Annotated in this window: 94 protein-coding genes and 1 tRNA gene (1 of these 95 only partly in view); 69 read left to right on the plus strand and 26 right to left on the minus strand. The window is 45.3% G+C overall.

All coding sequences use genetic code 11. The features are described 5' to 3' along the window. From E5672_RS13185 to E5672_RS13205, 5 genes are all read left to right on the plus strand, one after another. Nucleotides 1-47, plus strand: the end of a protein-coding gene (locus E5672_RS13185; protein ID WP_136782611.1) for a sulfite oxidase. The gene continues 1,252 nt to the left of window position 1, outside the view; only the last 47 of its 1,299 coding nucleotides appear in the window; its start codon lies beyond the left edge, outside the window; the stop codon is at nt 45-47. A 137-nt stretch (nt 48-184) separates the two neighbouring features. Further along, on the plus strand, nt 185-496 hold the full coding sequence (locus E5672_RS13190) for a hypothetical protein (RefSeq protein WP_240692241.1): 312 nt from the start codon (nt 185-187) through the stop codon (nt 494-496). Between the two features lie 150 nt (nt 497-646). After that, entirely contained in the window at nt 647-1,729 is a 1,083-nt protein-coding gene (locus tag E5672_RS13195) for a methyl-accepting chemotaxis protein (RefSeq protein WP_136782612.1), read from the plus strand. Nucleotides 1,730-1,804: 75 nt separating this feature from the next. Further along, the gene (locus E5672_RS13200) at nt 1,805-3,310 is read left to right on the plus strand and encodes a sensor histidine kinase (RefSeq protein WP_136782613.1); all 1,506 of its coding nucleotides are present in this window, start codon (nt 1,805-1,807) and stop codon (nt 3,308-3,310) included. Nucleotides 3,311-3,463: 153 nt separating this feature from the next. After that, nucleotides 3,464-5,047 (plus strand): methyl-accepting chemotaxis protein, encoded by a 1,584-nt coding sequence (locus E5672_RS13205; RefSeq protein ID WP_136782614.1) that lies wholly within the window; start codon nt 3,464-3,466, stop codon nt 5,045-5,047. A gap of 98 nt (nt 5,048-5,145) precedes the next feature. Here the strand turns inward: E5672_RS13205 and E5672_RS13210 are convergent, their stop codons facing one another. The 3 genes from E5672_RS13210 to E5672_RS13220 all read right to left on the minus strand — a co-directional run bounded on the left by E5672_RS13210 (nt 5,146) and on the right by E5672_RS13220 (nt 7,811). Then, a complete protein-coding gene (locus E5672_RS13210; protein ID WP_136782615.1) occupies nt 5,146-6,483 on the minus strand; it encodes an ABC transporter permease in 1,338 nt (445 codons plus the stop codon). Continuing rightward, on the minus strand, nt 6,483-7,265 hold the full coding sequence (locus E5672_RS13215) for an ABC transporter ATP-binding protein (RefSeq protein ID WP_136782616.1): 783 nt from the start codon (nt 7,263-7,265) through the stop codon (nt 6,483-6,485). The genes E5672_RS13210 and E5672_RS13215 overlap by 1 nt, the downstream gene beginning before the upstream one ends. A gap of 258 nt (nt 7,266-7,523) precedes the next feature. Then, a complete protein-coding gene (locus E5672_RS13220) occupies nt 7,524-7,811 on the minus strand; it encodes a YebG family protein (protein WP_014951121.1) in 288 nt (95 codons plus the stop codon). A gap of 246 nt (nt 7,812-8,057) precedes the next feature. Here E5672_RS13220 and rpsF point away from each other — a divergent pair, with 246 nt between their 5' ends. From rpsF to E5672_RS13255, 7 genes are all read left to right on the plus strand, one after another. Beyond that, the gene (gene rpsF / locus E5672_RS13225; RefSeq protein WP_014951120.1) at nt 8,058-8,459 is read left to right on the plus strand and encodes a 30S ribosomal protein S6; all 402 of its coding nucleotides are present in this window, start codon (nt 8,058-8,060) and stop codon (nt 8,457-8,459) included. Between the two features lie 11 nt (nt 8,460-8,470). Continuing rightward, nucleotides 8,471-8,698, plus strand: coding sequence for a 30S ribosomal protein S18 (rpsR, locus tag E5672_RS13230; RefSeq protein WP_012519954.1), 228 nt, complete (start codon nt 8,471-8,473; stop codon nt 8,696-8,698). A gap of 26 nt (nt 8,699-8,724) precedes the next feature. Next, nucleotides 8,725-9,177, plus strand: coding sequence for a 50S ribosomal protein L9 (gene rplI, locus E5672_RS13235; RefSeq protein WP_012519953.1), 453 nt, complete (start codon nt 8,725-8,727; stop codon nt 9,175-9,177). Nucleotides 9,178-9,634: 457 nt separating this feature from the next. Beyond that, entirely contained in the window at nt 9,635-12,814 is a 3,180-nt protein-coding gene (locus tag E5672_RS13240) for an efflux RND transporter permease subunit (protein WP_136782617.1), read from the plus strand. Between the two features lie 13 nt (nt 12,815-12,827). Next, complete coding sequence (locus tag E5672_RS13245; protein ID WP_136782618.1) at nt 12,828-13,946, plus strand: efflux RND transporter periplasmic adaptor subunit; 1,119 nt, start codon at nt 12,828-12,830, stop codon at nt 13,944-13,946. Nucleotides 13,947-14,041: 95 nt separating this feature from the next. Next, the gene (locus E5672_RS13250) at nt 14,042-16,087 is read left to right on the plus strand and encodes a TonB-dependent receptor (protein ID WP_136782619.1); all 2,046 of its coding nucleotides are present in this window, start codon (nt 14,042-14,044) and stop codon (nt 16,085-16,087) included. Between the two features lie 13 nt (nt 16,088-16,100). Further along, nucleotides 16,101-17,240 carry a PepSY-associated TM helix domain-containing protein gene (locus E5672_RS13255; protein ID WP_136782620.1) on the plus strand — a complete coding sequence of 380 codons (1,140 nt, stop codon included), beginning with the start codon at nt 16,101-16,103 and terminating at the stop codon, nt 17,238-17,240. Here the strand turns inward: E5672_RS13255 and E5672_RS13260 are convergent. Both E5672_RS13260 and E5672_RS13265 read right to left on the minus strand, forming a co-directional pair. Further along, nucleotides 17,209-18,642, minus strand: coding sequence for a sensor histidine kinase (locus tag E5672_RS13260; protein WP_136782621.1), 1,434 nt, complete (start codon nt 18,640-18,642; stop codon nt 17,209-17,211). The genes E5672_RS13255 and E5672_RS13260 overlap by 32 nt on opposite strands. After that, nucleotides 18,639-19,328, minus strand: a complete 690-nt coding sequence (locus E5672_RS13265; protein WP_136782622.1) for a response regulator transcription factor — start codon at nt 19,326-19,328, stop codon at nt 18,639-18,641. The genes E5672_RS13260 and E5672_RS13265 overlap by 4 nt, the downstream gene beginning before the upstream one ends. A 257-nt stretch (nt 19,329-19,585) precedes the next feature. Here E5672_RS13265 and E5672_RS13270 point away from each other — a divergent pair, with 257 nt between their 5' ends. Together E5672_RS13270 and E5672_RS13275 are read left to right on the plus strand one after the other, a co-directional pair. After that, nucleotides 19,586-20,698 (plus strand): MBL fold metallo-hydrolase, encoded by a 1,113-nt coding sequence (locus E5672_RS13270; protein WP_136782623.1) that lies wholly within the window; start codon nt 19,586-19,588, stop codon nt 20,696-20,698. Between the two features lie 97 nt (nt 20,699-20,795). Further along, nucleotides 20,796-21,275 carry a hypothetical protein gene (locus tag E5672_RS13275; protein ID WP_136782624.1) on the plus strand — a complete coding sequence of 160 codons (480 nt, stop codon included), beginning with the start codon at nt 20,796-20,798 and terminating at the stop codon, nt 21,273-21,275. Here the strand turns inward: E5672_RS13275 and E5672_RS13280 are convergent. Next, on the minus strand, nt 21,205-21,852 hold the full coding sequence (locus E5672_RS13280; protein ID WP_136782625.1) for an MOSC domain-containing protein: 648 nt from the start codon (nt 21,850-21,852) through the stop codon (nt 21,205-21,207). The genes E5672_RS13275 and E5672_RS13280 overlap by 71 nt on opposite strands. Nucleotides 21,853-21,969: 117 nt before the next feature. Between E5672_RS13280 and E5672_RS13285 the strand changes: the two genes are divergently transcribed. The 5 genes from E5672_RS13285 to dnaB all read left to right on the plus strand — a co-directional run bounded on the left by E5672_RS13285 (nt 21,970) and on the right by dnaB (nt 26,303). Continuing rightward, entirely contained in the window at nt 21,970-22,545 is a 576-nt protein-coding gene (locus E5672_RS13285) for an RNA polymerase sigma factor (protein WP_136782626.1), read from the plus strand. Further along, nucleotides 22,538-23,050: a hypothetical protein gene (locus tag E5672_RS13290; protein ID WP_014951110.1), complete on the plus strand. Its 513-nt coding sequence runs from the start codon at nt 22,538-22,540 to the stop codon at nt 23,048-23,050. The genes E5672_RS13285 and E5672_RS13290 overlap by 8 nt, the downstream gene beginning before the upstream one ends. Nucleotides 23,051-23,063: 13 nt before the next feature. Then, complete coding sequence (locus tag E5672_RS13295) at nt 23,064-24,065, plus strand: DUF4097 family beta strand repeat-containing protein (protein WP_136782627.1); 1,002 nt, start codon at nt 23,064-23,066, stop codon at nt 24,063-24,065. A 266-nt stretch (nt 24,066-24,331) separates the two neighbouring features. Further along, nucleotides 24,332-24,802: a hypothetical protein gene (locus E5672_RS13300; RefSeq protein WP_136782628.1), complete on the plus strand. Its 471-nt coding sequence runs from the start codon at nt 24,332-24,334 to the stop codon at nt 24,800-24,802. 115 nt (nt 24,803-24,917) lie between these two features. After that, nucleotides 24,918-26,303, plus strand: coding sequence for a replicative DNA helicase (gene dnaB, locus E5672_RS13305; protein WP_136782629.1), 1,386 nt, complete (start codon nt 24,918-24,920; stop codon nt 26,301-26,303). A gap of 148 nt (nt 26,304-26,451) precedes the next feature. Here the strand turns inward: dnaB and E5672_RS13310 are convergent, their stop codons facing one another. The 5 genes from E5672_RS13310 to rsd form a co-directional block, all read right to left on the minus strand. Beyond that, on the minus strand, nt 26,452-27,648 hold the full coding sequence (locus E5672_RS13310) for an OmpA family protein (RefSeq protein ID WP_136782630.1): 1,197 nt from the start codon (nt 27,646-27,648) through the stop codon (nt 26,452-26,454). A 101-nt stretch (nt 27,649-27,749) separates the two neighbouring features. Beyond that, complete coding sequence (locus E5672_RS13315; protein WP_136782631.1) at nt 27,750-28,187, minus strand: secondary thiamine-phosphate synthase enzyme YjbQ; 438 nt, start codon at nt 28,185-28,187, stop codon at nt 27,750-27,752. Further along, nucleotides 28,177-28,641 (minus strand): chemotaxis protein CheX, encoded by a 465-nt coding sequence (locus E5672_RS13320; protein ID WP_014951104.1) that lies wholly within the window; start codon nt 28,639-28,641, stop codon nt 28,177-28,179. Before E5672_RS13320 ends, E5672_RS13315 begins: the two co-directional genes overlap by 11 nt. Next, complete coding sequence (locus tag E5672_RS13325; protein WP_014951103.1) at nt 28,631-29,104, minus strand: transcriptional repressor; 474 nt, start codon at nt 29,102-29,104, stop codon at nt 28,631-28,633. Before E5672_RS13325 ends, E5672_RS13320 begins: the two co-directional genes overlap by 11 nt. Before the next feature lie 35 nt (nt 29,105-29,139). Then, the gene (gene rsd / locus E5672_RS13330) at nt 29,140-29,604 is read right to left on the minus strand and encodes a sigma D regulator (RefSeq protein ID WP_136782632.1); all 465 of its coding nucleotides are present in this window, start codon (nt 29,602-29,604) and stop codon (nt 29,140-29,142) included. Nucleotides 29,605-29,830: 226 nt separating this feature from the next. Here rsd and nudC point away from each other — a divergent pair, with 226 nt between their 5' ends. The 3 genes from nudC to E5672_RS13345 all read left to right on the plus strand — a co-directional run bounded on the left by nudC (nt 29,831) and on the right by E5672_RS13345 (nt 32,669). Then, nucleotides 29,831-30,664, plus strand: coding sequence for an NAD(+) diphosphatase (nudC, locus tag E5672_RS13335; protein WP_136782633.1), 834 nt, complete (start codon nt 29,831-29,833; stop codon nt 30,662-30,664). Between the two features lie 266 nt (nt 30,665-30,930). Then, complete coding sequence (gene hemE / locus E5672_RS13340; RefSeq protein ID WP_136782634.1) at nt 30,931-32,022, plus strand: uroporphyrinogen decarboxylase; 1,092 nt, start codon at nt 30,931-30,933, stop codon at nt 32,020-32,022. A 23-nt stretch (nt 32,023-32,045) separates the two neighbouring features. Further along, the gene (locus E5672_RS13345) at nt 32,046-32,669 is read left to right on the plus strand and encodes a hypothetical protein (protein WP_136782635.1); all 624 of its coding nucleotides are present in this window, start codon (nt 32,046-32,048) and stop codon (nt 32,667-32,669) included. A 53-nt stretch (nt 32,670-32,722) separates the two neighbouring features. Here the strand turns inward: E5672_RS13345 and queG are convergent, their stop codons facing one another. Next, nucleotides 32,723-33,865, minus strand: a complete 1,143-nt coding sequence (gene queG / locus E5672_RS13350) for a tRNA epoxyqueuosine(34) reductase QueG (RefSeq protein WP_136782636.1) — start codon at nt 33,863-33,865, stop codon at nt 32,723-32,725. A 6-nt stretch (nt 33,866-33,871) separates the two neighbouring features. Here queG and E5672_RS13355 point away from each other — a divergent pair, with 6 nt between their 5' ends. The 14 genes from E5672_RS13355 (at nt 33,872) to E5672_RS13420 (ending at nt 50,971) form a co-directional block, all read left to right on the plus strand. Further along, the gene (locus E5672_RS13355; protein WP_071816227.1) at nt 33,872-35,371 is read left to right on the plus strand and encodes an NAD(P)H-hydrate dehydratase; all 1,500 of its coding nucleotides are present in this window, start codon (nt 33,872-33,874) and stop codon (nt 35,369-35,371) included. Between the two features lie 69 nt (nt 35,372-35,440). Beyond that, nucleotides 35,441-35,923 (plus strand): tRNA (adenosine(37)-N6)-threonylcarbamoyltransferase complex ATPase subunit type 1 TsaE, encoded by a 483-nt coding sequence (gene tsaE, locus E5672_RS13360; protein WP_071817646.1) that lies wholly within the window; start codon nt 35,441-35,443, stop codon nt 35,921-35,923. An 85-nt stretch (nt 35,924-36,008) separates the two neighbouring features. Then, nucleotides 36,009-37,358, plus strand: a complete 1,350-nt coding sequence (locus E5672_RS13365) for an N-acetylmuramoyl-L-alanine amidase (RefSeq protein ID WP_136782637.1) — start codon at nt 36,009-36,011, stop codon at nt 37,356-37,358. A 94-nt stretch (nt 37,359-37,452) separates the two neighbouring features. Beyond that, a complete protein-coding gene (mutL, locus tag E5672_RS13370) occupies nt 37,453-39,312 on the plus strand; it encodes a DNA mismatch repair endonuclease MutL (protein ID WP_136782638.1) in 1,860 nt (619 codons plus the stop codon). Further along, a complete protein-coding gene (miaA, locus tag E5672_RS13375) occupies nt 39,296-40,249 on the plus strand; it encodes a tRNA (adenosine(37)-N6)-dimethylallyltransferase MiaA (RefSeq protein WP_167483146.1) in 954 nt (317 codons plus the stop codon). The genes mutL and miaA overlap by 17 nt, the downstream gene beginning before the upstream one ends. A 78-nt stretch (nt 40,250-40,327) precedes the next feature. Next, nucleotides 40,328-40,576, plus strand: a complete 249-nt coding sequence (hfq, locus tag E5672_RS13380; RefSeq protein ID WP_014951092.1) for an RNA chaperone Hfq — start codon at nt 40,328-40,330, stop codon at nt 40,574-40,576. Between the two features lie 17 nt (nt 40,577-40,593). Continuing rightward, a complete protein-coding gene (gene hflX, locus E5672_RS13385; protein ID WP_136782640.1) occupies nt 40,594-41,883 on the plus strand; it encodes a ribosome rescue GTPase HflX in 1,290 nt (429 codons plus the stop codon). Between the two features lie 67 nt (nt 41,884-41,950). Continuing rightward, nucleotides 41,951-43,102, plus strand: a complete 1,152-nt coding sequence (gene hflK, locus E5672_RS13390; protein WP_136782641.1) for an FtsH protease activity modulator HflK — start codon at nt 41,951-41,953, stop codon at nt 43,100-43,102. 5 nt (nt 43,103-43,107) lie between these two features. After that, on the plus strand, nt 43,108-43,989 hold the full coding sequence (hflC, locus tag E5672_RS13395; RefSeq protein ID WP_136782642.1) for a protease modulator HflC: 882 nt from the start codon (nt 43,108-43,110) through the stop codon (nt 43,987-43,989). A 294-nt stretch (nt 43,990-44,283) separates the two neighbouring features. Next, nucleotides 44,284-45,885 (plus strand): AbgT family transporter, encoded by a 1,602-nt coding sequence (locus tag E5672_RS13400; RefSeq protein WP_420809573.1) that lies wholly within the window; start codon nt 44,284-44,286, stop codon nt 45,883-45,885. A gap of 210 nt (nt 45,886-46,095) precedes the next feature. Then, a complete protein-coding gene (hemH, locus tag E5672_RS13405) occupies nt 46,096-47,175 on the plus strand; it encodes a ferrochelatase (RefSeq protein ID WP_136782643.1) in 1,080 nt (359 codons plus the stop codon). Nucleotides 47,176-47,307: 132 nt separating this feature from the next. After that, entirely contained in the window at nt 47,308-47,715 is a 408-nt protein-coding gene (locus E5672_RS13410) for a DUF4112 domain-containing protein (RefSeq protein WP_136782644.1), read from the plus strand. A gap of 156 nt (nt 47,716-47,871) precedes the next feature. After that, nucleotides 47,872-49,512 (plus strand): acetolactate synthase large subunit, encoded by a 1,641-nt coding sequence (locus E5672_RS13415; protein ID WP_136782645.1) that lies wholly within the window; start codon nt 47,872-47,874, stop codon nt 49,510-49,512. Nucleotides 49,513-49,543: 31 nt separating this feature from the next. Continuing rightward, nucleotides 49,544-50,971: an aldehyde dehydrogenase family protein gene (locus tag E5672_RS13420; protein ID WP_136782646.1), complete on the plus strand. Its 1,428-nt coding sequence runs from the start codon at nt 49,544-49,546 to the stop codon at nt 50,969-50,971. 319 nt (nt 50,972-51,290) lie between these two features. Here E5672_RS13420 and E5672_RS13425 read toward each other — a convergent pair whose 3' ends face one another. Further along, entirely contained in the window at nt 51,291-51,650 is a 360-nt protein-coding gene (locus E5672_RS13425) for a DUF2237 family protein (protein ID WP_136782647.1), read from the minus strand. 167 nt (nt 51,651-51,817) lie between these two features. On the opposite strand from E5672_RS13425, the gene ubiG reads away from it, so the two are divergent. From ubiG to E5672_RS13450, 5 genes are all read left to right on the plus strand, one after another. Next, the gene (gene ubiG / locus E5672_RS13430) at nt 51,818-52,570 is read left to right on the plus strand and encodes a bifunctional 2-polyprenyl-6-hydroxyphenol methylase/3-demethylubiquinol 3-O-methyltransferase UbiG (RefSeq protein ID WP_136782648.1); all 753 of its coding nucleotides are present in this window, start codon (nt 51,818-51,820) and stop codon (nt 52,568-52,570) included. Between the two features lie 249 nt (nt 52,571-52,819). Next, nucleotides 52,820-53,794, plus strand: coding sequence for an esterase/lipase family protein (locus tag E5672_RS13435; protein WP_240692236.1), 975 nt, complete (start codon nt 52,820-52,822; stop codon nt 53,792-53,794). After that, a complete protein-coding gene (locus E5672_RS13440; RefSeq protein ID WP_136782649.1) occupies nt 53,794-54,780 on the plus strand; it encodes a lipase secretion chaperone in 987 nt (328 codons plus the stop codon). Before E5672_RS13435 ends, E5672_RS13440 begins: the two co-directional genes overlap by 1 nt. A 196-nt stretch (nt 54,781-54,976) precedes the next feature. Continuing rightward, nucleotides 54,977-55,585 carry a glutathione S-transferase family protein gene (locus E5672_RS13445; RefSeq protein WP_136782650.1) on the plus strand — a complete coding sequence of 203 codons (609 nt, stop codon included), beginning with the start codon at nt 54,977-54,979 and terminating at the stop codon, nt 55,583-55,585. Beyond that, nucleotides 55,585-56,244 carry a glutathione S-transferase family protein gene (locus tag E5672_RS13450; RefSeq protein WP_136782651.1) on the plus strand — a complete coding sequence of 220 codons (660 nt, stop codon included), beginning with the start codon at nt 55,585-55,587 and terminating at the stop codon, nt 56,242-56,244. Before E5672_RS13445 ends, E5672_RS13450 begins: the two co-directional genes overlap by 1 nt. On the opposite strand, the gene E5672_RS13455 is transcribed toward E5672_RS13450, so the two are convergent. Then, on the minus strand, nt 56,237-57,136 hold the full coding sequence (locus tag E5672_RS13455; protein WP_136782652.1) for a LysR family transcriptional regulator: 900 nt from the start codon (nt 57,134-57,136) through the stop codon (nt 56,237-56,239). The genes E5672_RS13450 and E5672_RS13455 overlap by 8 nt on opposite strands. A 119-nt stretch (nt 57,137-57,255) precedes the next feature. On the opposite strand from E5672_RS13455, the gene E5672_RS13460 reads away from it, so the two are divergent. Beyond that, nucleotides 57,256-58,017: a hypothetical protein gene (locus E5672_RS13460; protein WP_136782653.1), complete on the plus strand. Its 762-nt coding sequence runs from the start codon at nt 57,256-57,258 to the stop codon at nt 58,015-58,017. Between the two features lie 32 nt (nt 58,018-58,049). Here E5672_RS13460 and E5672_RS13465 read toward each other — a convergent pair whose 3' ends face one another. Next, complete coding sequence (locus tag E5672_RS13465) at nt 58,050-58,955, minus strand: homocysteine S-methyltransferase family protein (RefSeq protein WP_136782654.1); 906 nt, start codon at nt 58,953-58,955, stop codon at nt 58,050-58,052. Between the two features lie 27 nt (nt 58,956-58,982). Then, nucleotides 58,983-60,155 (minus strand): ROK family transcriptional regulator, encoded by a 1,173-nt coding sequence (locus E5672_RS13470; RefSeq protein WP_136782655.1) that lies wholly within the window; start codon nt 60,153-60,155, stop codon nt 58,983-58,985. A gap of 542 nt (nt 60,156-60,697) precedes the next feature. On the opposite strand from E5672_RS13470, the gene E5672_RS13475 reads away from it, so the two are divergent. Next, on the plus strand, nt 60,698-61,666 hold the full coding sequence (locus tag E5672_RS13475; protein ID WP_136782656.1) for a carbohydrate kinase family protein: 969 nt from the start codon (nt 60,698-60,700) through the stop codon (nt 61,664-61,666). A gap of 115 nt (nt 61,667-61,781) precedes the next feature. Here E5672_RS13475 and efpL read toward each other — a convergent pair whose 3' ends face one another. From efpL to E5672_RS13495, 4 genes are all read right to left on the minus strand, one after another. After that, nucleotides 61,782-62,357: an elongation factor P-like protein EfpL gene (efpL, locus tag E5672_RS13480; RefSeq protein ID WP_136782657.1), complete on the minus strand. Its 576-nt coding sequence runs from the start codon at nt 62,355-62,357 to the stop codon at nt 61,782-61,784. Nucleotides 62,358-62,455: 98 nt separating this feature from the next. Continuing rightward, a complete protein-coding gene (locus tag E5672_RS13485; RefSeq protein ID WP_136782658.1) occupies nt 62,456-64,186 on the minus strand; it encodes a cisplatin damage response ATP-dependent DNA ligase in 1,731 nt (576 codons plus the stop codon). Next, entirely contained in the window at nt 64,186-65,202 is a 1,017-nt protein-coding gene (locus tag E5672_RS13490; protein ID WP_136782659.1) for a ligase-associated DNA damage response exonuclease, read from the minus strand. Before E5672_RS13490 ends, E5672_RS13485 begins: the two co-directional genes overlap by 1 nt. A 276-nt stretch (nt 65,203-65,478) precedes the next feature. Beyond that, a complete protein-coding gene (locus E5672_RS13495) occupies nt 65,479-66,690 on the minus strand; it encodes a DUF418 domain-containing protein (RefSeq protein ID WP_136782660.1) in 1,212 nt (403 codons plus the stop codon). A 273-nt stretch (nt 66,691-66,963) separates the two neighbouring features. Here E5672_RS13495 and E5672_RS13500 point away from each other — a divergent pair, with 273 nt between their 5' ends. The 3 genes from E5672_RS13500 (at nt 66,964) to E5672_RS13510 (ending at nt 71,582) form a co-directional block, all read left to right on the plus strand. Continuing rightward, the gene (locus E5672_RS13500) at nt 66,964-69,462 is read left to right on the plus strand and encodes a ligase-associated DNA damage response DEXH box helicase (RefSeq protein WP_136782661.1); all 2,499 of its coding nucleotides are present in this window, start codon (nt 66,964-66,966) and stop codon (nt 69,460-69,462) included. 187 nt (nt 69,463-69,649) lie between these two features. Continuing rightward, the gene (gene pdeM / locus E5672_RS13505) at nt 69,650-70,354 is read left to right on the plus strand and encodes a ligase-associated DNA damage response endonuclease PdeM (protein ID WP_136782662.1); all 705 of its coding nucleotides are present in this window, start codon (nt 69,650-69,652) and stop codon (nt 70,352-70,354) included. 178 nt (nt 70,355-70,532) lie between these two features. After that, on the plus strand, nt 70,533-71,582 hold the full coding sequence (locus E5672_RS13510) for a Gfo/Idh/MocA family protein (protein WP_136782663.1): 1,050 nt from the start codon (nt 70,533-70,535) through the stop codon (nt 71,580-71,582). 99 nt (nt 71,583-71,681) lie between these two features. On the opposite strand, the gene E5672_RS13515 is transcribed toward E5672_RS13510, so the two are convergent. From E5672_RS13515 to folM, 3 genes are all read right to left on the minus strand, one after another. Next, nucleotides 71,682-72,575: a carbon-nitrogen hydrolase gene (locus tag E5672_RS13515; protein WP_136782664.1), complete on the minus strand. Its 894-nt coding sequence runs from the start codon at nt 72,573-72,575 to the stop codon at nt 71,682-71,684. Next, nucleotides 72,562-73,626: an agmatine deiminase family protein gene (locus E5672_RS13520; RefSeq protein WP_136782665.1), complete on the minus strand. Its 1,065-nt coding sequence runs from the start codon at nt 73,624-73,626 to the stop codon at nt 72,562-72,564. The genes E5672_RS13515 and E5672_RS13520 overlap by 14 nt, the downstream gene beginning before the upstream one ends. Before the next feature lie 149 nt (nt 73,627-73,775). Beyond that, nucleotides 73,776-74,483, minus strand: coding sequence for a dihydromonapterin reductase (gene folM / locus E5672_RS13525; protein WP_136782666.1), 708 nt, complete (start codon nt 74,481-74,483; stop codon nt 73,776-73,778). A gap of 160 nt (nt 74,484-74,643) precedes the next feature. Between folM and folE the strand changes: the two genes are divergently transcribed. The 3 genes from folE to E5672_RS13545 all read left to right on the plus strand — a co-directional run bounded on the left by folE (nt 74,644) and on the right by E5672_RS13545 (nt 79,045). After that, nucleotides 74,644-75,327 (plus strand): GTP cyclohydrolase I FolE, encoded by a 684-nt coding sequence (gene folE, locus E5672_RS13530; protein ID WP_136782667.1) that lies wholly within the window; start codon nt 74,644-74,646, stop codon nt 75,325-75,327. 1,544 nt (nt 75,328-76,871) lie between these two features. Beyond that, entirely contained in the window at nt 76,872-78,089 is a 1,218-nt protein-coding gene (locus tag E5672_RS13540) for an MFS transporter (protein ID WP_136782697.1), read from the plus strand. 140 nt (nt 78,090-78,229) lie between these two features. Beyond that, entirely contained in the window at nt 78,230-79,045 is an 816-nt protein-coding gene (locus E5672_RS13545; protein ID WP_136782669.1) for a mechanosensitive ion channel family protein, read from the plus strand. 75 nt (nt 79,046-79,120) lie between these two features. On the opposite strand, the gene gloA2 is transcribed toward E5672_RS13545, so the two are convergent. Next, nucleotides 79,121-79,504 (minus strand): SMU1112c/YaeR family gloxylase I-like metalloprotein, encoded by a 384-nt coding sequence (gloA2, locus tag E5672_RS13550; protein WP_136782670.1) that lies wholly within the window; start codon nt 79,502-79,504, stop codon nt 79,121-79,123. A gap of 19 nt (nt 79,505-79,523) precedes the next feature. Beyond that, nucleotides 79,524-80,474: an aldo/keto reductase gene (locus E5672_RS13555; protein WP_136782671.1), complete on the minus strand. Its 951-nt coding sequence runs from the start codon at nt 80,472-80,474 to the stop codon at nt 79,524-79,526. A gap of 272 nt (nt 80,475-80,746) precedes the next feature. On the opposite strand from E5672_RS13555, the gene E5672_RS13560 reads away from it, so the two are divergent. The 5 genes from E5672_RS13560 to E5672_RS13580 all read left to right on the plus strand — a co-directional run bounded on the left by E5672_RS13560 (nt 80,747) and on the right by E5672_RS13580 (nt 85,556). Beyond that, nucleotides 80,747-81,289, plus strand: coding sequence for a lipocalin family protein (locus E5672_RS13560; protein WP_136782672.1), 543 nt, complete (start codon nt 80,747-80,749; stop codon nt 81,287-81,289). Between the two features lie 113 nt (nt 81,290-81,402). Further along, on the plus strand, nt 81,403-82,449 hold the full coding sequence (gene pyrC / locus E5672_RS13565; protein WP_136782673.1) for a dihydroorotase: 1,047 nt from the start codon (nt 81,403-81,405) through the stop codon (nt 82,447-82,449). Further along, a complete protein-coding gene (locus E5672_RS13570; RefSeq protein ID WP_136782674.1) occupies nt 82,419-83,729 on the plus strand; it encodes a substrate-binding periplasmic protein in 1,311 nt (436 codons plus the stop codon). The genes pyrC and E5672_RS13570 overlap by 31 nt, the downstream gene beginning before the upstream one ends. After that, nucleotides 83,729-85,108 (plus strand): ATP-dependent RNA helicase DbpA, encoded by a 1,380-nt coding sequence (gene dbpA / locus E5672_RS13575; RefSeq protein WP_136782675.1) that lies wholly within the window; start codon nt 83,729-83,731, stop codon nt 85,106-85,108. Before E5672_RS13570 ends, dbpA begins: the two co-directional genes overlap by 1 nt. 49 nt (nt 85,109-85,157) lie before the next feature. Beyond that, nucleotides 85,158-85,556, plus strand: coding sequence for an ACT domain-containing protein (locus E5672_RS13580; protein ID WP_136782676.1), 399 nt, complete (start codon nt 85,158-85,160; stop codon nt 85,554-85,556). A 161-nt stretch (nt 85,557-85,717) separates the two neighbouring features. Here the strand turns inward: E5672_RS13580 and E5672_RS13585 are convergent, their stop codons facing one another. Continuing rightward, nucleotides 85,718-87,784, minus strand: a complete 2,067-nt coding sequence (locus E5672_RS13585) for a M13 family metallopeptidase (protein WP_136782677.1) — start codon at nt 87,782-87,784, stop codon at nt 85,718-85,720. A gap of 250 nt (nt 87,785-88,034) precedes the next feature. Between E5672_RS13585 and E5672_RS13590 the strand changes: the two genes are divergently transcribed. The 15 genes from E5672_RS13590 to E5672_RS13660 all read left to right on the plus strand — a co-directional run. Beyond that, nucleotides 88,035-88,658, plus strand: a complete 624-nt coding sequence (locus tag E5672_RS13590; protein WP_136782678.1) for an RraA family protein — start codon at nt 88,035-88,037, stop codon at nt 88,656-88,658. A 238-nt stretch (nt 88,659-88,896) separates the two neighbouring features. After that, nucleotides 88,897-90,738 (plus strand): ABC transporter ATP-binding protein, encoded by a 1,842-nt coding sequence (locus E5672_RS13595; protein ID WP_136782679.1) that lies wholly within the window; start codon nt 88,897-88,899, stop codon nt 90,736-90,738. Between the two features lie 167 nt (nt 90,739-90,905). Beyond that, nucleotides 90,906-90,982, plus strand: a tRNA-Trp gene (locus tag E5672_RS13600). 81 nt (nt 90,983-91,063) lie between these two features. Beyond that, nucleotides 91,064-91,441: a preprotein translocase subunit SecE gene (secE, locus tag E5672_RS13605; protein ID WP_014951045.1), complete on the plus strand. Its 378-nt coding sequence runs from the start codon at nt 91,064-91,066 to the stop codon at nt 91,439-91,441. Between the two features lie 4 nt (nt 91,442-91,445). Then, on the plus strand, nt 91,446-91,997 hold the full coding sequence (nusG, locus tag E5672_RS13610; protein WP_014951044.1) for a transcription termination/antitermination protein NusG: 552 nt from the start codon (nt 91,446-91,448) through the stop codon (nt 91,995-91,997). A 250-nt stretch (nt 91,998-92,247) separates the two neighbouring features. Then, complete coding sequence (gene rplK / locus E5672_RS13615) at nt 92,248-92,676, plus strand: 50S ribosomal protein L11 (protein WP_014951043.1); 429 nt, start codon at nt 92,248-92,250, stop codon at nt 92,674-92,676. A 4-nt stretch (nt 92,677-92,680) separates the two neighbouring features. Continuing rightward, entirely contained in the window at nt 92,681-93,376 is a 696-nt protein-coding gene (gene rplA, locus E5672_RS13620; RefSeq protein ID WP_014951042.1) for a 50S ribosomal protein L1, read from the plus strand. 306 nt (nt 93,377-93,682) lie between these two features. Then, nucleotides 93,683-94,201 carry a 50S ribosomal protein L10 gene (gene rplJ / locus E5672_RS13625; RefSeq protein ID WP_014951041.1) on the plus strand — a complete coding sequence of 173 codons (519 nt, stop codon included), beginning with the start codon at nt 93,683-93,685 and terminating at the stop codon, nt 94,199-94,201. Between the two features lie 57 nt (nt 94,202-94,258). After that, the gene (gene rplL, locus E5672_RS13630; RefSeq protein ID WP_015068303.1) at nt 94,259-94,636 is read left to right on the plus strand and encodes a 50S ribosomal protein L7/L12; all 378 of its coding nucleotides are present in this window, start codon (nt 94,259-94,261) and stop codon (nt 94,634-94,636) included. A 325-nt stretch (nt 94,637-94,961) separates the two neighbouring features. Further along, nucleotides 94,962-98,990 carry a DNA-directed RNA polymerase subunit beta gene (gene rpoB / locus E5672_RS13635; RefSeq protein ID WP_136782680.1) on the plus strand — a complete coding sequence of 1,343 codons (4,029 nt, stop codon included), beginning with the start codon at nt 94,962-94,964 and terminating at the stop codon, nt 98,988-98,990. 81 nt (nt 98,991-99,071) lie between these two features. Further along, complete coding sequence (gene rpoC / locus E5672_RS13640; RefSeq protein ID WP_071816177.1) at nt 99,072-103,244, plus strand: DNA-directed RNA polymerase subunit beta'; 4,173 nt, start codon at nt 99,072-99,074, stop codon at nt 103,242-103,244. A gap of 309 nt (nt 103,245-103,553) precedes the next feature. Beyond that, nucleotides 103,554-103,928: a 30S ribosomal protein S12 gene (gene rpsL, locus E5672_RS13645; RefSeq protein WP_014951037.1), complete on the plus strand. Its 375-nt coding sequence runs from the start codon at nt 103,554-103,556 to the stop codon at nt 103,926-103,928. Between the two features lie 75 nt (nt 103,929-104,003). After that, on the plus strand, nt 104,004-104,474 hold the full coding sequence (rpsG, locus tag E5672_RS13650; protein WP_014951036.1) for a 30S ribosomal protein S7: 471 nt from the start codon (nt 104,004-104,006) through the stop codon (nt 104,472-104,474). Nucleotides 104,475-104,501: 27 nt separating this feature from the next. After that, nucleotides 104,502-106,604, plus strand: coding sequence for an elongation factor G (fusA, locus tag E5672_RS13655; protein WP_014951035.1), 2,103 nt, complete (start codon nt 104,502-104,504; stop codon nt 106,602-106,604). Between the two features lie 63 nt (nt 106,605-106,667). After that, on the plus strand, nt 106,668-106,973 hold a 306-nt coding region (locus tag E5672_RS13660), incomplete at its 3' end, for a GTP-binding protein (RefSeq protein WP_240692237.1).

Raw genomic sequence — 106,973 nt, forward strand, 5'->3', positions numbered from 1 at the left:
GGTATTTAAACAATGCCTGTCATCGTATAGCTGTGCGTGTGGTGTAGGTAGAGTAGTGCAAGATTTTATGTATATTAAGGGGAATGGGGCACTGGGTATGGTTTGCATCGCCGTTCGACTTATCGCCTTAGTAGGGGGGCTTCACATATCCGTAGCAGCAGCCGATACCGAGACCAATAAAACGATGGGCATGGTAAATTCATCAAAAGAGCATGTGCAGCATGACGTCGATCCTCAGTCAGGTCTTATAAAAGTAGAAGGCTTCAACTTAGTGTTAGCCCATTGCAGTGCCTGTCACTCTACTTCTCTTATTACTCAGAATGCCATGAGCCGTGAAAGGTGGCTTGAGACTATTCGCTGGATGCAAGAAACGCAGAAACTGTGGCCACTGGGTGACGCAGAACCAATGATATTAGATTACCTATCAACCTGGTATGGACCTAAAAAAAGCGCCCGTCGTGCACCTCTACCACCACATTTACTGCCTGCAAACTAAAAACAGAGATAATAGTTTAATTTATCCCCTCAGTTTTATAATTTTCTGCCGATAATCAAACAATAACGCTACTTCAGACTAATGGCTAAGACGATATAACCTCTGTTAGTCTGAACAAAATAATTCTATAAAAATAATCGGTATCTCCACATGTTTGTATCACGCAGTAAATTCGAAGAAAAAGAAGCTCAGGTTGTCCTATTAGAAAAACGCCTTCAAGAGACGCTAGATAGAGTGTCAACACTTGAAGCTGAAAACTTTGAATTGACCGCGGCTCTCGAAACTGCAAACAATGATGAAGCCTCCACCGCTAATTCGACAGTGATAAAGTGTCTAGTAGATTCTTTGTCGCAAGTTGAAGGTGTTCGTGAAACGGTTTTACGTTCATATGAAAAAATCAGTGCAGAAAGTCAGTCTATAGTAAACATCAACGATTTGTTCAGTGAATCGGCATCTACGCTCAGTAAAATCGTATCTGACATGAGTGGTCTCAATGTACAGATGGGCAGTATGAGCGAGCGTATTTCAGGTCTGTCGACAACGGCTGATAACATCAATAAATTTGTAACGACTATCACCAGTATTTCCGATCAAACTAACTTGCTAGCACTCAATGCCGCTATTGAAGCTGCCCGCGCAGGCGATGCAGGTCGAGGCTTTAGCGTTGTAGCCGATGAGGTACGAGCGTTGGCAACGGAAACGAATAAATCTGCGACAGAAGTCTCAGAGCTTGTGAATGGTATTATTCAATCTACATCGAAAGCGGTGTCAGGCGTGAACGAACTGCGTGGAAACAACGAGCAGCTAGAGACAGGAATCAATCAGCTTAATAGCAGTTACCAATCTATGGTCCAGCATTGCGACAGCATGAAAACGACAATCAGTGAAGGTGCAATGGCTACGTTCATTCAAACTGTAAAGTTAGATCACGTTGTTTGGAAATCTGGTATTTACGAGGTGTTGTGCGGCTTTAGCAATAAATCAGCAGCTGATTTCAGTGATCACATGAACTGTCGTTTAGGTCAGTGGTTTAGTGAAAATGCGAATAGCCCAATTGGGCAGACTACCGCGTTCAGAGAGATTGAAGCCCCTCATGCAAAAGTGCATAGTAGCGGTCTAGACGCGATTAGAGCGAAACAAGCGGGTAAAAATGCAGAGGCTGATGCTAAACTACTAGAAATGGAACAGGCGAGCGAGCGTGTAATGATGCTTCTTGACCGGTTGGCTGGTTAAGCTATTGTGTGCTGAAGCACAAATGAATATGGCGTACGCTTACTAACGAGCGGACGGACAATGGAGGGCTTTGGGGTGAGTGATGCATCGTATTCCACCGAAAACGAACGTATTCGTGCGCTCGAAGCCCGGGTCAGCTCGCTGGAGCGACAGCTAAAGCGTCAGAAAATAGCACGTAAAAACGCAGAATCTTTTTTAGAAACCTACTCTCAGGATGCTTACCTTGCCAATCAGGCACTGCGAAAAGCACTCAAAGACTCTAAACAAAGAGAGCGCCAGCTGCTTTATCTTAATCGAACGGCCTCTCAACTTACTCACGCCAAGTCTGGGGAAAGCTATATATTCTCGGCCCTTGAGTCTGCCGTTGAATTCAGTGGTGCATATTGCGGTAAAGCTTTTACCGTAAAAGATGACGAACTCATTATTGGCAACGATAACAAGGTACTTGTTCAGGGACAGGGCTGGGTAACCTCTCACACTCTCTCGCAATTTATCCAAGAAGAAACGCCTTTAGATTTACGAGAAAGCTACTCTCATTGGTGTGTAAGTGCGGTGATACAGCCCGAAACAGATAAAGAATCCCGTTTGCTTCACTTTATGCACGAAATGTCGAAGGGGGAATATACGTGGTTAGTTTTGCTGACCAAAGACGATAACCTGGAAGAAGAGACGCTTTACGTTTTAGATACCACAAAGCACTACCTCAACATCACGTCTCGGTACCAAAATAAAAAAACGGAATTGAGTACCAGGCAGCTTGAATTGAGTAATGTGAAAAAGGATCGAGATTTCCTTGAAGAAAGGTTGGTCAGTGCAGATAAGATGGCCATGTTAGGTCAGCTTGCTGCTGGTATAGCGCACGAAATAAACAATCCTATTGGTTACGTTCGAAGTAACACTGTTGTTGCAAAAGAAATCTTCAATGATTATCAACGTGCCCTTGAAGAAATTGGTAGTCTTTGTCAGCAAGCAGGTGGTGAAATTGCGTCGCATTTTATGGCGCTAGAGAAGCGTTTTTCGCTAAAAGACAGCGCCGCAGAAATTGCAGAAATGTTTGATGAGTCTCACGAAGGCATCGAACGTATTATCGAGATAGTAAAGGCGCTAAGAAGCTTTTCTTATCCAGGGTCGGGTAAGCATTCGCAAATTAGCGCTATCGACGCAATGAACACGGCTATTAAGCTCACTAACAACCTTCATCGTTATCGCAATGCGGTGCGTTTTGAAGTACCTGACGAAGATGTCTTTTTCAGCGGGAACTCTGGACAGATTCAGCAGGTGCTGGTGAACTTTTTAACTAATGCAATTTATGCGACCCCCGAAGGAAAATGCATTACGTTAAAAGTGCAAAAGAGTGAACTCGATGTTTCCCTTGTTGTTGAAGACGAAGGTGAGGGCATGTCAAAAGAAACGTTAAGTAAAGTGTTTACTCCTTTTTTTACGACCAAGCCGCCAGGTGAGGGCACGGGTTTAGGTATGTCTATCTCTATGACCATTGTCGAAGAGCACAATGGAAAGATAGATATAATTAGCGCTGAGGGCAAAGGGACGAAAGTATCCGTTGTGTTGCCATTACCCTAAAGTATAAAATGCTTCATTAACTCATTGATAGATTATAATATTTCTCTAATTTTTCTATAAGCTAGACAGTGGCTGTTTATGTTCTAGTCTTATGATAAAGCAAAGGCTTTCTGCTCTATGGATGAGTGCTTTGCAAAATGGAGAAAGTATTTGATGAGAAATAACCAGCCTGTTACCCAAAAAGAGTATAAGTTTCCCCCCCACCATCGCCTTATTTCATCAACTGATAAGCGTGGCGTTATACAGCACTGTAACAATGAATTCGTGGAAGCAAGTGGCTTTACGCGAGAAGAGTTAATAGGAAAGAACCACAACCTGATCCGTCACCCTGATATGCCTGCGCCTGTATTTAAAGAAATGTGGCGTACCTTGGAATCTGGTCAAAGTTGGCTAGGATTGGTGAAAAATAGAAGGAAAAATGGTGACCACTATTGGGTGTCGGCATTCGTAACGCCTGTTTATGAAGGCAAAACGGTAGTTGGGTATGAGTCTGTTCGCGTACCGGCTTTAAATGACGAGATAGCACGGGCATCTAGCGTTTACGCTAGAATGCAGGAAGGAAAATCTGCGGTATCACCAATATCGCGACTTGGGCAAGGCCTCATGCATATGGCGCCTACATTACTGACAAGCGCCCTTCTTGTTTTAGTACTCGCGTTTACCCATGGTTGGGCAGCAGCAGGCATTGCACTGCTTGGCGCTATAGTTTTAATGATTGCTCAAGAAGACAAAACCAGAAAAGACTGGGGCGCGCTACTTTCTCTTAGCCCGGAAAGCTATGCTAATGAAACGGTGGCCCAAACCTACTTCCCAGATCTACCCCATATAAGCCAAGCCAAACTCGCACTTGGGTGTGAACTTGCCAGAAATCGCACGGCGTTAACCCGAATTAAAGATGCGTCAGCAGGCCTTGAGTCGATAGCCAACACTACGCATCAACAAGCAGAAAGTACCAGTGCTGCCGTTGTTCAGCAAAATCAAGCAACACAGCAAATTGCGTCTGCAGTAACGCAAATGAGCCAAGCGATTCAAGAAGTGGCTGAACGTGTAGAAGGTAACGCAAAAAGCGCAAGGACAGCGGCATCTAATGTAGAAACAGGAAATCGAAAAGCCGAAGAGGCCATGCAGGCGATTGTTGCGTTGCGTGAGGCAGTTGAATCAATTTCTACCACGGTGACAGAACTTGCTCAATCAACCAGTGATATTGGTGAAGCGGCGAATATCATCTCTACCATCGCAGAGCAAACTAACCTGCTAGCCCTTAACGCCGCAATTGAAGCCGCTAGAGCTGGCGAGCAAGGACGAGGTTTTGCGGTTGTAGCCGACGAGGTACGTACCTTAGCTTCGAAAACCCGCGAATCGACTGACAAAATCCACAACATTATTAATGAATTGGCAGAACGTTCTGACCGCGCTGTTAGAGTATCAACGGAAGGACTAGCTTCAGCAGAGCACGGCAGTGCGATAGTAGAAGAAACCCGGGGTGCATTGTTTGAAATTAACAATGCTGTGAAAGGTATTGCCGATGCCACAGTAGAGATGTCTTCTGCTGTGGAAGAACAAAGCACGGTGGCAGAGCATATCAACCAGCAGTTAGTAGAGGTTGCTGACGGCGCGTCTGAAACCCAGCGTTCATCTGAAGCATCGCTTGCAGCAAGTCACGATTTGCGCGCAACGGTTAATCAGGTTCACGAGTTAATATTGCGTTTCAGTACAGATAAGCGAGTGGGAGAGTAATTCTCTCCCCAGCGCTTTTCATTGAAGACCTATTGGTGCTCAGGTGAGGGGCTAAATGGAAGTTTTTTAGCCCGAAATCACGCTGTAAGCATAGGTACTTATGAGTTCGCATTGAGTCCTGCGTGTAGGCCTCGTTTATAGGCCGCCACAGCGGGAAACAGCGAAACCAAGTATGTGCACCCCAGTATCAGTAAAATGATGATAACACTGCTTTGACCAAACAGCGGGCTGCTTAAAAACAATCCATAGGTACTGCTTAACCAAGGTTTTAACATGCTCATAAGCCCCGCTACTAAGCCTAAACTTAGTGCGGCACTTACAGTCGTAAGCAGCATAGCTTCAATCTGTATGAGTAGCAGTAAGGTAAATGGTCCTGCGCCTATGGTTCGTAAAACGGCGATTTCTTGATAACGTTCTCTCATCGTCGCCAGCAGCATAGTCGCAAGCCCAATTAGCGCGCAGATGACGATAAGACCGGAAAGACCAAGCAATAGCGACTCTACATTTCCCATAATCTGCCAAAGCTCAGCGAGCGCCATGCCCGGTAGTATCGCCATAAGCGGCTCTTTTTTACTTTGATTAATTTGATACTGCAACTGTAGCGCAGTTACCCGATGTTTTAGCCCAAGCATCACCACAGATACTGACTCAGGCGTGAACGCTTCGCTATTGTAAGGCGCATGTTCTTCGGTATGTTTGTCATGCTCATGCTCATGCTCATGCTCATGCTCATGCTCATGCTCATGCTCGTTCGCCTTGTCAGCAGATTTACGGCCTAACATTGAGGTGGGCGAAAGTTTAGGTCCTGTGTGGGCTTCTTCAAGCCCCTGTAAGGTTACGTATACAGCTTTATCTACGGGCGTACCGGTTTTCTTAAGAACACCTGAGATAGTGAAAGGGTGATCATCATGGTTGTTGAAAGACACGCTTCCCAAACCGTGGGAAATAATAATCTTATCCCCTACCTTGTACCCCAATGATTTGGCAATGTCTGCACCAACAACCGTAGACAGTGGCTGCGTAAATACCGAGCCTTCTGCCATTTCAAGCGACTGCATATCACCATATTTAAAGTGGTCAAAAAAGCTGTTGGTCGTACCTACCACCCTAAAACCTCGGTGAGTATCACCTAAAGAGAGTGGAATGAGCCACGATACCTGTTTGTTTGATTTAAGCGAAGCAACACTTTTATATTCAATACCCTTGGTGGGCGTGCCTATATTAAACACCGACGACAGGAGTAAATTTAGCTGTCCACTTGGTGCGCCAACAATAAGGTCAACACCGGAAACGGTGCGCGTAAAACTGGTTTTCACTTGGCTGCGAATAATGTCCACGCACAAAAGTAAACTGATGCTGATGGTAATGCTTAGAAGCGTGAGAATTGCTGTGGTTTTCCTGCGCTTTAAGCTTTCAATAGCAATGGTGCTAAGCATTACGCACGCTCCTGAACTATTTGTGTCTTATCGCCTGAAGCCTTTACGTGGTTAGTACACGGGCTTAATTCACTCATACTGCAATGGCGGTCAAAATAACTCTCCATGGCTTTGTCATGACTAACAAAAATCATGGTGCTCTCAGCTGCCACATCTTTTAGTAGTGACATAAAGCTATCTCTGGCATCAGTATCTAACGCAGAGGTCGGCTCATCGACAATTAATAATTGTGGGTCGTTAATCAGTGCTCTGGCAATAGCAACGCGCTGCTGCTGACCAATACTTAATGCGTCAGCTTTCGCATGTAGCACGTGAGATGGCAGCTGTAGTTTGTCCAGTAAATGACGAAGCTGTGCGTCTGCTGTTTCTTTGCTTGTTTTAGCACCCGCAAAGTACACCGCCGCATTAATGTTTTGTGCCACAGAAAGGTAAGGAATAAGGTTAAATTGTTGAAAAACAACGCCAATATTGCGTGCTCTAAACTTGTCCCGCTGTCGGTTCGATAATGCGGAGAAGGGTTGCTCTAATAAAGCGATGTCGCCCTGAGTTGGAGTTAACGTTCCGCACAGCAAATTGAGTAATGTGCTCTTTCCGCTACCTGAAGGCCCTGAAAGAAAAACGTGTTCACCTTTCGAAACTTGCCACGCTTCAATGTCAATGATGGGGGCACTTTCTTTGGTGTACGAAAACTGTAAGTTGCTTACTTCTATTGCTGTTTTGCACTCTTTTTCCAACGCGTTACGCTGGGAATGAGTGCTATTGTTTTTATTGATGGTATTCACGCTAAGCCCGACCTGTATTTACGTCTTATGTTCACATTAGCAAAAGCGGTACTTTGTTTCTTATTTGGTTTCTTACTTGTTTCCCTACTTATTTCAGGTACCCAAAGCAAGTAAAGAAAAACAGCACCGCTTTAAAGTGATGTTATCAAATAACATCACTTAACGAAGTTATGTTATCAAAACTTACGCATTTAAAGCGGCAGTTGCTCTTACTTATTGTTCATCATAACGACATAAAGGGCGAGTTGAACTACATTATCAGCCGTTAGCTTGTAGCTTTACCACTTCTGCGCTTTCATCTTCTAATACGCTTTCTGCGGTAGCACCTTTGAAAATCTTACTGATTTTATCTTTGTTTTTAGACAGCATAATGGTGAGCTCTTCCACTACGCTATCGTCTAGCTTAATGCCCTTCGCATGAATGTAGTCAGCAAGGTTATCTGCTGCATCGAGCATTTTGTCATACTGATCGGCTTCTTTTTTGTCGGTAGTTACCAATTTTTCTACCCCTTTGTGCGTAACAACATACTGTGTGGTAATGGCCATGGTAGGTCCCCTATTTATTAAAGACACAAAAACTGTACAGTATTTTACTGTATAAATAAACAGTATTTTTGTTAAATGTCTGAGCGTAGTGTTTGGGGAAAAGGCAAATGATTGTTCTAAAGGTGATTAATGCTTGTGCAATTAGTAACTGCTGCGTATAATGCGCGCCCTTACAGCCATCCCAATTCGTTCCTTGTCTCCATACAGTCGGCTGTACTGTCGAGGCTGCAACCGTAAGGAGCTATAATGCGTCATTACGAAATCGTATTTATGGTTCACCCTGATCAGAGTGAACAAGTACCTGGTATGATCGAGCGTTATACCACAATCCTAAAGCAAGACGGTGGTCAGATTCATCGTTTAGAAGATTGGGGCCGTCGTCAACTGGCTTACCCAATTGAAAAGCTGCACAAAGCCCACTACGTACTAATCAATGCTGAAGCGTCTGCAGAAGCTGTTGATGAACTGGAAAATGCTTTCCGTTTCAACGACGTGATCCTACGTAACATGGTTATGCGCACTAAGACTGCTGTGACTGAGCCTTCTCCAATGATGAAAGAAGAGCCTCGTCGTGAGCGTCGTGACGATTCTGCTCCTCGCCAAGATCGCGCGGAAAAGAAAACTGAAACCACTGAAGACAACGCTTAAGGAGATCACCCATGGCTCGTTTTTTCAGACGTCGTAAGTTCTGCCGTTTCACTGCAGAAGGTGTGACTGAGATTGATTACAAAGATATCGCTACTCTTAAGAACTACATCACTGAGAGCGGTAAAATTGTCCCTAGCCGTATTACTGGTACAAGCGCAAAATATCAGCGTCAGCTGTCTTCTGCGATCAAGCGCGCACGTTTCCTTGCGTTGCTTCCGTACACTGATTCACACAAGTAATTTGGCGAATATAAGGGTTAGCTAAGATGAATATCATCCTACTAGATAAAATCGCCAACCTTGGCGGCCTGGGCGACCAAGTGACTGTTAAGTCTGGTTACGCTCGTAACTTCCTTTTCCCACAGGGTAAAGCGGTTCCTGCAACTAAAGACAACGTTGAAAAGTTCGAAGCACGTCGTGCTGAACTTGAAGCGAAAATTGCTGAGCAACTAGCTGCTGCTAACGCACGCGCTGAAAAAGTTGCTGAGCTTGCTGAAGTTACAATCGCAGCTCCTGCTGGTGACGAAGGTAAACTATTTGGCTCTGTTGGTACTCGTGACATCGCTGATGCAATCACTGCAGCTGGCGTTGAAGTACAAAAAGCAGAAGTTAAACTACCTACTGGTACTCTTCGTGAGACTGGTGAGTATGACATCGACTTACAACTTCACTCTGACGTTATCACTTCAATCAAAGTGATCATCATTGCTGAAGCGTAATCGCTGACGTATTTGAAAAAAGCCGCTCTTGGAGCGGCTTTTTTTTGCTCAAAATTTTTTCCGATATTTAAGGTCAATACCAATCCGTATAGATAATTGCCCACCCAGAAGGCGTTAGCAAGTCTCCTAGCAAGGCGTGGGAATGCAGGAATGGCCGTTCCTTTTCAAATTTCCAGAACGAAGCTTGCCAGATCTTCCCGAAGGGCGAGTTTAAAATATCCCTACCCTCACTCCAGGTCGCGACGCCTAATTAACGATGGGTGTAACCAAATATGACCAGCGTCGGCAAATAGCCTATTTTTTAGGTCCACTCATCTGCGACAAATAACGTTTTTTAAATGGTTTTTAAACATAATGTTAATAATCGCTGAAATTCTTAGTGTCATGGCTTTAAACTTTTTCTGTCATTGCTGCGACCTATAGTAAACCGAACAATAAAAAGCATAAGTGCCATCTTATGGACATTACTAAGCAAGCAATAAAAAACGCGACCGGGGTAGGTATCGGAATAACGCTACTGGTATTTTTAGGGCTATATAGCCTGTTTAATTTACCTGTACAGCTGTTTCCTGACATTGAAAGACCGAATATTAACATTCAGACCTCTTGGCGCGCAGCGTCGCCTCAAGAGATTGAGTCGGAGATCATTGAACCTCAAGAGGAAGTGCTGCAGGGGATCCCTGGCCTTGAGTCGATGAATGCATGGGCAAACCAAGGCAACGCGTGGATAAACCTAGAGTTTGGTTTAGATACGGACATGCAGAAGACACTCATTGAAGTGATTAGCCGCATGAACCGTGTACCTCCACTACCTCGCGATGCCCTGTCTCCTAATATTATGCTTGCTGGAAGTGGGGGAGACGCACCCGCTTTGACCTACTTCTTTCTTCAGCGCCTTCCAGGCAATCCAAACGAAATTAATACCTATGTGACCTTTTTTACCGATGTCATTAAACCTCAGCTTGAATCTATTCCGGGTGTTGCAAGAGCGCGTATGGAAAGCGGGGTTGGCGGCGTCGAGGAGTTTCAAATTGTTTTCGACCCGTTTAAGGCGGCGCAGTTAGGCATTGACCTGACGGCAGTCGCTAACGAGTTGGGTCGTGCGAATGATATTTCGGGCGGCTTTGTCGATGTGGGCAGAAGACGCTACACCCTGCGTTTTGAAGGTCGTTACGAGCCTACGCAAATGGGTGAAATGATCCTTGAATGGCGAGACGGTAGCCCTATCACTCTAAATGACATTGCCGACATTAAAATCACCCGCGCTGACGGTGCAAACTACAGTGTGCAAAACGGCAATCCGGCTATATCTATTCGCGTAGACAGACAAAACAACGCCAATGTTCTAGCTACCTTAGAAGCCGTAAAAGCAAAAGTTGCACTAATAAACGAACAGGACTTGGCCCCTGAACAGTTAGTGATGGCGCAAAGCTTCGATGCCTCAGTGTTTATCTATAGAGCGGTGCAGCTAGTTACCAGCAATTTATTTATAGGCGTGCTGCTTGCCATTGCCGTGCTTTGGCTCTTTATGCGCCAGCTGCGGGCAACGCTCATTGTGGCATTGGCCATTCCTATCTCACTACTTAGCACTTTTGTGGTGCTTCAGATTACCGGTCGCTCGCTCAATATCATTTCACTAGCAGGGCTCGCCTTTGCGGTAGGTATGGTGCTAGATGCCGCTATTGTCGTGCTGGAAAATATAGTAAGAACCCGCAAGAGCGCCGAAGTCGAAAATAAATGCTCAAATTCACAAACGCACATGGAGGATTGTGCCCATCGGGGAACGAAAGAAGTGTTTGGTGCCCTCATGGCGTCAACTGCCACCACCGTTGCTATTTTTATTCCCGTCATGTTCTTGGAAGATGTTGAAGGGCAATTGTTTGCTGACCTCGCTCTTACCATCGCCATTGCAGTGTGTATGTCGCTAGTTGTTGCGGTAACGGTATTGCCCGTCGTTGCCGCTAGGTACCTTAATGGCAACATGCCAGCTGATAGCTTACAGCGGTTATGGGCAAAAATAACCCGCGCTATTATGCAGTTATCTAGCACGCCGCTTCGCCGCCTTGTATTAGTCATAACGCTCATGGGCGTGCCTATTACAGGTAGTGTTTTGCTTATGCCTTCCATGGATTATTTGCCGCCCGTAAAACGCGATGCCGTTGACGCCTTCTTAAGTTTGCCTGCAGGTGCCAGTGAAAACTTTATTAGCGAAGAAGTGATGCCAATTATCGTAGAGCGATTGCAGCCCTATATGGACGGAGAAAAGCAGCCAGCGCTAAAGAACTACTACATTATCACGTGGCCAAATGGCGGAAATTTGGGTGTTCGCGCTAAAGACCAGTCTAAGGTCAAAGAGTTAGAAGCCATTGTTCGCGATGAAATTTTAAAGGATTTGCCGGATACACAAACCTTTTCACAACAAGGCAATTTGTTCGGTGGCTTTGGAAACGGTCGGTCTATCGACATTCATCTTCAAGGTACCGATCAGGCCATGCTCGGCATTGCTGCGCAGGCAGGTTTAGACAAATTGAGAGAAGTTTTCCCTAACGCTAATGTGCGTTCGAATCCTCCACTAGAGCAAGCCGAACCAGAGCTTCGCTTTTACCCTAATGATAGCCGAATGATGGAAGTCGGGTTAAATCGGGGCAGTATGGGGAACCTGGTACGCGCCATGGGTGATGGTATGTATGTGGGGGAGTACTTCGACGGAACCAAACGCATGAATATTATCTTTCGCTCAGCACCCTGGTTTACACCTGAAGACTTGAACAGTACGCCAGTCATGACGCCATCAGGCGAGGTGGTGCAATTAGGCGAACTGGTAGGTATTGAAAGAGCCGTAGGACCAAGTCGTATTCAGCGCATTGATGGTCGCAGAACCCTTACGCTAAACGTAAATCCGCCAGAGGGTATGAGTTTAGAAGAAGCCATGAAAGTGATTACCTCTGAGGTTGAGCCTGCCATTATGGCTATGATGCCTGCCGATGGCGCTATTAATTACGGCGGCAGCGCGGATAGTTTAAAAGGGGCTATTGCCTCGATGGCTGATAACTTTCTTTTCGCCATGGTGTTACTACTGCTGTTAATGGCGGGGTTGTTTAAATCGTTGAAAGACAGCGTGCTGGTAGTACTTTCTATTCCGTTAGCCACGGTGGGCGGAGTTATCGCTATTCGTATCATGAACATCTTTACCTTCCAGCCCATGGATCTGTTAACCATGATTGGCTTTATAATTTTGCTAGGGCTCGTGGTGAACAATGCCATTTTACTTGTGCATCAGACTCGTCTAGGCGAGCAAGAAGGACTGACCCGTGATGACGCGGTAGAGCAAGCCATTAAACTTCGTTTACGGCCTATTTTTATGAGCACGCTGACTTCCATCTTTGGCATGCTGCCCCTACTGTTGCTACCAGGTGCGGGCAGCGTTATTTACCGAGGTCTTGCGGCTGTTATTGTGGGAGGAATGACGGTAAGTACCATATTCACCTTGCTATTACTGCCTACCTTGTTGCGTATGACGGCTTCAACGTCATCTGTAAATTTACTCAAACCCTTGGCCGAGCGTATGCAGAGCACTGGCGCATCGCCGACTACTTCATCCACCGTAAAACAAAACAAATACAACGACCATGTGTAAGGAAAAGACAACCATGAAAGCAATGACTTCTACTCTCGCCCTTAGTGTGTTTACCTCTAGTTTTCGTGCCTTTGGTTTGTTTACCTTATTGGCAAGCAGTGTATCGTTGAGCGCGCAAGCAAAGGATAACAATCAACCACCACCTTTGCTGGTTCAAATAGATGAAGCCAGAGAGCAAGCGATTTCACAACTAACCTGGGTTCCTGGAACGGTACTAAGCGTTATCGATGCAAACCTCGCCTCTGAGGTAGACGGTCGCATCACTTGGATGGCAGAGGTAGGTGATGTGGTAAAAGCGGGGGAGCCCTTAGTTAAAGTAGACGATACTCGCTTGAGCATTACCCGCAATCAAAATGCCTCAAATATTGCCAGATGGCAGTCGCAGGTTGAGCTATTTACCAAACGTCTCGCGAGGTACAAAAACCTTCAGGCCAGTCAAAACACGTCCAGAGGTGAGTTAGAGGAAGTGGAAGCTGACTTAGAGAATGCCAAACAGGAATTGGCGCAAGCCAAATTGGACTTAGAATTTACCGAATATCAGATTGCACAAAGCAGTATTCGTGCTCCCTTTACAGCCTTGGTGGTTGAAAGGTTGCAGTCGCCTGGCGAATATACTGGGGTAGGGCAAACCCTGCTTCGCGTGGTAAACCCTGATAGTGTTGAAGTTCAGGTGCGCGCCCCCCTTAACGTATTACCCTATCTTGCTAACGGCATGAGCGTGACAGTTCACAATAACGTGAACCAAGTAGAAGAATCTATTCGTGCCATTGTACCGGTAGGCAACACTGCATCGCGTATGATGGAGCTAAGAATTGCCATCAACCCAAGCGATTTTCCAATAGGCAGTGCAGTGCGCGTGGCCTTACCTAGCAGCGATACTCATGATGGTGTCACCATACCCCGCGATGCACTAGTACTAAGGAAGTCGGGCACTTTTATTTATCAGCTAAACGAAAATAACGAAGCTGAGCAAGTGAAGGTGACAACCGGAGTGGGCATGGGCGATAGAATTGAAGTGTTTGGTGATGTGAACCCAAAGCGTTCTGTTGTGGTGAGAGGGGCTGAACGCCTACGCGCAGGGCAGAAGGTGCGTTACAACGATGAGCGGGAGTCTTTGACGGCGAAAAGCTGAGGAAGTGTAACAATTGTAAAAATACTATCCATTTAGACAAAACTTAATGAGAATGTTTCTTATTTGTAATTGTTGATTGTCAAATGGAGTTACCCTTGAAAAAGTTAGTTTTAGCTAGTGCAGTGTGCACGCTATCCAGCCCAGCAGTATTCGCGCAATCCTTAGAAAACCAGAATGAAGAAACCAAGTCTATAGAGCGAGTTGCTGTGGTAGGCGCAGCAACTAACTTAAGCATTACTGCTGAAGATATTGAGCAGTTTCAGGCAAACGACTTAGCTGACGTTTTCAGAGAGTCGCCGTCGGTCAGCGTTGGCGGTTCAGTGGGTGTAGCACAAAAAATCTTTATCCGCGGATTAGAAGATGCTTACCTAAATGTAACCGTAGATGGCGCACAGCAAACCTCAACGCTATTTCACCACATTGGTCGCGTTACTTTAGACCCTGATCTTTTGAAGCAAATTGATGTGCAGGCTGGTGCCGGCGAAGCGACAAGCGGCCCAGGTGCTATAGGCGGTTCAATACGCTTTAAAACCAAAGACGCGCAAGATTTATTGAGAGGCGACGAACAATTTGGTGGTAGAGTAAAAGCAAGTTATTTCTCAAACGATGGTACCCGATATAGCGGCAGCCTTTATGGAAAGCTAAGCGACACTTGGGGCTTACTAGGTTATTACAGCACGGTTGACAGAGATAACTTTGAAGACGGTGACGGCAATGAAGTACTAGGTACTGCCGCAGATCAAGATCTCATGTTCCTTAAAGCCAGTGGTTACATTGCGGATAATCAATACCTTTCATTAAGTGCAGAGCAGCGCGATGAAGAGGGTGAGTTTTCGGCAAGACCTAACTGGGTAGTACTAGAAGGTGCCCCGCTTTATCCTAGTGAAGCAGAGCGTGATACCTACGTAGCGAACTACCGCTTTGACCATAGTGCGATGGTGTTTTTAGAAGCTACAGCATATCAAACTTCATCGTCATTCCGTGGTGGACGTTTTGACTGGCTGTCTGAGATTGACACCTATGGGTTTGATATTAGGAATACGAGCGACGTTACCAATCACGTATTTACCTATGGTATCGATTATCGCAAAGACGAAGTTGAGAGCGGCCCTGGAACAGGCCCTGTTCAAAATGCAGAAGAAGGCAGCGTATTAGGAATTTATGCACAGGCTCATAGCAACATCACGCCAGAATTGTTGCTAAGTTATGGCGTACGTTACGACAATTTTGACTTCCAGCAAGAAATTCTTATTGATGACTATTACGGCACACCAGTTACCGATGAGCCATCTGGACTAGATGACAATGAACTTAGCTTTAACGCAGGTCTTGAATATCAGCTTACCGAAGCTTGGACCCTTGGTCTTGGCTACGCAGAAGCGGCTCGCGGCAAGCAAATTGGTGATGGCTTCACCCTAGATGAGTACTTATACGATGGCGAAGACGTTCCTGTTGTTGCTAGCGACGTGGTGCCTGAAACTGTTACCAATATCGAAGCGTCAATCGAATACAGTGCCAATAATCTAAATGCGCGCCTTAGCGCTTATGAATCTACCATTGATGATGTGCTATTTAGCGGTTATCAAGGTAACTCGGTATTTAATAATATCGGCGACTTAGAATCATCTGGCGTAGAGTTTAACCTTGCGTATCGCTGGGATTCTGTTGACCTGTACTTCGGTTTCTCTAGCGTAGACGTTGAGTTGATGCCTCGTGAAGATCTATACAGCGTGCCTTATAACAGCATCGATATTAACGGGTACGAGTTTGTTGGCTTAGGTAATAGCCGCGGCGATACCTGGGTACTTGGTGCAGACTACACCGTTACTGCTGACATCAGCGTAGGCTTCAACATTACTATGGTTGACGACATCAACATAGATACCCTTCATCAGGCCTTAGAAAATGGCTGGACTGATTCGCTGTATTCACTAAACAAAGCAGACTATACCCTAGTGGATATTTATGGCGAATGGGAAGTAACGAATGATCTTAGCGTCAACCTTGCTGTTACTAACCTGTTTGATGAAGCCTATATCGACCATTCAAGTGTGGGTGATTACAGCGAAGTATTCCCAAGCGTTGTTGGTCCACAAGAAGCTGGGCGAGATATTCGTTTATCAGTGACTTACGATTTCTAAGTAACGCTATTAAATGAACTTTTCCACGTTTAAAAGGTGGGTCTTTTGGACCCACCTATTTGCTGGCTTATTGGCCAGCATTGTCGTTTTCATTATGGCTTTTACTGGGGTATTGCTAACTTACGAGCGCCAGTTTAAAGAGCTAAGTGAAATGGCTTATGCGCAAACCATTGATATTGAAAAGTCGGTGATCTCGACTGACCAAGTTGTATCACTACTTCGCGAAAAGCATCCTGACGAAGCGCATATCTTCGTTAGATGGGTAAATAGCGAAGGAGCGGCCATTCCGGCGTGGGCGGGCGAGCATAGTTATCTTATTCACCCTTATACCGGAGAAATATTAAGAGAACGAGAAGGGGTCGTTGAAGAGGCATTTCATGTCATCACTGACCTCCATCGATACCTCTTAATGGAAGGCGACTACCAATTAATTGGCAAAACCATAACGGCTTATAGCAATCTTATTTTTATTTTTTTGCTGTTATCGGGTGTCATCATTTGGTTGCCGAAACACCTATCTAAAAAGTCCTTAAAGCAGCAAATGTGGTTGCGGCAAAAATACACAAACAAACAACATCGTCGCCGACATTGGCATTTTGTTTTTGGCATGTGGTCATTGCCTTTTTTACTTGTAATTGGAACAACGGCTACTCTGTTTTATTTTGAATGGGCTAACAAAGCACTGTATGGCATGTATGGTGAACAAGTACCTGCTCGCGAAAAGAAGGCAATGCCTGAGACACTAGACGCCGACGTTGTCAGTTACCACACGTTGTTTAATAAAGCGCAGCAACACGCCAATGAGCATGGCTATCAGAGCTGGTACTCCATGTGGATGGAGATTGGTAAAAGTGAGGGCGTCGCCCGATTTTATATTGATAAAAGCATTGGGCACAGGCAAGAGTTAGCGTACTCACTGTATTTCGACACAAGAAGCGGTGACATCACCAGGACACTATATAAAGAAGATTGGCCCAAAGGAAGTCAGGCGTGGGGCACTTCTCGCTTTTTACATACGGGCGAATATTTCGGCTTTATAGGCCAGACCATAGCAGGATTGGTCAGCTTGCTTTGCTGTATCTTAGTTTATACTGGCACACTACTTGGTGTGAAAAGACTTCTTAGTTTGCGAAAGCAGCATCAGAAAACTTAGGCAGGTTGATGGTGACCATCAGTCCTGTCTGCTTTGTTGCGCCAGTTAGATAAGAGTTATTGCTTTGCTCATCGCCTTTGTTGACGCGATTGCACGCAGATATGTCGCCGCCTACAGCGGCAATTTGACGCTTCGCCAGCGCAAGCCCAAGGCCAAACCCAGAGCGCTTTGCAGCATGAACATAGTTTTTCGCTGCACGGGCCTTGTCTACCCTGAAAAAGGGTTCAAATATGGCGTCTAGCATTGATTCAGGGACGCCAGTGCCCTCGTCTGTAACAGTGATAATATAGTTATTGTTATCGCTAACCAAGGTCACGTTTACTTTGCTTTGCTGCGGTGTATGGCGCAAAGCATTGCGAATAATATTCTCTAATGCCTGCCCCAAAGCAAGCTGACTGCTTTTTTCTATACTCGCATATTCCGGCGTGCTTACACATAAGGCTCTATCAGGGTATTCAAAGCGTGCATCTTCACAAATAACATTAATAAGCTCTACCAAGTCAAAGTCATCGCTATTTAATTGAGGCGATTCTGTATTTAGCCAGGCAAAGGTTAGGGTATCTTCAACAAGCTCTCTCATTGTGCTGGCTTCATAGCGCAGGCGAGAAAGGGCTTGTTCGCGATTAATGTCTTGTTCAACAAAGTCTATCGCCATATCAATGCGGGCAAGGGGCGTGCGAAGTTCATGAGAAAGGTCTGCAAGCAAACTTCTTTGGTTATAAATGAGACTGCTCGTTCTTTGGGCCATTTTGTCGAAGGTTTGAGCAAGTGTAGTAAGTTCATCATTTCGCTCGGGCATCGCAGCCATTGCACGAGCTTCTAAGTTACCGTTAGCAAACTCTTTTGTTGCCCTTTCTAACTGCTTAAGTGGTGTCATAACATGTCGATAAAGCATAAAGCTCAATAGGCTTAATATGATCAAAGGCAACGCAATTTGTAATGCCAAGCGGGTGGCGAGTAATAACGAGCCTGGGCGCATCCGCTGTGGAAGTTGAATCAAAAAATGCGTGTTGTCGTCTACGAAAGGCACTTCCATCACGGGGTTTTCAGAGAAGTACAAATGTACCTTCCATTCAGGACTACGCCCAATTTGAAACCTATCTGCAAACTCATCTAACATTTTGGTGTCAGCGAACGTAGTCATTTGAGAATTAACAACAGCAAGCCAGGTGTTCTCTTTCGTCCTTATCTCTTTTAAGAAAACGGCTAATGCTTCTTCTCCCTTTTCTAGATAAATTTCTTCCGCTTCCTCACCATAGGCGTAAAGGGTTTCTTGATGCGCCTTATCTAGAAAGCTCATGCTCGTTTCGGTGTGATTAGTAAGCCAAGCTATGGCCCAAAATAGCAGAACAGTACCAACAGCGATGAAGGCACATAGGCGCCAAAGCAATTTATTTTTCACGAAAAGCGATATCCTTGACCATGCACAGTGGCAAGGCGCTCAGGGGGCATACCCGTTTCAACCAGCTTTTTACGTACTCTAGAAAGATGCATATCTAGGCTTCGGTCATAGCGAGAAAAGGGCTTATTAAGCACACTGTGGTAAAGAAATGCTTTGCTCAACGTCTCGCCCTTGTTTTCTACAAGCATCCACAGAAGCTTAAATTGTATAGGAGTAAATTCGAGTAATTTAGCGTGATACTTAGTCACCTGTTGAATGCGATTCAGATAAAGCACATCAACCAAGATTTCTGACTTCTGCGTACCCGAATTACTCAATGCTTTGCTACGCCTTAGTATTGCGTCGATGCGAAGCATCATTTCAGTAAAATTGAAGGGCTTAGGTAAGTAGTCATCTGCGCCTTTACGGTAGCCTTCAATTCGCTCTTGCTCGGCACCAGACGCCGTAATCATCATCACAGGTGTTTGTTTTATTTGTCTTAGCTGATGCAGCAATGAGAGACCATTCAAAGAGGGAAGGCGTATGTCGAGTAATACTAAGTCAAAGTTTTCCTCAAGCGCAGCGTGTAATCCGGCATGACCATCGCTTTCATGGCGAGTGTCAAATCCTCGAGCCTGCAGCAGCTGCGTAATTTGCTCACTTAACGTTGCATCATCTTCAATAATGAGTATTCGGGTTTCACACATAACGACTTAAAGAGAAAAATTTCATATTATATTATTAATAATAATTATCATTTGCAACTTCTCGATTTGTGACGATAGTGCGCGCTTTTATATTGTTACAAATTTAGGGTGGTGCTAATGGTTTCTCGCTTTACAATAGTTTTTAATAGCTATGTTAGGGCTAGCGCGACTTACAAGTGAGTAATTCAAACCTAATTGTAGCGGCGCATTTAGCCCCTTCCCCTCTTAAGTTGAAGTACAAGGACGCAATATAAAAAATGGCATTGAACTTAAAGCAGTTAACGACGTTATCGATATTGCTCGTCATAATAGGATGTACTCTAACTGGATGCGCTAGTTCCAATTATGTTACTCAGATAGAGGGTGAAAACGCGCTGATCAAGTACACAGATGAGCCGGGTTATGAGGACAGGTTCAGCAATATTTACGAGAGTTTTAAAGCATATCCGGTTACCTGTACTAATGATTGTTACCCAGCGTCTGGGGATATTGAATGTGAAAGTAACATGCAAGATTGTCGATTCGTTGGCAACAACCCGGCAGTGAATTTACACACAGGCTTTACCGTTAAATGGCTTGGGCACGCAAGCTTTTTACTTAAGACTGCAGGTGGCGAGCAAATACTTATTGACCCCGTGTTTGGTCAGTTTGATTGGCCCGTTAACTGGGCTTTTCGATTGGCAGAGGGGATCAGCCGCAACGAACCCGCTAAAGTAGATGAAGACAAGCTCGCTCAAACCGACGCTGTGGTCTATTCCCATATACACTACGACCATTTTAATAAAGCCGATATTGCCGAATTAGGCACAAAGCCCGAATACCTTGTTCCGTTAGGTTTCGCAGCGCACTTCCCTAATAGAGGCTACACGGTTAATGAAATGGCGTGGTATACCAGCAAAAATGTAGGCAAAACCTCTGTTCACTTCGTCCCTGCCCATCATTTCAGTAACCGAATTTGGGTACCTTATTTATACGAGGATAACGATGCGACATTGTGGGGTGGTTGGGTATTTGAGAGCGAAGGCAGAACGTTGTTTTTTGCGGGGGATACGGGGTATTCACCCCACTTTAAAGATATTAATGCCCGCTTTGGCGATATAGATGTTTGCTTATTACCTATCGCATCTTATTTCAGCGAGACCTCTCCTAAATGGTATCGCAAGGTACATACTACGCCAGAAGATGCGATTGTTGCGGCCCAAGATCTAGGCTGTAAAGCCGTAGTGCCTTGGGGCTTTGGAAACACCACCTGGATGATGGGTGACAAAACGTCACATTCTGCACTATTTCGACTGATGAAAATGAAAAAGCAGCTAAGTCCTGCAATGCCCTGGGTTATTCTGAATGAAGGTGAACAGGTGTCTTTTTGATACACGCCAGTAACTCGAATTTCTCGGCTTGCCTCCTTTCCCTGTAATGGTTATTCTTTATTCAAGGAAGAATCGATACTATTTTCAAGGATTGAACATGTCTGAGTTAAGAAGCAGAGCTTTTATTGCTTTATCCGTTGTTTTCTGCGGTTACCTCTGGATTTGGGGATATTTCCTCAATGAGAAGCCTACCCAATCACTTGCCCCTTATGCCCTCTGCATAGACAGCTGCACGATTAATATGGAGTACCCAGTTTCTGAAAATTTCCAGCGCTCTTCAATGCACAGCGCTCTCAACCAAGTCTTTCAGTCCTACACTGAAGATGAGGTGGGTTATTACATTTCCTGTAACACAGAAAAGTGCGCCCTTTGGGTTTATGTGAATGCGCCATCAAAGTTGCCTCCCATACTACGCCGTTTGGAAAATGAAGTTTCTCCATTTTTTCGCAATGACTCACGCCACATTCACGACGGGTATGACAAAGCTACCTTCTCAAACTACGCTATTAATTTGCAATCTTATCTGCAATTTTCTGGCATTTTCCACGCCACTCATCATCAAGCGGTTCCAGCTTAGCTAGCTTTTCAGCCAGTGCTTTGTCGGCTTTTGTATGGGCACACTGCATAAGAGTGTGAACATTAACGGTGTCGTTTTCACGGTGCAGCAATGTTACTTCGTCGCCTACGTGAATGGTTCCGGTTTTAACAACCCGGTAATACCAGCCAGTGATTCCCCGTTCCCCAACAAATCTGTCCAAATTAGGGATCTCGAAGCGTTGCGAGATTTTATTGCAAGGGGCACGGGGTGCACTTACTTGCAGTTCTACCTCGCCGAACTTCCATATATCGCCGATATAAACGGTAGCATCGTCCATGCCTTCTACACTAATGTTTTCGCCAATACTGCCTAGCAAGAATTCGCCTTCTGGAAAGTGCTTTCTTAACGTCAGATAGTTGGTTGGATTGAACTGATGCAGCACTTTTTCCGGTCCACCGTGAAGGCGTTTGTTAGCTTGTTCGTCTTCATCGGTTCTGTCCATATGTACCGTTAACGCGTCGACGGGGGCTTTAACAATACTACTAGGTGCTCCACGAGGACCTAGCGGCCGAGGTTGTCCAGCAAACAGAGCGTTAACAGAAAATGAGGTAGACATGGCATCTCCAAAAAATATTTTTGTGCATTTAAACCTTTCTACTATAGGGTACGACTAACCTTATAACACTAACAAGTGCTAATGCTAATCAGCACCACAAATAACAAAGAGAAAAGAATGGAACACACACAACAACGTGTTGTACACGCCAATGTGGTGTTTGGTAATAAAAGCGAAAATGAGCTGATATCTAAAGCGAAAAAGGGCGATAAGCAGGCGTTTCGGTCCCTTTACGATGAACATATTGGGCGAGTCTACGCGCTTTGTTACCGGCTTACAGGTGAAAAGGGAATGGCAGAAGATGCTTCGCAAGAAGTCTTTATTCAGCTATGGAAAAAGCTTGCTAATTTTGATGGGCAAAGCCAATTTTCCACATGGTTACACAGTGTTACGGCAAACATTACCATCTCCTATATGCGCAAGCAGAAGGGATGGGTGCAGCGGATTTTTAACTTGGAAAACAGCGGCATTAACGAGATGCCGGCTGAAGAAAACAGCACCGATGTGGATTTAGAGGCATTAGTTATTCGCTTACCAGAGCGAGCCAGAATGGTTTTTGTCCTCCATGCAATTGAAGGTTACAGACACGAAGACATTGCCAGCATGTTGAACATGGCAGTGGGCTCAAGCAAAGCACAATTTTTCCGTGCTAAGCAATTATTGAAAGATTTTATGGGAGTCGATGATGAGTAATTTTGACGACAAGCTTGCTCAGCATATTTCTGGGATATCAAAAGAGAAGCAACCAGAACGAGATTTGTGGCGAGGTATTGAACTCGGCATAACATCGCAGCAAGGCGACGCTTCACAAGACGACGCTTCATCATCTACGGTTACATCAAAACAGTGGATGGCAATAGCCGCAAGCGTTTGTTTAGTTACTGTATTGTGGTTCGCGGCTCCTTTTGCGTTTAAAGCTGATGAAAGTCGAAGCGATGGCTATGCCCTGATTGACGCAATGAGTATGCAGCAGCAACAACAAGTGAATAGTCTTCTTGCTAGTTATGAAAGTACAACAGCGCTAACGGAAGATTGGCAAGAACAATTAAAAGAATTGGACGATGCTGCAGATGTTATTAAAGCGGCATTAAAGGACGATCCAGACAATTCAGCATTAATCAAAATGCTGCATCACGTATATCAACAGCAGATTGCCTTAATTGAGCGAGTGCACGCGCCAAAGTGGCAGCAAATTTAATAAGGGTTTAAAGATGAATATAAATACGAAAAGCACATTTTTGCACACGTTCATGGCACCTTTAGGGGCCAAGGTATTACTTACTACTGCGCTGCTAAGTATCGCTACTACAGCGTTTGCAGGAGAAAAAATAGATAAGACCATCGACACATCGTCTTCGCCGAAAGTGGACATTGAACACATCAACGGAAAAGCAGATATCAGAGTTTGGGATAAGTCTCAGGTTCGTGTCACCGGTGAACTGGGCGATCAAACTGAAGAGTTCATCTTTGAAAGACGCGGAGATGTTGTGGTTATACACGTTGAAGTCGAGCGCCACTCAAAGAGCTGGTTTAATAAAGGGAAAGATGGCGACGACCTTGTTATCTATATACCTTCAGCAAGCGACCTTCACTACACCGCGGTCAATGCTGATCTTATTGCAGAAGGTATAACAAAAGCAGTAGATGTTGAGGTGGTAAACGGCGACGTAACCCTTAAAAACATAGGTGAGCGGGTTGAAGTTGAGTCGGTTAATGGCGATATCGTGCTTGAGAATGTGAGAGGCCGTTTAGAAGCGGAAACAGTGAATGGCGAAATTGAAGCGTCACACTCAGGAAACACCCCAGTAAGCTTTGCGTCAGTTAATGGCAAACTCGACATCACTTCCGATAGCCCAGACGTATCAGTAGAAACCGTCAACGGTCGAATCGATGTGTCACTTCAAGCGGTGGACGTACTGCAAATCAATACGGTTAATGGAAGGACTTATGCAAGTTTAGGTCTTAATAAGAACGGTAGCGTAAAAGCGAACTCTGTAGGCGGTGCGATGGAATTTGTCTTTCAAGATGGCGTATCGGCACAATTTGATATTGAGACGCACGCTGGCGGCAACATTGTAAATAATATCAGTGATGAAAAGTCGCAAAAGCCTAAGTATGGCCCAGGTAGCTGGCTACGCTTTATCCACAACGGTGGGGCTGCAAATGTAGACATCTCTACGGTACACGGGCGAATTGAAATAGACCAAAAATGAATAAGCTATAGACAGTTTAATTAGGTGTTTAGCTTGAAAAAAGCAACTTAGACCACATTTATTAATTAGAAGATGTGGTGACATAATATAAAGCTGCGTAAAAACGCAGCTTTTTTATTTGGTCGCTCATTGTTGATGTTTGGACGTTTAATCAGAACTATATCGAGACCTGAAAGCTCTATATCCACGTTATCTTTAGTGAACTTTATAGATGGTTTCTACGTTAAACTATCTGATTTTTCGAGGTTTTATATGTGGAGGATAGATTGAGTATTGTTGGACACGTCAAAAGGTTTTGGCGATTTCATAGCTTAGTGATTGGTGCGTTCGGGATATGTGCGTTTACCCTAGGCTGTGCTGTTCAAGAGCCCGCTTATTACGAAGGGACTTGGGTAGTAACTAAAGCTTATCATGTGGGTGTTAGTGCTCATTCAAAGGATGAAGCAGAACAGTTTCTTGGGCGTTCTGTTACCTACGAGCAAACTAAAGCCAAACTCGATCAAGCGCTTTGTGAGTCTCCTATATATTCGTCTCAAAAGATGACGGGAGAAGACTTTTACGCTGCATTTGGTGCACAGCCATCGTCATTAGACTTCAGCGATGACAAGATTACGCAAGTAGACCTGGCGTGTTCAGATAACAGCGCAATTATTGGCTCGACGCTTGTTTTCCAAGAAAACAGCCACGCATACACGCTTGTGGACGGCACATTTTTAAAGTTAGAGAAAACCCTTTAACCCCTGCTGTCTTTTTAAACTCTCGCGATAAAAGACCTGCTTCCTTTGTTGAGAGATGTGCGTTAAAAGCGCATAATATTCAACTGACTTTTTTGCATCGGAATAGGTTTTACTTGTGGCGTCTGCGTCTAAAAACGATAAAAATGTTGATAAATTGAAGGTTCCACCTCATAGCATTGAGGCTGAGCAGTCTGTTTTAGGCAGCATGCTTATCGACCCTGAAAGCTGGGATAAGGTCGCGGAACTCGTTACCGATAACGACTTTTACAACCGTTCACATCAAATTATCTTTCGTGCTATCACGCGACTACTTAACAGTAGCCAGCCCATTGACCTAATTACGGTATCAGAAGAGCTGGAAAAGCACGATGAGCTGGAAGATGCGGGCGGTTTTGCCTACCTAGGCGAACTTGCCAAAAATACCCCTAGTTCTGCGAACGTTGTGTCTTATGCGCAAATTATCAGCGAACGCGCCATAACTCGAGAGCTAATCGGTGTAGCCCATGAAATTGCTGAAGTAGGCTACAACCCTGAAGGCCGAGACAGTGCCGACATTCTTGATCTTGCGGAAAGTAAAGTATTCGAAATCGCCGAGCGAAGAACTGGTGAAAACGAGGGGCCTCGTGATGTCGAATCTATTCTAGGCAAGACCATCGATCGTTTAGAAGAATTGGTAAAAACCAATAAAGAAGTGACGGGTGTCACAACCGGCTTTACCGATTTAGACAAAATGACCAGTGGTATGCAGCCGTCGGACCTCATCATTGTTGCGGCGCGTCCATCGATGGGTAAAACAACCTTTGCCATGAACTTGATTGAAAACGCCATGATGGCCGAAGACAAGCCGGTACTGGTTTTCAGTCTTGAAATGCCCTCGGAACAAATCATGATGCGTATGTTGGCATCGTTAAGTCGCGTAGACCAAACTAAGATCCGTACTGCACAGCTAGATGATGAAGACTGGGCACGTATATCCAACACCATGGCCATGCTTAAAGACAAAGACAGCTTATTTGTTGATGATTCTTCGGGTCTAACACCAATGGACGTGCGAAGCCGAGCACGTAAGCTTGCGCGAGAACGAGGCGGGATAAGCCTTATTATGGTGGATTACCTTCAGCTAATGCGCGTTCCGTCTTTGAGTGATAACCGTACATTGGAAATTGCCGAAATTTCTCGTTCATTAAAAGCTTTGGCTAAAGAGCTTGAAGTACCAGTAGTTGCGTTGTCACAGCTTAACCGTACGCTGGAACAACGTGCCGATAAACGCCCAGTAAACTCTGACCTTCGTGAGTCTGGCTCAATTGAGCAGGATGCCGACCTTATCATGTTCATCTATCGTGATGAGGTTTACCACGAAAACAGTGAATACAAAGGCATTGCAGAAATTATTATTGGTAAGCAGCGTAATGGCCCAATCGGTACCTGCCGACTTACCTTCCAAGGGCAGTTTTCCCGTTTTGATAACTACGCAGGCCCTGCCATAGCTGATGAGTATTAGAGTTTTTCGGTGGTTTATTAGCTAACAAGTTCGCTAGCTATAATTGATGGGTGAGAGGTAGTTGTTTCCTTAATATGCTCATTTAGCAAAAAGCGACAGACACAAAAAAGGCGCCTTTCGGCGCCTTTTTCAATTCATAGGAAATGAATTATTTTTCTTCAGCTACTTTCACTGTATCTTTAACTGTCACTGAAATGCGACGGTTAACACGGTGCGCTTCAGCGTTCTTACCTTTGTCTAGAAGCTGAGTTTCGCCGTAACCGATAGTCTCTAAACGAGAACCTTCGATACCGTACATGTCTACCATTACTTCTTTGAAGTTAGCAGCACGACGCTTAGAAAGGTCCATGTTGTATGCTTCAGAACCTGGCGCAGAAGTGTGACCTTCGATTACCGCAGTTGTTGAAGGATACTGCTTCATGAACTCAGCGAATTCAGAGATTTCTGGATCTTTTGGCATTTTAACAACAGCACTTTCGTTGTCGAAAAGAACGCGTAATGTGATTTCTACTGTCTCTTCGTCAAATACTGTACAGCCTTTAGCGTCAACTTTAACGCCTGCTGGTGTATCAGGGCACATGTCTTTGCTGTCTACAACGCCATCGTTGTCAGCATCTTTAAGCGCACAACCAGTTGCATCTACTTTAGTGCCAGCTGGAGTGTTAGGACACTGGTCAACACTGTTTAGAACACCATCGTTGTCGTTATCAACGCTACAGCCCGTCGCATCAACGCGAACGCCAGCTGGAGTCATTGGGCACTGATCTTTGCCATCTACAACGCCGTCGTTGTCGCTGTCCTTAGGTGCTGAAGGTGTGCTCTTACCAAATGGAATCGCAAGACCTACTTTTACGCTAAAGTCATTATAGCTTTCACCGAAATCGTGATATGTCGCAATTTCTGTAATTAGGCGAGCTGTCTCACCAACTTTCCAGTGCTTACCGATACCGATGTTACCAAGCGTGGTAGAGTCACCCACTGATTGACGTTTAACACCACCGAATACGAACCATGCGTCGTCAGGCATAAAGTATAGTGCGTCTACGCCAGTCATTTCGCCGCTGTCATCACCACCGTCACGGAAGTCTACAGACAGTTTCGTGAATTCTACACGTGCAGCCCAGCTTTGAGTGAAGCGGAATCCGTACTCGAACGTTGCACCTAAACCGTCGTCATATACTTCGCCTTCAGTCAAATCTAAAGGACGAGATTCGTCGGTGTTATAGTACATGCCCGAAATACCAAACCAGCTTTTGTACTCTGGCTCAGCAGAATCTTGAGCGAATGCATTGGTAGCAGAAATTACAGCAAGAGATAGCGCTGCCATTTTAAAGTGTTGTTTCATAGTCACATCCTGTTTAACGTTGAGTGATTATCGATTATAGATAATTTTGTGTTGTGCTTAGCGTCAAATGCTAGCACAAATTGTGCCATTTATAATATGGGTTAAGATGCTATCCCTTGTAATGTGGCAATAATTGTTCGTCTTCCACCATGATCTCGGTGTTCACCGAGCATGATACCCTGCCAAGTACCAAGTGCAAGTTTGCCTTGTTGGACAGGTATAGTAAGTTGACAGCCTAGTATACTAGATTTTAAGTGGGCAGGCATATCATCTTTACCTTCATAAGTATGCCTGAAAAAAGAAAGCTCTTCTTTTACACTATGGTTGAAGAAGGCTTCCATATCGTGCCTCACTGTAGGGTCGGCATTTTCATTGATTGTTAAACTTGCGCTTGTATGCTGAAGCCATAGGTGCAAGAGGCCGACTTCAACATGACGAATACTGGGAAGGGCCGATTCCACCTGCTGTGTTATCAGGTGAAATCCTCTCGGGTAGCTTTCCAGTGTAATTTTTTCAGAGTGCCAGAAATTATTTGTCAAAACAGATTTCCAAATGCGCTAATCCCTCGTCGCACATGAAAGGTAGAATAATTTTAGCGCCATCAACCTGATGGCTTATTGTGTGTTGCTTTCCTGATACAACGATAGGCGTTGCCATACCAAACTCATATCCGCGTTCGGCGAGGTCTCGTTTTGCGTTTCCGCAAATCATGTTGGTAACTTCGCCAACCATGTCACCCACCTCTGCATCAAGCTTCTCAGGGCGCTCTCCCACCATTCTTTCCATAATAGTAAGGGCTAGTGACTCATCAAATGTAATAGACATTGAACCACGAACATCAGGGCCCACCATGCCTATCAAACCAGAAACGTCACCTTTAGCGATATCGCTTTGTTTGCGTTTAGGCTTGCCTGGCGTCAATTTAGTTTGTGCCATGGTCTCTAGCACGTTTAATAGGCCGGCAATAAACGGGTTCACAAAATCAGCATTCATGTACACTCTCCTGGGCAGCGTGATCTTCCGTTTGTTGACAGTCGGCACATAATCCATGGGCCTCAATGGTTTGTTTAGACACCTTAAACCCGTGCTGCTTAGCTTGGCTATCAAGGGTCTCTTGAAGACCTTCTGATTGAATTTCCGCTACATCTCCACAGCTGTCACAAATTAGAAACTGAACAGGGTGATTACAACCAAAATGATAGCAGGCTACGAATGCATTGGTAGACTCTAGGCGGTGAATAAACCCAAAATCAAGAAGAAAATCGAGGGCGCGGTAAACCGTTGCTGGTTTGGCACTAGATTCAGTTTCTTTTAGTGAGTCGAGTAATTCATAAGCACCCATAGGGCCGTGCTTTGATACAAGAATCTCATACACCTTTTCTCTAAGTGGTGTAAATCTGGCACCGCGTTGTTCGCAATATGCACGTGCCTTATGAATAAGTGTGGTTTTGTTCATTTATGATAACCGTAAACTCGACTTTCATTGTTATATTAAAGCGTCACTTCTGGATCACGTTTGTTTAAATGCACATGAGCAATCAACTCATCTTCCAAGGCAAAACGCTCTTCTAGTGTCTCGCCAAGCTGGGCTAGGGCTGAGTCGAAGCCGGCTGCCTGTTCTGGCGTTACTGCTTGTGCAAACGTATCATTAAATTCCAGTGCGGCGTCAGTGGTTTTTGTCAATCTCGGGTAAAGTTTATCTCGAAGTGCTAAACCTTCACTGTCGTTCTCAACTAATATATCGAAAACTTCGAAATGGCCTGCCGAGAGATAATCGAGTAAAGCGCCACAAAAGTTTGCGATTTCATCGGCATCGGGCAGACATTCGCTTTGCTTATTAATGCCTGCAAGTTCACAATATGAAACCAGCAAGGCCTGCCTGTCTAACAGCCAGCGGTCTATGACCTGGCTTTTGCCACCCCATTGAGATTTTACGCTTTCCAACTGTTGCAACATTGTGATGTGCTACCTGTTTGGCGACAATAAGGTTCAGTATAACACCGTGCACTAGCGACACAAATTTTGCGCGAAAAAGATTACAGTAAAAACATAGTGCTAAGATACATAAGATACTTGCGGGCGGGCAGTTGGCCTTGGTTTTATAAATTTTGGTTCAAATGCAAAATAATGTTTATTAGTCCCTAGTGTACTATGAAGTTTAAAAGCACAGGAGTATGACACAATGATGTTAAAATTAGACGAGGCGAAATTGACCTCCCAGCAGGCTATGTGGGTGGTTTTTAGTCGTGGCAAAGTCTTGGTGCAAGAGTCCTCTGAGTCTATCCCCGTTGCTTATTTGAGTGACATTCCCTTTTTAGCATCTTATGTCGATGAGATTCATCAGCTTCCGCCGCTTAACGAAACCGCGCACCGAGACTTCCCCGTGTTTGTCGTTGACTTGGGGGCTGAACATGTAGACGAGCCCGGCTGGGAACGGGTATCGCTCAGGCAGCTACTTTTCGCCGAATATGATATCGCTTTTTCCGTTATTGGCAGAGCTTGGCAATATATCCACTTCTTGCGGACACATCAGTTTTGTGGCCAATGCGGTGCGAAAACTGAACGTGTCGATTGGGAAATGGCCATGCAATGTCACCGCTGTAACCACCGTACCTATCCAAGGGTATCACCTTGTATCATCGTCTCTATTCATAACAACGAAAAAATTCTTCTTGCGAAAGGCGTTCGCCATAGGGAATCTAATATGTATTCAACCCTCGCAGGCTTCGTAGAAAGTGGTGAAAGTTTGGAACAAGCGGTCCACAGAGAAGTTTTCGAAGAGGTTGGCGTTAAGGTTAAAAACTTGCGCTACTTCAATAGCCAGCCTTGGCCATTTCCACATTCTCTTATGGTTGGGTTTATTGCTGAGTACGACGACGGGGAAATTCGCTGCCAAGAAAATGAGATAGATGACGCACAGTGGTTTAATGTCGATGCGTTGCCGACTATTCCGCCGAAAGTATCGATTGCGGGTCAGCTCATTGAAAAAACGGTGTCTCTAATTGGCAACAAATAAAAAACCCTGCCGAGGCAGGGTTTCAATACGTTTAGCACGGTCCCATGAAGGGCTTCTTTTCTTTAACGGTTATAGTAATAGCAAACACTCACTTTAAGTGCAAGTTACTTTTTTAATAATGTGCAAGGAATGTTCGTCGTCATTTATCGACACTATGTCGATTTATCGTTAAAACGTCGATTTTTTAATACAGGTTTTAGCACACGTTGTTCAGAATGCTGGTATACTTCGCTGCTCGAATATCTACAGTTATTTAGGTGAGTTATATGTCGCAAAATTTCCCCAGTGTTGATAAGCCCGCGTTGAAGAACGATCGTTATTTACGTGCGTTACTTAAGCAGCCGGTTGATGTCACACCTGTATGGATGATGCGACAAGCAGGACGATACCTTCCAGAATATAAAGCAACGCGTGCTGAGGCAGGCGATTTTATGTCGCTGTGTAAAAACGCTGAGCTTGCCTGTGAAGTAACACTGCAGCCTTTACGTCGTTTTCCCCTCGACGCCGCTATTCTTTTTTCTGATATTTTGACCATACCAGACGCGATGGGACTTGGTCTTTACTTCGAAACAGGTGAAGGCCCTCGCTTTAAAAATCCAATCACGTGTAAAGCGGATGTAGATAAAATTGGCCTTCCTGATCCAGAAGGTGAATTACAGTACGTGATGAATGCCGTTCGTACTATTCGCCGCGAGCTTAAAGGTGAAGTGCCATTAATCGGTTTTTCTGGAAGCCCTTGGACGCTAGCGACTTACATGGTTGAAGGTGGTTCAAGTAAAGCCTTTACCAAAATTAAGAAAATGGCATTTGCTGAGCCAGCAACGCTTCATGCGTTACTAGCAAAACTGGCTGATTCTGTTACCGAGTACTTAAATGCTCAAATCGCTGCGGGCGCGCAGTCAGTCATGGTATTTGATACCTGGGGCGGCGTATTATCTCCTCGTGACTACAAAGAGTTCTCGCTTCAGTACATGGAGCGCATTGTAAGTGGGCTGACCCGTGAAAATGAAGGCCGTAAAGTACCTGTTACCTTGTTCACCAAAAACGGTGGCATGTGGCTCGAATCAATAGCGGCAACAGGTTGTGACGCAGTAGGTTTGGACTGGACTATCGACATTAAAGAAGCGCGTGCGCGCATTGGCGATAAAGTAGCACTTCAGGGTAATATGGACCCATCAATGCTGTATGCTCAGCCGCAAAGAATCGAGCAAGAAGTGGCGTCTATTTTAGAAGGTTACGGCGAAGGAAGCGGTCACGTATTTAATTTAGGTCACGGTATCCACCTAGACGTACCACCTGAGAATGCCGGTGTTTTCGTTAATGCGGTACACGAACTTAGTAAGCAATATCACAAGTAAGCGACTTCAATAAAGGAAGTGGAATGAAAACGTGGTTTGTGTTGTTGCTGATAGCGTTTGCATTGATAGCAGGGTATAAATTTTCCGGCTATCAACACCAACTCAGTGAATCCAATGCAGAGAAAGAGCGACTAACTAATGTGTTAGCGCGCTCTCGCGCCACGGAAACGAGTGAACTGAAAGTTATTAAGCCTGCTGCCAAGCTCATTTCTAATGAAACTAGCGCCACGCCTTCAGACTCTCGCAATGCGAATAACGGGGGGATGGATGCTGCCCCCACCGCTAAGAATACGCAGATGATAGCACCTGATGTTTTCTACACGAAAACTGAAGGCTCACTCAATACGTTTTTTGCACTGCCTCCCAACAACGAACGCTTCGTATTAGATTCCGTGAAGTGTGAGAACGGGCATTGCGAAATAACCGGAGAATATGACGGTTCTGAGACTGAGCTATCGCGAGTTATTGAAGCATTAGAGCAAGAGCCTTGGTGGCAATTTGGCTCGCCTGTTATCACTACTCAAGTGGCACAGCGGGGGTTAAAACTTAACGTTTCTTTCACCGCTTCCCATTCGCCAAATGCCCGCGTACGTTCTCGTAATAACATCCAAACCGATTTAAACAATCAGTTAGCTTCAACAGGTTAATCTGCTAGATCACATGTACCTTGCCGAATATCTGGTTTGAGTTCTAACTAACGCTAGGCGTCTCTTGGTAAACCTTTTTCAATGACGCGAATAAGTCGCGATTGTTGCCTGTTTTTAGCGTCAGATACCTGTTGTTTTTCTTGCTGTCGCCTAAGTGCCCAATCAATATGTCTGTCTACCAAGTCACTCACGCAGCCTCGCCTTTCTTTTAAAAGTAGAATGCTTTGTTCATCATACGGTGCGTTTCCTAACGCAACGGCAATATTTCGCTGCCACTTCTCAAAGCCAATCCGCCTAATGGGAGACCCCTCGGTGTTGCGTAAGAAGGTTTCTTCTGACCAGCTGAAAAGTGCATTCAGGCTTTGACCATGAAGTGCCTGCCTTGGATGAAAATCTTCTTCACTGGTGATGTCAGCGAATCGATTCCAAGGGCAGACCAACTGGCAGTCGTCGCAACCATAAATGCGATTACCCATCATAGGCCGTAAATCTTCGGGAATATCTTTGTCTGATTCAATGGTGAGGTAGGAAATGCAGCGACGTGCATCTACTTTATAAGGCGCGATAATGGCGTTTGTCGGGCAAATGGTTAAACACGCTGTGCAGCTACCGCAGCCTTCTTCAATTGGTACATCAACGGGTAATGGCAAATTGATAAAGAGCTCCCCTAAGAAGAACCAAGAACCGGCCTCTTTATTTAGGGTCAGACTGTGCTTTCCCGTCCAACCGATACCGGCCTTTTCTGCAATGGCGTGTTCCAACACGGGGGCCGAGTCTACAAAGGGGCGATATTGGGTATGAGCCAGAGAGGCGGTGATTTTTTCCCCCAGTTGCTTCAAACGTTTGCGCAATACTTTATGGTAGTCACGGCCCAACGCATAGCGACTGATATACCCTACTTCAGGCATTTTTAAATGCTTGGCAAACGAGGCGTCTGGCGGTAAATAATTCATGCGAACGCTGATCACCCGCAAGGTGCCGGGTACCAGTTCATCTGGACGAGCACGCTTCATCCCATGGCTTTCCATAAAGGCCATGTCACCGTGATACCCATTGTCTAACCATTCCTGAAGGTGTGACTCGTGCTGATATAGATCAATATCGCTGATGCCAACCTGCTGAAAGCCTAGCGCTGTACCCCAAGCCTTGATATTGTTGGCCAATTCAACAAGGTCGATAGAACTAATTTCGGACATTTGCTCATGCTAGATACTCAATTAACGTCAAGTTTATCATACAAACTATTTCGGGCCGATCAGGTTAGAGAAAATGAGGGGCAAGCCGCCGCTGACTCTGGTTGTGATTTGTTTACGTTGATGCAACGAGCCGGTGATGTGGTGTTCAAACAATGTTTAGAGCTAATGCCAAATTCAGATGTTTATTTAGTATTAGTGGGCCAAGGTAATAATGCGGGCGATGGCTACATAGCGGCAATCAATGCAAAACTTGCGGGTAAGCAAGTACATTTATGCGCGGTAGAGCCTGAACGTACCCTCGAGGGTGATGCAGGCAAAGCTCAGCAGCGTTGGCTTGATGCCGGAGGAAGTATCAATGGCTTTGACGCTGCACTACTTGAGAAGTCTGACGTAGTAATTGATGCACTTCTTGGTACAGGTATTAATAGCTATATTCGTAACGAGTTTGCCGATGTAATCGATGCGGTAAATGCGTCATCAACACCTGTAGTAAGTGTCGATGTTCCTTCTGGTCTTGATGCTAACACTGGGCAGAGCTTAGGCCGCTGTGTGCAGGCCGATATTACAGTGACATTTGTCGGTATAAAGCCTGGGCTTGTAACTGGCGCGGGTAAACAGTCTTGCGGTAAGTTAGTTTATGCAGATTTAGGTATTGGTAAAGCCTTTCAAGCGCTGGCCAAAGCCAGTGCGACCATGCTGAATATTGACCATTTTAAAGGGATGGGGCCACGGGAGATTAACAGTCATAAAGGGACGTATGGACGACTGCTGTGCATTGGTGGAAACCGCGGAACGGCAGGCGCTATTCGCCTAGCCAGTGAAGCCGCACTACGAAGTGGTGCGGGAATGGTACGCGTATATACCCATGAATCTTCAGTCGTTCAGGTCAGTGCAGGTAGACCCGAACTCATGGTCACCGACTTCAACTTAGAAGATGCACTAGCGTGGGCGACCTGTGTGGTCATTGGACCGGGTCTTGGGCAAGACGAATGGGCAGAAAGCACATTTGAAACCACCATGAAACACTGTCAAAGCCAGAATAAGCCTGTGGTGATTGACGCTGATGCGCTAAATCTATTGTGTAAGCAATCAACCGCTTACACGTTGTCGGACAGTATTTTAACCCCTCACGCAGGTGAGGCCGCGCGTTTACTTGGTGTTTCTATTGATGATGTAGAAAGTGATCGTTTTAACTACGCAAGACAGTGCTCACAGCGATACCACGCAGTCTGTGTACTAAAAGGAGCGGGCACGCTTATCGACAATGAAAAGAAAACCTGGGTTTGCCGTCACGGTAATCCTGGAATGGCTACCGCTGGAAGCGGTGATGTGCTGAGCGGAATTTTAGGTGCACTGCTGGCGCAAGGTGTAGAAACGGATATCGCGGCAAAATATGGTGTAGTGCTTCATGCTAAGGCAGGTGATGATATTGCCCAACTATATGGTCAACGTGGTATGATAGCGAGTGATTTGTTCGACGCAGTACGTGCGCTTATCAACCACTAAATAGGTTGGTTTTGTCTTAAACGGGCAGGCATCTACTGTGTTTCTTAGTATTACTGTGGAATATTGTTGATGTCTTACCCGCACACCTCTTTTTTTGCTAATGAAGTAGATGATACCGCGCAGCTTGCCAAAGACTTAGCGCAAGCTGTTTCAAGTCAACTCCCCACCGATGCTGTTATTTATTTAAACGGCGATTTAGGTGCAGGGAAAACGACGTTTAGCCGTTATTTCATTCAATCACTAGGTCATTCAGGTAGCGTTAAAAGTCCAACCTATACATTGGTTGAACCTTATGAGCTGGACGACGTCAATATTTATCACTTTGACCTTTACCGCCTAGCCGACCCAGAAGAGTTAGAGTTCATGGGAATTCGCGATTATTTTGGCTCGGGTGCCATTGCGCTTGTTGAATGGTCGGAAAAAGGGGGCGAATACTTGGCATCCCCGGACTTAGTGATTAGTATAAATATTATGCCATCGGGTAGGCAGTTTACTCTGGAAGCAAAAAGTGCCCACGGTGCGAAACTGCTTCAACAATGCAAGCGCGTTTAGCGCTAGTGCAAAATGAAAGAAGAATTAAATATATAGTTGCCCCGGAGTTAACGAGGGCAGCATAACAATAACACAAAGGCTAATTATGGTGCGCAGTGTAGTTTCGATATTATTATTGTGTTTCGTGGTGCAGTTCGCATACGGCGCGCAAAATAACATCGACGGGGTGAGAATATGGCCGTCGCCAGACAATACCCGTGTTGTTTTCGATATGAAAGCAGCGCCAGAGTTCACCTACTTTACGCTTAAAAATCCGCTTCGGCTTGTCATCGATTTTAATAATACCAGTGACGCTGCCAAGCTTTCTGGCATAGAAAACAGCGGTGACTTAATTAAGAAGCTCCGTTATTCCACACCAAAGAACAAATCATCTGCTAGAGTTGTCGTTGAACTTAATCGGAATACAAAGCCTTCGTTGTTCGCTGTAACCCCCGATGGTGCTTACGGGCACAGGTTAGTTGTCGATTTACCCGATACCGCACCTAAACCGTCTAAAACGCTAGCAGCGTCGTCATCAACTGGTTCAGTGGTAATTGATGATTCTACCAGCGCCCGCGACCGAGACATTATCGTTGCTATTGATGCAGGGCATGGTGGACATGACCCAGGTTCAATTGGCCCGGCGGGAACTTACGAAAAGCACATCACGCTAAGCATCGCGAAAAAGCTGGAAGACATGATAAATCGGGAGCGAGGCATGCGCGCCATTATGACCCGAGGCGATGACTATTATGTTTCTCCCAATCGACGTCCTGAAATAGCCCGCGAGAAGAAAGCCGATTTGCTTATTTCCATTCACGCCGATGCATTTAGCCAGCCTCAGCCTCGAGGCGGTTCGGTATGGGTGTTGTCCATGCGAAGAGCCGATACCGAACTAGGTCGATGGCTAGAAAAATCAGAACGCCACTCTGAATTACTCGGTGGTGCAGCTGAAGTAATTAACGATAAATCGAGTGAACGATATCTTACTGAAACCATACTGGGTTTATCGATGGATCACAGTATGGCGACAAGCCACGATTTAGGTAACAAAGTGGTTGAAGAGTTAAAGCAGGTGACCAGCCTGCATAAACGAAAACCACAGGCTGCCAGTTTTGCCGTTTTGACCGCGCCAGACATCCCTTCTATTTTGGTCGAAGTCGGTTTTATTTCTAATCCGCAAGAAGAGAAGAACCTGAACTGGTCTAAATATCGCGAACGCTTAGCTAATGCCATGTTTAATGCGACTAAGCGTTACTTCAAGCAAGTTCCTCCTGATGGTACACTGTGGGCACAAGAAAGGGCGAATAACCGAACGCACAAAGTAAGAAGCGGTGAGTCGCTTTCGTTATTAGCGCAGCGTTACAATGTTAAAGTAAGCAGCATTAAAGCCGCTAACGATCTTTCAAGCGATGTTGTACGCGTAGGGCAGGTACTCAATATTCCGAGAACATAAACGCAGGTTTTGTTTCATCGGCTTTTTCAGCGCTCATTGTACTTACATGTGGTATCGCCACGAATTCATACAGTTAATATCATAGGGTAGCCCTTTGCCTATACAGCTTTTATCCCCCCAACTTGCTAACCAGATTGCCGCTGGTGAAGTGGTCGAGCGTCCCGCTTCTGTGGTTAAAGAATTACTCGAAAACAGCCTGGATGCCGGGGCCACCAAAATAGAAATCGATATTGAGAAAGGTGGTCATAAGCGCATTCGAATAAAAGACAATGGATCTGGTATTGTCAAAAGTGAACTACAGTTGGCGTTGAGTCGCCATGCGACCAGCAAGATCACCACGCTTGACGACTTAGAGCAAATTCTATCTCTTGGCTTTCGGGGCGAAGCGCTGGCCAGTATTAGCTCGGTAAGTCGATTAACATTGACCTCGCGTACAGAATCTCAAGGCGAGGCGTGGCAGGCTTATTGTGAGGGCAGGGAAATGGCAGTAAACATCCAGCCAGCGGCCCACCCTGTTGGCACCACAATTGATGTAGCAGATCTGTTTTATAACACGCCAGCAAGACGTAAGTTTTTACGGACCGAGAAAACCGAATTTCAGCATATTGAAGAAGTTATAAAACGCATAGCACTAAGCTACCCCAAGGTGTCATTTGTTTTAAAACACAATGATAAAATTGCAAAGCGCTTTATCGCCGACAAAGCAGGCAGCTTAGCCACACGAATTGGCGCTGTGGTTGGCCAAAAGTTTGTTCAAAACGCCGTACATATTAGTACCGAGTATGAAGGTCTTCACATTGATGCCTGGCTAGGTAATGAGGCCATGCTTCGCAGCAGCAATGATTGTCAGTTCAGTTTTGTTAACGGCAGAGGTATGCGAGACAAACTCATTATGCACGCTATTCGTCAAGCCTATGAAAGTGTGTGGGGAGTTATTGAGCAGCCAAGCTTTGTGGTGTACTTAACCGTTAACCCTAAAGATGTAGATGTAAATGTTCATCCCGCCAAGCATGAAGTGAGATTTCAGCAAGGCAGGTTGGTACACGACTTCATCTGTAAAACGGTGAGTGATGCGCTGCATGCCATGACCGACGAAAAGCCGTTACCAGGGGGGGACGCAAACCGTCCTACCGGCTCAGACTTTATGTCTTCACAGGTAGAGCACGATTACATTAGGCCTTTACAGAATCAAACGTCGGATAACGCACAGGCGTTCAACGAATCTTCTTGGTACTCAACGAGTGGCATTTCTCAAGGCGGATCACAGTCTTTTGGGCAAAATGCCGGAACTCCAAGAGCGACATCGGTGGGGAGTGTAGCTGGAGGTCGAAGTGGCGGAGCAGCGCAGTTCCGCAGTCGAGGGCCGAGCGCGGCGTACCAGTCAAATTATAATGCTTTGATGACGCCAAATAGTGACATGAGCGGCATTGATACAGAAACTCACCCTCTTGTTGAACACCTTAATCTTTCATCTTTGTGTAGAATTTACCCAAAATCTGAAGAAATTTACCTTCTTTGTGCAACTAAAGTTGCAAGTATTTGGTTAAGCGAACTATTTTTAAAAGCGCAGCATGGACAACCGCTGTTGATGCCTGTGGCGGTTACCCTAGAAAACGTAGACGATGAGCTTGTCGAGTTATTAAACGCATCGCATTTTGAAGTGAATAAGGTGGCAGGTAAATATCGACTGCAACAAGTACCAGCAGGAACAAGGCATTTGCCGTGGCTTAAATGGTTCGAATTCTTCTTGTCTATTAAAGGCATTGGGAATGAAAACTCGCTTGAAACTGCGATGACAAAACTCGTTTTGCCCAAGCAAGTCTTAGATGACGACGTATCAAATAACCTTTGGTACTGGTTGGATCAGCAAAGCGAAGCGAAACAATGGGAAATTATTGAGCAATTTGGTAAAGTGCGCCCCTTAAATTTAGTGCTAGATGTATGGGGAGAATAAAGTGTCCAATGGCATAAATTCTGCATTGCCTGTAATTGCAATTATGGGACCCACAGCATCGGGTAAAACCGGTCTGGCGCTAGATATAGCGGCTAAGGTTGACAGTGAAGTAATTAGTGTCGATTCGGCCCTTGTATATAAAGGCATGGACATCGGCACTGCAAAACCTTCGCAGGACGAGCAAGCAGGTGTAGTGCATCACCTAATTGATATTATCGACCCTGCTGAAAGTTATTCGGTGTCGCAATTTGTAAACGATACCAATGCGCTGATTGGCGATATTTTATCACGGGGCAAAGTGCCAATTTTGGCTGGCGGTACAATGATGTACTTTAATGCCTTGATAAATGGAATTTCGCCACTACCTAAGTCAGATGAAAAGATTCGGGACGAAATAACACAGCAGGCACAGCGCTTGGGCTGGTCCAAGCTACACGACGAACTACGACGTGTAGACCCAGTTAGTGGTGAGAGAATTCACCCTAATGACCCTCAGCGAATAACCCGTGCACTGGAAGTGTATAGAAGTACCGGCAAGACGTTGACACATTGGCAACAGCAAGAGGGTGAAAAGTGCCCTTATAACATTGCACAATTTGCCATAGCGCCCGCAGACAGGGCAATGTTGCACGAACGTATCGCGACGCGCTTCGACATAATGTTGGAACAAGGTTTCGAGAAAGAAGTATTAAAACTCTACGAGCGCAGTGATCTTCATGAAGATTTACCTTCTATACGTTCTGTAGGGTACAGACAAATGTGGCAGTACCTAGACGGCCAGTTGAGTTATGCAGAAATGCGTGAAAGAGGCATTATCGCTACAAGACAACTAGCTAAACGCCAGCTCACGTGGTTACGGGGTTGGGAAGAGGTTACATGGCTAGACACATTTGCTAACGATAATTTGACTAAAATTACAGCAAAAGTCACACTTTAAATGTTTGAGTGTGGTATACATTAGACGTGCAGTGATAGTGAAATTTCTATCACGAATAATAAAAACTAAGGATATCAAATGGCTAAAGGGCAATCATTACAAGACCCATTCTTGAACGCTTTGCGTAAGGAACGTATTCCAGTATCAATTTATCTGGTAAATGGCATTAAACTTCAGGGACAGGTTGAGTCATTCGACCAGTTCGTTATTTTACTGAAGAACACAGTAAGCCAAATGGTGTATAAGCACGCGATTTCTACTGTTGTTCCAGCACGCGCTATTACTATGCCTAGCGCAGGAGATTCTGAAAATACTAAAGGTGAATAAATTAAAAGGTAACGCGCTTGTTTGACCGTTATGAAGCCGGTGAACAGGCTGTACTTGTTCATGTTAATTTTTCCGACGAGAACAGCAAAGAAGACTTAAGTGAGCTTGAATTGCTTGTGTCTTCTGCGGGTGTGAACGCGGTAGAGGTCATTACGACGTCACGCAGCGCGCCTCATGCTAAGTTTTTTGTCGGTTCAGGTAAGGCAGAGGAAATAGCAGCAGCAGTAAAGGCACATGATGCCAATGTTGTTATTTTCAACCACGCGCTTTCTCCTTCTCAGGAGCGTAATTTAGAAGCGGTGTGTAAATGCCGGGTGTTAGATAGAACTGGGCTGATCCTCGATATTTTTGCGCAACGCGCAAGAACCCATGAGGGTAAGCTCCAGGTCGAACTGGCTCAGTTGAGACATATCTCAACGCGTCTTATCAGAGGATGGACTCACCTAGAGCGTCAAAAAGGTGGTATTGGTCTTCGCGGTCCGGGTGAGACACAGCTAGAAACTGACCGTCGATTACTTCGTGGTCGTATTAAAGCCATTCTTCGTCGCTTGGAAAAAGTGCAAAAGCAGCGTGAGCAGGGTCGCCGCTCGCGCAAACGCGCTGAAATTCCAACGGTATCCTTAGTTGGCTATACAAATGCGGGCAAATCGACGCTATTTAACACCATTACCGACTCTCACGTTTATGCTGCGGACCAATTGTTCGCAACACTAGACCCAACGTTACGTAAAATCGAGTTAAAAGATGTTGGCCCCGCAATTTTGGCCGACACGGTTGGTTTTATTCGTCATCTACCCCACGACTTAGTTGCTGCATTTAAAGCGACACTTCAAGAGACACAAGAAGCCGATTTGCTGCTTCATGTGGTCGATATTGCCGATGCGAAATATCGTGAAACCATGGATGAGGTAAACGACGTTCTTGAAGAAATTGAAGCAGGGGACATTCAACAATTACTAATCTGTAATAAGATTGATAAACTAGACGACGTTCAACCGCGTATAGAAAGAAACGATGAAGGCGTGCCTGTTCGAGTGTGGTTGTCTGCACAAACAGGCGAAGGAACGGAATTATTAAGCCAAGCTTTGACCGAATGTTTAGGTAAAAGCATGGTGAATTACACATTGAAAATTCCGCCTGCTCAAAGTCGATTGCGCGGCGTGTTGTACGAGCTAAACTGTATTTCAAGCGAAGAATACGACAGTCAGGGTGACTGGGTGGTTGATGTAAGAATGCCCGCCGCCGACTGGAACAGGCTTGAAAAACGTCTGGAAAACGGAATATCAGAGTATGTTGTGCGACATTAATCAGTGCTAGCCACTGTATTGAGCATGCAAAATTCAAAAATATAACAGTAATCTATGGAGTATCAGCATGGCTTGGAATGAGCCGGGTGGCAACAATAACGACCCGTGGAAGAATCGCGGTGGGAAAGAGCAAGGTCCCCCAGATTTGGACGATGTGTTTAAAAACTTATTTGGTAAGTTTGGAAAGTCAGGTGGCAACGGTGGCGGCTCAGGCAAAAGCCTAGGCGGTATCGGTGCTGGTATTCTTGTAGGTTTACTTGTCGTGATTTGGTTCATTAGTGGTTTTTACACCATTCGTGAAGCAGAGCGCGGTGTAGTCCTTCGTTTTGGCGAGTACCACGAACAAGTTGAGCCGGGCTTGCGCTGGGCGCCAACATTTATTGACTCGGTAATACCGGTTGATGTTCAGTCAATTCGCGATCAGTCGTCTTCAGGCTCGATGCTTACTGAAGACGAAAACGTGGTTAGCGTTCAAATGGAAATGCAATTTCGCGTTGTCGATCCATATCGTTGGACGTTTGCAGTTGAAAGCCCGGAGCAAAGCTTAAGCCAGTCGCTTGATAGTGCTATTCGCTATGTAGTTGGCCATTCAAAAATGGATGACGTACTGACCGACGGCCGTGAAGTGACTCGTCAGCGTGTATGGGAAGAACTACAGGCCATCATAGAACCGTACAACATGGGTGTTTCTATCATTGATATGAACTTCCGTGATGCACGTCCGCCAGAGCAAGTTAAAGATGCATTCGATGATGCTATCGCCGCTCAGGAAGATGAACAACGTTTCATTCGCGAAGCAGAAGCCTATGCGAGAGAAATTGAGCCTCGTGCACGTGGTCAAGTCAATCGTATGAATGAAGAAGCGCAAGCATACAAAGAACGTGTGACATTAGAAGCACAGGGTGAGGTAGCACGTTTTGAAGAGCTGCTTCCTCAGTACGAGCGTGCTCCTCAAGTTACTCGCGAGCGTATTTATCTAGAGACTATGGAAGAAGTGTTGGGTAACACCAGCAAGATCATGGTTGATAGCAAAGGCGGTAACAACATGATGTATCTGCCTCTAGATAAGATTATGGAGCGTCAACAATCAACATCAAGCGACCGTTCACGCAACACGCTAGAAGGCCTACAAGCACCTGTAACTGATGCGTCTGGCAGAAGTCGTAATTCATCGCCAACGACTGGCCTACGCGGTGACAGCTACAGAGAGGGGAGATAAGCATAATGAAGAATATATTAATTGCAGCATTCGTTCTTCTTGTTTTGCTTGCATCAGGTTCTCTGTTTGCAGTTAAAGAAGGTGAACGTGCCATTGTTATTCAATTTGGTAAAGTTCAAAGAGACGATGCCACAGGTGAAACCAAGGTTTTCGAGCCAGGTCTTCACTTTAAATTACCGTTTATCGACTCGGTACGTGTACTTGATGCACGTATTCAAACGTTAGATGGTTCACCAGATCGATTTGTAACCAGCGAGAAAAAAGACCTTATTGTTGATTCATACGTTAAGTGGCGCATTGAAGACTTTGCACGTTATTACCTTTCAACGGGTGGTAACAAGCTACAGGCTGAAGCGCTCCTTAAACAGAAAGTAAACAACGGATTGCGTTCTGAATTTGGTACCCGCACTATTGCGCAAATCGTGTCTGGTGAGCGTTCTGCACTTATGAACCAGGCAATGGAGCAAGCGTCTACGTCATCAGACGAGCTAGGTATTGAAATTGTTGATGTACGCGTTAAGCAAATCAACCTGCCTACAGAAGTAAGCAACTCGATCTTCCAGCGTATGCGCGCAGAGCGTGCGGCCGTTGCTCGTGAGCACCGTTCAGAAGGTCAGGAGCAAGCTGAAGTGATTAAAGCTAACATTGACGCGAAAGTGACAGTAATGCTTGCAGACGCAGAGCGTAATGCCCGCCAGTTACGTGGTGAAGGTGATGCGATTGCAGCTCAAATCTATGCTGACGCTTACTCTAAGAATGCTGATTTCTATAGCTTCTTGCGCAGTATGGACGCCTACAAAAAGAGCTTCAATAGCAAACAAGACGTTATGGTTATTGCACCTGATAGTGACTTTTTTAAATATATGAATCAGTCTAAAGGTAACTAAAAGCCGACGCTTAGTTTGAATAAGAAAGCCAGTCTTCGAGACTGGCTTTTTTGTACCTGCATTAAAAGTAAATTATTGAAAAAAGTCGCTTTTTTATAATCACAGAAAGGCTAATTTAGGTGGGTGTACAGTGAGTTACCCTTCATTTTCCCTATCTACTGCCAAATTTTCACTAAATCGGGTAAAATACCACCTGAATATTATTAAAACACGTCACCCATTAGGTACAAACTTAGCGCCGTCCCAGCGTTAACTTTGATGTGGTAGGCGTAATAAAACGACAGAGGGAAGATTTTGACAACGGAAAATACAAATTCAGTGTCTGCCGATGATAAGGGCGGACAAGGTGGGTTATTCTCGCGATTTCTCGCCACCGTGGAATGGTTAGGAAATCTGCTTCCACATCCAGTTACGTTATTTGCACTGCTTTCGCTTTTTATTGTGGTGTTAAGCGGCATATTAGGTTACTTCGATATTGCGGTAGCGGACCCCCGCCCAGTTGGCGCGAAGGGACGTGAAGAAGACGGTATGATTGAAGTCATATCGTTAATGAGCGCAGAAGGTTTGCAGCGGATAGTTACGGGGTTGGTCACCAACTTCACTGGCTTTGCACCGCTTGGTACTGTTCTTGTAGCGCTTCTTGGAGTGTCAGTAGCAGAACATTCTGGCCTGTTATCAGCAGCAATGCGTGCATTGGTGATGAATGCGTCTAAACGCGCCGTGACCTTTGCTATTGTTTTTGCTGGTATTATCTCAAACACAGCATCAGAGCTTGGCTATGTGGTACTCATTCCGCTGGCAGCCATGATTTTCCACTCGTTAGGTCGCCATCCGTTAGCGGGTCTGGCCGCTGCGTTTGCTGGTGTATCGGCTGGATATAGCGCCAACCTACTGCTTGGAACTGTCGACCCACTGCTGTCGGGTATTACAGAAGCCGCTGCTCACATGATTGACCCTGACTATATGGTAGGTCCAGAAGTTAACTGGTACTTCATGTTTATCAGTACCTTTGTGGTAGCAATAATGGGTGCGTTGGTTACAGAGAAGGTTGTCGAGCCTAGACTTGGTAAATTCGACCCTGCTGATGCTTCAATAGATTTAGGCAAGCAATCAATGGATGCGCCCACGGAGCTAGAGAAGAAAGGTTTGCGCTGGGCTGGAATATCCTTTGTTATTGTTTGCGCGGTACTAGCGCTAACGGTAGTGCCAGAGAACGGTATTTTGCGTCACCCGGAAACAGGTGAAGTGGCGGGCTCTCCGTTTCTTAAAGGCATTGTTGCATTCATCTTTATCACCTTTGCTATTCCAGGCTTTGTTTACGGTAAAGTGACTAAGTCGATGAATAACGACAAAGACGTCATTGATGCTATGTCTAAAAGCATGGGAGCGATGGGGCTTTATATAACGCTAGTATTCTTTGCTGCGCAATTTGTAGCGTTCTTCAAATGGACGAACTTAGGCACAGTATTAGCCGTTAAAGGTGCTGCACTATTACAAGCGGCAGGATTAGATGGCCCAGCTGTGTTTATTCTGTTTATTTTGATGTGTGGCGTGGTAAACCTTTCTCTAGGCAGTGCATCGGCCCAGTGGGCTGTTACAGCACCCATTTTTGTGCCTATGCTAATGCTTATAGGCTATGCGCCAGAAGTTATTCAAGCGGCCTACCGTATCGGCGACTCAGTGACAAACGTGATTGCACCTATGATGAGCTACTTTGGGCTTATCCTAGCCATGGCTGCTAGATACAAAAAAGACTTAGGTATGGGCACGCTTATCGCCATGATGTTGCCTTACTCTATGGTCTTCATAGTAGGTTGGACTATCTTATTTTACATCTGGGTATTTTTACTTGGCATGCCGGTAGGTCCAGGTGCAGCCACTTACTACCAGCCCTAAGTTAATAACAAGCTTTGCTGCTATAATATTTGGTCGGTAGCAATTAAATGGCGGTATATGTTTTTAAATATTATTTTTAAACATATGCCGCTTTTTTAATGCCTAAAATCTATTGGTGCAATCGTAGTTTTTTGGCGTTATAGCAGATCATAATCTAAGGTAATTCAGTATAATACGGATATAGCGCAGTACTTCTCGGACTATGAATACATGAAATACAAATCAAACAAAGGCTTTACCCACGGTCAATCAGATAAAATTGGTGTACTTGTAACGAACCTGGGGACGCCAGAAGCGCCAACAAAGCAGGCACTACGCCCTTATTTGAAAGAATTCCTTTCAGACCCTCGTGTGGTTGAAGTGCCAAAAGCTATTTGGTGGTTTGTATTAAACGGTATTATCTTGAATATTCGTCCTAAGCGCTCGGCAGAGGCATATTCTACTGTGTGGACCGAAGAAGGTTCGCCGCTTATGGCAATAACGAAAGCACAAGCGTCGGCTATCGCAGAGCGCTGTAAAGCCCAATATGGCGATGATGTTATTGTGGATTTTGCTATGCGCTACGGAAAGCCAGCTATTAGCGACACCATTGATGCCATGCTGGCAAAAGGCGTACGCAAGCTTGTGGTACTGCCGCTATATCCTCAGTATAGCGCGTCGACAACAGGCTCTACCTTTGATGCTATTGCGAAAGACTTTACGTCGCGCCGTTGGCTTCCTGAGCTTCGGTTTGTCAATCATTATCACGACCGCGACAACTTCATTACTGCACTTGCCAACAAAGTAAAAGCCCACTGGGAAGATCATGGCCGAGCAGATAAGCTCATTTTGTCCTATCACGGCATTCCAAAGCGCTATCTGATGAACGGCGACCCTTATCACTGCGAATGTCACAAAACATCGCGTTTGCTTGCCGAAAAGCTAGGGCTTTCACACGACGAGTATATGACAACTTTTCAGTCTCGTTTTGGTCGTGAAGAGTGGTTAACACCGTATACAGATGAAACATTGAAGTCATTGCCTGAAAAAGGTGTTAAATCAATTCAGGTTATGTGCCCTGGTTTTTCCGCCGACTGCTTAGAAACCATTGAAGAAATTGGTGAAGAGAATCGTGAATACTTCATGGAAGCGGGGGGGGAACGCTATGAATACATCGCGGCATTAAACAGTGATGAAGAGCACATTGATGTGTTGTTTGACATAGTGCAAGAAAATTTACATGGTTGGACGGTAGAATCGGACAACGGTTTGCGTGCAGGACTCGCAAGAGCGCTAGGTGCTGAAAAGTAGGTGCTGAAAAGTAGCGGTTGAGGCTGCTGCCGTCCACGCTGTTGTATAGGGCCAAGGTAATAGGCATATCAGTAGATTGAGTGTTCACTCTGCTAAAGGGTTTTAAGCAATTAGGTAAAGGGAGATAACAACGTGGACGTTAAAGCACCAAAGGCATTACTGAAAGCGCAAAAGCTGGCGAATTTGCTCGACACCGCCGTAAAACTCCCCGTTATTCCAATTCGGATAGGTCTAGACTCTATTGTCGGGCTTATCCCTGGGGCAGGTGACGCCCTTATGTTATTTGTTTCACTACGCATCGTATGGCTTGGAAAATCGTTAGGCATGCCGAAAGTCCTTGTTGCGCAAATGGTGAAAAACTCTGCCATCGATTTTGGATTAGGCTTCATTCCCTTCGTTGGTGATATTGCCGACGTCTTTTACAAAGCGAATCAAAAAAACGTCCGCATTATGGAGCGCTGGTGGGTGACGGAAAACAAAGCGAACGTCGACGCTGCTACACAGGCAAAGCTAGCGCAGTGGGAGCGGGAAAATAGCTAAGCGCCCACTTCCACCCATCCGTCAATAAAAGTTGGCATTCATAAAACCGCACCTGTAACTTAAGTAAGTCATAAAATACCAATCGTTTTTTATGCTGAAGTCGTAGCAATCAGTCTAAATACATAGAAATACCTCTTTACAAGGAGCGTGCAGTACATGAAAGCGTCCGACTTATTTGTGAAAGCGTTAGAAGCTGAAGGTGTGGAATACGTGTTTGGTATTCCCGGCGAAGAAAACCTCGATTTATTAGAGTCATTGCGTGAGTCATCCATTAAATTAGTGCTAACTCGCCATGAGCAAGGGGCCGGTTTCATGGCCGCTACCTATGGCAGGCTAACGGGGAAAGTAGGCGTTTGTCTGTCCACCTTAGGGCCTGGCGCCACTAACTTAGTGACTCCTGCTGCCTACGCTCAGCTAGGTGCAATGCCCATGCTTATGATTACGGGGCAAAAGCCAATCAAAACCAGCAAGCAAGGCCGTTTCCAAGTTATCGATATCGTGGATATGATGCGACCCATCACCAAATTCACCAATCAGATAGTGAGTGGAGACCGAATTCCCTCTACCGTGCGAGAGGCCTTTCGCTTGGCGTCAGAAGAACGCCCTGGCGCAGTGCACATAGAGTTACCAGAGGATATTGCGGCTGAGCAAACCAGTGCGCAGCTTCTAACACCAAGCAAGACGCGCAGGCCTATCGCTGAGTACAAGGCTATTTCCTCGGCTATCACCATGATTGAAGAAGCACAGTCCCCCTTGTTATTGATTGGCGCAGGCGCCAATAGAAAGCTTACCGCCAAAATGCTTCGGGAATTTGTTGATAAAACCTGTATACCATTTGTCACTACTCAAATGGGTAAGGGCGTGCTGAATGAAAGTGACCCCCGCTTTGCCGGAAATACGGCGTTATCTGACGGCGACTTTGTTCATCGAGCTATAGAACGGGCTGACCTTATTATTAACGTTGGCCACGATGTAGTAGAAAAACCACCGTTTTTTATGCATCACAACGACAAAAAAGTTATTCACGTTAACTTTGATTCCGCAGCTGTCGACCCGGTTTATTTTCCACAGCTTGAAGTCGTTGGCGACATTGCCAACAGTATTTGGCAAATAAAAGAAGGCATTACGCCGCAGGGTAACTGGACGCTAGATTTTTACAAAGACGTTCATCAAGCTTATGTTGAGCATCGTGCAGAAGCAGAAGATGACAACCGATTCCCCATTTTACCTGAACGTTTGGTTCGCGATATTCGAAAGGTAATGCCGGAAAATGGTATCGTGACCCTAGACAACGGTGTTTATAAAATTTGGTTTGCGAGAAACTACCCTGCTTATCAACCCAATACGCTTCTATTAGATAATGCACTAGCTTCAATGGGAGCAGGCCTGCCTTCAGCTATCGCTGCAAAACTTGTTAAGCCAGACGTGCCCGTATTAAGCGTATGTGGTGACGGCGGCTTTATGATGAACAGCCAAGAAATCGAGACCGCTGTCAGGCTTAAGCTAGACCTTGTGGTGATCATCTTGCGTGATGATGCGTACGGAATGATTAAGTGGAAGCAAGCAAACATGCAGTTTGACGAGTTTGGCTTAGATTACGGTAATCCCAACTTTGTTAAATACGCACAAAGTTATGGTGCGCAAGGCTGGCGAGTTGATGATGCCGATGTGCTCATTCACATGGTGGATAAGTGTCTGAACACAAAAGGCGTGCATATTATCGATTGTCCAGTTGATTACAGTATGAATGACAAAACACTTAATCAAACGATTAAAGCGTTAAGCGCCAAGCTTTAAGCCAGCGCAATACACAGGTAAGGAGTGAACAATGTTAAAGGATAGCTATCCCTATTATTTAGCGAGCGAGCCAAAATACGCGAATACCGACTTGGAAGTGACAAACAAATATACCCAAGAAGTGGCAACTAAGGTTGCACTGGCAGATGCGGATACTATTGATAAGGCCATTGCCGCCGCAGAAAAAGCCCAGCCTGCGATGGCAGCCATGGCCCCGTATGAAAGACAAGCAGTATTAGAGCACTGTGTAAAACGCTTCACAGAAAGAGCCGATGAGTTGGCCCAAGCGCTTTGTATAGAGGCTGGAAAGCCAATTAAAGACGCGAAGGGTGAAGTTAGCCGGCTTATCGACACTTTTAAAATTGCGGCGGAAGAATCTGTTCGCATTAATGGCGAGGTAGTGAACTTAGAGATATCGGCAAGAGCCAAAGGTTATCAGGGCATGACCAAGAAGGTCCCCATAGGTCCGTGTTCATTTATATCGCCGTTTAACTTTCCTCTTAACCTAGCTGCGCACAAAGTGGCGCCTGCCATTGCTGCGGGTTGCACCTTCGTGCTTAAGCCCGCTTCGCGTACGCCTATTGGTGCGCTTATCATCGGTGAAGTATTAGCGGAAACTGATCTGCCTAAAGGCGCGTTTTCAATTTTGCCATGTAGCCGTGATGGCGCTGATTTATTTACCACTGATGAAAGACTTAAGCTACTTAGCTTTACGGGCTCACCTGATGTTGGCTGGGCGCTTAAAGCTAAGGCCGGAAAAAAGCCAGTGGTATTAGAGCTTGGCGGTAATGCTGCATGTGTAATTGATGAAGATGCAGACATTGAAGACGCCATTGACCGCGTTATTGTGGGTGCTTACTATCAATCAGGGCAAAGCTGTATTAGCGTTCAGCGACTATTAGTTCACAGTAAAATATACGATGAGTTCAAGTCGCGCTATGTAGAAAGAGTAAAGGCGCTGGTTTCTGGTGACCCTTCAAACGAAGATACTTTTATTGGCCCTATGATCTCAGAAGGTGAAGCAGAGCGCCTTTATGGATGGATTGAAGAGGCAAAAGAAAAAGGGGCAACCATTTTGTGTGGTGGTACCCGTGATGGCGCTATGCTTGAGGCTACGGTAATGGAAAATGTACCGAAAGATTGCGATGCAAGTGCCGAGGAAGCTTTTGGACCACTGTCTATCTTAGTCCCGTTTGATGATTATGACGAAGCACTTAACGAGGTGAATAACAGCCGATATGGGCTTCAAGCTGGCGTGTTTACTCGCGACATATACAAAGCCCATAAAGCATGGGATGTGCTTGAAGTTGGCGGTGTAGTCATAGGCGATGTGCCTAGCTGGCGGGTAGATAATATGCCCTATGGCGGCGTTAAAGATTCAGGTCTGGGTCGCGAAGGTATTCGCTACGCAATAGAGGATATGTCTGAAACTCGACTTATGGTTATTCGTACGCCTTAGTAGCTGATAGAACGTGATTGCTTAGTTAAACCATTCGCTTAGCTTTATAGAATGCGTTTTGGGTCAATTTGTTGAAGTGGACTGACGAAGTGACTTAATAATTGATAGCGAGAGCAGTTATAAAAAATTGAAGGTTTTATTTTAAGGCATGCTAATTAAGCATGCCTTTTTATTAACTTTCCATTTATGTGCGGTAACTCTTACTTTACTCGCTGACGCTTTTTTACAAGCGGCGTTAAAGCAATATTCCTTCACTTTCTAACAACGCTAGCTTAGCGCAACAATTTAGGCGTTTCGCATTGCGTGTGCAGAAGTTCAACTAGTCTGCTGCGAATTCCTCAAGGAGCGACAGGGGAATAATTTCCAGCGCTTTTTCATGTGTGGCTTCTAATCGTACTTTCGGTGCTACTCCGGCTTCATAAGCTTGCAGCCAGCGAGCTGCGCACAGACACCACCTGTCACCTGCCAATAGCCCTGGAAATGACATGCTTGGCCACGGCGTAATAAGGTCATTACCTTGGGTTAAGGAGAATTGAAGAAATTCATCAGTAACAACCGCGCAAACGCTGTGATTACCTACATCAGCGTCGGGTACATAACAAAAACCTTCTCGAGTAAATCCAGTATTTCCACAACACAGCTGGAGCGGACGACCATAAACATTTTTTGCGTTCGCCAAAATCAGAACCCTCTTTTACAACGTATATTTTTCAAAGGTGTGCCTTTTTCAATAGTCAAATGGCATGCGTTGGGGTTATAAAATCGTACCCATAACCACCTTATGACCCTGTGTGATAAGGGTCAACTATTAAGCACTAATCTAACTACGTTTGAAGGTAAAATATCGTGCTCGATAAAAGTAAAAAAACAGGCGGAAATAACTTTTCTGAACAAGAGATTTCGCGTTTTGATGCGTTAGCTGAGTCTTGGTGGGACCCGCAAGGAAAATACAAAACAGCCTTGGAATTTAATCGTGCACGGCTAGACGTGATAAAAGCACAAATAGAGAGTCACTTTGGCAAAGGGAACTTACCACCAGACTATTCTGCGTTGTCTATTATTGATATTGGCAGCGGAGGCGGGCTTATTAGCGAGCCTCTGGCCAAGCTTGGTGCGCAGGTTACGGGTATCGATGCTAGTGCAGTGAGCGTGGAAGTAGCAAAACGTCATGCGCAAAAAAATGGGGTTGAGGTTACATACCGGCATATGCTCTCCAGTGAGGTAGTAGAAGAAGGCTTACAGTATGATGTCGTGATCAACGCTGAAGTAGTGGAGCATGTTCCCGACCAACAGCAGCTTATTCAAGAATGTGCCAGTTTAGTAAAACCAGGTGGTTTACTGGTTTTGGCAACGTTAAACAGAACGCTGAAAAGCTATGTTATTGCTATTGTAGGCGCTGAATACGTGATGCGTTATTTACCTGTGGGAACCCATGATTGGCAAAAATTTGTAAAGCCAAGCGAATTAGAAAGGTGGGTCGGAAGCGATTTTACGCTGAAGCACCAAACAGGTATGAAGCTCAACCCGTTTAAGGGAAAGTGGCTAACCACTTCAAGCCTTGCGGTAAACTTCATTCAAGCGTACTCCAAAAACAAATAGATAACTATAAATATTAGCTATGCCCTATATGTTAAGCGTAAATGGTATAAGATGATATACCATCTGAAAGCGCCTATCTTATTGATTTAAATGATTATCGGCGCGACTCTCTACAACTTTTTCATCTACCCTTGCTGATTGTCATCATTAAAATTTCAACATTAAGGTTGATCTTTACATGTGGTTTACATAATTATAACAAAGGTCTGACCACAGACCTCAATGTCATAATTATGGGGCACACACACGATGAGAAAATCCAAAAATAAAAGAGCAAGGAATGCTCTCATTGTTACCCTGCTTACAATATTTGCAGGCATAAGTACATTCGTTGGAGGAGCAGGACACGCTTTCGCCAATACATACGCAAAGACAAACCACCCAATAGTATTAGTTCACGGCCTTTTCGGTTTCGAAGATATACTCTTTGTGGACTATTTCTACAAAGTTCCACATAAACTCACCCGTAACGGTGCTGTTGTATACATTGCTGAGGTTTCCCCAGCAAACTCAACAGAAGTGCGCGGCGAGCAATTACTGGAGTATATCGACGAGGTTCTCGCTTTGTCAGGCGCTGATAAGGTGAACCTTATAGGACATAGCCATGGCGGCCCAACGGCGCGTTACGCTGCAAGCGTCGCTCCCGATAAAGTAGCATCAGTAAGTTCAGTTGCTGGGGGCAACTGGGGTAGCAAAGTGGCCGACGAGCTGCGCGATGCCCTTGCTGAAGACTCGTTAGGAGAAAAAGCCACAGGTACGGTGGTAAATGCGTTTGCAAACCTCATCGAGATAGCGTCTGGATCTGATCCGAGAGACAAGCCGACAGATTCAGTTGCAGCGCTGAATTCATTGTCGACCGAAGGCTCAGTAGCTTTTAATCAAAAATATCCAGAGGGGATGCCAACGGCTTACTGCCGTAATGACGGAAAGATGTTAGCTGAAAACGGCGTATATTATTTTTCGTGGAGTGGCGGCAGAACTTACACTAACGCCCTTGACGTCGTCGACCCGTTTCTTGCTATTACTGGCACTGCGTTTAAAGAGCCCAACGACGGCCTGGTCTCAACATGTAGCTCGCACTTGGGCAAGGTGCTAAAAGATAACTACAAAATGAATCACCTAGATGAAGTAAACCAGAGTTTTGGAATTACGCACTGGTTTGAAACTGACCCCGTTGACGTTTTCGTCCGTCAGGCGAATCGTTTAAAAAGATTGGGTCTATAGTGGCGACGGGTAAAAAACGCCGTTTCTATCCAATATTAGGAGGGCTTCTGGCCCTCTTGGTATTGGCCGCAATTTTTTATGTCCAATCTTTCTTTAAAACAGAAACCCTTGTTCAAGATTCATTGGCAGACATTCCGGAGAATGCTAGTGAAAAAGCGCATGAAAAAAGTCATCTTCATCATGAAAGTTCAGTGACCAATGGACCGTTGCAAAGCGAGCCTACTACCGCGCTTAAAGGGCTTATCCCGTTTAAGCTTGATTACACAACAAAAGATAGCTTCGATCGCTTTATATTTATGCGCACCACAGAGGAACCTCACGGGGTTAAGCTTGCCTATTCAACCCATGCAAGCGCTGTTTTCACGTCGGGCACGCAGGCAGTGGCGACTGACCTATTTGTTCGTTACGTAGATTATAAAGTGGCGCTTTCTTCAATCGAAGTAGAGGTCGACTTGGCTAGCCATAGCTTGCAAGACGTGTCTTATAAGCTTGATGAGCGCGAAGGGATAAGGCGCACTTACTTCAACGACACTGAATACCATTACCTATTTAGCCAAGAAGCGCAGGTGGACGAAGCGGCGCTAGCGCGTTTACAACTTGCTCAGGAAAGCACGCTATCCAGGGATGAAAGAAAAGCGCTTATTGTTGAGTCACTAGAAACGGGAAATGAAGCCGAACGCGATGTCTTTCAGCCGACATTGAATGTGCATCGTATCAACGAAATAAAGCGTAGCTACACGAATGTTAACGACAGATACAATGCTGTGGCGGCAGAATTCGGCAGTGAAATCGCAGACCGCTTCGCAAGAACCTGGGAAAAACAGGCTAACTGGAAAAGCAAAATTGCTGACTATGAAAAATATCGCGACAACTTATCGAAGCAGGCAATTGCGGATAGTGAGTTAGAAAGCGCGCTACGGGAATACCAGTCTGCACATTTCACCGATAATGAAATAAAGCGTCTAAAAGTAATTACAGGTTCGTGAATTGACAGGGTCGTAATGTAGTTGTCCAAGGCTAGGCGTTAGCCTTTCCCTCAGCAACTTGTAGTGCAGAGGTATAACCATAAAAGCACTGAATAGTTCTGTGCATAGACAGAGTGATTTGAAACCGGTTTGTGCAGTTACTAATCTAGTACTACCCCTATTGTAAACAAGCGTCATAAGGTTTGTGACAGTCATTATGAAAATCTACGAAACGAAAACGGCACCCAACCCGCGTCGAGTACGTATGTTTTTAGCCGAAAAAGGTATTAACGTTGAATATGTTCAGGTCGACATCCAAAAAGGTGAAAACCTAAGTGCTGAAATGCGCGCTAAAAACCCGTTGGGGAAAATACCCATTCTAGAGCTAGATGACGGCACTTGCATCGCAGAAACCGATGCCATTTGTACATACTTTGAAGCACTGCAACCAGAGCCTCCGCTAATGGGAACAACGCCCGTTGAAAAAGCCACAATCTCCATGTGGCAGCGCCAGGTAGAGTTCGCATTTATGATGCAAATTGGCATGTGTTTCCAGCATACAACGGGGTACTTTAAAGATCGCATGACTCCCGTACCGGAATATGGCAAGGAAGCGGGTATCAACGCGACTAAATATCTCAATATTTTAGAGCGTCGACTTGGTGTAAAAGAATACATCGCAGGGGATACTTTCTCTATCGCAGACATAACCGCGTTATGCGCCATGGATTTCGCCAGAGTGGTAAAAATACGAATGACTGACGACCACGTTAATTTAGCGCGCTGGTATGAGTCAGTGAGTAACAGAGCGAGTGCAAAAGCCTAATGATAGATTTATACACAGCCGCTACGCCGAATGGCTGGAAAGCCTCGGTAGCGCTTGAAGAAATGGGGCTTGAATATACCGCGCATGCCGTAAATTTAATGAAGGGCGAGCAGAAAACCCCAGAGTTTTTGGCAATGAACCCCAATGGACGTATACCGGTTATTGTCGATAGGGAGGCCGACGGTCACGTGGTTTTTGAGTCTGGCGCCATCATGGTTTATCTGGCTGAAAAGACGGGAATGTTTTTACCTAATGACGCCAAGCGGAAAAGCCAGGTGATTCAGTGGATCATGTTTCAAATGGGCGGCATTGGACCTATGATGGGCCAAGCAAACGTGTTCCACCGCTATTTGGAAGAAAAAATACCAGTGGCGATTGCCCGTTATCAAAATGAAGTGCGCCGCCTATTTACTGTGCTTGATGGGAGGCTAGAAAATCGAGAGTATTTGGTTGACGACTACAGTATTGCTGACATGGCGAACTGGTGTTGGGTGCGTACCTACGAATGGTCTGGCGTTAGCATTGAAGGCTTGGACAACCTAATACGTTGGAAGAACAGTATTGAAGCGAGACCTGCAGCAAGGCGTGGCGTAGAAGTGCCCAATAAAATTGATAAAGAGGCGCTTCTTAAAGGCGCCAAAAATGTGGTTACTAAATAACGCTTTTAACTGAATCGACAAACCGATTGAGCCAGCCTGATGCCATACTCGGTTTGTAAATCAACTCAAAATGCTCTTCATGGCAAAAGTCATAATCTGATACGGACACGCAAGTAAGATCATGGCTTTTCGGTATGAAGTCAGGTACGTAGGCCAAAGCCAGCCCTTGCCTGACAATAGACAGCAGGGTGCCAAAATCATTACATCGATAGTGTATGGAGCGGGGGACTTTGTCGTCTCGCCACCCATCAGAACCTATACCCCGCTTTATTCCACAAAAAGGTGAGACATCAGGGCAAGCAAAAGCATAAGCGTACAAACTTTGACTTGTTAATGTACCGTTTTTTGCTTCAGCTACCGCAGGGTGATTTTTTGCGGCTACAACCACATAGGTAGACGACCCTAATGATATGCGATGTAATGAGGGGTCTTGCTCTCGTTCTTCCATTGCAAAAGAGGTGGCAATAGCCACGTCGCTTCCCCCTCTAGAAATGCTTTCCAGCGCTTTCCCCTCCCAGCAAGCGTTGATATTAATGTGAAAGCGATCTTGTACAGAGGATGGTTTAGCAAGCAAAGTTGGCAAACAATATTGAAGCAAGAGCGATGGGCCAGAAACAGTAATGTTGTATAAAGCAGTATTGCCCCTAAACTCACTGAGCGCCTGATCGGCTTCGTGCACAAGATGAGTGGCATAAAGAAGGAATTTGTTTCCCCGTTGATTGAGTCGAATATGCTTACCTACTCGGTCAAACAATTGGCTTTCTAACTTTTGTTCTATCCTTTTCACCACTTTAGACAATGCGCCTGTGGTGACTGATAAATGCATAGATGCTTTGTTCAAATTCTCATGTTGCGCAACAACAATAAACTTTCTTAAGTCTTCAATATCCATAGCTTCGCCGCTTTATTGTTTCCAGTTGGGAATTGATTGCTTATTTATTGTAGCTTAATTGTAAGTGGTTATTGTGCCAAGATCGTCATAATAAAATTGTTATTAAGCGTGAAAGATTTATGAAGCCTCTTTATTTTACTGTCTTGTGTTTATATATGGTGTGCACAGGGGCAACAGCGGCAACCACAGATGAACTGAGTGCAAATGGCATGAGTAAAGCACCTAAGGCTAGTACTTCAATACACGCTGATCATAAATATCACACAAGAGTTGGTTCTCACGGTATGGTGTTATTTACAGATGGCGCTGAACTCTATGCGAGTCACTTACCCCTTTATTACTCGCCACACGATTACCAACTTATTTATACAGTAGTAAGTCAGCATAAAGCTAAGCTAATTGCGTATCTACAAGCAGGCTCAACGTCTCACAGTAACATGGTGACGCTGTTACCGGAAAACTTCGATTTAAATAAACTAGTTGATGGTGAAAGATTTTCTATTCCAGCACAGTTTTATAAAGGTCATTTTGAGCGGGGTGGTACTAAGTGGTTAGGAAAATCGGAGCTGATATTTGAAAAGCTATTGTTTAAACGTCGCTTAGTAAAACAGTACAAACCATCACATTCTGACGAAGATAGCGTTACAGATGAGCCTGATGAAAAGTGGACTAGCATCAGCCTCGGTGACAAGTATTTATACATTCACCTCATTGGCGAACGCCCATCGTTTGATGCATTGTTTATCGTCGACGATTGTCAGACAACCTTAGAAAACAAGCAGGGCGAAAGTGTGCCGAGCAAGGCACAAATTAATGAGGTTTTTTCTCACTGCGGTTCGCCTGTGCTAGTGTACTTTGAAACACAGGATTTTGCGTACTGACGCACTTCATTTGCGCTAGCGTGATTCCAGTTTTAAAGTTTTATGCTATCGCTTATGGCTTTAATATGTTCAGGGCCTATGCCGCAACAGCCTCCAATAATACTAGCGCCTGCCGCTATCCATGACTGAGCGTAATCCGCATAGCGCTGCGGTGTTATATCGTTGCGCAACTCTGACAAAATTGCGTTAGCTTCATGCTGACGCTTTCTTTCTGAAAAGCTATTGGCGTATGCACCAGTAGCAATGTTTTCATTCAACTGTCGCGTAATTGCCAGTGCACTTTCCATTTCCTCTGGCTGTGAACAATTAAATAGCACGCTATCAACATGGTTCAATAACGGCGTTATTTTTTCTAGCGGCTCGCCTGAGCGAAGAGTCATAGGCTCGTTGGACGACGCTCTATTTTGCAAAGAAAATGACAGCCATATAGGAAGGGAAGAAAGATCCTTTATCAATGAAACTACAGCATTAGCTTCTTCAATAGAGCAAGCAGTTTCAATAAGCCAAATATCTACAAAAGGGGCTTGTGCTTTAATCAGCGGTGTTAAAATTTCGGCCACTCGGCCCGCATCGAATAAGTCTGGACGGTACGAGCCAAAGGCTGGTGGCACACAGCCTGCGACCGACAACTTATCGCTTTTATGCTGCTGAAAAGTGACGGCTTCCCTTGCTAGCTTAGCCGCTGACTCGGCCAGCGAAAATGCTTGTTTGTTAAACGCAGTTTCCCCAATATGAAATGGAACGAGGGCATAGGCATTTGTAGTAATAACAGTGGCACCAGCATTTAGAAAGTGGGTGTGTACCTCACGCACTAGCTCAGGGGCTTGCATCAGTGCCAGCGCTGACCATTCTGGTTGTTTAAAAGGCGCACCAACCCTTTCAAGTTCGCGACCCATGCCACCGTCTAAAATATGAATCGCTGTATTACTTACTGTCATTAAAACCTTAATTGCAAAGCTGAATAATTAATAATAGTTAGCCTGAAGCGCTAAATTCGCGCTTCCAATAGATTGGGCTTTGACGCCAACATGTCCCGGGCTAATTCGCGCAGGTGTAATCCCGCGCATATCTACCTGCTTCAACGCGCTTTGGGTTTTCTCAACCAATAATTCTTTTATGTTGCTCGGTATTGCGCCGTCAATAATTACGCCATCTAAGTCTAAAAGGCTCATGGCGCACTGTGAAGCAAACGCAAGGCCTTTTGCCGTTTCGCCTATCCAAGCCTCTACAATAGACTCATCACATTGCCAATGCGAAGGCGACTCATAGATGTGATTGGCATTTTCACCTGCTTGATTGAGCTTTCTTTCCAATAGATAAAGCGAAGACTGCGTAATTAACTGGCGCTGCTGATTTTGACTAAAAAAAGGTAAAGAACCGATAGCACCAGCATTACCTGTTTTGCCATTAATAAGCTGGTTGTTGAGTACCAGGCCGCCGCCTAAAAACGTACCAACAAAAACGTATAAAAAACTCTCAAAGCGCTTTGGATTACCGAAAGACATTTCTGCGCTGCATGCGGCCCCCGCGTCATTTTTAATAAAAACCGGTAGGTTTAATAAACTTTCAAGTGTGGATTGCGGGTCAAACTCTTTCCATTCGTCTAACTCTTTTTTCGGTGCGCCAGCTTCTTCTGCCCAACTCCAAATTTCAAAAGGCATAGCTATGCCTAACCCTCTCACCAGGCGTTGTTGCGCTGTATCTAAGCTTTTAGTTAAAACATTGAATGCGCGCTCTGCGAAGTTAAGTAGATTGCTTACCGTTGGATAGGCAAACTTTTCGTTCAGCGTTGCTTTAACATTGCCTTTTAAGTCGAGTAAGGTCATATCAAAACTGCGGCGTCCTACCTTAAGGCCAATGCTGAATGCCCCATTAGCATTTAATCCAAAGGGAACCTTAGGCTGACCGACGCCACCTTTAATAGGCGTTAAGCGTTTAACTAAGCCATCGCTTTCCAACTTCTTGATAATTACCGTTGCAGACTGCGCCGATAGCCCGGTCAATTGTGCAATTTCAGCTTTAGGTAATGCAATGCGTTGTCGAATTAAGGTTAAGATCGCGCGCTCATTCGCTGAGCGATTATCGAGTAACTCTGGTGCATTTTGTGATGGCAGGTGAAACGCCGATTCAATATTCAAAGTAATTACTATCTACCGTTAAAAGTGAAAAGAGTTAAATAATATCAATCCGCATAGATGATTGCCCACTCAGAAGGCGCTGGCAAGTTTCCTAGCAAAGCGTGGGAATGCAGAAAGTGTTCCCTTTCAAATTCCCAGAATGAAGCCAGGAAGCTTGCCAGACCTTCCCGAAGGCAAGCTTAAAATGTCCCTACTCTATGTTGTGTCACCTAGATGTAGAACTACTATGCCTGCGGTAATACGCCGCAATTCCGAACATTTTAACTATCGCTGAGCGGATAATTATCTCTGCGGACTGGTATAACAGCAAGCCTAGCTTCAAATGGAAGCGATAGTGCTCACTTTGTTCAAAAAAATATCCATTGTTTTGAATAGAATACATTCACATCCTACAATTCTTTGGAAAAAATTTAAATCAATTAGGTTGATTTAATGGGTTTGTTCGTCAATACTATGCCCCAATTAATTAACGATTCGTTAACCTTACGCACAGTGCGTTCGAGTAAACGACCCCTTTTTGAGATTTTTTGAGCGAGGCTGGTATGAAGATTTTGTGTTTAGGTGAAGTGCTTATTGATATGTTAAGCCAAGGTGCAGCGCCCAAAGATGGCAACATACCAGCAATGAAGCCATTTCAGCCTTATGCTGGTGGTGCGCCTGCTAACGTGGCGGTTGCCGTTGCTCAACTGGGTGGCGAGAGCGCGATGGTGTCAAAGGTCGGTGACGATACTTTTGGGGCGTTTCTTAAAGAAATGCTTGAGCACTACAAAGTGAATACCGACTTCGTGTGGACCACACAAGAAGGGAACACGGCACTGGCGTTTGTAAACTTAGATGAAGACGGCGAGCGTTCGTTCGACTTCTACGTTGATAATGCCGCGCACAAGCACATTTCAGAACAAGACTTGTCGACGATCGATTGCAACAAAAATACGGTACTTCATTTCTGTTCTGGCTCGATTTCTGGCCCTGAACTTATTCCCGGCACCGAGTTTATTTTAAACAGGGCGAAGGAAAACGGCATGATGGTGTGCTTAGACATTAACTATCGCCCAGCGTTTTGGGATGATACTGCCAATGCACCAGCGCGTATTGATGAGGCCGCTAAGAAAGTCTCTGTTTTAAAGGCAAGCCGCGAAGAACTTGCAGAGTTGTACGGTGAAGAGAATGCCGATGCAAAAGTACAGCAGTGGCTAGATAGCGGTGTGAAAGTTGTATTGGTAACCGACGGTGGCGAGCCAATTCACTATATTACTAAGTCGTTCAGCGGTACGTTGGCATCGCCAAAAATGGATGTAAAAGATACCACCGCAGCCGGCGATTCATTCATCGGTGGGTTCTTGTATTTCCTTTCGACCAAAGTTAAAAACGCCGATGAGTTCGATACGTGGGCCGAAAACTTTGAAAATGTTAGCGAAGCCACTGAGTTTGCTATTCGTTGCGGGGCTTACACGGTTACGCAATACGGCGCATTCAGCGCGCTGCCTACACAGGAAAATATTGCTAAGTAAAAGCGTTAAAAAACGCTTTAAAAGCTGTGAAGCAGGCCATAAAAAAGGGTTCAATTGAACCCTTTTTTGTCTTTTAAAGCTCTACCAGCAGCATAAGTTAATACGGGAAGTCGGCCTAGTGTTTGTCGGCTCTGCTTTGGAACTTGCGCTCTTCGGTATTAACCTTTATCCATTCACCCGTGCTGATGTATTCTGGTACCTGTACGACTAAGCCAGTTGAAAGCGTTGCCGGTTTAGTGCGAGAGGTAGCTGACGCACCTTTAATAGACGGGTCGGTCTCAACCACTTCAAGCTCAACGCTCATTGGTAAGTCTAAGGCAACGGGCACTTCACTAACAATAACCACCTGAATGCCATCGGTTTCTTCGTTAATAAACAGAGCTTCGTTCTCAATGCTCTCTTTGCTCAAGTGATAAGGGGTGTAGTCTTCCTTATCCATGAACACATATTCTTCGCCATCAATATACGAAAACATAGCAGGGCGACGAATTAAGTCAGCCATATCTAAGGTGTCTGAGTCTTTAAAGGTTTCATCGTACTTCGCGCCTGTAACTACATCGTACATGCGCATGCGATAAATACTGCCACCTGCACGACCCTGAGGCACAGAGCGTTCTATGTCTCTTACAATGCAAGTTTTTCCGTCAAATACCACGGTGTTATTCTTTTTAATTTCACTAGCCTTAGGCATGGCGACTTCCTATTAATGTGTTTTGTAAGGCATACGCCTACTTTTTTCTCACCTCATTCTCTGCGATTTTGTCTAACTTAGGAAGTGTTTTTGCGGGCTTAGTTTTCTATTAACGCTTTAACATTCGCTAAGGTGTCAGCTTCATTGGCGGGTTTGTCCCAACGAATTCGATGGATACGGGGAAAGCGAAGCGCAACCCCAGATTTGTGCCTTGACGAAGGGTGTACAGCGTCGAAAGCCACCTCCAGCACTAACTCTTTTTTCACTTCTCTCACCGGGCCAAACCGTCCTACGGCATTGCGTCTTACCCAGTTATCTAGTTTTTTAAGTTCTTCATCGGTGAACCCGGAATAGGCTTTACCGATAGGCAGAAGCTGACTGTCTTCCCAAGCGCCGAACGTGTAGTCAGAGTAAAAGCTGGAACGCTTACCGTGTCCGCGCTGTGCATACATCATTACCGCATCCACAACCAGCGGATCGCGCTTCCATTTAAACCATTGGCCTTTGGGTCTGCCGGGGACGTATTTACTATCTAAGCGCTTTATCATCAGCCCTTCTACCGCACGATTTTGGCATACTTGGGTGTGAAGCTGGCGCAAAGTTTCAGGGGAAGTGGCATTAAGTGTTTCAGAAAGAAACAAGCGGCTGTTATTCGTTTTGCTAAACCATTTTTCAAGGGCATCGCGCCTTGCTTTTAGTGTTTTATCGGTTAGATCTTCACCATCAAGCACTAAAGCATCGTAAACGATTAGTCCAACGGGGGAGGAAGACTGTAGCGCTTTACTCGGTTTCTTTTTATTAAGGCGCTGCTGAAGGGCATTAAAGGTATCCACGTCTGGCTGTGTGGCGGTTGAAGCCTGTTTACCGCTTTTATTACTACTCGTGCGTTGACTAGCCGCACTTTGGGTAGTCGATGCTTCAGATTGATGTAAGCCATGTTCTGCATTATGGATAACCAACAGTTCTCCATCTAGCACCATATTGCCACGTATAGACTCAAGTAAGTCGGGAAATGAGTGGCTAATATCATCGCCAGTACGGGAAAAAAGGGCTTTTTCAGACTCGTCGCCATCGGCGCCACTACCGTTTTGAGTCTTATCATCTCCAGCGTTATTTGACTTAACGACAAGCTGCACACGAATGCCATCGTATTTGTTTTCAATTTGCCAAGTGTCCTTGGTGAAAGCGTTGATATCGCTATCGTCAATGGGGTGAGAAAGCATAACTGGATGAAAGGTGACGGCGTTTTCAATATCAGGCTTGTCGGCTTTTCCTTCTAGGTAGCTAAGCATGTCAACATAAGGTGGGGTAACCGCATGCCAAAGTGTTTCAATCTCTTTAATATCTTTATTGCCATAGTCGGCCAATATTTGTTTTATGGAGCGAGCCGACACACCTATACGTAACCCTCGTGTGCCCAACTTTAGTAATGCCCAGCGCTGCGCAGGTGTCATTATTGTTAGGTAGTGGGCTAGCGTCTCAGAAACTTTCTGCTTACTTATGGATGCAAAGGTTTGTACCACTTCGGTAAGCGTGGGTAGCGAATCTGAAGGCTCGCTGTAAGGCCATAAATGGGCCACAGTTTCACTAACCTCACCCACATAGTCATAGCTCATGGCAAAAAGCGCAGAATCGGTATGTTCGGTAATAAGCTTTTTTACCGTGTTTCGTTTAAAGAAGTCGAACCGCAACGTGCCTGCCATAGCAGCAATCGCCCAGCCCCGGTCAGGGTCTGGTGTATTGGCAATGTAGTCGGCGATAAGCTGTGCCTTAGCTTTGTTTCCAGACGTGAAATACAGCTGTTCAAGTAAGTGACTAAATGCGTCCACTAATCGCCTCCTTGCTCTTCTTCATCATAACCGACTAGCGATAGCGCTCTGGCTTTAAAGCCCATTTTTTGTGCCTGATACATCAAGGCGTCTTCTCTGCCGTGGGTTACCCACACTTCTTTCGGGTTGACTTCTTCAATGGTTTGCAGCAATTCAGGCCAGTCGCAATGATCAGAGATGATAAGCGGTAGCTCTGCATTTTTTTGCTTAGCGCGAGCACGGATTTGCATCCATCCAGACGCCACCACAGGTCGCACGTTAGGCAAGCTTCGCGACCACCTATCGGCAAGTGCAGAAGGCGGCGCAATGACTATTTCACCGGCTAATGTTTTTTTATCCGCGACCTCAGACACCGGTATTAAGTTGCCTAAGTCTATTCCTAATTGCTTATAGAGATCACACAGCTTTAGCTGTGCACCATGTAAGTAGATGGGCTTGGTGTAACCCGCCTCGCGCAGCGCTAAAATAACCCGCTGGCACTTGCCTAATGCATATGCGCCTACTAAATGGCACCTTTCGGGGAATACGCGCAACGAATGAAGTAGTTTTTCAATTTCATGTTCTATGGGCGGGTGCTTAAAGACAGGAAGCCCAAAAGTGGCTTCGGTAATCAATACGTCGCAAGGTACAACTTTAAAAGGCGGGCAGGTAGGATCGTGACGGCGTTTGTAATCGCCGGAAACCACAACGCGGTAGCCTGCATATTCAATAAGAATTTGTGTAGAGCCAAGAATATGGCCTGCTGGATAAAATGTGGCTTTTACATCGTTAAACTTAATGCTTTCACCTATAGCTACAGCGTGCTGGTGAGTAGCCATATCTTCACCGTAGCGGGTTTGCATAATCGCCAGTGTTTCTGGGCTTGCGTACACACTGTTATGGCCTGCCCGTGCATGGTCAGCGTGACCGTGTGTGACAAGGGCGGTGGCGACTTCATTCATTGGGTCGATGTAAAACTCACCCGGCTCGCAATAAAGGCCAGTATCGTCAGTTTTTAACCACGTTGATGGATGCACTTCTTATAGTCCTGCCAAATAAGGGAATGCTTGTTACTACGTATTTCACCCCCTTAATCGACCACTTGAATTAGGCATTCACTACTGGTTTAACCCGCATTCATCTATCGAATTTGGGTTAGGCTACGATACTGACGAAAACCAATTAGGCTCGGCTACTTTGCTAGGCACTTTCAGATTCTAGATAGTTACGCCAATATGCCAAAGGACCAGGTTTTATTCTGGTCCTTTTTGGTTGAATCGGATTTATATAACGTCTTTTAGCACAGATGTTAGCTATGAGGTTTTGTTTGCCTCTGTCGCCAACTCTTGCTCTTCTACCAAACCATCATCTTGCTTGCTTTGTTGCTTCTTATAAAAGCTGCGCAGATACAGTGTTCTCCATGCCGCTTCAAATGGCCCCTGCTCAAAGTTCTTAGTAATAAAATTCGCCAACAATATTTGAATTGCTGTAAGCGCAAGGGTAATTAACATCAAATCGAGCAGCGTAACGGTATAGGCAAATTCGGGGTAGTAAGCGGGCATAATCACACGAAACAGCACAGCCAAAACAATAGACTGTGTTAGATAGAGGGTAAACGCCACCTTGCCGCAGTTAATAAGTGACTGATACCACCAGCTGGTTGTGTTTTTCACTTTGATTAACAGATGAGCGTAGGCAAAAGCACAGAAAATAGCGGGGATACTGGTAAACATGGGAATAACATCTGAGGTTACTTGCTCAAACATTATCTGAGGAATAACAGTAATAACAGAGGTGGCTATGGCAATGATAGCCACTTTTTTAAATACAGCAGAAGAGAAGCCAAGGTTAAAAAAATCGCTTCTATAAAGGTAGGCACCAAACATCATAAGCCCCATCGACTGCCACAGCATGGAAAAAGGGGCTGCAATAACGGTAGCAAGAACAAAAGATGCTTGAACTCCTATTTGGAACAAATAACTACTTTGCCATTCCGTAACCTCTTCGGCGTAGGCCTCACTAGACCTAAGGGGCGGTGCGCCACCGTAGTCGTATCCAAGCGTAAGTACTATGCCAAAAACAAGCATAATGATGCTTCCCACGACTAAATATTTAACACTTTTCGCGCGAAGCGCTTCTTGGTCTAACGTTAAGTGTTTTAGTACAAAGTAGGCGCAAAGACTGTAATAAAGCAGTATGTCACCGCCAAATATGAACACGCCATGTATTAACCCAAATAAAAATAGCCATTTAAGCCGTGATTTAGAAAAGTCTAAAAAGTTGTGCCCTCGCTTTTGGCAAGCGTCGAATTGAATAGCTAAACCTGCTCCAAACAACAGGCAAAATAAGGTGCGAAATCTTCCATCTAAGAAAAGTGCGCTAACTGTCGAGATAATCTCATCAGATAAAAGTGGCGCTTCAAAAAACGCGTAGCCGGTGTGAAAATTTTGATGATATGCAATGTTTAAAAACAGTATGCCAAGGATTGCTAGACCTCTAATGGCATCTATCGATTGAATTCGCATTTACGTTCCCTGTAATCATATTTTGTAGTTTTACGAGTGTAGTGTAATCGCTTTCGTAGTGTCGATGCTTAAAGTGTATTCGAATATTAACTATTGCTAATAACCTTAATCCACTAATAAATAGAAAGTACAGTAGATACTTATTTTTTCAAGGTAGTTATATTGCGCCGAGCTTTGATGGTTATTACAAAGGCAGAGAGTAAGGTGTTGGCGTATATAAACTTAACTAAGGAATTGGCGTATAAAGCGGAAAAGGCATAACAGATACCATAAATGACATTACTTCCCTGTGCTTTCGCTAAGTGGTTTAAGCAAAAAGGCTGGCAACTGCGTGATTATCAACAGACCATGTTGGTGGAAAAAGATAAACATGACTGTACTTTATTGATAGCACCGACAGGGGCGGGTAAAACCTTGTCTGGTTTTCTGCCAAGTTTGGTAGAGCTTAGTGAATTAAATGAGAGTAATGCATCAGCTGAAAACAAGGGTAATCAGAGTGGGTTTAATGGTTTACATACCTTATATATTTCACCACTTAAAGCGTTAACCCAAGATATTCATCGCAACCTGTTACAGCCTATTGAAGAAATGTCGTTGCCTATCACTGCTGAAACGCGTACTGGCGATACGCCTTCTCATAAGCGTCAGCGACAGCGCAAAAAGCCGCCTAATATCCTCCTTACTACCCCCGAATCTCTTATGCTGATGTTAAGTTACGCCGATGCCGATAAGCTTTTCGGCAAGCTAAAACGGGTGATCATCGATGAAACCCACAGCTTAATGGCAAATAAGCGCGGCGACTTTTTATCACTCGCCCTAGCGCGATTAAGCGTGCTTTCACCACGCTGCAAACGCATAGGCCTGTCAGCAACCGTAGCGTTTCCCGAAACTTTGGGCGCGTGGCTAGCGGGCAGTGACAGTGTTGCTAATATCATTAAAGTAAAAGCGGGTGAGAAGCCAAAAGTTGAAATGCTGCACTCAAAAGCACGCATGCCTTTTGGCGGCTTTATGGCCCGGTACGCCATTGATGATATTTATGCAGCCATAGAAAATGCGCAGACTACACTTGTTTTTGTTAATACCCGCGCTCAGTCTGAACTTCTATTTCAAATGTTGTGGGAAGCAAACAAGGCTGCGCTTCCCATAGCGCTTTATCACGGCAGTTTGAGCAAAGAGCAAAGGCGAAAAACCGAAGCCATGATGGCAAGCGGCATGCTAAGAGCAATTGTGTGTACTTCTGCGTTAGAGTTAGGTATCGACTGGGGCGACGTCGACAAAGTCATTCAAGTAGGTGCTCCGAAAGGCGTAAGCAGGCTGCTGCAAAGGATAGGGCGAGCGAACCACAGGTTAGATGAGCCTAGCGAAGCGTTACTTGTACCAGCCAACCGTTTTGAAGCGCTGGAATGCCAAGCGGCCATTACGGCCATTGAAAAAGGTGAACTTGATGGCGAAAGCCCTCAGCCAGGCGCGCTAGACATCATTCCGCAGTTTATCTTGAACTGTTTATGTAGCAAAGCTGATAGCCCGGGTGCCTTGTATCAAGAGATACTTACTGCAACGCCTTATCAAGGGTTAGATAGAGACGATTTCGATAAACTGTGGCGCTTCACTCAAGACGGTGGCAGTGCACTAAATGCGTATGAACGGTATCAGCGCCTGACCAGAAATGATGATGGCACGTACTCGCCAGCAAATCGTCGGGTTATTCAACGACACAGACAAAACATAGGCACAATTGTTGAGGCAGGGCGACTTAAAGTAAAGCGTATTAGAAGAGGGAATCAGGGCAAGATCATCGGTGAAGTAGAAGAATATTTCGCCCAGCAGTTAACGCCCGGAGATACCTTTTATTTTGGCGGAGAAGTACTGCGCTTTGAAGCTATTCGCGACATGCAGCTTCACGCCAAGCCGGCCAAAGCGAAAGAGCCTAAAATACCAAGCTACGCGGGTGGGCAAATGCCTCTTTCTACTTATTTAGCGGAAGGGGTGAGAGCGATTTTGGCTACTCAAAAGTCGTGGAAAGCCTTGCCGGCACAGGTACAAGAATGGCTTAATCTTCAGCAGGCGTTCTCGCAGCTACCTAGCCCGGATAAGGTGCTGGTGGAGCAGTTTCCGTTTAGGCAGGCGCACTATACCTTGTACTACACTTTCGACGGTCGCAAAGCGAACCAAACCTTAGGTATGTTGTTAACGCGGCGAATGGAAAAAATGGGCATTAAGCCGTTAAGCTTCAGCGTGACTGATTATGGTTTGTCGGTAGCATCAGTGAACGCCATTACCCAAGGGCAGTTACAGCAGCTGTTTCAGCCGGATATTCTAGGCGACGAGTTAGAAGATTGGATGTTACAGGCGCCTATGCTTAAACGCTCGTTCAGGCAAGTAGCGGTAGTAAGCGGGCTGACCGAACAGCGTTATCACGCCAGCCAAAAAACCATGAAGCAGGTCACCTTCTCTACGGATCTTATTTACGATACATTGCGAGAACACGACCGCGATCATATTTTACTGAAAGTAGCCAGGGCTGATGCTGAGCGAGAGTTACTAGACTTACGGCGACTCGCTAACTTACTCATTCGTTATGTAGATTCAGCGACATTAGTTAACCTTGAAAAACCGTCGCCCATGGCTATTCCTATTGTGCTTGATGTGCGCAGTGAACAAGTAAAAGGCGCTGGTGCGCAAGCCATTATTGAGCAAGCCAATTTATACGCCGAAGCCGAAACCATGTTAGACGAAGTTCGCGCGTTACTCTCAGGGGCTAGTGTTGAATAGGGTGGGACTAAGCAGAATATTCAAACTCGCTTTCCCATATAAACGATGTACCTCACGCCTGATGCTTTACTTAACAAACATTGGCGGTAAGTACGTTGGACAGGAAAGCTAAATAGTATTTCGCTATATAAATGTGCAGCTTTGCCCTGGTAATAAAAACTCACAAACGAAAAATAAAGAGGTTAATTTGGCAATAACCGACGCGTGGCTGACTGAAAAAGTTAGTCAGCGCCACATTACTATTACGAAATATGCAGACTATCTGTGGTTATTAGACGCACGTGGCGTGGCGTATTTACCCGCATGCGACTGGCTGATTGTTTCTGATCTTCACCTAGAAAAAGGCAGTTATTTACGCAGTTATGCGAACCCCTTACCCAGCTTAGATTCCACCGCCACACTCAAACGCCTGGAAAGTATTATTGATGATTACCAACCTTTGCGAGTAATAAGCTTGGGGGACAGTTTTCACGATAAACACAGCATGTCTCGTATGACTATTGAAGACCGTCAGCACCTATGTAGGCTTGTTGATAAAGTGAAAGAGTGGATGTGGGTAGAAGGTAACCATGACCCAGACCTGCCGGAAGGCATTCCAGGCACGCCCTGTTTTGAAATAGTGCTAGATAATATGGTGTTCAGGCATGAGCCAGAAATGAGCGAAAAGCGAGCGCAAGTTATCGGTCACTATCATCCCAAAAAGCGCACCACCGTTACACGACGTCGTTACTCTGGCAAATGCTTTACTAACAACAAAAACTTATTTGTAATGCCCGCCTTCGGGCAATTCACCGGTGGGCTAGACATAGACGAAGACGTAATGCTAACGCTTCTTCCCAAGCCGACCCGTCAGGTTTTCATGTTCTGTGACGGCATTATCTTCAAAATATAGCACACCAAAAATGGGGTCAGAGTACATTTCCCCTTCAGAAGAATCGAAATGGGGTTAGAGTACATTTATTTAAAGCAATTTCGCTTTTTAAATGTACTCTGACCCCATAATTTTAAGCCTAGTTTAGCGCGCTGAGTTCCCATATACTTTTTCAACTGAACAAAAAAGGAACAGGAAAATGTATCGATTCGGAATTGTCGGCGCAGGCATGATTGCGGATTTTCATGCTCAGGCCATTCACGCTATTCCCAATGCAGAATTAACAGGGATTTATTCACGTTCAATTGATAAGGCGAATGGGTTCTCTAAAAAGCATAGCTGTACACCTTACGACGACTATATGTCGTTTATAACGTCTCCTGAAATTGACATCATCACTATATGCACGCCATCAGGTTTTCATTTAGAGCCAATATCAGCTGCCGCTAAAGCGAGAAAGCACATCATTTGTGAAAAACCGCTGGAGGTTACTGCTGAAAGAGTAGATGAAATGATTGCGGTGTGTGCCCAAAACAAGGTGATGCTAGCGGGTATTTTTCCTCGTCGGTTTAACGCCTCTTCTCAGTTACTTAAGCAAGCTATAAACGCTGGGCGCTTCGGCAATATTGCCATGGCAGATGCCTATATTAAATGGTGGCGAACCCAAGAGTATTATGAAAGCGGCGCATGGCGCGGTACATGGCAACTCGACGGTGGCGGCGCGTTAATGAATCAGTCAATTCATACGATTGATTTGCTTCTTTATGTAATGGGAGATGTAAAATCTGTGCGAGCAGAAACTAGGCTGGTGGCCCATGATGGCATAGAGGTGGAAGATGTTGGAATTGCAATGCTAGAGTTTAAAAATGGTGCGTTAGGCGTTATTCAAGGCTCAACAGCTTGCTGGTCTAAAAGTGGTCATCCGGCAGAGATACAAATCACTGGTTCTAAGGGCTCAGTTTTTATGAGCGATGATAAATTTCGAGTCTGGGAGTTTGCTGAAGAAAGCGAAGAAGACAAAGAGATTAGATGCAAGTATGGGCTTTCTGAAAATGAAGCGGGAGCAGGAGCAGCTGATCCATCGGCCATCGATTTCGTGTGGCATCAAAGAAACTTCGAAGATGTATTAAATGCCCTTGATAACGGCACTAAACCACTTGTGGATGGATTTGAAGGACGTAGATCGATTGCGCTACTAAACGCTATCTATCGCTCAGCGAAAAACGGCGGTGAAAAGGAACTTGTGTAAAAATGGGGTCAGAGTACATTTCACAGTTATTGCTGCTTCAAAAAAATGTACCCTGACCCCTTTATTTAGAAAAATGTACTCTGACCCCATTTATTTGGGTTAGTCGCGCCAGCGTTTGGTTAACTCGTCGTAGGCGTCTATGCGGCGGTCACGGAAGTAAGGCCAAATGCGCTTAACCTGCTCGGTACGTTCCATATCAAGTTCCACTGATAGCGTGGTTTCACCCTCAGCTTCAGCTTTTGCCAAAATCTCGCCCTGCGGCCCTGCTATGAAGCTTTGCCCCCAGAACTGAATGCCCGGGTCGCCCTCAACAGGTGACGCTTCAAAACCAGTGCGGTTCGCAACGATTACCGGTACTGAGTTTGCTACAGCATGAGAACGCTGGATGGTTTCCCATGCGCCGTGCTGGCGGGTACGCTCTTCTTCTGTGTCAGTTAAGTCCCAGCCAATAGCAGTAGGGTAGAACAACAAATCTGCACCTGCCATTGCCATTAGACGTGCCGCTTCTGGGTACCATTGATCCCAACATACCAATACGCCAAGTTTACCTACGCTGGTTTCAATAGGTGTGAAGCCCATATCGCCCGGCGTGAAGTAAAACTTCTCGTAAAAGCCCGGGTCGTCAGGAATATGCATTTTGCGGTACTTGCCCGCAATTTCTTTACTGCGGTCAAATACTACGGCGGTGTTGTGATATAAACCTGAACCGCGCTTTTCAAAAAGCGACGTCACTAAAACGATATTGTGCTTTTCGGCGAGTTCACCAAAAAAGTCTGTCGCTGGTCCAGGAATGGGCTCAGCCAAATCAAAGGCGTCAGTATCTTCTTGCTGACAAAAGTACAAAGTGCTGTGCAGTTCTTGAAGCAAAATACACTCGCAGCCCTCAGCCGCTAATTTGGCGATTTGCTCGGCACTTTTATTCCAGTTCGTTGCTTTATCGTTGTCAGCAACGGCCTGTTGTACCAGGCCAACTTTTAGCTTAGCTGGACGCATGTAATGACACTCCTTTTTTTAAGGTGGTGATAATCGAGTCTTTTAATGTATTTGTGGGTACTTGCATGGAAATACAATGCAAGCTGCCGTATTGTCTTACGAGTACACTGCAGTCAATTGGTTCAACAATATGATTGGGATGTGCTTTTTGCACCATCTCAATGGCTTCAGCATCTTCTTCTTCACCATACACAGGCAATAAAATCGCATTATTACAAATCAAGTAATTGGCATACGATGCCGGCAAGCGATCCCCTTCATCATTAACGATATTAGGTAACGGTAAATGAAATTGTTCATGCTCTGGCAATTCAAGGGCGCATTCGTCACATAACGCTTTCAACCCTTCGAAGTGACTGTCGTTAGGGCGGTTGTTACACGCCTGAATTACTAAGCCTTTATTCGGGGTAAAGCGCACTAGAGTATCAATATGACCGTCGGTATCATCGCCTTCTAAATGACCATGCTGCAATATAGTAACCTTGCTGCAACCCAGCATATCTTTAAAAGTATCTTCGTAAGCACTGAGCGACATGTCGCCATTTCGCTCAGGGTTTAATAAACATTGTGCCGTGCTTAATAAGTGGCCGTTCTCGTCGATTTCTAACGCGCCGCCTTCCGCTACAATAGGGCTGCTGCGAAGCACAGATTTACACATGGCAGCAAAATAACGCTGATTGGCAAGGTTATCTTCAGAGGCGATAAATTTGTTACCCCAGCCGTTAAAGCGAAACTCTACGGGAGAGCCATTGCCCTCGCTGTCTTTACAGGTGATAAAGCCATAGTCACGCATCCAGGTGTCGTTAAAGGATGCCGGAACAATTAGCACTCGGGCGTTCTCTGGTAAACGGGGTTTGAGGTCATCTACGTCATTCGGCGCGCATAACAAAATAACACCGGCATTATTGCGGTTTACTGCTGCAATCACATTTAGATAGGTCGCTCTCGCTTCTTCCAACCATGGTGCCCAGTCGGTGTTTGCGTGCGGCCATGCCAACATAACTGCATCAATGTCATGCCATTCAGGCGCCATAATACGGTTGCCGTGCATATGTAGAATTCCAAGTCGCTTTAAAATAGGGTTCGGATTATAGCCATGCCTCAGCAGGAGACCAAGGCAAATGGCGATGAAATTAATTGGCGGTGACGATTACTTTAAGCCATAGCTAAAAACTTGCGTAATCGAAGAGAGCACGACTTTTACTTTAAATGTCGCCCACCATTAAGGTGTAATGTTTGACCTGTTATGTAATCGCTATCAAATAAATAATTCATTGCTTTAACGGCCTCTTGCGCGCCGGGTACTATCTCTAACAATGATTTTTTTAACGCCTTCTTTCTGTAGGTTTCATCATCGCCTTCGTTAAACATAAGCAGGGCAGGGGCAACACTGTTCACTTTTACATGCGGAGATAGTTTTTTAGCAAATGAGAGGGTTAAGTTATGAAGGGCCGCTTTGCTTGCTGCATAAGCCATATGTTTCTCGCTGCCCGTCTCCTGAACATAGTCCGTCATATGAATGATGTCAGCTTGTTCTTCACAGTTACACAGTGCTTCTTCAAGTGCCAAATTTATGCGATAGGGAGCAACAGCATGAATTATCATCATGCGCTCCATTAAACCTTGCTTGTTGGTATGCGCTTTCTCTTGTGCCCAATCAGAAGCGTTGTGGATCACTCCTCGATAGGTTTTACTGATTGCCTTAATCTCATCAATTGCTCGATCAATAGCCGCCTCAGTGCTAAAATCCGCCTGTATGACTGTAGCGCCTTTATCCTTGAGCAGTGCAATACTTGAGCGATGAGTTCGATAAGTCACAACTACGTGGTGGCCTTGTTCGAGTAAGTTCTGTGCCATTGCCAAGCCTAAACGTTGGCTAGCGCCTGTTATTAATACAGGTGATTTCAAGATAATGTCCTTTTTAGAGAAAGGTAACAGTCTTTATATTTTGTGCTAAGTGCACAGCAGGTAGCAATGACATTAAATAAAAGTCATGTTGCCAAGTAATCGATCTCTAACGAAGCGAAAGTCGTAGAAGATCAAAAAAGAAGTATTAACGGATAAAGTAATGTTAGCAAAAGAAGCGGTAATTGTGCGTGATGCACTAGACCCCTCTATATCAGAGCCAGCGCAACGTGTACGAGACGCATTAGATGCCAAGGGTTTAGAAACCCCAATGGTGGAAAATGGTCTTACTGACGATCAAAAGCGCAAACGTATTGAAAGTGCTATGCGTGACGTAATGGACACGCTTGGACTTGATCTAACTGACGACAGCTTGTGTGACACGCCAGCGCGCATTGCCAAAATGTACGTCAATGAGATTTTCGGTGGTTTGGATTATCGCAAGTTCCCTAAGATTACTGCTATTGAAAATAAGATGCAGATTGACCAGCCTGTACAGGTCACTGACATTAGCTTAACAAGCACGTGCGAACATCACTTTGTGACTATTGATGGTACGGCCACTGTGTCTTATATACCCAAAGACACTGTGATTGGTCTTTCAAAGATAAACCGTCTTGTTGGTTTCTTTGCCCAGCGCCCGCAGGTACAAGAGCGTCTGACACAGCAGGTGCTGGTCGCCCTTCAAACGCTTACTAACACCGATGACGTAGCGGTGAGTATCAATGCCACCCATTATTGCGTGAAGGCGAGAGGGATCCGCGATACTAATTCATATACAAAAACGTCTGCGTTAGGCGGCCGTTTTCTTACAGATAGCGAATTGAAGCGAGAGTTTTTTCGTTAATTTGTCATCTTTATAAGTACTATTAAAAACTTAAAAAGCCGCTTTCGAAGCGGCTTTTTTTGTAAGAGGGCACCGAGACAGTAGATGGTTACATTTTCTAATTCACGGTTACTTGATTACAAGCTCTGAATCTAGCGAATCGACGATCAGATTGATTCGGCCACCAATGCCATCTGCCGCTGTTAGACTAAGAACCTTATTACAACATCCACACGATTCGTGCTGTTCGTGATACATGTCACGAACAGAATTTAAATGGAAATCATTAATCGCACCGCAATAAGGGCACATGTATTCCAACGCACTATCACTTTGCATCGTTTTATCCATTACCATGTTTAACATATCCATATGACGTAAGCCGAAATCCTCTGAGTGAAATAAGGGATTTGTTCTGCCTCTATGCATTAAATTTGACGGTCCCTATTCGTAGAAATCAAATTGTGTTCAACTCCCGCTAAAGAGCCGTTTTCTTAGAAGCTGCAAAAAACAAACCACACACAAGGATAAAGTGCTACTTGCTCGTTAACCGGCCATTAAAGTAAGTTGAATTGCTTTATGGTTGCCTGAACGTGCTATCTAGTAGGTGGGCCATTCTGTCCACGACTAAAGTATAGTAGGTAATTAATTCACTGCCTGTGTAATTAACGAATATTTAGTAAGTCGTTGGCGATAAAGCTAATTAAGTTTATTTACTGCCCTGGACGTTTTTTAAGGTCCGTTGGCAAAGCGCGCAAAGTACACTGCAACGCACTTAAGCGGCGCCTATTTGACTAAAAGCCATAGCGACTTGAAGAGGGCAAGCATAAAAAGTGCAGCGTTCAGATACCTTTTTCACCTGGCAGCAATTCGTGCTTGAAGTGCAGTTCACTGTCGCTAATAGGGAACGCTGAAGCCGTTGTTCGTGTATACCAAAATTCCAGAGGACGAGCGATTTTGCCTACTTGCGACTGCTCGTGATACCAAAAGGGAACTCTGGCCTTTCACATTCAAGTTTTAATGCACAGGGTTTGAGATTTTTACCTATCTCTTAATATTTCAAAGGGTTTTTGTAAATAAAAATAGTAGTCATACTGATGGCCGAATACGTAGATGTAGTGTTCGAATAGGCGAGGGGAATGTATCTTAATCGCTGAATAAACATTGTTATATCTTTCTTTGTAAAGCCAGATAATCCGGCGGATGCCAAGATACACTATTTACAAATACTACTTATAGCAGCACTGCTCATAGAAAATTCATAGTATGTCGTACTGAAGGGCTTAGCGAACCTATCCTAATTGACGGGTTTACAGGCTTTTTAAATTCTGTTAACTTTTAACTTAAACGATTAAGTTTCTAATTAAATTAGTTACCAAGCTTATTACATCCGTTATTGTTATTTGTGAAATATGTGAGTTCTTAAGACACTGCTCGTTTGCCTAAACTCATATATTTTTTTGTAAGTGCAAAAGGATATACATTTCCTTCATGCCGCAGTTGTGAGACCGACTATGCCTAACCAAGACCGTAGTAGCAGAATAATCCGGTGGTTAACCTATCTTATGTTCATGATGTTTGCGATGACATCAGATTCGGTAGGCGAAATAATCAAAGAAGTGAAAGTGGCATTTTCAGTCACCAATGCGCAGGCGAGTTTAATGCATTCTCTGCCCATGCTAGGCATCGCACTGTCTGGTTTATTCTTAGGGTTTTTAGCTGACAAATTAGGTCGCAAGCCAACTATTATTATAGGCCTGGCATTATTCGGTTTGGCTTGTTACAGCTTTCTCATAGCTGATAACTTTATGCTGATTGTAAGTTTGATGAGCTTGTCAGGGGTTGCCGTTGGTATTTTTAAAACCGGTGCGCTGGCCCTTATCGGTGACATTTCAACCTCAACAAAACAACACACAGCTACAATGAACGGTGCAGAAGCCTTCTTTGGTGTTGGCGCAATTATAGGTCCTTTGATTGTTGCATATCTTATTCATCAAGGCGTGGCTTGGCAGTGGCTGTATGTCATTGCTGGCGGCGTTTGTACCCTTCTTATTGTCGGTGCACTTTTGGTTAAGTACCCGACTTATTCTCGGGACACGTCGTCTGGCGAAAATAAGGTGTCAATTTCGAAAAGCTTGAGTCTAGTTAAAAATCCTTACGCTTTTGGGTTCTCAATTGGCGCGTTTTTATACGTAGCGGCAGAAAGTGCTATCTACGTTTGGATGCCAAGTTACCTCGTATGCGACGCTGCTACGTTAAAAGCCACATACGACTGTTACAGCGAAGGTTTCTCTCAAACCTTAGCTATTTACTCGGTTACTGCATTTTTTATCCTTCGAGCTGCGGGGCGCTTTATTGGCATTTGGATGATGTCTCGCTTTAACTGGGCCTTAGTGTTGATGGTCTTCACGGGCGCGATTGTATTGTGCTTTGGCTTAGGGTTATGGGGCGGAAAGCAGGTGGCACTTTATTTGTTCCCGCTAACCGGTATTTTCATGTCGGTCATTTACCCTACGTTTAATTCTAAAGGTATCAGCTGCTTCCCTAAACATCAGCACGGCAGTGTGGCAGGGGTTATTTTATTCTTTACTGCTGCGGGAGCTGCGGCTGGCCCTTTTATAATGGGCTTAGTGAGCGATGCTAACGGCGGTGATGCGAAATATGGTTTCATGGTAGCCACTGGCTTTGCCGCCGTATTATTTATTGGCTTGGTATACAACTTTATCAAAAACCCCACTAAACAGCGTTTAGCTGAAATTGAAGCAAGTGAGTACGCCAACTAAGCGACATTAGCCGTAACACTGACCGCTCACTGTATCAGTTAACCTAAAGGTGCCGGACTTAAGTTCGGCACTGGTTTTTCAAAGCGTTGTTGTTTAAGCTTCACCTCATTCCCTCATTTATCATTTTGTATTCACGTCCCATGGATGAATTAAAACAAGCCCAAGCCCTTTACGATACCCTCGTTGAGTTTGCCGTTACCTACAGCTTTCAAATTGTAGGTGCCATTATCATTTTCCTACTTGGCTGGTGGGTGGCCAATAAGATAGGCCATGTGGTTGAAAACCTCATGGTGAATAAGAAAATTGACGTAACGCTGAGCCGGTTTACCGGAGGTGTATGCAAGCTAGTGGTGCTTGGCATAGTTATCATTATCGCCCTGGGGAACGTTGGTATCAGTGTAACGCCGTTGATTGCGGCACTTGGTGCTGTGGGTCTAGGCGCTGGTCTTGCTATTCAGGGCATGCTGGCAAACTATGCAGCTGGTTTTACTATAATTATTACCCGCCCCTTTGTTGTCGGCGACACAATTCGCGTGCGTGGCGTTGCTGGCGTTGTCGATCAGGTCATGTTGCCCTACACCATTCTTATCGATGAAGATAACGTGCATATTCAAATTCCGAATAAACTTATAGTTGGTGAAATCTTGCACAACTCTGCCGAGAACATGCTTATTGAGCTAGAAATTGGCGTGGCTTACTCTAGTAATGTAGACGATGTTATTGAGGTAATTCGCAGTGCAGTTGGGAATGTTGATGGGGTTAGCGCAGAAAAGTCACCGGCTATTGGTGTCGATAATTTTGGCGACAGCAGCATTAATTTCGGAATTCGAGTTTGGGCGCCGGCCGTAAGGCATTTCGAAGTGCGCTATGCGCTGAACCAAGCTATTTTTAACGCCCTTCAGCAGAATAATATTGATATTCCGTTTCCACAGAGAGAAGTCCGAATGTTGGACTAGGGCAATCACTCGCGTTCTTTTCGATATTATATTAATGAACATTTGCCGAATAGCCACTTAGCTATTCGGCATTTTTTATAGCTCGTAAAGTTCTAGCGGTAACCCATCCGGGTCTTGGAAAAATGTAAAGCGCTTGCCTGTATACTCATCCACTCTCACCGGTTCGCACTCCACCCTCTTATTGGTTAGGTGGTTAATCATTTCATCTAAGTTGTCGACTTTGAACGCCAAGTGCCTAAGCCCTTGGGCCTCTGGACGCGATGGCCTTTGTGGTGCCCCCGGAAACGAAAATAATTCAATCTGACTCCCGTCGGGCAGGCCAAGGTCGCATTTATACGAATCCCGGGCTTCGCGGTAGTTTTCATCGATGATCGAAAACCCTAAAACTTCGGTGTAAAACGCCTTTGAACGCGGGTAGTCACTACAAATAATAGCAACATGGTGAAAGCCTTTTAGCATGCTATTTCCTTTTATGTGCTTACGGCATCTCTTGACCGCGAGCAACTTCAAATAACTTGTACCAGTGTTCGCGAGACAAGTGGACGTTGACTGCTTTCTGGCTGGATTTGATCCGTTCTACATTGGTGCTGCCTAGTACTGGCGCAATATTAGCTGGATGTCGCATCAACCACGCTAGAACGATAGCTTCAGGCGTTGTTTGGTATTCGCCCGCAAGCTTTGCCACTAAATCTGCTGTAGCGGCGTCTGCACTAGTTTCGGTTTTAGCTCCAGTATATTTTCCTTGAGCCAAGCTTCCCCAAGCCTGAAGCTGAACATTATTCGTCATACAGTATTCAAGCGTGCCGGGGGCATACCCAATGTTACGATTAGCTGAGCTGTTACTTGTTATTCCGTCTTCTAACCAATCTCTAAAGCCAAGGCTCATTTCAAGTTGATTTGAAACGATAGGCGTTGAGAGCGCTGATTGAAGGTAGTTTATTTGATGACCGTGCATGTTAGACACACCCACATGCTTGATCTTTCCCTGTTGCTGTAAAAGAAGCAAGGTTCCAGCTACTTCTTCTAGTTCCATCAGTGGGTCAGGGCGATGCAGCAGCAGTACATCTAGCTGCTCGATATTCAATCGAGAGAGAATACCTTCAACAGAAGTGTGAATATGATTTGCTGAGAAGTCATAACGCTTTGGTCCTAAATCATCCTCAAATCGTATTGCACATTTAGACTGAATAATCATTTTGTCTTTTAACTCAGGCGCTTGTTTAAGCGCTTCACCAAAAACGGCTTCTGCTTTACCAAAGGTGTAGATATCGGCATGGTCAAACACGTTAATATCTAGGTCTAGTACGGCATCAATGATTGTTCTTGCTTGGGTTACGTCGGCCTTAGTGGCAGGGTCATTATTCCAGCCTCCGCCTAAACCCATGCACCCATAAATGAGGCGGCTTGCATGCGGAAAGTGTGCATTCATGTTGTTATCTCCCTGTTAATAGTGTGAGTGAACAAAAGTATCTTTGCACTCGATAAAAGCCTCGGAGCCTTTTTATTTTCAATAGGTTGGCACTGTAGTACAGCCATGGACTTTATAAAAGTGCGTTTAGCCGAGAGTATTTTAATAATCGACAGATAGCGCTTCAGATTATCTATGGTGTTGCAGAAGCAATAAAGATCACAAAAGCTTACGTTGGCATATCAATATTGAAAGCGTACCAAGTATTAAGTTTGATTAGGAAACGAGGATTTATGTTTAAGAAATGGGGTTTAGTAGCAATCGTAAGTTTGGTGTTTGTAGGGTTATTTGGCTGTACTGGTATGCCGGATAACGTAGAGCCAGTTAAGGGGTTTGAACTTCCCAGGTATCTAGGTAAATGGTATGAAATAGCTCGTTTTGACCATAGTTTCGAAGAAGGTTTAAGTGAAGTAACGGCAACATACAGCATGCGCAGCGATGGCGGCGTAAAAGTAATAAACCGCGGTTTTTCTAAGGAAGAAAAGACGTGGGACGAAGCCGAAGGCAAAGCGTACTTCGTAGAGTCTGAAACCACAGGTCATTTAAAAGTATCGTTCTTCGGCCCGTTTTACGCCAGCTATGTCATTATGGAACTAGATAAAGAAGGTTATCAATATGCCTTGATTACAGGGCCTGATAAAGACTACCTCTGGATTTTGGCGCGCACGCCTTCTATTTCTGACGATGTCCGCATGGGTTTGTTAGAAAAAGCGACCGCTGCTGGTTACGACGTTAGCAAGCTTATTTGGGTAGAGCACGATCAGACAGGGTCATAGCTATACCAAAGATAGCCACTTTCTGGTGAGTTGGTCTGCGCGCATATTTGGAACTGTGTTATTATTGCGCGCAACTTCCCCTCTGTTTGAATAAGTACTAAGAGAGATAAGGCATGCAAACGCTCACCATTACTACGCCAGACGATTGGCATCTTCACTTTCGCGATAATGAAATGCTAGCTGAGACAGTGCCTGCAACCGCACGTTGTTTCCAGCGCGCTATTGTTATGCCAAACCTTGTGCCACCAGTAGTTAATGCTGAAATGGCAATGGCGTATAAAGGACGAATTGAAGCTGCACGCCCTAGTGGCAGTAGTTTTGAGCCTTTAATGACCTTGTTCCTTACCAATCAAACTACGCCTCAAGATATTGTCGATGCAAAGCAGGCCGGTGTAACCGCATGTAAGCTCTACCCCGCTGGAGCAACTACGAACTCAGACGCTGCAGTAAAAGGTATTAAGGCGTTGTATCCTGTATTTCAAGCCATGCAAGAGCAAGGTTTGTTATTGCTAATTCACGGTGAAGTGACCGAACATCACATCGATATTTTTGACCGTGAAAAAGTGTTTATTGATACTCATTTGGGGCCTATTGTTGACGCCTTCCCCAAGCTGAAAGTAGTTTTTGAGCATATAACAACAGCAGACGCCGCAAGTTTCGTCGCAGGTGCCAGCGAATTTGTTGGGGCCACTATCACGCCTCAGCATTTATTGTTGAATCGCAACGATTTACTGGTGGGTGGGGTACGCCCTCATAACTATTGCTTGCCAGTGCTAAAGCGCAATACGCATCAAAAAGCCTTGCGCGATATGGTGGCAAGCGGCAATAAAAAATTCTTCTTAGGTACTGACTCAGCCCCTCATGCCAAGCATAAAAAAGAAAATGCTTGTGGCTGTGCGGGTTGTTATAGCGCATGGTCTGCAATTGAGCTTTACGCAGAAGTGTTCGAGCAGCTAGGCGTAATAGATAAGCTCGAAGGTTTTGCTAGCCATTACGGTGCAGATTTTTATGGTTTACCACGAAACACGACTACAATGACATTAGTTAAAGAGTCGTGGACTGTGCCAGAACAAGTAACCTTAGCTGATGGCACCGACATGGTTCCATTTTTTGCGGGGCAAACGTTGCAGTGGAAATTAGAGAAGGCATTTCAAGCGTAGCTTTTACCGTTATTGTCTGTTTATGTGCCCTGTGGAATTTTTCCGTAAGGGCACAAGCACTAACTTACTCCCACGCCCAAGGTTTACCCAGTACCATATCTCCCTCTGGGAAGCTGGGTATTCAATCTTACTCACTCACAGTGTTTAAAAATGCCTTATCAAAAAATGGCATTGATTTAACGCCTGCTACTAGCACTATACCGAATAGTGCCGACGTCCTTATCAATTTGATCAGAGATGAAAAAAACGAAGACAGTTACTATTGGATAACGCCGTTATTTGCCTTTGAATGTGGTGATAAGATTAATTGTACGCCGAATGCGGGCAGCCAGACAACCACAATAGCAGTAAGTTATATTGCACTCTCTAAAAGTGAAGGGGTTGCCAATATTGCAGAGAGATTGAGCGAGCTAACTGCACAATACAAAGGTTCAGACGACTTCATAGTGCTGGCTGATGCTATGCGAGATGAGCTGAAACCCTTATTCCCAAAAACTGTACTTACTTTCGGAACATTGAGTTTAGCGGGCGAGCTGCATGCTAATACCGATAATCTATGGATCATTGCCGACAATGTTCCACTTTTTTCAGAGGTGGGGGAGCGTGGAAAGCTTACTGGTATTGCTGCTGATTTGGTCAGAGATATATTAGATGAGGTGACGCTCAAGCAGGACATTCTTTCCGCCCCATGGGAACGTATAGCAAAGGAAGCAATGACAAAGTCTAACGTATTGGTTTTCTCAGTAATTCGCACGAATGAGAGAGACAGCGTGTTTCACTGGATAACGCCAATATCAAGAAACCTTCACGGACTATATGGCATAGATAAACCGTATTTTAATTCCATTGTCGATGTTCCAAAAAGCTACAGGGTTGGTACTTTATTAGAAGACTACCGTTACAAGGTTGCAGTAGAACAAGGGTTCAAAGTGCAAGCTTATGATTCATGGCAAACGTTAGTTAGTGCACTTATTAACAACGAAATCGATACAATTTTCGGTTCTCAGGGGGCAATTGATTTTGGATGTAACCCAAATCAATTTAAATGTGAGACAATAACACTCATAAGTAAATACAACATTTCAACGGCCTACCTAGCACTGTCAAAGAAAGACACCTGTGTTTTGGTTTTAGAGAAGCTAAAGTTAGCGGCGGCCGATGTGAAAATGAGTGACAAGTTTAATGAGCAGCTTATTTCCTGGAGTGACATGGTGTCCCAAGAATATGGCATAGCTCATCATACCGAACATGGTGTAGTGCACCTTTGGAACCCAAACTAATGACAGTTGAAACAGTTAAACATTTAGATATAAACCCTGCCATCACCAAGGCGTTAGACTCCCAAGGCATTTACCAACTCTCGCCTATACAGGCTCAATCGCTTCCTGAAGCACTGCAAGGGAAAGATGTAATAGGCCAGGCACAAACCGGCAGCGGCAAGACTCTATGCTTTGTTATTCCTGCATTACAGCACGTTGAAGTGAACGATTTTACCACGCAGGCCATCATACTTTGTCCTACCCGAGAGCTTGCCGACCAAGTGGCGCAGCAGTGCCGTACGGCGGCTAAAAACATAGGCAATATCAAAGTAACCACGTTATGTGGTGGCCAGCCCATGGGGCCGCAAATTCAGTCACTGAAACATAGCCCGCACATTATTGTGGGCACGCCAGGTCGCGTAATGGACCACGTGGAAAAGCGTCGAATTGACTTAAGCAACGTAAAATTGCGCGTGCTCGATGAAGCCGACCGCATGTTAGATATGGGTTTTGAAGACGATTTACGCATTATTTTCGGTCAAACGCCAAAGCAAGTACAAACCCTACTATTTTCTGCAACCTTTACAGAACAAATTGAGCGTGTGGCTAAGCAATACCTGCACAACCCGGTAACCTGTAAAGTTGAGTCTCAAGACAGTAAACCCGCTATCACGCAGTTGGGCTACAACGTGCTCCCACACACGCGTACTCAGGCGCTTAAAGCAGTACTTACCCATTACCAACCTAAAAACGCTATTGTATTTTGTAACCGCAAGGTTCAGGTAAGTGAAGTGGTTGAGGAGCTTATCGAGGATGGCTTTAGCGCAGCTGGGCTTCAGGGGGACTTGGAACAGCATCAACGCACATCGGTGCTTATGCAGTTTGCCAGCGATGCATTGCAAGTACTTGTTGCCACCGATGTAGCTGCGCGAGGGCTAGACATTGACGATGTTGCTTGCGTAATTAATTACACGGTAAGTGAAGAGCCGGAAACCCATATTCACCGTATTGGTCGTACAGCACGTGCAGGCGCTCAGGGTATGGCGGTCACGTTAGTTAGCGATGACGAAGAGCACTTTTTGCGAAAAATAGAAGTATTGCAAGAAAGCGATATTCCACTTAAAGGCGCGCAAAGCCTACGTTTTCATAAAAACAAAATTACTCAGCCTGAATTTACCTGTATTTCACTAAGTGCGGGTAAAAAGGAAAAGCTTCGACCTGGCGATCTGGTGGGGGCACTTACCAAAGATGCGGGTATTCCTGGCGACGACTTAGGCAAAATAAAAGTGCAAAACAGCATGAGTTTTGTCGCAGTGAAAACGCGAAGCGTGAAAAAAGCCATGGCGCACTTTAGAGAAGGTAAGATCAAAGGTAAGCGTATTAGAGCCCGAAAGCTTTAATAAGAGCTTTAATAGATAAGTATTGACGTTGTACAAAGGAAGGTTGAGTGTGGTCGCTGAAACTGACTTGAGTGTGTTACTGAAAAATCTGAATCCTGTGGCAAGTAGTGAAGATTACGTTTTCACAACCTTGCCTGCTGATGGCTTAACCAGTACGTTAATTTCAGTAGCTAAGGGTATGTTTCAGGAACGCGAGGGCACCACGCTTATTCTTCCGGTTGCCGCTGCACAGAAAGCTAACTTGCAATTTGAAGGTTATTACCGCTGCATAACCTGTGAAGTGCATTCTAGTCTGGAAGCGGTAGGCATGACGGCCGCTATGTCCACAGCGCTGGGTAAGGCAGGAATTAGCGCCAACGTGGTGGCCGCTTATTATCACGACCATATTTTTGTACCGGCTAAAAAAGTTGGCTTGGCGATAGACGTTTTAACCTCGTTGTGTAATTAGTATTACGCGTGATGTATTTCATATTCCGCCTTCGTTAAACCTGATCAGTCATACACTTCAACACGACAAAAAAAGCCCCAGTTTGGTGAAGCAAACATGGGGCTTTAGCTATCTTGGTTTATGTACGCTACTCTCTATGTACTGTGTTTAGAGTACGCGAACTACCAAATTTTTACGCGTTCTTCTGGTGGTAAATACAACGCATCTTCTTCGGTCACGTTAAACGCTTCGTAGAATTCAGGTACGTTGCGAACAGCACCGTTAGTGCGGAACTTCGTAGGTGAATGGGTATCGGTTTGTACTTGGCTGCGCAACGCTTCTTCGCGATATTTGCTTGCCCAAACCTGGCCGTAACCAATGAATACGCGCTGATCGCCGGTAAAGCCATCAAGTTCAGGGGCTTCTTCACCGTCAAGAGACAAGTGATAAGCTTTAAGTGCGATGCTGATGCCGCCAAGGTCTCCGATGTTTTCACCTAGGGTATATTCACCATTAACGTACAAGTCAGGCAGAACCTCAAACTGATTGTACTGTTCAATCAAGTTTGCTGTGCGTGCTTCAAATTCGCCGCGATCTTCGTCTGTCCACCAGTTACGCAGAACGCCATCACCGTCAAAAGTCGACCCTGCATCATCAAAACCATGGCCAATTTCGTGACCAATTACCGCGCCAATGCCACCGTAGTTAACCGCGTCTTCGGCGTTCATGTCAAAGAACGGAGGTTGAAGGATAGCCGCTGGGAATACAATTTCGTTTAGCGGCGGGTTGTAGTAAGCATTAACAGTTTGTGGAGTCATGCCCCATTCATGGGTCCACACCGGGCCACCTTGTTTCTTCAGCATTTCTTCGTACAGCACGTCCGAAGAACGCTTTAGGTTTCCAAACAGGTCACTGGCATTCACTGTCAGAGCTGAGTAATCTCTCCACTGGTCTGGATAACCAATTTTCACGGTAAATTTAGACAGCTTGTCTAGTGCTTGTGCACGAGTTTCGTCTGTCATCCAATCAAGGTTTTCGATGCTTTCTTTGTAAGCCAACAGCAGGTTATTTACCATTTCCATCATGCGTTCTTTCGCTTCAGGCGGGAAGTGCTGTTTTACGTAAACCTTACCGATTAGCTCGCCTACATGGGCATTGGAAAGGCTTACTGCACGACGCCATTGTGGCTGTTGCTCTTCAACCCCGCGAAGCACTTTGCTGTAGAAATTGAAGTTTGCTTCATCAAGCTCGGCATTTAAGCGGCTGGCTGAAGCATTCAACAAGCCCCATTTAAGAAACGTCTTCCAATCTTCCAGTGAGGTTTCTGCAATAACGCCGTCAATGTTCTGCATGTAGTCTTTTTGCAGGATGCCTAGCGAAGGAACATCGCTTACATCAGCTTGAGCTAAATAAGCGTCCCAGTCGAACTTAGGCATTAACGCTTTAAGTTCTTCAATCGTCAACTTGTTGTAGTTAGCAGCAAAATTACGGGCCTGCTCTTTTTTCATATGTAGCTGAGCAATTTTAGTCTCAAGTGCGAATAGCATTTCAGCGCTTTCTTTAGGCGCGTCGAAACCCGCCAGTTCAAACATGGTTTGAATATGTTTAACGTAGGCATCGCGAATAGTTTGTGATGTTTCGTCGTCCTTGAAGTAGTACTCGCGCTCAGGAAGGCCTAAGCCCGACTGCCACGTGTACATCAAATATTCTTTTGGCGACTTAAGATCAGGGTATTGCGTTAGGCTGAACGGTGTACCGTAGCCATAGCGAGCGGCATAAGCGAAGTACTCAGCAAGGTCGGTATAGTCTTCAATGGCATCAATCTTTGTTAACTCTGGTTTTAGCGGTGTCATGCCAAGTTCGTTGCGGGTTTCCATATCCATATAGGCACGGTAAAAATCACCCACTTTCTGTTCGTCACTGCCCGCTTTGAAATCGCCCTCTGCAGATGACTTTATAATGTTCATAACATGATCTTGCGCTTCATCGCGAAGGATCACAAAAGAACCATAGCTCGACTTATCTGCTGGTATTTCAAAATTATCAAACCACTTACCGTTTACGTAGCGGAAAAAGTCATCACCCGGGTCAACCGACAAATCCATGTTTTCTTTAATAACGCCTGAAGAAAGCTGTTGTTGAGCTTCTTCGGTAGCCGCACTCTGTGTCTGTTGTTCTGTGGATGAATTTTGTGGGCTACAAGCTGTGAGGGCCAGCGCCACGCTTAAGCTTAAAACGCTACGTAACATGTGGAGTTTTCCTTTTCATTTTATTGGGCAACATTTGGACTTGCCGCTTATTGTTTTAGTGCGTTGCGAAACCTGTGCATCCCTTCGAAAGAATGGTATGGCGTATTGCGTGCACGCTTTTTACTAATTTTTAGCATGGCGGCGGTGATAGAAAAAGTGTTTATAGTGAAAATACACAGCTTGTAACAACTTGTAGGGCTAATTTCGCTATAGTATTTTTTTCACACACTACAACATTCAAGGAACGGCGATGGACTTACACAATACCCCTTTCGATAGCGTATCACCCTGTGAGTACGCCGATGCGCTGCCAAGAGAGCAGTTCATGCATTACGCGATAAAACCATTGTGGGAAGGCATGCCACGTATTGCGGGCCCAGCGTTCACTGTTAAGTGTGAGCCGGGTGACCATCTTATGCTGCATGCGGCCATCTATCGCGCAAGCCCCGGTGACATTATTGTTGTGGAAGCCGATGATGAATTCGCCGTTGCGGGGGGGAACGTCTGCGCGATAGCTCAGTCTCGTGGCATAAAAGGTTTCGTGATTGATGGTGTTATACGCGATCTTGCTGAAACCCGTGACAACAAATTTCCGGTATTTGCCAGAGGTGTCATACCCAAGCCAGGAGCCAAAAAGTGCATATCGCCGTTAAATGCGCCTATTACCTGTGCTGGTGTAACTGTTCACGCCGGAGATATTATTGTTGCAGACGAAGAGGGCATTGCAGTAATCCCAAAAGCTGAGGCGCTAGCAGCCTATGATATTGCTCAAAAGCGAGCTCAGAAAGATGGCTCTATGTCACTTGAGCAGTGGCAGGCTGAACACCTTGAAAAAGTAGAAGGCATACTGGCTAAATTAGGCTTTGCAGAGTGAAGGTTTGCAGAAATTTAGCCATGCTTCGACTGGTTTTTGATAAGCCCTTTACAAATCCCTTCACTAAGCGCTTCATTAAGCAATTGGCTTTGCCAAATATTAACCAATATGAAATGAGCTTTGCGGTAAAAAAGCACCGCAAAGTTCAACACACTTTCAGTTATCGTGTAGAATTGTGACCCAGCAATTTGGGGCATACGTAAACGTGCTCTGTCACTGAATAACTAACGAGTTCTACATGTTTTCATTTTTTGAAAAGCTGACCCAGCCTTTCCCCGACACGCCGCCTACCCAACCGCCAACAGGTATCGTTGCATTTTGTAAGTACTATACAAAAGGCATGTGGGGCGTAATCCTTACTGTTTCAGTGTTAAGTGCCATTGTTGCCATGTTAGAAGTGGCGCTATTCGGCTTTTTAGGGCAGTTAGTTGACTGGTTCTCTGATCAAAACCGAGACACGTTTTTAGCAGACCAAAAATTTACCCTCATTGGCATGGGTTTAACCGTTCTCGTTTTTATTCCACTGTTTATTTTGTTGCGCTCGCTGTTTTCTCGTCAGTCTTTGATGGGAAACTACCCCATGCGCATTAGATGGCAGGCGCACCGCTATTTGCTTGGCCAAAGTTTAACCTTCTTCCACGATGAGTTTGCCGGCCGTGTAGCCACCAAGGTGATGCAGACTGCGCTATCGGTACGAGAAACCGTGACTAAGGTTCTCGATTTACTGGTTTATATCAGCGTTTATTTTATCTCTATGGTTGTGCTTATCTTTAGCACTGACTGGCGCTTGGCCATGCCGCTTATCGTGTGGTTTTTTGTGTATATCGGTATCTTGAAGGTGCTGGTACCTAAACTAAAAGAAGTCTCGCAAAAGCAAGCCGACGCGCGCTCATTAATGACCGGGCGTATTGTTGATAGCTATACCAATATCACAACGGTGAAGCTGTTTTCACATAGTCGCCGCGAAGCGGATTACGCTAAAGAAAGCATGGATGGTTTTCTTAAAACGGTTTACCCGCAAATGCGTTTGGTTACTGTGCTGGAATTCTGCGTGGAAATGGCTAACGCCATTCTTATTTTCACCATTGGTGCGCTATCTGTGTATTTGTGGATGGAAAACATTGCAAGCCCCGGCGATATCGCCATCGCTATTAGTCTGTGTTTACGACTAAACGGTATGTCTCATTGGGTAATGTGGGAAGTATCAGGCTTGTTCGAGAACTTAGGCACGGTGCAGGACGGCATGAATACGCTAGCACAGCCAATAGCAGTGAAAGACAAGCCAAAAGCCGACGCGCTAAAGGTTAATGGCGGCGGGATTAATTTCGATAATGTGCATTTTTCCTATTCAGGTGCAGATAACAAACCTATTGATGTGTTCACTAACTTGGATTTAGCCATTAGGCCCGGAGAAAAAGTGGGCTTAGTGGGGCGTTCTGGCGCGGGTAAATCGACATTGGTTAATTTGCTCATGCGTTTTTACGATACCCAGAGTGGTCGCATTGTCATTGACGGCCAAGATATTACTGAAGTAGGCCAAGAGACCCTTCGCGCCAAAATTAGCATGGTGACACAAGATACTTCACTGATGCACCGCTCGGTACGCGACAACATCCTTTACGGTCGAACCGACGCGACAGAAGAAGATATGATCCGTGCAGCCAAACAGGCCGAAGCCCACGACTTTATTCTTACGCTTACCGATAGTCACGGTAGAACAGGGTACGACGCGCATGTAGGTGAGCGAGGCGTTAAGCTTTCAGGTGGTCAGCGCCAGCGAATTGCTATTGCACGAGTGTTACTGAAAGACGCGCCCGTGCTGGTACTAGACGAAGCCACATCGGCGCTAGATTCAGAAGTTGAAGCAGCCATTCAAGCCTGTTTGGATAAAGTGATGGAAGGCAAAACTGTGCTGGCAATAGCGCATAGATTGTCAACCATTGCGCAAATGGACAGGTTACTTGTTCTGGATAAGGGCAACATTGTAGAGCAGGGGACCCATGCCGAGCTTATTGCGCATAACGGGATATATGCCAAGCTTTGGGCACACCAAACGGGCGGATTTATAGGCGTTGAATAGGTAAGGCGCGAATTAGCGTTCAATCGCAGATGGGATGGATAAACCGCTTGTATCTTGAAAGTGGTTAAGTATAATACGCGTCCCTCCCTTGCGATACCGCACTTTCCTTAGAAAAGACGCACAACTCACAAGGGCAGTGTAAGTAAATTTTGTCTTTTAGACACCACAGGGGTGTAGTTCGAATTGGTAGAACAGCGGTCTCCAAAACCGATGGTTGGGGGTTCGAGTCCCTCCACCCCTGCCAAATTTACTTAAACTAAGAATTTTTAAGTTGCGCATTTTTTAGATGCGTAAAACAACGACGCTGTAGTGCTAGGATCGTAACATGAGCGAAAAGACGGAAAATCAGTCCAATGCATTGGACATGTTTAAATGGGTAGTGGTTTTTGCACTACTTGCCGGTTTAGTAACCGCTAATACAATGTACGGTGAGATCTCGGTACTATACCGTGCCATCGCAATTGTTGTAGTTGTTGGTATAGCTGGTTTCATCGCGGCAACTACCGAAAAAGGTAGCACCTTCTTGAGCTTTGCTAAAGAGTCTCGCACAGAAGTTCGCAAGGTTGTGTGGCCAACTCGTCAAGAGGCGAACCAAACTACACTTATCGTGCTTGCAGCGACGTTAATCATGGCACTAATTTTATGGGGACTAGACGGCATCATCGTTCGTGTAGTTGGCTTTATTACAGGAATAGGAGCATAAGCGTATGTCTGAAGAAGAAGCAGTAAAGAAAAGATGGTACGTAGTTCAAGCCTATTCACAATACGAGTCTCGCGTTAAGAAGACCCTGCTTGAATACATCAAAATGCACAATATGGAAGACTACTTCGGTCAGGTACTAGTACCAACAGAAGAAGTAGTAGAAATGCGTGCGGGTCAAAAGCGTAAATCTGAGCGTAAATTCTACCCTGGTTACGTATTGGTAGAAATGGCGATGACAGAAGAGTCATGGCACTTAGTGAAAAGCGTACCTCGCGTACTTGGTTTCATCGGCGGCACATCTGATCGTCCTATGCCAATCACGCAGAAAGAAGCTGATGCTATCTTAAATCGTCTTGAAGAGAACGTTGATAAGCCAAGACCAAAGACGCTGTTCGAGCCAGGCGAAGTTATTCGCGTTATCGATGGCCCATTTGCAGACTTCAACGGTGTGGTAGAAGAAGTAGACTACGAAAAGAGCCGCGTAAAAGTATCGGTACTTATCTTCGGTCGTTCTACTCCAGTAGACCTAGAATTTGGTCAGGTAGAAAAAGGCTAAGCCTACTCAAGCTACCGTATAGCATTTTTAAAAAGCCCCGTTTGACGGGGCTTTTTTGTATAAGGTCTCCGGTTAAAAGGCGAGAGCGTAAAAATACTGACCTTTCGATGGTTTTTTATTCTAATTAGCCCTTGCATAGTAATTAATCACCTTATATAATGCGCGCCCTTTTAAACGGAAACGGGAAGCCGATTGAGCAAATAATCTCTGTATTTGCGAGGCGTTAGACCCAAACAAGAGAGCATGTAAAATGGCTAAAAAAGTAAGCGGTATTATCAAGCTTCAGGTTGCAGCAGGCGCTGCTAACCCAAGTCCACCAGTTGGTCCTGCACTAGGTCAACACGGTGTAAACATCATGGAATTCTGTAAGGCTTTCAACGCGAAAACAGAAAGCCTTGAGAAAGGCGCTCCAGTACCAGTAGAAATTACTGTATACGAAGATCGCTCTTTCACATTCGAAACTAAGACTCCTCCTGCGTCTTACCTGCTTAAGAAAGCCGCGGGCATCAAGAGTGGTTCTGGCCGTCCTAACACTGAAAAAGTGGGTAAAGTTACTCGCGCTCAGTTGGAAGAGATTGCTAAGACTAAAGAGCCAGACCTTACTGCAGCTGATCTAGATGCAGCGGTACGCACTATCGCGGGTTCTGCTCGCTCAATGGGCTTGAACGTAGAGGACTAATCGAATGGCTAAATTAACTAAACGCGCTCGCCTAATCCGCGACAAAGTTGACTCTACTAAAGAGTACGAAATCAACGAAGCAGTAGCGCTTCTTAAAGAACTAGCAACAGCTAAGTTCGCAGAAAGCGTTGACGTATCTGTAAACCTTGGTATCGATGCGAAGAAATCTGACCAAAACGTTCGTGGTGCAACTGTACTACCTAACGGTACTGGTAAAGACGTTCGCGTTGCAGTATTCACTCAAGGTGCAAATGCTGAAGCAGCTAAAGAAGCTGGTGCAGACATCGTTGGTATGGATGACCTAGCTGAGCAAGTTAAGAAAGGCGAAATGAACTTTGACGTAGTAGTTGCTAGCCCAGACGCAATGCGTGTTGTTGGTCAACTAGGTCAAATCTTAGGTCCACGTGGCCTTATGCCTAACCCAAAAACTGGCACTGTAACGCCTGACGTTGCAACGGCAGTTAAGAACGCTAAAGCTGGTCAGGTACGCTACCGTAACGATAAGAACGGTATCATCCACGCTAGCATTGGTAAGATTGCGTTCGAAGCGAACCAAATTCAAGAAAACCTTGAAGCGCTACTTGAAGCACTTAAGAAAGCTAAGCCTTCTTCTGCTAAAGGTACATACATCAAGAAGATCAGCCTAAGCACTACAATGGGTGCTGGTGTTGCTCTTGATAAGGCTTCTGTAGGTCTTTAATTTCGCTGAGCTTAGGCTCATCGAAATCTCTTAAAGGTTATGGGTTGGAGCTGTGACAATTAGCAGTGCTAATAAGCAGCTCCCGTCCTAGACCGCAGGTGCGGTGTGGTGAAAGAGGTAAGAGAACTTTCACAGTCAACACACTGCTTAATACAACAACCTGCGCAGACGGTGGTTTGACTCAGACTCTCTGGGGTAACAAACACCGTAGAGCGGTATCAACCATGAGGGTTGGTATCAATCTGTGAACCCTGACGGCGTAAGCGGGTAACCGCAAACAAAGTCAGATACAAAGAGGTGAACTCAGTGGCACTAGGTTTAGCAGCAAAAAAAGAGATCGTAGCAGAAGTTTCTGAAGTTGCGTCTCGCGCTCTATCCGTAGCCGTTGCTGAATACCGTGGGATGGAAGTTGCAGAACTGACTGACCTACGTGTTAAAGCTCGTGAGCAAGGCGTATACCTAAAGGTTGTACGTAATACTCTTGCAAAGCGTGCTCTAGCAGACAGTCAATTTGCAGACTTAGACAGCGCCTTAACTGGTCCGCTTATCTATGGTTTCTCTATCGACGCACCAGGCGGTGCGGCACGTCTTTTCAAAGACTTCGGTAAGACTAACGATAAGCTAAAAGTTACAGCACTTTCTATTGGTAGTGGTCTTCTTGGTCCAGAGAAATTGGACGCAGTTGCAGCTCTACCTACCCGCGACGAAGCGCTTGCAAAACTTCTTGCAACCTTCAAAGCACCAGTTGGGAAATTCGTTCAAACAATCAACGAAGTTCCTGGCAAGTTTGTGCGCGTATTGGCGGCGGTCAAAGACACCAAGTAATTGGCGTTTTTGGCATATTGATTTTTTTAACATTTTATACCCAGGAGTTTAGAGAACATGGCTCTAACTAAAGAAGATATCTTAAACGCAATCGCTGAAATGCCAGTAATGGAACTGGTTGAACTTATCGAAGCGGCTGAAGAAAAATTCAACGTATCTGCTGCAGCTGCTGTTGCTGTTGCTGGTCCAGCTGCTGGCGGTGACGCTGCTGCTGCAGAAGAAAAGACTGAATTCGACGTTGTAATGACTTCATTCGGTGGCAACAAAGTTGCAGTTATCAAAGCAGTTCGCGGCGCGACTGGCCTAGGTCTTAAAGAAGCTAAAGAAGTAGTTGAGTCTGCTCCTAAAGCTATCAAAGAAGGCGTAAGCAAAGATGAAGCTGAAGCACTTAAGAAAGAGCTTGAAGAAGCTGGTGCAGAAGTAGAAATCAAGTAATCTGACATAGTCAGATTATTGCCTGAGACGGCAAGGCTGGTGGTTTTTTGAACCACCAGCCTTTTTGCGCTGTATAGTGTGTAGAATCTAACCCTTGGTTACACTACTTAAAGCGCCATTCGGAAATACCCATAAAAAGCATAAAAATCCAACAAGTTAACTAATAATTGGTTAAATTTTGTTGTATGCTGGTGTATCTGCCCGAAAAAGGGTTGTGGAAGTTTGTTGCTTAGTGCGCCATTTGAAACGTAGCTTTTAGCCCATAGCACGCGTTTTAAAGCATTTTGCAGCAGGTTGGGTCATAAATCAGCAGGCTGAGGAACCCATGGTTTACTCTTATAGCGAAAAGAAACGTATCCGTAAGGATTTTGGCAAACGCCCACAGGTATTGGAAATTCCATACCTTCTTTCAATTCAGCTTGATTCTTTCAAAAAGTTTATTGAGACCGATCCGGAAGCTCAATACGGTTTGGAAGCAGCATTTCGTTCCGTTTTTCCAATTAAAAGCTACTCAGGTAGTTCAGAGCTTCAGTATGTAAGCTACCGCCTGGGAGAGCCCGTTTTCGACGTTAAAGAATGTCAAATTCGCGGCGTAACTTTCTCTGCTCCGTTAAGAGTAAAACTACGGTTAGTGTTGTTCGATAAAGACGCTGCGCCAGGTACCGTAAAAGATATTAAAGAACAAGAAGTGTACATGGGCGAGATCCCATTGATGACTGAGAACGGTACGTTCGTTATCAATGGTACAGAGCGTGTTATCGTGTCACAGCTACACCGTTCACCTGGTGTATTCTTTGATCACGACAAAGGTAAAACCCACTCGTCAGGTAAAGTGCTTTATAACGCACGTGTAATTCCTTACCGTGGTTCGTGGTTAGACTTCGAGTTTGACCCGAAAGATAACCTATTCGTACGTATTGACCGTCGTCGTAAGTTGCCTGCAACGATTATCTTACGCGCACTTGAAATGTCATCAGAAGAAATCTTAGATACCTTCTTTGACAAAGTTAGCGTACGCATCGACAAAGACAAATTAATGATGGAAGTGGTTCCAGATCGCCTACGTGGTGAAACGGCAGCTTTTGACATTATTGACGGTGAAGGTAACGTTGTTGTTGAAACGGGTCGTCGTATTTCTGCGCGTCACACGCGTGCACTAGAAAAAGCCGGTCTTACAGAGCTTGAAGTACCAGCCGATTACCTAATTGGCCGTGTTTACGCAGCTACTTACGTAAACGAAGATACTGGCGAAGTTATTGTTACAGCGAACGACGAACTAACCCTTGAAAACCTAGCGGCGCTTAGCCAAGCAGGTATCAAAGAGTTCGAAACGCTTTACATCAACGAGCTAGATCACGGTTCATACATTTCAGATACGCTACGTATCGATTCTTCAACTAACCGCCTTGAAGCACTAGTTGAGATTTACCGTATGATGCGTCCTGGTGAGCCACCAACAAAAGATGCAGCTGAAACCTTGTTCGATAACTTGTTCTTCTCTGATGAACGTTACGACCTGTCTTCTGTTGGCCGCATGAAGTTCAACCGCCGTCTTGGCCGTGAAGAACTAATTGGTGCTGGTACACTAGACAAAGAAGACATTATTTCTGTAATGAAGCAGCTAATAATGATTCGTGACGGTAAAGACGAAGTAGATGACATCGATCACCTAGGTAACCGTCGTATCCGTTCTGTTGGTGAAATGGCAGAGAACCAATTCCGCGTTGGTCTTGTACGTGTTGAGCGTGCAGTTAAAGAGCGTCTAAGCTTAGGCGACCTAGACAACGTGATGCCACAAGATCTTATTAACGCTAAGCCTATCTCGGCTGCAGTTAAAGAGTTCTTCGGTTCATCTCAGCTTTCTCAGTTCATGGACCAAAACAACCCGCTATCAGAAGTAACGCATAAGCGTCGTATTTCTGCATTAGGCCCGGGTGGTCTTACACGTGAACGTGCAGGCTTCGAAGTTCGAGACGTACACCCGACTCACTACGGTCGTCTATGTCCAATCGAAACGCCGGAAGGCCCGAACATCGGTCTAATTAACTCATTGGCAAGCTTCGCGCGTACCAATGACTTCGGTTTCCTAGAAACGCCGTTCCGTCGCATTGTAGACGGCGTGGTAACAGACGAAATCGATTACTTATCTGCAATTGAGGAAGGTCAATTCGCAATCGCTCAGGCAAACATCGCGTTGACTGAAGCAGGCGAGTTGGTTGACGACCTAATTCCATGTCGTCACCGTGGTGAAACTACTTTGATGCCTAAAGAAGACATCAAGTACATGGACGTTTCACCTCAGCAAATCGTTTCAATTGCTGCAAGCATTATCCCATTCCTAGAGCACGATGATGCGAACCGTGCACTAATGGGTGCGAACATGCAACGTCAGGCAGTACCTACACTTCGCGCTGATAAGCCGCTAGTTGGTACCGGTATGGAAAGAACTATCGCGGTTGACTCAGGTGTTACTGTAGTTGCTAAGCGCGGTGGTGTGGTTGATTACGTAGATGCCAGCCGTATCGTTATTAAAGTAGACGAAGATGAAATGCTTCCAGGTGAAGCGGGTATCGATATCTACAACCTGACTAAGTACACACGTTCTAACCAAAACACGTGTATCAATCAGAAGCCTACTTGTAGTGTTGGCGACCCGATTGTTGCAGGTGACGTGCTAGCTGATGGTCCTTCAACAGACCTAGGTGACCTTGCACTTGGTCAAAACATGCGTATCGCGTTCATGCCGTGGAATGGTTACAACTTTGAGGATTCAATCCTTATTTCTGAGCGTGTAGCGCAGGAAGACCGTTTTACTACTATCCACATTCAAGAGCTTAGCTGTATCGCTCGTGACACTAAGCTTGGGCCAGAAGAAATTTCTTCTGATATCCCGAACGTGGGTGAATCTGCACTTAGCAAGCTTGATGAATCAGGTGTTGTCTACATTGGTGCGGAAGTGAAAGGCGGTGACATCCTTGTAGGTAAAGTAACGCCTAAAGGTGAAACGCAGCTTACGCCAGAAGAGAAACTACTACGTGCAATCTTCGGTGAGAAAGCGTCTGACGTTAAAGATACGTCTCTACGTGTACCTAACTCTGTTCACGGTACGGTAATCGACGTTCAAGTATTTACCCGTGACGGTGTAGAGAAAGACAAGCGCGCGCTAGAAATTGAAGATATGCAGCTACGTCAGGTTAAGAAAGACCTTACTGACGAGTTTGAAATTCTTGCAGACGGTATCTTTGCACGTGCACAAACTGCACTTCTACGTGCTGGTGTTGACCAAGCTAAGCTTGACAGCCTGCCGCGTGAAAAGTGGTTTGAAATCGCACTTAATAGCGAAGATGCACAGCTAGAGCTAGACCAAATCGCTGATCAGCACGCTGAAATCAAAATGGACTTCGATAAGAAGTTTGAAGGTAAGCGTCGCAAGATTACTCAAGGCGATGACCTAGCACCTGGCGTGCTTAAGATCGTTAAGGTTTACCTTGCGGTTAAACGTCACATCCAACCGGGTGATAAAATGGCCGGTCGTCACGGTAACAAAGGTGTTATCTCGACTATCCAGCCTGTAGAAGACATGCCATACGATGCTAACGGTACGCCGGTAGATATCGTTCTTAACCCACTAGGTGTACCGTCTCGTATGAACATCGGTCAGATCCTAGAAACGCACTTGGGTATGGCTGCGCACGGTCTTGGTGTGAAGATTGATCGCATGATTAAAGAGCAGCGCGAGCTGGCTGAACTACGTGACTTCTTGAAGAAGGTGTACGAGCTTGGTGAGAATCACCAAGAAGTAGACATCGATAGCTTCACAGACCACGAAGTTCGTCGTCTAGCGGAAAACCTTCGTAAGGGTGTTCCAGTAGCAACACCTGTATTCGACGGTGCTCGTGAATCTGAAATCAAAGAAATGCTGAAGCTTGCTGATATTCCAGAAAGCGGTCAGATTGCTTTGTTTGACGGTCGTACCGGTCGCGAATTTGAGCGTCCAGTTACGGTTGGTTACATGTACATGCTGAAACTGAACCACTTAGTAGACGACAAAATGCACGCGCGTTCTACGGGTTCTTACAGCCTTGTTACACAGCAGCCTCTTGGTGGTAAAGCACAGTTCGGTGGTCAGCGCTTCGGTGAGATGGAAGTGTGGGCACTTGAAGCATACGGTGCAGCATATACCCTTCAAGAAATGCTTACCGTTAAGTCGGATGACGTTAACGGCCGTACCAAGATGTACAAGAACATCGTCGATGGCGACCACAGAATGGAACCTGGCATGCCAGAGTCATTCAACGTACTACTTAAAGAAATTCGCTCGTTGGGTATCAACATCGAGCTTGAAGAAAAGTAATACGGCGTTAGCCACGTAATGTTATGAGATGGCCCGGCGCTTGCGCCGGGTTCTAGAGACTGACTCCGCTGGGAGAGTAATGTGAAAGACTTATTAAAGTTTCTAAAGCAACAAAACAAGACTGAAGAATTCGATAATATTCGAATCGGTCTGTCTTCACCTGACATGATCCGTTCATGGTCATTCGGTGAAGTTAAAAAGCCTGAAACAATTAACTACCGTACGTTCAAGCCTGAGCGTGACGGTCTGTTCTGTGCGCGTATCTTTGGTCCGGTTAAAGACTACGAGTGTCTTTGCGGTAAGTATAAGCGCCTTAAGCACCGTGGTGTTATCTGTGAGAAGTGTGGCGTTGAAGTTACACTGACTAAAGTACGTCGTGAGCGTATGGGTCACATCGAGCTAGCTAGCCCGGTAGCACACATCTGGTTCCTTAAATCACTTCCGTCTCGTATCGGCCTAATGCTAGATATGACACTTCGTGATATTGAACGTGTACTTTACTTTGAATCATACGTGGTTACAGAGCCAGGTATGACTACGCTTGAGCGCAGCCAACTTCTTAATGAAGAAGAGTACTTGGATGCACTTGAAGAGCACGGTGATGAGTTTGAAGCGAAGATGGGTGCTGAAGCAGTATTCGATCTTCTTACAGCACTAGACGTAGACGCAGATGTTGCGGCTATGCGTGAAGAGCTGCCTTCAATCAACTCTGAAACTAAGCGTAAGAAAATTACTAAGCGTCTTAAGTTGCTTGAGTCATTCCAACAGTCTGGTAACAAGCCAGAGTGGATGATCATGACGGTTCTTCCGGTACTTCCACCAGATCTTCGTCCTCTAGTACCACTAGATGGCGGCCGTTTTGCAACGTCTGACCTTAACGACCTATACCGTCGTGTTATTAACCGTAACAACCGTCTTAAGCGTCTTCTAGATCTAGCTGCTCCAGACATTATCGTACGCAACGAAAAGCGTATGCTTCAAGAGTCTGTTGATGCGCTTCTAGATAACGGACGTCGTGGTCGTGCGATTACCGGTTCTAACAAGCGTCCACTTAAGTCGCTTGCAGACATGATTAAAGGTAAGCAAGGTCGTTTCCGTCAAAACCTTCTTGGTAAGCGTGTTGACTACTCAGGCCGTTCTGTAATTACCGTTGGTCCTACGCTACGTCTTCACCAGTGTGGTCTTCCTAAGAAGATGGCACTTGAGCTATTCAAACCGTTTATCTACGGTAAGCTTGAGGGTCGTGGTCTTGCGACAACAATTAAAGCTGCTAAGAAGCTAGTAGAGCGCGAAGCACCAGAGGTGTGGGACGTACTAGACGACGTTATCCGCGAACACCCGGTACTACTTAACCGTGCACCTACACTTCACCGTTTGGGTATCCAAGCATTCGAACCAACACTAATCGAAGGTAAAGCGATTCAGCTTCACCCGCTAGTGTGTGCGGCGTACAACGCCGACTTCGATGGTGACCAAATGGCGGTACACGTTCCGTTGACAATCGAAGCACAGCTAGAAGCACGTGCACTTATGATGTCAACGAACAACATTCTGTCACCTGCGAACGGTGAGCCAATTATCGTACCTTCACAGGACGTTGTATTGGGTCTTTACTACCTAACGCGTGACAAAGTAAACGGCTTAGGCGAAGGCATGGTATTCACCAGCCCGAATGAAGCAGAAAAAGCATACCGTACAGGTAATGCTGAGCTTCACTCTCGCGTTAAAGTACGTATTACTGAATACGACATCGATGAAGATGGCAACAAAACTGAGAAAGTAACGCTAACTGACACTACTGTTGGTCGTGCGATTTTCTCATTGATCCTTCCTAAGGGTCTGCCGTTTGAAATCATCAACCAAGCGATGGGCAAGAAGCAAATTTCAAAACTATTGAATGCTTGTTACCGTACGCTTGGTCTGAAAGACACAGTAATTGCTGCTGACCAAATCATGTATACCGGTTTCCACTACGCGATGATCGCGGGTGCGTCTGTTGGTATCGACGATATGGTTATCCCTGCTGCTAAGAAAGACATCATCGATGCAGCGGAAGCAGAAGTTATTGAAATTCAGGAACAGTTCCAAAACGGTCTTGTTACCGCGGGTGAGCGTTACAACAAAGTTATCGATATCTGGTCAAATGCCAACGAAAAAGTTGCTAAGGCCATGATGGATAACCTTAAGACTGACATCGTAATTAACCGCGATGGCGAAGAAGAAGAGCAATCATCATTTAACTCAGTTTACATGATGGCCGACTCGGGTGCTCGTGGTAGTGCCGCTCAGATTCGTCAGCTAGCTGGTATGCGTGGTCTGATGGCTAAGCCAGATGGCTCAATCATCGAAACCCCAATTACGGCGAACTTCCGTGAAGGTCTGAACGTACTACAGTACTTCATCTCAACTCACGGTGCTCGTAAAGGTCTTGCGGATACCGCACTTAAGACAGCTAACTCGGGTTACCTAACGCGTCGTCTAGTAGACGTTGCACAAGACTTGGTAATCACTAACGACGACTGTGGCACATTCGAAGGTGTTCAAATGACACCACTAATCGAAGGTGGTGACGTTGTTGAGCCACTACGCGAGCGTGTACTAGGTCGTGTGGTAGCAGAAGATGTACTTAAGCCAGGTACTAACGAAGTACTAGTAGAGCGTAACGTTCTTCTAGACGAAGCGTTAGTAGACATGCTTGAAGCTAACTCAGTTGACCAAATCATGGTTCGCTCGGTAATCACTTGTGACAACGACTTCGGTGTTTGTGCGAAGTGTTACGGTCGTGACCTTGCACGTGGTCACATGGTGGGTAGCGGTGAATCGGTTGGTGTTATTGCAGCACAGTCAATCGGTGAGCCAGGTACACAGCTTACCATGCGTACGTTCCACATCGGTGGTGCGGCATCAAGAGCATCTGCTGAGAACAGCGTACAAGTTAAGACTGCGGGTAGCCTTAAGCTACACAATGCGAAATTCGTACGTAACTCTGACGGCAAAGTGGTTATCGTTTCTCGTTCAACAGAACTTACTGTTATCGACGAGCAAGGCCGTGAGAAAGAGCGCTATAAAGTACCTTACGGTGCTGTACTTAGCGTGGATGACGGTGCAACTATTGCAGCTGGCGACGTTGTTGCTAACTGGGATCCGCATAGTCACCCGATCATCACTGAACGTGCAGCTAAGATCAGCTTCGCAGACATTGATGACTCTAACACCGAAATGCAGCAAGACGAGCTTACTGGTCTAACCCGTATCGTTGTTAAAGACCTTGCGAAAGTAAACTCTAAAGAGCCTAAGCTAATTCTTGAAAGCGACGAGTTCGGTCTTCAAGAAATTCGTCTTCCAAGCTTCACAACCATCGAAGCGAAAGAAGGCAAAGTGGCTAACGAAGGTGACGTGCTAGCACGTATTCCTCAGGAAAGCTCGAAGACTCGTGATATCACGGGTGGTCTACCGCGCGTTGCGGACCTATTTGAAGCACGTAAGCCTAAAGAGCCTGCTATCCTTGCAGAAATCTCAGGTACTATCGGCTTCGGTAAAGAGACCAAAGGTAAGAAGCGTCTTGTAATTACACCTGCTGAGGGTGACGCGTACGAAGAGATGATTCCTAAGTGGCGTCAGCTTAACGTGTTCGAAGGTGAGAAAGTGGAAAAAGGCGAAGTTATCGCTGATGGTCCAGAGTCTCCGCACGATATCCTACGTCTACGTGGTATCTCTGCAGTAGCAAACTACATCGTGAACGAAGTTCAGGAAGTTTACCGTCTACAGGGTGTTAAGATTAACGATAAGCACATTGAAGTAGTTATTCGTCAGATGCTACGTAAGTGCATTATCACTAATCCAGGCGATACGCAGTTCCTTGAAGGCGAACAGGTTGAAGTATCGAACGTTAAAGTGGCTAACCGTGAAATTGAAAAACACGGCAAGATCCCAGCGCAGTACGAAACACAGCTGCTTGGTATCACTAAAGCGTCACTGTCTACTGAGTCATTTATCTCAGCGGCATCGTTCCAAGAAACAACACGTGTTCTAACTGAAGCTGCGGTTCAAGGTAAAGAAGATGACCTACGCGGTCTGAAAGAAAACGTAATCGTTGGTCGACTAATTCCAGCGGGTACAGGTTTCGCTTACCACGAACGCCGTGCACAACGTCGCAAAGAGCAAATCGAAGAAATGTCAGTTTCTGCTGCTGAAGCAGAACAGGCACTAACCGAAGCGCTTAATGCTGGTGCAGACGAAGATACTGCCGAATAAGGCAAGATCATAGGAGTACGTTAACGTACTCCTAACAATTTGGCAGTCATGTTGTACAGATTGCAGATAAATTAACTGCTTAACCTTTGTACACCTTGACAGTCAGAGCGATGATCTTTAATATTCCGCGACCCGATTTTGGATAGCCAACAAGTGGCTCGATAAACGGTCGCGGTTTTTTGTATCAGCGCTCAGTGAATGTTGACGAGCACAATGTTCACAAACAAGAGCGATTAAACAATTAATCGCATTAATATGGACCCAATCACAGTGATTGGGTTTTCGTAGTTTTTAATCAGGAGCTAGTTAATGGCAACAGTTAACCAGTTAGTGCGCAAGCCGCGTAGAAAGCCCGTTGAAAAAAGCAACGTAGCTGCTCTACAAGCTTGTCCACAAAGACGTGGTGTATGTACTCGTGTATATACTACTACGCCTAAGAAACCAAACTCTGCACTACGTAAAGTATGTCGTGTACGTCTAACTAACGGTTTTGAAGTTTCTTCATACATCGGTGGTGAAGGTCACAACCTACAAGAGCACAGTGTAGTACTTATCCGTGGTGGTCGTGTTAAAGATCTACCAGGTGTTCGTTATCACACAGTTCGCGGTACTCTTGACTGCGCAGGTGTAAACGATCGTAAACAAGCCCGTTCTAAGTACGGCGCGAAGAAGCCTAAGTCATAACGGTTCTCCGTTAGTAAGGCCAAACTGAAGTTTAAGAGTTTTGGGTTTTCCCTGAATTCATACGGAGAATAGAAAATGCCAAGAAGAAGAGTCGTAGGTCAACGTAAAATCCTACCAGAGCCAAAATTTGGTTCACAACTGCTTGCGAAATTCATGAATGTCGTAATGCTCGACGGCAAAAAGTCAGTCGCTGAAAAAATCGTTTACGGTGCGCTTGATATTGTTGCTGAAAAAACCGGCAAAGCACACCTAGATATCTTCGAGGAAGCGCTTGATAACATCCGCCCAACAGTAGAGGTTAAGTCTCGTCGTGTTGGTGGTTCAACTTATCAGGTTCCAGTTGAAGTACGTCCAGTTCGTCGTAACGCGCTAGGTATGCGTTGGATGGTAGAAGCTGCACGTAAACGTGGCGAGAAGTCTATGGCACAACGCCTAGCGGCTGAAATGCTAGACGCAGCAGATAATAAAGGTTCAGCGGTTAAGAAACGTGAAGACGTTCACCGTATGGCCGAAGCAAACAAAGCGTTTGCTCACTACCGTTGGTAATCAACGTTATTTAACTGAGAGAGATTTATGCCTCGTAAGACCTCGATTGAGCGTTATCGCAATATTGGTATTGTGGCTCACGTGGACGCGGGTAAAACCACGACCACAGAGCGTGTTCTGTTTTATACAGGACTGTCTCACAAAATCGGTGAAGTGCACGATGGTGCTGCTACCATGGACTGGATGGAGCAAGAGCAGGAGCGTGGTATTACTATCACGTCTGCTGCAACCACTTGTTTCTGGTCTGGTATGGAGCAACAGTTCGATCAACACAGGATCAACATCATCGACACCCCTGGACACGTTGACTTTACTATCGAAGTAGAGCGTTCATTGCGTGTTCTAGACGGTGCAGTTGTTGTTTTCTGTGGGTCTTCTGGGGTAGAACCTCAATCAGAGACAGTCTGGCGACAGGCTGACAAATATCAAGTGCCACGCCTTGTGTTCGTTAATAAGATGGACCGGGCTGGCGCTGATTTTGAACGTGTTGTGGGTCAAATCCGCAAGCGTTTAGGCGCAAACTGTGTTCCGATTCAAATCAACATGGGCGCTGAAGAGAATTTCCATGGCGTCATCGACCTTGTGAAGATGAAAGCCATCAACTGGAATGAAGAAGACATGGGTATGACATTTACCTATGAAGACATTCCGGCTGAATATTTAGATACCGCTGAGCAGTACCGCACAGAAATGATCGAAGCGGCTGCAGAAGCTTCTGATGAGCTAATGAATAAATACTTAGAAGGCGAAGAGCTTTCTGAGGAAGAGATTCGTTCAGGCCTTCGTCAGCGTACGCTGAACAACGAAATTGTTCTTGCCACCTGTGGCAGTGCCTTCAAAAACAAAGGTGTTCAGGCAGTACTAGACTCTGTTATTCATTACCTTCCGTCTCCAACAGAAGTTAAGGCCATCACAGGTGTACTTGACGACAAAGACGAGACTGAAGCAGAGCGTCATTCAAGCGACGATGAGCCGTTCTCAGCGCTAGCATTTAAAATAGCGACCGACCCATTTGTGGGTACGCTAACCTTCTTCCGCTGTTACTCTGGTGTAGTAAATACGGGTGATACGGTTTACAACCCTGTTAAGGGCAAGCGTGAGCGCTTTGGTCGTATCGTGCAGATGCACGCGAAAGACCGTGAAGAAATTAAAGAAGTACGTGCAGGTGACATCGCTGCGGCCATTGGCCTTAAAGATGTTACAACCGGTGATACGCTTTGTGATCCTAACCATGTTATTACGCTAGAGCGTATGGAGTTCCCAGAGCCGGTAATTTCAATTGCGGTTGAGCCTAAGTCGCAAGCTGACCAAGAGAAAATGGGCATTGCCCTAAGCAAGCTTGCAGCTGAAGATCCGTCATTTAAAGTAAAAACTGACGACGAGACAGGCCAGACGATTATCTCAGGTATGGGTGAACTTCACCTTGATATCATTGTCGACCGCATGAAGCGCGAATTTAAAGTTGAATGTAACGTAGGTAACCCGCAGGTTGCTTATCGTGAAACCCTTCGTAAATCTGTAGAAGTGGAAGGGAAGTTCGTTCGTCAGTCAGGCGGCCGCGGCCAATTTGGTCATGTATGGCTGCGCATTGAGCCTCAAGAAGAAGGTTCAGGGTACGAATTTGTGAACGAAATCGTCGGTGGTGTGGTACCAAAAGAGTTCATTCCAGCGGTCGATAAAGGAATTCAGGAGCAGATGCGAAGTGGTGTTCTTGCAGGGTATCCGGTACTAGATGTAAAGGTTACGTTGTTTGATGGTTCATACCACGATGTTGACTCTTCTGAAATGGCGTTTAAGATCGCCGGCTCTATGGGTTTCAAAAAAGGCGCCGCAGAAGCAAATCCGGTGTTACTTGAACCCACAATGAAAGTTGAAGTGACTACTCCAGAAGACTGGATGGGTGATGTAGTTGGTGACATTAATCGTCGCCGCGGCATGATCGAAGGTATGGAAGATGGCGTCGCAGGTGTTAAAATAATACGTGCTAAAGTGCCGCTTTCAGAAATGTTTGGCTACGCAACTGACTTGCGTTCACAAACACAAGGTCGTGCTTCATACTCAATGGAGTTCTTCAATTATTCTGAGGCGCCGAACAATGTGGCGCAGGCTATTATTGAATCTAGAATTTAATCTAAATGAAGGTTCGGTCCGGTCTATTGGTGGGTCGGACTTTTAACTTAGGAAACGAGAAAAATGGCAAAAGAAAAGTTTGAACGTACGAAACCCCACGTAAACGTGGGTACAATCGGCCACGTTGACCACGGTAAAACTACGCTAACTGCAGCTATCACTACAGTTCTTTCAAAGACTTACGGTGGTAACGCACAGGCTTTCGATCAAATCGATAACGCGCCTGAAGAAAAAGCACGTGGTATCACCATCTCTACTTCACACGTAGAATACGATACTCCTACTCGTCACTACGCTCACGTAGACTGCCCAGGACACGCTGATTACGTTAAAAACATGATCACTGGTGCTGCTCAGATGGACGGTGGT

The sequence above is a fragment of the Alteromonas portus genome, assembly GCF_005117025.1.
GTDB lineage: Bacteria > Pseudomonadota > Gammaproteobacteria > Enterobacterales > Alteromonadaceae > Alteromonas > Alteromonas portus.

Bases quoted from the DNA above. Each gene is read 5' to 3' on its own strand.
- E5672_RS13190 (WP_240692241.1), top strand. From the start codon at position 185: ATGGGCATGGTAAATTCATCAAAAGAGCATGTGCAGCATGACGTCGAT.
- E5672_RS13195 (WP_136782612.1), top strand. From the start codon at position 647: ATGTTTGTATCACGCAGTAAATTCGAAGAAAAAGAAGCTCAGGTTGTC.
- E5672_RS13205 (WP_136782614.1), top strand. From the start codon at position 3,464: ATGAGAAATAACCAGCCTGTTACCCAAAAAGAGTATAAGTTTCCCCCC.
- E5672_RS13210 (WP_136782615.1), bottom strand. From the start codon at position 6,483: ATGCTTAGCACCATTGCTATTGAAAGCTTAAAGCGCAGGAAAACCACA.
- E5672_RS13220 (WP_014951121.1), bottom strand. From the start codon at position 7,811: ATGGCCATTACCACACAGTATGTTGTTACGCACAAAGGGGTAGAAAAA.
- rpsF (WP_014951120.1), top strand. From the start codon at position 8,058: ATGCGTCATTACGAAATCGTATTTATGGTTCACCCTGATCAGAGTGAA.
- rpsR (WP_012519954.1), top strand. From the start codon at position 8,471: ATGGCTCGTTTTTTCAGACGTCGTAAGTTCTGCCGTTTCACTGCAGAA.
- rplI (WP_012519953.1), top strand. From the start codon at position 8,725: ATGAATATCATCCTACTAGATAAAATCGCCAACCTTGGCGGCCTGGGC.
- E5672_RS13240 (WP_136782617.1), top strand. From the start codon at position 9,635: ATGGACATTACTAAGCAAGCAATAAAAAACGCGACCGGGGTAGGTATC.
- E5672_RS13245 (WP_136782618.1), top strand. From the start codon at position 12,828: ATGAAAGCAATGACTTCTACTCTCGCCCTTAGTGTGTTTACCTCTAGT.
- E5672_RS13255 (WP_136782620.1), top strand. From the start codon at position 16,101: ATGAACTTTTCCACGTTTAAAAGGTGGGTCTTTTGGACCCACCTATTT.
- E5672_RS13265 (WP_136782622.1), bottom strand. From the start codon at position 19,328: ATGTGTGAAACCCGAATACTCATTATTGAAGATGATGCAACGTTAAGT.
- E5672_RS13270 (WP_136782623.1), top strand. From the start codon at position 19,586: ATGGCATTGAACTTAAAGCAGTTAACGACGTTATCGATATTGCTCGTC.
- E5672_RS13275 (WP_136782624.1), top strand. From the start codon at position 20,796: ATGTCTGAGTTAAGAAGCAGAGCTTTTATTGCTTTATCCGTTGTTTTC.
- E5672_RS13280 (WP_136782625.1), bottom strand. From the start codon at position 21,852: ATGTCTACCTCATTTTCTGTTAACGCTCTGTTTGCTGGACAACCTCGG.
- E5672_RS13285 (WP_136782626.1), top strand. From the start codon at position 21,970: ATGGAACACACACAACAACGTGTTGTACACGCCAATGTGGTGTTTGGT.
- E5672_RS13290 (WP_014951110.1), top strand. From the start codon at position 22,538: ATGAGTAATTTTGACGACAAGCTTGCTCAGCATATTTCTGGGATATCA.
- E5672_RS13295 (WP_136782627.1), top strand. From the start codon at position 23,064: ATGAATATAAATACGAAAAGCACATTTTTGCACACGTTCATGGCACCT.
- E5672_RS13310 (WP_136782630.1), bottom strand. From the start codon at position 27,648: ATGAAACAACACTTTAAAATGGCAGCGCTATCTCTTGCTGTAATTTCT.
- E5672_RS13320 (WP_014951104.1), bottom strand. From the start codon at position 28,641: ATGAATGCTGATTTTGTGAACCCGTTTATTGCCGGCCTATTAAACGTG.
- E5672_RS13325 (WP_014951103.1), bottom strand. From the start codon at position 29,104: ATGAACAAAACCACACTTATTCATAAGGCACGTGCATATTGCGAACAA.
- rsd (WP_136782632.1), bottom strand. From the start codon at position 29,604: ATGTTGCAACAGTTGGAAAGCGTAAAATCTCAATGGGGTGGCAAAAGC.
- nudC (WP_136782633.1), top strand. From the start codon at position 29,831: ATGATGTTAAAATTAGACGAGGCGAAATTGACCTCCCAGCAGGCTATG.
- hemE (WP_136782634.1), top strand. From the start codon at position 30,931: ATGTCGCAAAATTTCCCCAGTGTTGATAAGCCCGCGTTGAAGAACGAT.
- E5672_RS13345 (WP_136782635.1), top strand. From the start codon at position 32,046: ATGAAAACGTGGTTTGTGTTGTTGCTGATAGCGTTTGCATTGATAGCA.
- queG (WP_136782636.1), bottom strand. From the start codon at position 33,865: ATGTCCGAAATTAGTTCTATCGACCTTGTTGAATTGGCCAACAATATC.
- E5672_RS13355 (WP_071816227.1), top strand. From the start codon at position 33,872: ATGCTAGATACTCAATTAACGTCAAGTTTATCATACAAACTATTTCGG.
- tsaE (WP_071817646.1), top strand. From the start codon at position 35,441: ATGTCTTACCCGCACACCTCTTTTTTTGCTAATGAAGTAGATGATACC.
- E5672_RS13365 (WP_136782637.1), top strand. From the start codon at position 36,009: ATGGTGCGCAGTGTAGTTTCGATATTATTATTGTGTTTCGTGGTGCAG.
- miaA (WP_167483146.1), top strand. From the start codon at position 39,296: ATGTATGGGGAGAATAAAGTGTCCAATGGCATAAATTCTGCATTGCCT.
- hfq (WP_014951092.1), top strand. From the start codon at position 40,328: ATGGCTAAAGGGCAATCATTACAAGACCCATTCTTGAACGCTTTGCGT.
- hflK (WP_136782641.1), top strand. From the start codon at position 41,951: ATGGCTTGGAATGAGCCGGGTGGCAACAATAACGACCCGTGGAAGAAT.
- hflC (WP_136782642.1), top strand. From the start codon at position 43,108: ATGAAGAATATATTAATTGCAGCATTCGTTCTTCTTGTTTTGCTTGCA.
- hemH (WP_136782643.1), top strand. From the start codon at position 46,096: ATGAAATACAAATCAAACAAAGGCTTTACCCACGGTCAATCAGATAAA.
- E5672_RS13415 (WP_136782645.1), top strand. From the start codon at position 47,872: ATGAAAGCGTCCGACTTATTTGTGAAAGCGTTAGAAGCTGAAGGTGTG.
- E5672_RS13420 (WP_136782646.1), top strand. From the start codon at position 49,544: ATGTTAAAGGATAGCTATCCCTATTATTTAGCGAGCGAGCCAAAATAC.
- E5672_RS13435 (WP_240692236.1), top strand. From the start codon at position 52,820: ATGAGAAAATCCAAAAATAAAAGAGCAAGGAATGCTCTCATTGTTACC.
- E5672_RS13445 (WP_136782650.1), top strand. From the start codon at position 54,977: ATGAAAATCTACGAAACGAAAACGGCACCCAACCCGCGTCGAGTACGT.
- E5672_RS13450 (WP_136782651.1), top strand. From the start codon at position 55,585: ATGATAGATTTATACACAGCCGCTACGCCGAATGGCTGGAAAGCCTCG.
- E5672_RS13455 (WP_136782652.1), bottom strand. From the start codon at position 57,136: ATGGATATTGAAGACTTAAGAAAGTTTATTGTTGTTGCGCAACATGAG.
- E5672_RS13460 (WP_136782653.1), top strand. From the start codon at position 57,256: ATGAAGCCTCTTTATTTTACTGTCTTGTGTTTATATATGGTGTGCACA.
- E5672_RS13465 (WP_136782654.1), bottom strand. From the start codon at position 58,955: ATGACAGTAAGTAATACAGCGATTCATATTTTAGACGGTGGCATGGGT.
- E5672_RS13475 (WP_136782656.1), top strand. From the start codon at position 60,698: ATGAAGATTTTGTGTTTAGGTGAAGTGCTTATTGATATGTTAAGCCAA.
- efpL (WP_136782657.1), bottom strand. From the start codon at position 62,357: ATGCCTAAGGCTAGTGAAATTAAAAAGAATAACACCGTGGTATTTGAC.
- E5672_RS13495 (WP_136782660.1), bottom strand. From the start codon at position 66,690: ATGCGAATTCAATCGATAGATGCCATTAGAGGTCTAGCAATCCTTGGC.
- E5672_RS13500 (WP_136782661.1), top strand. From the start codon at position 66,964: ATGACATTACTTCCCTGTGCTTTCGCTAAGTGGTTTAAGCAAAAAGGC.
- E5672_RS13510 (WP_136782663.1), top strand. From the start codon at position 70,533: ATGTATCGATTCGGAATTGTCGGCGCAGGCATGATTGCGGATTTTCAT.
- E5672_RS13515 (WP_136782664.1), bottom strand. From the start codon at position 72,575: ATGCGTCCAGCTAAGCTAAAAGTTGGCCTGGTACAACAGGCCGTTGCT.
- E5672_RS13520 (WP_136782665.1), bottom strand. From the start codon at position 73,626: ATGCACGGCAACCGTATTATGGCGCCTGAATGGCATGACATTGATGCA.
- folE (WP_136782667.1), top strand. From the start codon at position 74,644: ATGTTAGCAAAAGAAGCGGTAATTGTGCGTGATGCACTAGACCCCTCT.
- E5672_RS13540 (WP_136782697.1), top strand. From the start codon at position 76,872: ATGTTCATGATGTTTGCGATGACATCAGATTCGGTAGGCGAAATAATC.
- E5672_RS13545 (WP_136782669.1), top strand. From the start codon at position 78,230: ATGGATGAATTAAAACAAGCCCAAGCCCTTTACGATACCCTCGTTGAG.
- gloA2 (WP_136782670.1), bottom strand. From the start codon at position 79,504: ATGCTAAAAGGCTTTCACCATGTTGCTATTATTTGTAGTGACTACCCG.
- E5672_RS13555 (WP_136782671.1), bottom strand. From the start codon at position 80,474: ATGAATGCACACTTTCCGCATGCAAGCCGCCTCATTTATGGGTGCATG.
- E5672_RS13560 (WP_136782672.1), top strand. From the start codon at position 80,747: ATGTTTAAGAAATGGGGTTTAGTAGCAATCGTAAGTTTGGTGTTTGTA.
- pyrC (WP_136782673.1), top strand. From the start codon at position 81,403: ATGCAAACGCTCACCATTACTACGCCAGACGATTGGCATCTTCACTTT.
- dbpA (WP_136782675.1), top strand. From the start codon at position 83,729: ATGACAGTTGAAACAGTTAAACATTTAGATATAAACCCTGCCATCACC.
- E5672_RS13585 (WP_136782677.1), bottom strand. From the start codon at position 87,784: ATGTTACGTAGCGTTTTAAGCTTAAGCGTGGCGCTGGCCCTCACAGCT.
- E5672_RS13590 (WP_136782678.1), top strand. From the start codon at position 88,035: ATGGACTTACACAATACCCCTTTCGATAGCGTATCACCCTGTGAGTAC.
- E5672_RS13595 (WP_136782679.1), top strand. From the start codon at position 88,897: ATGTTTTCATTTTTTGAAAAGCTGACCCAGCCTTTCCCCGACACGCCG.
- secE (WP_014951045.1), top strand. From the start codon at position 91,064: ATGAGCGAAAAGACGGAAAATCAGTCCAATGCATTGGACATGTTTAAA.
- nusG (WP_014951044.1), top strand. From the start codon at position 91,446: ATGTCTGAAGAAGAAGCAGTAAAGAAAAGATGGTACGTAGTTCAAGCC.
- rplK (WP_014951043.1), top strand. From the start codon at position 92,248: ATGGCTAAAAAAGTAAGCGGTATTATCAAGCTTCAGGTTGCAGCAGGC.
- rplA (WP_014951042.1), top strand. From the start codon at position 92,681: ATGGCTAAATTAACTAAACGCGCTCGCCTAATCCGCGACAAAGTTGAC.
- rplL (WP_015068303.1), top strand. From the start codon at position 94,259: ATGGCTCTAACTAAAGAAGATATCTTAAACGCAATCGCTGAAATGCCA.
- rpoB (WP_136782680.1), top strand. From the start codon at position 94,962: ATGGTTTACTCTTATAGCGAAAAGAAACGTATCCGTAAGGATTTTGGC.
- rpsL (WP_014951037.1), top strand. From the start codon at position 103,554: ATGGCAACAGTTAACCAGTTAGTGCGCAAGCCGCGTAGAAAGCCCGTT.
- rpsG (WP_014951036.1), top strand. From the start codon at position 104,004: ATGCCAAGAAGAAGAGTCGTAGGTCAACGTAAAATCCTACCAGAGCCA.
- fusA (WP_014951035.1), top strand. From the start codon at position 104,502: ATGCCTCGTAAGACCTCGATTGAGCGTTATCGCAATATTGGTATTGTG.